This window comes from Mycobacterium sp. pW045 (genome assembly GCF_041287085.1).
In the GTDB taxonomy this organism is placed as follows: Bacteria; Actinomycetota; Actinomycetes; order Mycobacteriales; family Mycobacteriaceae; genus Mycobacterium; species Mycobacterium algericum_A.
The window spans coordinates 114,556-227,177 of sequence record NZ_JBGGKU010000001.1 but is presented as its reverse complement, the minus strand read 5'-3'; the positions used below and the strand labels follow the sequence as shown (position 1 = coordinate 227,177).

Annotated in this window: 109 protein-coding genes, 1 tRNA gene, 1 other RNA gene and 2 pseudogenes (2 of these 113 only partly in view); 63 read left to right on the top strand and 50 right to left on the bottom strand. The window is 69.1% G+C overall.

From position 1 onward, the window contains the following. The 8 genes from ACAG20_RS01095 to ACAG20_RS01060 all read left to right on the top strand — a co-directional run. Positions 1-226, top strand: partial view of a CAP domain-containing protein gene (locus ACAG20_RS01095; protein ID WP_370491212.1) — the end only. Its footprint begins 431 nt before the window's first position; only the last 226 of its 657 coding nucleotides appear in the window; its start codon lies off the left edge, out of view; the stop codon is at positions 224-226. A 218-nt stretch (positions 227-444) separates the two neighbouring features. Then, complete coding sequence (locus ACAG20_RS01090) at positions 445-1,317, top strand: alpha/beta hydrolase-fold protein (protein ID WP_370491211.1); 873 nt, start codon at positions 445-447, stop codon at positions 1,315-1,317. A gap of 50 nt (positions 1,318-1,367) precedes the next feature. Continuing rightward, on the top strand, positions 1,368-2,552 hold the full coding sequence (locus tag ACAG20_RS01085) for a lipid-transfer protein (protein ID WP_370491210.1): 1,185 nt from the start codon (positions 1,368-1,370) through the stop codon (positions 2,550-2,552). A 2-nt stretch (positions 2,553-2,554) separates the two neighbouring features. Further along, complete coding sequence (locus tag ACAG20_RS01080; protein WP_370491209.1) at positions 2,555-3,010, top strand: MaoC family dehydratase N-terminal domain-containing protein; 456 nt, start codon at positions 2,555-2,557, stop codon at positions 3,008-3,010. Then, positions 3,007-3,417: a MaoC/PaaZ C-terminal domain-containing protein gene (locus ACAG20_RS01075; RefSeq protein ID WP_370491208.1), complete on the top strand. Its 411-nt coding sequence runs from the start codon at positions 3,007-3,009 to the stop codon at positions 3,415-3,417. Before ACAG20_RS01080 ends, ACAG20_RS01075 begins: the two co-directional genes overlap by 4 nt. 24 nt (positions 3,418-3,441) lie before the next feature. Continuing rightward, entirely contained in the window at positions 3,442-4,272 is an 831-nt protein-coding gene (locus ACAG20_RS01070; RefSeq protein ID WP_370491207.1) for an SDR family NAD(P)-dependent oxidoreductase, read from the top strand. Next, the gene (locus ACAG20_RS01065) at positions 4,256-5,071 is read left to right on the top strand and encodes an enoyl-CoA hydratase/isomerase family protein (RefSeq protein WP_370491206.1); all 816 of its coding nucleotides are present in this window, start codon (positions 4,256-4,258) and stop codon (positions 5,069-5,071) included. Before ACAG20_RS01070 ends, ACAG20_RS01065 begins: the two co-directional genes overlap by 17 nt. A 162-nt stretch (positions 5,072-5,233) precedes the next feature. Beyond that, positions 5,234-6,787 (top strand): long-chain-fatty-acid--CoA ligase, encoded by a 1,554-nt coding sequence (locus tag ACAG20_RS01060; protein ID WP_370491205.1) that lies wholly within the window; start codon positions 5,234-5,236, stop codon positions 6,785-6,787. A gap of 3 nt (positions 6,788-6,790) precedes the next feature. Here ACAG20_RS01060 and ACAG20_RS01055 read toward each other — a convergent pair whose 3' ends face one another. From ACAG20_RS01055 to ACAG20_RS01040, 4 genes are read right to left on the bottom strand one after another with little or no spacing between them, the layout of a single operon-like run. Then, positions 6,791-8,089: a PucR family transcriptional regulator gene (locus tag ACAG20_RS01055; protein WP_370491204.1), complete on the bottom strand. Its 1,299-nt coding sequence runs from the start codon at positions 8,087-8,089 to the stop codon at positions 6,791-6,793. Positions 8,090-8,124: 35 nt separating this feature from the next. Next, positions 8,125-9,504 carry a flavin-containing monooxygenase gene (locus ACAG20_RS01050; RefSeq protein WP_370491203.1) on the bottom strand — a complete coding sequence of 460 codons (1,380 nt, stop codon included), beginning with the start codon at positions 9,502-9,504 and terminating at the stop codon, positions 8,125-8,127. Next, positions 9,501-10,400, bottom strand: coding sequence for an alpha/beta hydrolase (locus ACAG20_RS01045; protein WP_370491202.1), 900 nt, complete (start codon positions 10,398-10,400; stop codon positions 9,501-9,503). Before ACAG20_RS01045 ends, ACAG20_RS01050 begins: the two co-directional genes overlap by 4 nt. Beyond that, on the bottom strand, positions 10,397-11,179 hold the full coding sequence (locus tag ACAG20_RS01040; protein ID WP_370491201.1) for an enoyl-CoA hydratase/isomerase family protein: 783 nt from the start codon (positions 11,177-11,179) through the stop codon (positions 10,397-10,399). Before ACAG20_RS01040 ends, ACAG20_RS01045 begins: the two co-directional genes overlap by 4 nt. Positions 11,180-11,369: 190 nt before the next feature. Between ACAG20_RS01040 and ACAG20_RS01035 the strand changes: the two genes are divergently transcribed. From ACAG20_RS01035 to adhP, 3 genes and pseudogenes are all read left to right on the top strand, one after another. Then, positions 11,370-12,203 (top strand): mycofactocin-coupled SDR family oxidoreductase, encoded by an 834-nt coding sequence (locus tag ACAG20_RS01035; RefSeq protein ID WP_370491200.1) that lies wholly within the window; start codon positions 11,370-11,372, stop codon positions 12,201-12,203. A 14-nt stretch (positions 12,204-12,217) separates the two neighbouring features. After that, positions 12,218-13,741: pseudogene (locus ACAG20_RS01030) on the top strand (aldehyde dehydrogenase family protein). Between the two features lie 52 nt (positions 13,742-13,793). Beyond that, positions 13,794-14,870, top strand: a complete 1,077-nt coding sequence (adhP, locus tag ACAG20_RS01025) for an alcohol dehydrogenase AdhP (protein WP_370491199.1) — start codon at positions 13,794-13,796, stop codon at positions 14,868-14,870. Here adhP and ACAG20_RS01020 read toward each other — a convergent pair. Next, positions 14,845-15,543: a TetR/AcrR family transcriptional regulator gene (locus ACAG20_RS01020; RefSeq protein WP_370491198.1), complete on the bottom strand. Its 699-nt coding sequence runs from the start codon at positions 15,541-15,543 to the stop codon at positions 14,845-14,847. The genes adhP and ACAG20_RS01020 overlap by 26 nt on opposite strands. A 255-nt stretch (positions 15,544-15,798) precedes the next feature. Between ACAG20_RS01020 and ACAG20_RS01015 the strand changes: the two genes are divergently transcribed. Further along, complete coding sequence (locus ACAG20_RS01015) at positions 15,799-16,377, top strand: TetR/AcrR family transcriptional regulator (protein WP_085082871.1); 579 nt, start codon at positions 15,799-15,801, stop codon at positions 16,375-16,377. Between the two features lie 18 nt (positions 16,378-16,395). On the opposite strand, the gene ACAG20_RS01010 is transcribed toward ACAG20_RS01015, so the two are convergent. Then, positions 16,396-17,265, bottom strand: coding sequence for a LysR family transcriptional regulator (locus ACAG20_RS01010; protein WP_370491197.1), 870 nt, complete (start codon positions 17,263-17,265; stop codon positions 16,396-16,398). A 107-nt stretch (positions 17,266-17,372) separates the two neighbouring features. Between ACAG20_RS01010 and ACAG20_RS01005 the strand changes: the two genes are divergently transcribed. After that, on the top strand, positions 17,373-18,122 hold the full coding sequence (locus ACAG20_RS01005) for an SDR family oxidoreductase (protein WP_370491196.1): 750 nt from the start codon (positions 17,373-17,375) through the stop codon (positions 18,120-18,122). 21 nt (positions 18,123-18,143) lie between these two features. On the opposite strand, the gene ACAG20_RS01000 is transcribed toward ACAG20_RS01005, so the two are convergent. The 7 genes from ACAG20_RS01000 to aceE form a co-directional block, all read right to left on the bottom strand. Continuing rightward, positions 18,144-19,577, bottom strand: coding sequence for an acyl-CoA carboxylase subunit beta (locus ACAG20_RS01000; protein ID WP_370491195.1), 1,434 nt, complete (start codon positions 19,575-19,577; stop codon positions 18,144-18,146). Between the two features lie 40 nt (positions 19,578-19,617). Then, positions 19,618-20,886, bottom strand: coding sequence for a 3-oxoacyl-ACP synthase KasB (gene kasB, locus ACAG20_RS00995; protein WP_112685521.1), 1,269 nt, complete (start codon positions 20,884-20,886; stop codon positions 19,618-19,620). A 33-nt stretch (positions 20,887-20,919) separates the two neighbouring features. Next, positions 20,920-22,173 carry a 3-oxoacyl-ACP synthase KasA gene (gene kasA / locus ACAG20_RS00990; protein WP_112685519.1) on the bottom strand — a complete coding sequence of 418 codons (1,254 nt, stop codon included), beginning with the start codon at positions 22,171-22,173 and terminating at the stop codon, positions 20,920-20,922. Between the two features lie 2 nt (positions 22,174-22,175). Next, positions 22,176-22,478: a meromycolate extension acyl carrier protein AcpM gene (gene acpM / locus ACAG20_RS00985; protein ID WP_013828587.1), complete on the bottom strand. Its 303-nt coding sequence runs from the start codon at positions 22,476-22,478 to the stop codon at positions 22,176-22,178. A gap of 83 nt (positions 22,479-22,561) precedes the next feature. Then, positions 22,562-23,485, bottom strand: coding sequence for an ACP S-malonyltransferase (locus ACAG20_RS00980; RefSeq protein WP_370491194.1), 924 nt, complete (start codon positions 23,483-23,485; stop codon positions 22,562-22,564). Positions 23,486-23,647: 162 nt separating this feature from the next. Beyond that, on the bottom strand, positions 23,648-24,988 hold the full coding sequence (locus tag ACAG20_RS00975) for a PucR family transcriptional regulator (protein ID WP_370491193.1): 1,341 nt from the start codon (positions 24,986-24,988) through the stop codon (positions 23,648-23,650). 39 nt (positions 24,989-25,027) lie between these two features. Next, the gene (aceE, locus tag ACAG20_RS00970; RefSeq protein WP_370491192.1) at positions 25,028-27,826 is read right to left on the bottom strand and encodes a pyruvate dehydrogenase (acetyl-transferring), homodimeric type; all 2,799 of its coding nucleotides are present in this window, start codon (positions 27,824-27,826) and stop codon (positions 25,028-25,030) included. Between the two features lie 191 nt (positions 27,827-28,017). Here aceE and ACAG20_RS00965 point away from each other — a divergent pair, with 191 nt between their 5' ends. From ACAG20_RS00965 to ACAG20_RS00945, 5 genes are all read left to right on the top strand, one after another. Beyond that, positions 28,018-28,605 (top strand): hypothetical protein, encoded by a 588-nt coding sequence (locus ACAG20_RS00965; protein ID WP_370491191.1) that lies wholly within the window; start codon positions 28,018-28,020, stop codon positions 28,603-28,605. Positions 28,606-28,689: 84 nt separating this feature from the next. Next, entirely contained in the window at positions 28,690-29,112 is a 423-nt protein-coding gene (locus ACAG20_RS00960; protein WP_370491405.1) for a DUF3052 domain-containing protein, read from the top strand. Further along, entirely contained in the window at positions 29,112-29,573 is a 462-nt protein-coding gene (locus ACAG20_RS00955) for a peroxiredoxin (protein ID WP_112685507.1), read from the top strand. The genes ACAG20_RS00960 and ACAG20_RS00955 overlap by 1 nt, the downstream gene beginning before the upstream one ends. A 126-nt stretch (positions 29,574-29,699) precedes the next feature. Further along, positions 29,700-29,774 (top strand) — tRNA-Val (locus ACAG20_RS00950). 75 nt (positions 29,775-29,849) lie between these two features. Further along, positions 29,850-30,065 (top strand): hypothetical protein, encoded by a 216-nt coding sequence (locus tag ACAG20_RS00945; RefSeq protein ID WP_370491190.1) that lies wholly within the window; start codon positions 29,850-29,852, stop codon positions 30,063-30,065. Between the two features lie 33 nt (positions 30,066-30,098). Here the strand turns inward: ACAG20_RS00945 and ACAG20_RS00940 are convergent, their stop codons facing one another. The 5 genes from ACAG20_RS00940 to ACAG20_RS00920 form a co-directional block, all read right to left on the bottom strand. Then, complete coding sequence (locus ACAG20_RS00940; RefSeq protein WP_370491189.1) at positions 30,099-30,962, bottom strand: LLM class F420-dependent oxidoreductase; 864 nt, start codon at positions 30,960-30,962, stop codon at positions 30,099-30,101. Between the two features lie 29 nt (positions 30,963-30,991). Further along, positions 30,992-31,801 carry an oxygenase MpaB family protein gene (locus ACAG20_RS00935; RefSeq protein WP_370491188.1) on the bottom strand — a complete coding sequence of 270 codons (810 nt, stop codon included), beginning with the start codon at positions 31,799-31,801 and terminating at the stop codon, positions 30,992-30,994. An 80-nt stretch (positions 31,802-31,881) separates the two neighbouring features. Further along, entirely contained in the window at positions 31,882-32,715 is an 834-nt protein-coding gene (locus ACAG20_RS00930) for an SURF1 family protein (protein ID WP_370491187.1), read from the bottom strand. Then, positions 32,715-33,209 (bottom strand): low molecular weight protein-tyrosine-phosphatase, encoded by a 495-nt coding sequence (locus ACAG20_RS00925; protein WP_112685497.1) that lies wholly within the window; start codon positions 33,207-33,209, stop codon positions 32,715-32,717. Before ACAG20_RS00925 ends, ACAG20_RS00930 begins: the two co-directional genes overlap by 1 nt. Further along, on the bottom strand, positions 33,202-33,885 hold the full coding sequence (locus ACAG20_RS00920) for an HAD hydrolase-like protein (protein ID WP_370491186.1): 684 nt from the start codon (positions 33,883-33,885) through the stop codon (positions 33,202-33,204). Before ACAG20_RS00920 ends, ACAG20_RS00925 begins: the two co-directional genes overlap by 8 nt. Positions 33,886-33,946: 61 nt before the next feature. Between ACAG20_RS00920 and ACAG20_RS00915 the strand changes: the two genes are divergently transcribed. The 3 genes from ACAG20_RS00915 to ACAG20_RS00905 are packed head-to-tail and all read left to right on the top strand — an operon-like array spanning position 33,947 to position 36,945. Further along, on the top strand, positions 33,947-35,080 hold the full coding sequence (locus ACAG20_RS00915; RefSeq protein WP_370491185.1) for a Nif3-like dinuclear metal center hexameric protein: 1,134 nt from the start codon (positions 33,947-33,949) through the stop codon (positions 35,078-35,080). Then, positions 35,077-35,811 (top strand): zinc ribbon domain-containing protein, encoded by a 735-nt coding sequence (locus ACAG20_RS00910; RefSeq protein ID WP_370491184.1) that lies wholly within the window; start codon positions 35,077-35,079, stop codon positions 35,809-35,811. Before ACAG20_RS00915 ends, ACAG20_RS00910 begins: the two co-directional genes overlap by 4 nt. Before the next feature lie 24 nt (positions 35,812-35,835). Further along, positions 35,836-36,945: a bifunctional RNase H/acid phosphatase gene (locus ACAG20_RS00905; RefSeq protein WP_370491183.1), complete on the top strand. Its 1,110-nt coding sequence runs from the start codon at positions 35,836-35,838 to the stop codon at positions 36,943-36,945. A 14-nt stretch (positions 36,946-36,959) separates the two neighbouring features. Here ACAG20_RS00905 and ACAG20_RS00900 read toward each other — a convergent pair whose 3' ends face one another. From ACAG20_RS00900 to cysK, 3 genes are read right to left on the bottom strand one after another with little or no spacing between them, the layout of a single operon-like run. After that, on the bottom strand, positions 36,960-37,532 hold the full coding sequence (locus ACAG20_RS00900; protein ID WP_370491182.1) for a helix-turn-helix domain-containing protein: 573 nt from the start codon (positions 37,530-37,532) through the stop codon (positions 36,960-36,962). Positions 37,533-37,580: 48 nt separating this feature from the next. Continuing rightward, positions 37,581-38,165, bottom strand: coding sequence for a serine O-acetyltransferase EpsC (epsC, locus tag ACAG20_RS00895; RefSeq protein WP_370491181.1), 585 nt, complete (start codon positions 38,163-38,165; stop codon positions 37,581-37,583). A 7-nt stretch (positions 38,166-38,172) separates the two neighbouring features. After that, on the bottom strand, positions 38,173-39,108 hold the full coding sequence (gene cysK / locus ACAG20_RS00890) for a cysteine synthase A (RefSeq protein ID WP_370491180.1): 936 nt from the start codon (positions 39,106-39,108) through the stop codon (positions 38,173-38,175). A gap of 216 nt (positions 39,109-39,324) precedes the next feature. On the opposite strand from cysK, the gene ACAG20_RS00885 reads away from it, so the two are divergent. Both ACAG20_RS00885 and ACAG20_RS00880 read left to right on the top strand, forming a co-directional pair. Continuing rightward, positions 39,325-40,239 (top strand): NAD(P)/FAD-dependent oxidoreductase, encoded by a 915-nt coding sequence (locus ACAG20_RS00885; protein ID WP_370491179.1) that lies wholly within the window; start codon positions 39,325-39,327, stop codon positions 40,237-40,239. Further along, complete coding sequence (locus ACAG20_RS00880) at positions 40,232-40,861, top strand: class I SAM-dependent methyltransferase (protein WP_370491178.1); 630 nt, start codon at positions 40,232-40,234, stop codon at positions 40,859-40,861. Before ACAG20_RS00885 ends, ACAG20_RS00880 begins: the two co-directional genes overlap by 8 nt. Positions 40,862-40,886: 25 nt before the next feature. Here ACAG20_RS00880 and ACAG20_RS00875 read toward each other — a convergent pair whose 3' ends face one another. Next, positions 40,887-41,603 (bottom strand): 2OG-Fe(II) oxygenase, encoded by a 717-nt coding sequence (locus ACAG20_RS00875; RefSeq protein WP_370491177.1) that lies wholly within the window; start codon positions 41,601-41,603, stop codon positions 40,887-40,889. Between the two features lie 88 nt (positions 41,604-41,691). On the opposite strand from ACAG20_RS00875, the gene rnpB reads away from it, so the two are divergent. After that, positions 41,692-42,074: RNase P RNA component class A (rnpB, locus tag ACAG20_RS00870), an RNA gene on the top strand. A 174-nt stretch (positions 42,075-42,248) separates the two neighbouring features. Beyond that, entirely contained in the window at positions 42,249-42,710 is a 462-nt protein-coding gene (locus ACAG20_RS00865) for a hypothetical protein (protein WP_370491176.1), read from the top strand. 196 nt (positions 42,711-42,906) lie between these two features. Here the strand turns inward: ACAG20_RS00865 and ACAG20_RS00860 are convergent, their stop codons facing one another. Together ACAG20_RS00860 and panB are read right to left on the bottom strand one after the other, a co-directional pair. After that, a complete protein-coding gene (locus tag ACAG20_RS00860) occupies positions 42,907-43,767 on the bottom strand; it encodes a CHAD domain-containing protein (RefSeq protein ID WP_370491175.1) in 861 nt (286 codons plus the stop codon). 34 nt (positions 43,768-43,801) lie between these two features. Further along, positions 43,802-44,653, bottom strand: a complete 852-nt coding sequence (gene panB, locus ACAG20_RS00855) for a 3-methyl-2-oxobutanoate hydroxymethyltransferase (RefSeq protein WP_370491174.1) — start codon at positions 44,651-44,653, stop codon at positions 43,802-43,804. Positions 44,654-44,883: 230 nt separating this feature from the next. Here panB and ACAG20_RS00850 point away from each other — a divergent pair, with 230 nt between their 5' ends. From ACAG20_RS00850 to ACAG20_RS00825, 6 genes are all read left to right on the top strand, one after another. Beyond that, complete coding sequence (locus ACAG20_RS00850; protein ID WP_370491173.1) at positions 44,884-46,425, top strand: alpha/beta hydrolase; 1,542 nt, start codon at positions 44,884-44,886, stop codon at positions 46,423-46,425. 20 nt (positions 46,426-46,445) lie between these two features. Next, entirely contained in the window at positions 46,446-47,786 is a 1,341-nt protein-coding gene (gene glnA, locus ACAG20_RS00845) for a type I glutamate--ammonia ligase (RefSeq protein WP_370491172.1), read from the top strand. Positions 47,787-47,798: 12 nt separating this feature from the next. Continuing rightward, complete coding sequence (locus ACAG20_RS00840) at positions 47,799-50,813, top strand: bifunctional [glutamine synthetase] adenylyltransferase/[glutamine synthetase]-adenylyl-L-tyrosine phosphorylase (RefSeq protein WP_370491171.1); 3,015 nt, start codon at positions 47,799-47,801, stop codon at positions 50,811-50,813. Between the two features lie 13 nt (positions 50,814-50,826). Further along, positions 50,827-51,474 (top strand): PaaI family thioesterase, encoded by a 648-nt coding sequence (locus ACAG20_RS00835; RefSeq protein WP_370491170.1) that lies wholly within the window; start codon positions 50,827-50,829, stop codon positions 51,472-51,474. A gap of 144 nt (positions 51,475-51,618) precedes the next feature. Further along, the gene (locus ACAG20_RS00830) at positions 51,619-52,242 is read left to right on the top strand and encodes a hypothetical protein (RefSeq protein WP_370491169.1); all 624 of its coding nucleotides are present in this window, start codon (positions 51,619-51,621) and stop codon (positions 52,240-52,242) included. A gap of 17 nt (positions 52,243-52,259) precedes the next feature. Further along, on the top strand, positions 52,260-52,889 hold the full coding sequence (locus ACAG20_RS00825; protein WP_370491168.1) for a maleylpyruvate isomerase family mycothiol-dependent enzyme: 630 nt from the start codon (positions 52,260-52,262) through the stop codon (positions 52,887-52,889). Positions 52,890-53,051: 162 nt separating this feature from the next. Here the strand turns inward: ACAG20_RS00825 and glnA (ACAG20_RS00820) are convergent, their stop codons facing one another. Next, positions 53,052-54,488 (bottom strand): type I glutamate--ammonia ligase, encoded by a 1,437-nt coding sequence (gene glnA, locus ACAG20_RS00820; RefSeq protein WP_370491167.1) that lies wholly within the window; start codon positions 54,486-54,488, stop codon positions 53,052-53,054. A gap of 123 nt (positions 54,489-54,611) precedes the next feature. Between glnA (ACAG20_RS00820) and ACAG20_RS00815 the strand changes: the two genes are divergently transcribed. Then, positions 54,612-55,076, top strand: a complete 465-nt coding sequence (locus ACAG20_RS00815; protein WP_370491166.1) for an RDD family protein — start codon at positions 54,612-54,614, stop codon at positions 55,074-55,076. 13 nt (positions 55,077-55,089) lie between these two features. Here the strand turns inward: ACAG20_RS00815 and ACAG20_RS00810 are convergent, their stop codons facing one another. From ACAG20_RS00810 to sucB, 5 genes are all read right to left on the bottom strand, one after another. Further along, positions 55,090-55,842: a DUF4191 domain-containing protein gene (locus ACAG20_RS00810; RefSeq protein ID WP_370491165.1), complete on the bottom strand. Its 753-nt coding sequence runs from the start codon at positions 55,840-55,842 to the stop codon at positions 55,090-55,092. Positions 55,843-55,873: 31 nt separating this feature from the next. Next, positions 55,874-56,824 (bottom strand): lipoyl synthase, encoded by a 951-nt coding sequence (locus ACAG20_RS00805; protein WP_370491164.1) that lies wholly within the window; start codon positions 56,822-56,824, stop codon positions 55,874-55,876. Beyond that, positions 56,821-57,525 (bottom strand): lipoyl(octanoyl) transferase LipB, encoded by a 705-nt coding sequence (gene lipB / locus ACAG20_RS00800; RefSeq protein WP_370491163.1) that lies wholly within the window; start codon positions 57,523-57,525, stop codon positions 56,821-56,823. The genes ACAG20_RS00805 and lipB overlap by 4 nt, the downstream gene beginning before the upstream one ends. 67 nt (positions 57,526-57,592) lie before the next feature. After that, complete coding sequence (locus ACAG20_RS00795) at positions 57,593-58,504, bottom strand: TIGR01777 family oxidoreductase (protein ID WP_370491162.1); 912 nt, start codon at positions 58,502-58,504, stop codon at positions 57,593-57,595. Positions 58,505-58,547: 43 nt separating this feature from the next. Continuing rightward, positions 58,548-60,314, bottom strand: coding sequence for a 2-oxoglutarate dehydrogenase, E2 component, dihydrolipoamide succinyltransferase (gene sucB, locus ACAG20_RS00790; protein WP_370491161.1), 1,767 nt, complete (start codon positions 60,312-60,314; stop codon positions 58,548-58,550). Between the two features lie 204 nt (positions 60,315-60,518). Between sucB and ACAG20_RS00785 the strand changes: the two genes are divergently transcribed. Next, positions 60,519-61,403 carry a hypothetical protein gene (locus ACAG20_RS00785; protein WP_370491160.1) on the top strand — a complete coding sequence of 295 codons (885 nt, stop codon included), beginning with the start codon at positions 60,519-60,521 and terminating at the stop codon, positions 61,401-61,403. A gap of 15 nt (positions 61,404-61,418) precedes the next feature. Here the strand turns inward: ACAG20_RS00785 and ACAG20_RS00780 are convergent, their stop codons facing one another. Continuing rightward, positions 61,419-62,960 carry a leucyl aminopeptidase gene (locus tag ACAG20_RS00780; protein ID WP_370491159.1) on the bottom strand — a complete coding sequence of 514 codons (1,542 nt, stop codon included), beginning with the start codon at positions 62,958-62,960 and terminating at the stop codon, positions 61,419-61,421. Between the two features lie 11 nt (positions 62,961-62,971). Further along, entirely contained in the window at positions 62,972-64,060 is a 1,089-nt protein-coding gene (locus tag ACAG20_RS00775) for an adenylate/guanylate cyclase domain-containing protein (protein ID WP_370491158.1), read from the bottom strand. A 32-nt stretch (positions 64,061-64,092) separates the two neighbouring features. On the opposite strand from ACAG20_RS00775, the gene gcvT reads away from it, so the two are divergent. Beyond that, positions 64,093-65,187 (top strand): glycine cleavage system aminomethyltransferase GcvT, encoded by a 1,095-nt coding sequence (gcvT, locus tag ACAG20_RS00770; RefSeq protein WP_112688722.1) that lies wholly within the window; start codon positions 64,093-64,095, stop codon positions 65,185-65,187. A gap of 23 nt (positions 65,188-65,210) precedes the next feature. Next, the gene (locus tag ACAG20_RS00765) at positions 65,211-66,317 is read left to right on the top strand and encodes a branched-chain amino acid aminotransferase (protein WP_112688724.1); all 1,107 of its coding nucleotides are present in this window, start codon (positions 65,211-65,213) and stop codon (positions 66,315-66,317) included. Positions 66,318-66,328: 11 nt separating this feature from the next. On the opposite strand, the gene ACAG20_RS00760 is transcribed toward ACAG20_RS00765, so the two are convergent. The 4 genes from ACAG20_RS00760 to ACAG20_RS00745 all read right to left on the bottom strand — a co-directional run bounded on the left by ACAG20_RS00760 (position 66,329) and on the right by ACAG20_RS00745 (position 69,131). Beyond that, positions 66,329-66,493 (bottom strand): hypothetical protein, encoded by a 165-nt coding sequence (locus ACAG20_RS00760; RefSeq protein ID WP_370491157.1) that lies wholly within the window; start codon positions 66,491-66,493, stop codon positions 66,329-66,331. Between the two features lie 133 nt (positions 66,494-66,626). Beyond that, positions 66,627-67,358, bottom strand: coding sequence for an adenosylcobinamide-GDP ribazoletransferase (locus ACAG20_RS00755; RefSeq protein ID WP_370491156.1), 732 nt, complete (start codon positions 67,356-67,358; stop codon positions 66,627-66,629). Continuing rightward, positions 67,355-68,416, bottom strand: coding sequence for a nicotinate-nucleotide--dimethylbenzimidazole phosphoribosyltransferase (gene cobT / locus ACAG20_RS00750; protein ID WP_370491404.1), 1,062 nt, complete (start codon positions 68,414-68,416; stop codon positions 67,355-67,357). The genes ACAG20_RS00755 and cobT overlap by 4 nt, the downstream gene beginning before the upstream one ends. A 28-nt stretch (positions 68,417-68,444) precedes the next feature. Beyond that, the gene (locus tag ACAG20_RS00745) at positions 68,445-69,131 is read right to left on the bottom strand and encodes a DUF3043 domain-containing protein (protein ID WP_370491155.1); all 687 of its coding nucleotides are present in this window, start codon (positions 69,129-69,131) and stop codon (positions 68,445-68,447) included. Between the two features lie 60 nt (positions 69,132-69,191). On the opposite strand from ACAG20_RS00745, the gene ACAG20_RS00740 reads away from it, so the two are divergent. The 3 genes from ACAG20_RS00740 (at position 69,192) to ACAG20_RS00730 (ending at position 71,893) form a co-directional block, all read left to right on the top strand. Then, positions 69,192-70,343: a glycerate kinase gene (locus ACAG20_RS00740; RefSeq protein WP_370491154.1), complete on the top strand. Its 1,152-nt coding sequence runs from the start codon at positions 69,192-69,194 to the stop codon at positions 70,341-70,343. Between the two features lie 96 nt (positions 70,344-70,439). After that, positions 70,440-70,796, top strand: a complete 357-nt coding sequence (locus ACAG20_RS00735; protein ID WP_065025289.1) for an iron-sulfur cluster assembly accessory protein — start codon at positions 70,440-70,442, stop codon at positions 70,794-70,796. 122 nt (positions 70,797-70,918) lie between these two features. Then, complete coding sequence (locus tag ACAG20_RS00730; RefSeq protein ID WP_370491153.1) at positions 70,919-71,893, top strand: carbohydrate kinase family protein; 975 nt, start codon at positions 70,919-70,921, stop codon at positions 71,891-71,893. A gap of 44 nt (positions 71,894-71,937) precedes the next feature. Here ACAG20_RS00730 and asnB read toward each other — a convergent pair whose 3' ends face one another. Further along, positions 71,938-73,917, bottom strand: coding sequence for an asparagine synthase (glutamine-hydrolyzing) (gene asnB / locus ACAG20_RS00725; RefSeq protein ID WP_370491152.1), 1,980 nt, complete (start codon positions 73,915-73,917; stop codon positions 71,938-71,940). Between the two features lie 228 nt (positions 73,918-74,145). On the opposite strand from asnB, the gene ACAG20_RS00720 reads away from it, so the two are divergent. From ACAG20_RS00720 to ACAG20_RS00705, 4 genes are all read left to right on the top strand, one after another. Further along, entirely contained in the window at positions 74,146-75,168 is a 1,023-nt protein-coding gene (locus ACAG20_RS00720; protein WP_370491403.1) for a cytochrome c oxidase subunit II, read from the top strand. A 9-nt stretch (positions 75,169-75,177) separates the two neighbouring features. Beyond that, positions 75,178-75,597, top strand: a complete 420-nt coding sequence (locus ACAG20_RS00715; protein WP_013828639.1) for a cytochrome c oxidase subunit 4 — start codon at positions 75,178-75,180, stop codon at positions 75,595-75,597. A gap of 132 nt (positions 75,598-75,729) precedes the next feature. Beyond that, positions 75,730-76,638, top strand: a complete 909-nt coding sequence (locus tag ACAG20_RS00710; RefSeq protein WP_370491151.1) for an MmpS family transport accessory protein — start codon at positions 75,730-75,732, stop codon at positions 76,636-76,638. After that, on the top strand, positions 76,638-77,285 hold the full coding sequence (locus tag ACAG20_RS00705) for a DUF2561 family protein (RefSeq protein ID WP_370491150.1): 648 nt from the start codon (positions 76,638-76,640) through the stop codon (positions 77,283-77,285). Before ACAG20_RS00710 ends, ACAG20_RS00705 begins: the two co-directional genes overlap by 1 nt. A 6-nt stretch (positions 77,286-77,291) precedes the next feature. On the opposite strand, the gene ACAG20_RS00700 is transcribed toward ACAG20_RS00705, so the two are convergent. From ACAG20_RS00700 to ACAG20_RS00680, 5 genes are read right to left on the bottom strand one after another with little or no spacing between them, the layout of a single operon-like run. Further along, positions 77,292-77,912: a pyridoxal 5'-phosphate synthase gene (locus ACAG20_RS00700; RefSeq protein WP_370491402.1), complete on the bottom strand. Its 621-nt coding sequence runs from the start codon at positions 77,910-77,912 to the stop codon at positions 77,292-77,294. Between the two features lie 49 nt (positions 77,913-77,961). Beyond that, positions 77,962-79,590: a cytochrome bc complex cytochrome b subunit gene (locus tag ACAG20_RS00695; protein ID WP_370491149.1), complete on the bottom strand. Its 1,629-nt coding sequence runs from the start codon at positions 79,588-79,590 to the stop codon at positions 77,962-77,964. Continuing rightward, complete coding sequence (locus tag ACAG20_RS00690; RefSeq protein ID WP_370491148.1) at positions 79,587-80,759, bottom strand: ubiquinol-cytochrome c reductase iron-sulfur subunit; 1,173 nt, start codon at positions 80,757-80,759, stop codon at positions 79,587-79,589. Before ACAG20_RS00690 ends, ACAG20_RS00695 begins: the two co-directional genes overlap by 4 nt. Continuing rightward, positions 80,756-81,631, bottom strand: a complete 876-nt coding sequence (locus tag ACAG20_RS00685) for a c-type cytochrome (protein WP_234825777.1) — start codon at positions 81,629-81,631, stop codon at positions 80,756-80,758. The genes ACAG20_RS00690 and ACAG20_RS00685 overlap by 4 nt, the downstream gene beginning before the upstream one ends. After that, entirely contained in the window at positions 81,628-82,239 is a 612-nt protein-coding gene (locus ACAG20_RS00680; protein ID WP_112688966.1) for a heme-copper oxidase subunit III, read from the bottom strand. Before ACAG20_RS00680 ends, ACAG20_RS00685 begins: the two co-directional genes overlap by 4 nt. A gap of 139 nt (positions 82,240-82,378) precedes the next feature. Between ACAG20_RS00680 and trpD the strand changes: the two genes are divergently transcribed. After that, entirely contained in the window at positions 82,379-83,461 is a 1,083-nt protein-coding gene (gene trpD / locus ACAG20_RS00675; RefSeq protein ID WP_370491147.1) for an anthranilate phosphoribosyltransferase, read from the top strand. Here trpD and ACAG20_RS00670 read toward each other — a convergent pair. After that, positions 83,399-85,237, bottom strand: a pseudogene (locus ACAG20_RS00670) (DEDD exonuclease domain-containing protein); the annotation flags it as partial. The gene trpD and the pseudogene ACAG20_RS00670 overlap by 63 nt on opposite strands. Before the next feature lie 80 nt (positions 85,238-85,317). Here ACAG20_RS00670 and ACAG20_RS00665 point away from each other — a divergent pair. The 4 genes from ACAG20_RS00665 (at position 85,318) to ACAG20_RS00650 (ending at position 88,886) form a co-directional block, all read left to right on the top strand. After that, positions 85,318-85,593, top strand: a complete 276-nt coding sequence (locus tag ACAG20_RS00665) for a hypothetical protein (protein ID WP_370491146.1) — start codon at positions 85,318-85,320, stop codon at positions 85,591-85,593. Positions 85,594-85,752: 159 nt separating this feature from the next. Next, positions 85,753-86,910: a peptidoglycan hydrolase RipC gene (ripC, locus tag ACAG20_RS00660; protein ID WP_370491145.1), complete on the top strand. Its 1,158-nt coding sequence runs from the start codon at positions 85,753-85,755 to the stop codon at positions 86,908-86,910. Between the two features lie 64 nt (positions 86,911-86,974). After that, the gene (locus tag ACAG20_RS00655) at positions 86,975-87,736 is read left to right on the top strand and encodes a hypothetical protein (RefSeq protein WP_370491144.1); all 762 of its coding nucleotides are present in this window, start codon (positions 86,975-86,977) and stop codon (positions 87,734-87,736) included. 10 nt (positions 87,737-87,746) lie between these two features. Continuing rightward, on the top strand, positions 87,747-88,886 hold the full coding sequence (locus ACAG20_RS00650) for a glycosyltransferase family 4 protein (RefSeq protein WP_370491143.1): 1,140 nt from the start codon (positions 87,747-87,749) through the stop codon (positions 88,884-88,886). A 78-nt stretch (positions 88,887-88,964) separates the two neighbouring features. Here the strand turns inward: ACAG20_RS00650 and ACAG20_RS00645 are convergent, their stop codons facing one another. After that, complete coding sequence (locus tag ACAG20_RS00645; protein ID WP_370491142.1) at positions 88,965-90,767, bottom strand: long-chain fatty acid--CoA ligase; 1,803 nt, start codon at positions 90,765-90,767, stop codon at positions 88,965-88,967. A 156-nt stretch (positions 90,768-90,923) separates the two neighbouring features. Between ACAG20_RS00645 and ACAG20_RS00640 the strand changes: the two genes are divergently transcribed. The 5 genes from ACAG20_RS00640 (at position 90,924) to ACAG20_RS00620 (ending at position 94,344) form a co-directional block, all read left to right on the top strand. Then, positions 90,924-91,319: a polyketide cyclase / dehydrase and lipid transport gene (locus ACAG20_RS00640; RefSeq protein ID WP_370491141.1), complete on the top strand. Its 396-nt coding sequence runs from the start codon at positions 90,924-90,926 to the stop codon at positions 91,317-91,319. Positions 91,320-91,401: 82 nt separating this feature from the next. Beyond that, positions 91,402-91,839, top strand: coding sequence for an SRPBCC family protein (locus tag ACAG20_RS00635; RefSeq protein WP_112688675.1), 438 nt, complete (start codon positions 91,402-91,404; stop codon positions 91,837-91,839). Then, positions 91,836-93,116, top strand: a complete 1,281-nt coding sequence (locus ACAG20_RS00630) for an ArsA family ATPase (protein ID WP_370491140.1) — start codon at positions 91,836-91,838, stop codon at positions 93,114-93,116. Before ACAG20_RS00635 ends, ACAG20_RS00630 begins: the two co-directional genes overlap by 4 nt. Continuing rightward, positions 93,113-93,481 (top strand): hypothetical protein, encoded by a 369-nt coding sequence (locus ACAG20_RS00625; protein WP_370491139.1) that lies wholly within the window; start codon positions 93,113-93,115, stop codon positions 93,479-93,481. The genes ACAG20_RS00630 and ACAG20_RS00625 overlap by 4 nt, the downstream gene beginning before the upstream one ends. 128 nt (positions 93,482-93,609) lie before the next feature. Next, positions 93,610-94,344 carry a lysophospholipid acyltransferase family protein gene (locus ACAG20_RS00620; protein ID WP_370491138.1) on the top strand — a complete coding sequence of 245 codons (735 nt, stop codon included), beginning with the start codon at positions 93,610-93,612 and terminating at the stop codon, positions 94,342-94,344. Here ACAG20_RS00620 and ACAG20_RS00615 read toward each other — a convergent pair. Further along, the gene (locus ACAG20_RS00615) at positions 94,305-95,591 is read right to left on the bottom strand and encodes a glycosyltransferase 87 family protein (protein WP_370491137.1); all 1,287 of its coding nucleotides are present in this window, start codon (positions 95,589-95,591) and stop codon (positions 94,305-94,307) included. The two genes, ACAG20_RS00620 and ACAG20_RS00615, sit on opposite strands and share 40 nt — an antisense overlap. A 93-nt stretch (positions 95,592-95,684) precedes the next feature. On the opposite strand from ACAG20_RS00615, the gene ACAG20_RS00610 reads away from it, so the two are divergent. The 3 genes from ACAG20_RS00610 to ACAG20_RS00600 all read left to right on the top strand — a co-directional run bounded on the left by ACAG20_RS00610 (position 95,685) and on the right by ACAG20_RS00600 (position 98,818). Continuing rightward, positions 95,685-96,734, top strand: coding sequence for a hypothetical protein (locus ACAG20_RS00610; protein WP_370491136.1), 1,050 nt, complete (start codon positions 95,685-95,687; stop codon positions 96,732-96,734). Between the two features lie 7 nt (positions 96,735-96,741). Next, entirely contained in the window at positions 96,742-97,248 is a 507-nt protein-coding gene (locus ACAG20_RS00605) for a polyadenylate-specific 3'-exoribonuclease AS (protein ID WP_370491135.1), read from the top strand. Between the two features lie 184 nt (positions 97,249-97,432). Continuing rightward, positions 97,433-98,818 carry a class II 3-deoxy-7-phosphoheptulonate synthase gene (locus ACAG20_RS00600; protein ID WP_370491134.1) on the top strand — a complete coding sequence of 462 codons (1,386 nt, stop codon included), beginning with the start codon at positions 97,433-97,435 and terminating at the stop codon, positions 98,816-98,818. Between the two features lie 84 nt (positions 98,819-98,902). On the opposite strand, the gene ACAG20_RS00595 is transcribed toward ACAG20_RS00600, so the two are convergent. After that, positions 98,903-100,057, bottom strand: a complete 1,155-nt coding sequence (locus ACAG20_RS00595; protein ID WP_370491133.1) for a protein kinase — start codon at positions 100,055-100,057, stop codon at positions 98,903-98,905. 52 nt (positions 100,058-100,109) lie between these two features. Here ACAG20_RS00595 and ACAG20_RS00590 point away from each other — a divergent pair, with 52 nt between their 5' ends. Further along, positions 100,110-100,514, top strand: coding sequence for an Rv2175c family DNA-binding protein (locus tag ACAG20_RS00590; RefSeq protein ID WP_165825073.1), 405 nt, complete (start codon positions 100,110-100,112; stop codon positions 100,512-100,514). Positions 100,515-100,516: 2 nt separating this feature from the next. Here the strand turns inward: ACAG20_RS00590 and ACAG20_RS00585 are convergent, their stop codons facing one another. Next, positions 100,517-102,031, bottom strand: coding sequence for an alpha-(1->6)-mannopyranosyltransferase A (locus tag ACAG20_RS00585; RefSeq protein ID WP_370491132.1), 1,515 nt, complete (start codon positions 102,029-102,031; stop codon positions 100,517-100,519). A gap of 15 nt (positions 102,032-102,046) precedes the next feature. Beyond that, positions 102,047-103,096: a bifunctional (2E,6E)-farnesyl/geranyl diphosphate synthase gene (idsA2, locus tag ACAG20_RS00580; protein WP_370491401.1), complete on the bottom strand. Its 1,050-nt coding sequence runs from the start codon at positions 103,094-103,096 to the stop codon at positions 102,047-102,049. A 311-nt stretch (positions 103,097-103,407) separates the two neighbouring features. On the opposite strand from idsA2, the gene ACAG20_RS00575 reads away from it, so the two are divergent. Continuing rightward, entirely contained in the window at positions 103,408-104,313 is a 906-nt protein-coding gene (locus tag ACAG20_RS00575; protein ID WP_370491131.1) for a mycobacterial-type methylenetetrahydrofolate reductase, read from the top strand. Between the two features lie 13 nt (positions 104,314-104,326). On the opposite strand, the gene ACAG20_RS00570 is transcribed toward ACAG20_RS00575, so the two are convergent. Continuing rightward, positions 104,327-105,049, bottom strand: coding sequence for a DUF3153 domain-containing protein (locus tag ACAG20_RS00570; RefSeq protein ID WP_370491130.1), 723 nt, complete (start codon positions 105,047-105,049; stop codon positions 104,327-104,329). Continuing rightward, positions 105,046-105,669 carry a GNAT family N-acetyltransferase gene (locus ACAG20_RS00565; protein ID WP_370491129.1) on the bottom strand — a complete coding sequence of 208 codons (624 nt, stop codon included), beginning with the start codon at positions 105,667-105,669 and terminating at the stop codon, positions 105,046-105,048. Before ACAG20_RS00565 ends, ACAG20_RS00570 begins: the two co-directional genes overlap by 4 nt. 225 nt (positions 105,670-105,894) lie before the next feature. Here ACAG20_RS00565 and ACAG20_RS00560 point away from each other — a divergent pair, with 225 nt between their 5' ends. The 6 genes from ACAG20_RS00560 to ACAG20_RS00535 all read left to right on the top strand — a co-directional run. Beyond that, complete coding sequence (locus tag ACAG20_RS00560) at positions 105,895-106,296, top strand: DUF3040 domain-containing protein (RefSeq protein ID WP_112687905.1); 402 nt, start codon at positions 105,895-105,897, stop codon at positions 106,294-106,296. A 289-nt stretch (positions 106,297-106,585) separates the two neighbouring features. Further along, positions 106,586-107,017, top strand: a complete 432-nt coding sequence (gene mraZ, locus ACAG20_RS00555) for a division/cell wall cluster transcriptional repressor MraZ (RefSeq protein WP_013828670.1) — start codon at positions 106,586-106,588, stop codon at positions 107,015-107,017. After that, positions 106,992-108,179 (top strand): 16S rRNA (cytosine(1402)-N(4))-methyltransferase RsmH, encoded by a 1,188-nt coding sequence (rsmH, locus tag ACAG20_RS00550; RefSeq protein WP_370491128.1) that lies wholly within the window; start codon positions 106,992-106,994, stop codon positions 108,177-108,179. Before mraZ ends, rsmH begins: the two co-directional genes overlap by 26 nt. Next, positions 108,179-109,279, top strand: coding sequence for a hypothetical protein (locus ACAG20_RS00545; RefSeq protein ID WP_370491127.1), 1,101 nt, complete (start codon positions 108,179-108,181; stop codon positions 109,277-109,279). Before rsmH ends, ACAG20_RS00545 begins: the two co-directional genes overlap by 1 nt. Continuing rightward, complete coding sequence (locus ACAG20_RS00540) at positions 109,276-111,270, top strand: peptidoglycan D,D-transpeptidase FtsI family protein (RefSeq protein ID WP_370491126.1); 1,995 nt, start codon at positions 109,276-109,278, stop codon at positions 111,268-111,270. The genes ACAG20_RS00545 and ACAG20_RS00540 overlap by 4 nt, the downstream gene beginning before the upstream one ends. A gap of 102 nt (positions 111,271-111,372) precedes the next feature. After that, a protein-coding gene (locus ACAG20_RS00535; RefSeq protein WP_370491400.1) for a UDP-N-acetylmuramoyl-L-alanyl-D-glutamate--2,6-diaminopimelate ligase crosses the window boundary here: on the top strand, positions 111,373-112,622 show its 5' portion. Its footprint extends 316 nt past the window's final position; 1,250 of the gene's 1,566 nt are visible here — the first part of the coding sequence; the start codon lies at positions 111,373-111,375; its stop codon lies off the right edge, out of view.

Below are 112,622 nucleotides of genomic sequence, written 5' to 3'. Positions count from 1 at the left end.
CACCCAGATCGGTGTCTGGTCGGCGAACAGCGCGGATCGCACCGTGGTGGTGGCCGTCTACGGGCAGCCGCAGGACCCGATCGATATGAGTCAGCGGGGAACTCACCCGGTGCCGATCGGGCCGAGCCCGGACTACGACGCCAGTGACGAGATCGAGTTCGGCAACAACTGGTGGGCCAGGATCCTGCGGGGAATCTTCCCACCGCCGGCGTACCCGGCGAACTAGGGGAGCGCCAGATCTGGTCGACCGCATCGAATCGGACTGTCCAACAACGAAATTGATGCCGGTAAGGAACCGTCTCGAGCCAGCTATTGAATTCAGATTAAAAAATGAGTACCGTCGAACCGGGCGGCACGCAGCTGCCCCGAACAGGGAAAAACATGATGCACCAAACCTTCTCCGACCCCAGCTTGAGGTCGAGGCGATTCTCGACAGGAAGCCCCATGAACCTGCTGCGCGGCATTCTCGTGGTGATACTCGGGCTCTGCCTGTGGAACGCGGCCCCGGCACGTGCGGATTCGGTCGAGTATCTGATGGTTCCCTCCGCGGCGATGGGCCGTGACATCCCGGTCGCCTTCGCGCCCGGCGGGCCGCATGCGGCAGTGCTCCTCGACGCCTTCAATGCAGCGCCCGAGACCAGCAACTGGGTGACGCTCGGTGATGCCATGAACGCCTTTGCGGGCAAGGGCATAGCGGTGGTGGCGCCGGCCGGCGGGGCCTGGAGCCTGTATACGGACTGGGAGCAGGACGGCAGCCGTCAGTGGGAGCGTTTTCTTTCCCAAGAGCTCCCGGACTGGCTGGCCGCGAACAAGGGGCTGGCGCCGGGCGGGCACGGGATCGTCGGTGCCGCGCAGGGCGGAACCGGCGCCCTGACCATGGCCACCTTTCATCCCGACCGCTACCGCTACGCGGGTTCGCTGTCGGGGTTCTTGACGCCGTCGAAGACCAGCCTCGTCGGCGCTCTCGGTGCGGGGCTGGCGCGCTACGGCGATGTGGACACCCAGAACATGTGGGGGCCGGCGCAATTCGGACGGTGGAAGTGGCATGACCCCGACGTCCATGTGGCGACCCTGGTGGCCAACAAGACCCGCGTGTGGGTGTACAGCCCGTCGAGCCCGGGGTGCGCCGATCCCGCCGCGATGATCGGCTACTGCGATCAGGCGCATGGCAGCAACCTCGCCTTCTATCGCCACTTCCGGGCCGTCGGCGGCGACAACGGGCATTTCGACTTCCAGGAGGGCGGCAATCACGATTGGCCGACCTGGGGCCGGCAGTTGAAGGCCATGTCAGGTGATCTGGCCGCCGCCATCAGATAGTCCCGTGCGATGCCCGAGCACAAGCCACCCGAACAGATGAGGAGCCGCAGATGAGACCTTCCGCATTGGTCGCAGGGGTCGGGATGATCCCGTTCACCACCCCGCGCAACACCGACACCTACGACGTGATGGGGGAGCAGGCGACCCGGGCGGCGCTGGCCGACGCCGGGCTGTCCTACGAGTCGGTGCAGCAGGCCTATGTCGGCTACGTGTACGGGGACTCGACCTCCGGCCAAGCCGCGCTCTACCGAATCGGGGCCAGCGGGATTCCGGTGGTCAACGTCAACAACAATTGCGCCACGGGCTCCTCGGCGCTGTTCTTGGCGCGCCAGGCGATCGAACACGGTATCGCCGACGTGGTGCTGGCCCTGGGCTTCGAACAGATGCAACGGGGCGCGCTGGGGATGTCCTATACCGACCGGCCGACGCCGTTCGACAGCTTCGGTGCGGTGGTCCACGCGATCCAGGGCGACAGCGACGCTCCGTTCGCCGCCCAGTATTTCGGCGGCGCCGGCCGCGAATACTGCGAGCGATACGGGATGGATCCAGCGGTATTCGCCCAGATCGCCGTCAAGGCCCGGGTGCATGCGGCGAACAATCCCTACGCGGTATTCCGGGATCCGGTCACGGCAGAAGAAGTCCTCGCCTCACCGGTGATCTACGGGCCCCTGACGCGGCTGCAGTGCTGCCCACCCACCTGCGGCGCGGCCGCAGCCGTTCTGGTCAGCGAAAGCTACGCGCGCAAACACGGGCTGAATCCCGGCGTCGCCGTGCGGGCGCAGGCCATGACCACCGATTCGGCGTCCACATTCGAGGATCGCTCGATGATGAAGATCGTCGGCTCCGACATGTCCAGGGCTGCCGCACAGCAGGTGTACGAGGCAGCCGGCGTCGGCCCCGAGGACATCGCGGTCGTGGAACTGCATGACTGCTTCACCACCAACGAGTTGCTCACCTACGAGGCACTGGGACTGACCCCCGAGGGCACCGCCGAGAAGTTCATCGCCGACGGTGACAACACCTACGGAGGCCGTGTCGTCACCAACCCGTCCGGAGGACTGCTGTCCAAAGGACACCCGCTGGGCGCCACCGGACTCGCGCAATGCGCCGAACTGGTCTGGCAACTTCGCGAAACCGCCGGCGCACGGCAGGTCGACGGCGTGCGGCTGGCACTGCAGCACAACATCGGACTCGGCGGCGCAGCCGTCGTCACGCTCTACGAGAAGGTGGGCTGACCATGGCCATCGATCCCTCCGTGATCGGCACCGAACTGCCGCTCACCAGGCTTGTCGTCGACGCCGGCCGGCTGAAATTCTTCGCCAAGGCCATCGGTGAGACCGATCCCGTCTACACCGATGAGCAGAGGGCGAAAGACGCCGGCTACCCCGCGCTTCCGGCACCGCCCACGTTCCTGTTCTCCATCGAGCTGGAGCGCCCCGATCCCTTCGACTGGGTCAGCGGACTCGGCATCGACCTGCGCCACGTACTGCACGGCGAGCAGCGCTTCACCTACCACGGCCAGTTGTACGCCGGCGACGAAGTGGTCGCTGCGCCGAAGATCGTCGACGCCTACAGCAAGAAGGGTGGTGCGCTGGGCTTCGTCGTCAAGGAGACCACCGTGACACGCGGCGACGAACTCGTCGCCGAGCTCAGATCAGTTCTGGTCGTCCGGAATCCGGAGGCAGCGAAATGACGAACACCCTTGCCGCACAGGTGGGAACCGAACTCCCGCCGCTTCGTCCCGGAGTTGTCACCCGCACCACACTGGCGCTGTTCGCCGGCGCCTCCGGGGACCACAATCCGATACATATCGACATCGACGTGGCCAAATCCGCCGGACTGCACGACGTCTTCGCCCACGGCATGCTGTCGATGGCCTACCTGGGTCGGCTGCTGACCGATTGGGTCCGCCCCGAGGCGATCCGTTCCTACGGCGTGCGATTCGCCGCCATAACACCGGTCAACGCCGAGCCGACGGCCCGGGGCCGGATCGTGTCGATCGACACCGTGGACGGCGAGCAGCAGGCCACTCTCGAGCTCTCGGTCACCCTGGCCGACGGCACCGTCACGCTGGCCGGCGACGCCGTCGTGGCGCTCTGACTCACACCCACGCGAAAGGACATCATGGGAAATCTGGAAGGCAAAGTGGCCATCGTGACCGGAGCCGGTCGAGGAATCGGGAGCCACATCGCGCTGAAACTGGCGGCCGAGGGTGCCGCGGTCGTCGTCAACGACCTCGATGAGGGGCCGGCCGGAGAAACAGCGCAGGCCATCGTCAGTGCCGGAGGCAGGGCCGTGCCGGTGGCCGGCAACGTCACCGAGGACGACTTCGCCCAACGATTCGTCGATGCCGCGGTGGACAATTACGGCGGGCTGGACATCATCGTCAACAACGCCGGCTACACCTGGGATTCGGTCATCCAGAAGATGAGCGACGAACAGTGGGACGCCATCGTGGATGTGCACCTGAAGGCACCCTTCCGCATCCTGCGGGCGGCGCAACCGGTCATCTCGGGGCTGGCCAAAGCCGCGAAAGCCGCCGGCGAGGCGGTCCCGTGCCGCAAGGTCGTCAACATCTCCTCGGTCGCGGGACTGGGCGGAAACCCCGGGCAGGCCAACTACGCGGCCGCCAAGGCCGGTGTGACGGGTCTGACCAAGACGCTGGCCAAGGAGTGGGGCCGCTACAACGTCACGGTCAACACGGTTGCCTTCGGCCTCATCCAGACCCGGCTCACCAGCACCGCCGGCGATGCGGACGGCAGCATCGACATCGAGGGCCGCGAGATCAAGGTCGGCGTCAACCCGGACCTGCTCGCGCAGATGGAGATGTCGATCCCCTTGGGGCGCAGTGGCAGTCCCGACGATGCAGCCGGCGCGGTGTACCTGATGTGTACGCCGGAGTCCGACTACATCAGCGGGCAGACCGTGGTCTGTGCCGGTGGCTTCAACATCTGAGCAGGTCGCCACCTCGATTCAGCAGGGGATCGGCACCGTCACACTGCACCGCCCGGAGCGGCTGAACGCGCTCACCTGGACCTTCATGGACCAGATCCGCGCCGCGATCGAGGAACTGTGCACCCGCGGCGACGTCCGGGCACTGGTGATCACCGGAGCCGGCCGCGGGTTCTGCGCCGGCTACGACCTGGTCGAGCTCGACGCCGGCGGCGGCAACCTAGCGGTCTCGGTACCGGCCGGCATCGCCGAAAGCCTCAACCCGTTGTGCGAAGCGATCGCCGACGCGCCCCTCCCGGTGGTGGCCGCGGTCAACGGCCCCTGTGCCGGTGGCGGGCTGGGGCTGGCGCTGCTCGCCGATATCACGATCGCGGCCGAGTCGGCGTACTTCATGGTGCCGCAGGTGAGTTCGCTCGGAGTGGTGCCCGACGCCGGCGCCACGTGGACGCTGCCGCGCGCCCTGGGCCGGGCCAGAGCTCTCGGCATGTCGCTGACGGGCGCCCGGATCAGCGCGGCTCGAGCCGAAGACTGGGGTCTGATCTGGCAATCGGTCCCCGATGAGGAGTTGATGCCCCGCGCCTGCGCGCTCGCCGAGGAACTGGCCCGGCGGACACCCCTGGTGGTGGCGACCCGAAAGCTGATCGATGGGTCCGCCCGGTGCGGTCTCGGTGAACAACTGGCCGCTGAGAACCGCGAACAGGAGATCGCGTTGCGCACCGAGACCGTCGCCGACAACATCCGGGGGTTCGCTACCAGGCGTAACCGCGATCCCCATTCGGCGGCACCGACCGTGCGGGGCTGATCGGCAACTTTGTGCCATGGGCCAAAGTATCGTCCGGCTGTCCACAGCTTGCACAGATACCGAAAAATACTCGGCCAGAACGCTATTCCATGATCTAGCGTTCCAGGTAAAGGCCTTCGTCACAATCGTGACCAGGGGCAGCGCCGGCCGGGAGGACGGAAAGTGTATGTGACGCAGGGACTGCACCGTGGGCTGCAGCAGACGCCCGATGCGACCATGATCATCGGCGACGGCAGAGAACTGACATTTCATGATGTGGCCCGGCGGGTGGGGCGGCTGGCCGGCGGCCTGCGTGAGCTGGGGGTGCGTGCGGGTGACCGGGTCGCGATGCTGTCGCTGAACTCGCACCGCTATCACGAGTATCTACTGGCCGTACCGTGGGCAGACGGGGTGCTCAACCCGCTGAACATCCGCTGGAGTCCGGGCGAGATCAGCTACGCCCTCACGGATTCCGCCACCAACGTGCTGTTCATCGATCGGGCCCACCGGGAGATGCTCGCTGAGATCCGGGCGGCCTGCCCGCACCTGGCGACGGTGATCTACTGCGGCGATGATGCCGCCCCCGAGGGAACGATGCCCTATGAGCAGCTGATCAACGACGCTGCGGGCGTCCCGGATGTCCGGCGCGGTGGTGATCAGCTGGCCGGCGTCTTCTACACCGGTGGTACCACCGGTGAACCCAAGGGCGTGATGCTCTCACACGCGGCGATCATGACATCGTGGCTCGGCGCCGCGGCGTCCGGTTACATGTTCCGATCACGACAGCTCAGCCGCAGCCTGCATGCGGCCCCGATGTTCCACCTAGCGGGATTGACCGCATGGGGAGTCACCACCCTGCTGGGCGCCACCCACGTGATCGTGCCCCGGTTCGAGGTGACGGCCGTACTGTCGGCCGTAGCATCCCACCGCGTGACCGACGCCGGGCTGGTGCCGACCATGGTCCAGGCGATCGTCGACCACCCGGACCTGCGCTCCTACGATCTGTCCAGCCTGCGAGGGATCTTCTACGGGGGATCATCGATTCCCAAGGCATTGCTGGAGCGCGCGGCATCCGCCCTGCCGCAGGTGGCGTTCACCCAGGCCTACGGAATGACCGAACTCGCACCCATCGCGACGTTGCTCGGGCCGGAGGACCACGCCTCGGAGAAGCTCCTTCCGTCCGCCGGCCGGGCAGCGCTCAACTGTGAGATTCGGATCGTCGACGAAGCGGGCGAGCAAGTGCCGCAGGGCAGTGTCGGCGAGATCGTCGTTCGCGGCGGCAATGTCATGCTCGGCTATTGGAACAAGCCCGAGGCGACCGCGGCCACCATCCGGGACGGCTGGCTGCACACCGGTGACGGCGGCCGGATGGATGAAGACGGCTACCTATTCGTCGTCGACCGGATAAAGGACATGATCGTCACCGGCGGCGAGAACGTGTACTCGGTAGAGGTGGAGAACGCGGTCGCCCGCAATCCTGCGGTCGCCCAGTGCGCCGTGATCGGTGTCCCGGATACGCAATGGGGCGAACGCGTACACGCCGTCGTCGTCCTGCAACCCGGTGCCTCTGCCACCGGTGCGGATATCCGGGCAGACTCCAAGCGCTACATCGCCGGCTACAAGGCCCCGCGAAGTGTGGATTTCGTTGAAGCGCTGCCGACCTCCGCGGCAGGCAAGGTGCTCAAACGAGAACTGCGCAGGCAATACCGTGCGGAACCCGCCTGCCGGGTCCGGTGAGGACTAGGGCGATCCAGCCGGCGATTCACCTTGGGCCGAAGAAGGTTTCGTCGGCAGCTGATGCTCCAGGGGTAGCATCTCGTCGCCGAACGTGTCGATGAACAGCAGTGCCACCTCCACGTCCAGCCGCCGCTTGTCCAACGGGTGACCGATCAGCTCCTCGATGCGCCGCAGCCGGTAGAGCACGGTGTTTCGGTGCATGAACAGCCGTTCGCTGGCCCGACGGGTGTTGCCGCCCTCCTGTAGGAAGACCCGCAGGGTCTCCCGCAGCTGTGCCGCGGCGGTGGTCCGGGCGGCGAGCTCGCCCAGAGTTCGGATGACGAACCGCCGCGCCTCCTGGTAATCACCGGCGAGCAACGCGACGGTGGCGACATCCGCATGCAGGGTGACCCGCGGCGGGGACGGCATGTGGGAGGCGACGTCGCGGGCCCGCAGCGCCTGGTCGTGACTGATCCGGAAGGCGTCCTCGCCCTGCACGGTCTGGCCCGCCGCGACCAGGACGTCGTTGTCGCGTGGCCCGCCGGAGCAGTCTGCGAGGCGGTCGACATCCAGGTCACCGGCGATCCACGCCCAGACCGTGCAGGTACCGGCCGGAAGCATCAGCATGCGTGTCACGCCCGCCGCCGAGGCGATAGCGGTCAGGAATGTCTCAAGGGTCGCGAGCTGTTGGTCCACTTCGCCCTGCGTCGGCATCCATGCCACCAGCGCGGTCTGGGGTGCACGCAGATCATGACCCAATTGACGGCTGGCATGGTCGATCGGAATGCGATCGCCTCGCAGCAACCGGCCGACGAGTGCGCTCCGGCGCGCCGCCTCACCACGCAGCCACCGCTCCCGCTCCCGCTCATAGTCGGCGACCAGCTGAGCTACCACGCGATCGAGATAGACGTTGAGTTCGTCGAAGCTGCGGTGCAGCGCACCGACGAAAACCTCTTGGTCGCTGATTTGTTCTGCCAGCGCATCCATCCAGAGGCGAGAGAACAGGGTCTGCCCCACCCGGTAGGCCTGAATCAGGGATTCCAGCGGCAGTTGCCGGCGGACGACGGCGGCGGCGAACGCGGTGACCTCGGGCCGGATCGGCACGTCCTCGGCGGCGGTCTCGGCACGGAACACCGACAGCATCGCGGCGACGTTGCCCTGGGCGCTGGCCTCGACCTCCCGCACCAGGTCGTCGTCCTCGAAGAACTCGGGGACCGATCCGGCGAGCTGTTTGGACAGGTTCACCGTCACGTCGTCGATGCGGGCGAGCAGGCCGGACGCGCACGCGATGATCGCCTCGTTCGCGGTGAGCCGGTTGACCATCGGAGTCACCTTACCGGCCAATGGTGGCCTGACGGTCAGGTTGAACGGGCGATCGCCGGTGCAGCCTGCGGGGTCGGTCGGTTGCTGCGAGCCGACCCCAGTTGGCGGGCCCGCCGGCGCCCCGCCCGGATCTCGCGCCGCAACGCCTTGAGGTAGTGATTGTGGTCGACCTGGACGGTGTGGCGGGTCGAGGCGATGAAGCGTTTACGCAGGGCGCGTTGGTCGGCCTCGATCACCCGGCGCATCTGATCGGCGTCGGGCAGCGCGCAGGTCCCGGACAACAGTTCGCCTATCCACTTGCCCTGCAACTCGGCCAAGGGCTGGATGGCGCCGAGCGGTTGGCACAGGCCGACGAAGAACAGTCCGGGCCGATCGGGGTGCACCACCCGGTGGTAGAGCGCGATCTGGTTGTCCGGCGCCGAAACGTACGATTCGTCGAAGAACGGGAAGGTGATGTTGTAGCCGGTGGCGCAGACGATCAGATCGACAGGCTCGACCGATCCGTCGACGAAGCGAATCCGGTCACCGAGCAGTTCGGCGATCTGTGGTTTGGGTGAAATCCTGCCCAGCCGTAGCTCATCCATGATGCCCGCCGACATGGTGGGATGCGCGTCGCCGAATGCATGGTCCGGCACCGGCAGGCCGTAGTCCTGGGCGCGGCCGTTCACCAGCCGCATGAGCGCTCCCAGAGCCACTCGTCCGAGCTTGTGCGACGCGGAATTGAGCAACCAGTTCGGCGGTGCTATCCCGAAGGCGTACTTGGGCATGATGTGCGCACCCCGGCGGACCGAGAGGTAGGTCGTCTCGGCCACGTGGGCTGCCTCGCAGGCGATGTCGACCGCGCTGTTGCCGATACCGACCACCACGACCTTCTTGCCCGCCATGAACGCCGGTTCGCGGTAGTCGCGGGAATGCATGATGGTTCCGTCGAAGGTCCCGGGGAACATCGGGTCCGGCATTCGCCGGTCCCAGTGGTGACCGTTGGCGACCACCACGAAGTCATACGTTTCGGTGGTGCCGCCGGCCAGGCTCACCTCGAAGCCCCCGCCGGCCACCGGCGACACCCGGGCGACCTCGGTCTTGAACCGGATGTGCTCGTGCAGCCCGAAATGCCGGGCGTAGTCGTCGAAGTAACGGGCGAAGTCCCAGTGACTGGGATAAGCCGGCAGGTCATCGGGCATGGGGAAGTCGTGGTAACCCATGTAGGCCTTCGGCGCGTTGGAACTCAGGGTGCGGTACGCGGCGGCGGTACCGCTGGGGTTGTCGAAGACCCAGAGGCCGCCGACGCGGTCGCTCTTCTCATAGCAGTCGAAGGCGACACCGGCCCCTTTCAGGCCCGCGCACGCGGCCAGGCCTGCCGAGCCGGCGCCGATCACGCAGGCGCGGGGGCGATCATTGGCGGAGATGAGCATCATCTGGTCCTTTCCGAGAGAGACGCTAGGAACGAGATCTGGTCGGCGACCACCGCATCGAAGGCAGGGCCCTGGTCGTAGACGTCGAAGTGTCCGGCGCCCGGGTATTCGCGCACGACGGCGTCGGCGAGCTGAGCCGCCTTCCAGGACAAGTCCGGCGGCGCGTTGCGATCGGCCCCGGCGATTTGGACCAGCATCGGGCAACCGACACGGTCGGCGAACAGGCCTGGCCGATAGGTCGGCACGGCGAGCAACATCCGGGCCGCGAAGGCGTTGCGCCACAGTGGTGCCCGGCTCGCGATTGCCAGGTAACCCGGCAGGGCATCGGGCGTGGTGAGCATCGCCGCACTGCCGGGTGATCCGACAGCGGGCAACAGCACCGGACGTTGACCGATACGAGCGCCGATGGCGTCACGAATCGCGGCCGCGCCCAGCCGGATCGCGGCCCGCGGCGGAATCGATCGCCGCATCCTCAACACGGTTTTCTGCCCGTCGACGATCGGGGTCAGGGCGATCGCGCCGATGAGATCCTGTCGTTCGGTGGCCACTGCGAAGACATGCCCGCCGGACAGCGATGTTCCCCAGATCGCAACGCCGTCGACATGGGGCAGGCCACGCGCGGCATCGATTGCCGCGTGATAGTCCAGTTGTTGCTCCACGAAGTCGACGATCTGGCGCCCACGGCCTCCGGAGGCCCCGAACCCGCGATAGTCGAAACACAGCGCGTCGATCCCGGCGTCGGTGAAGCGCTCGCCGAAACCCGCCAATCCGGCGTCGCGGGTTCCGCAGAATCCGTGGGCCATCACCACACAGGGCCGCGGCTGCGTGCCATCGGCGGCGTAGTGCCAGGCCGCAATCGTGGTGTCGCCGGCCGGGATCGCGACCTCGCAACGTCTCATCGGCGCGCCGTAGGGGTGTTGGATCCCGGTGCAGCGAGAAACCGCCGGTAGGCCTCGATGAATTCCGGTGTCTGGATGCACTGAAACTGCGCGTCGAGCTCCGCGTCCAGGGTGTCATTCCAGGTGGGTCGGGCGGCACGGTCGATGATGCGCTTGGCCAAACCGTTGGCGGTGACCGAACAAGCCAGCAGTTCGTCGGCCAACGATGCGGTGGCGGCTGACAGTTTGGCGCCGGGCACGACGCGATTGGCGATGCCGAGCCGGCCGGCGTGGGTTCCGTCGATCATCGCCGAGGTGAGGATCAGCTCCTTGGCTCGGCCCGACCCGACCAGCGACGTCAGCCGGCCCGTCCCCCCGACGTCGGGCACCACGCCCATCCGGGTCTCCGGCAGACCCAGCGTCGCGTCGGCGGCGACCACCCGCAGGTCACATGCCAAGGCCAGCTCGAAACCCGCCCCGATGGCCCATCCGTGCACACTGGCGATCGTCGGAATCGGCAGGCTTTCAAGACGGTCATAGGCGGCCACGAAGGCGCCGCGAATGCGCCGCAGTTCATCGGGCACGGCGAGCTTGGCCAGTGTGGACGCATCGATCCCGGCGCTGAACCCCGGGCCCTCGCCCCGCACCACCACGCAACCGATCCCCGAGGCGCCCTCGAGTTCGGCGATCGCCGCGACGAGGTCTTCGACGAGTTCCTCGTCGAGGGCGTTGCGCCGGTCCGGGCGGTCCAGCACCAGATGCACGACACGATCGATCCGATCGATCCGGACATGAGCCATGAGGGAAGCTAACCGTGGAATTCCGCCGTGAACCATGTCATGCGGCACAGAGAACCCGGGTCGCCTTGTGCAGTCACACCGAAGGCGCCGGTACCCCTTCCCATACCGGTGCTCGACGCCACAATAGGGCAGGTGCGCAACACGTTTGACACGACCGCAGTGTGCGCTTCGTCCGACGAGGGGTAACACCATGACATTGCGATTCGACGGCAAGGTGGCACTGGTGACCGGTGCCGCCCGGGGCCAGGGCCGAGCCCACGCGGTGCGATTCGCCGAGGAAGGCGCCGACATCATCGCCCTCGACTTGTGCCGGCAGTTGGACAGCGTCGCCTACGCGATGAGCACACCGGAAGACCTGGACGAGACCGTCAACCTGGTGGAGAAGACCGGACGGCGAATCATCGCGGACCAGGCCGACGTGCGTGACCTCGAACAGCTGACAGCGGTGGTGGACAACGCAGTCGGGGAACTGGGCCGGATCGACTACGTGCTGGCCAACGCCGGCATCGGGCCGGTTTTCGGGGATCAGTCGGGGCAGCTGGCCGCCTACGTGGACGCGATCGACGTGATGCTCAACGGGGTGTACTTCACCATTGAGGCGGCCCTGCCGCCGCTGCTGAAGCACGGCGACGGAGGCGCGGTAGTCATCACTAGTTCGGCGGCCGGGCTCAAATCGGTCGGGCGGGGATTCGCGACCAAGAGCCACGGCGGAGCCGGATACACCGCCGCCAAGCACGGCGTCGTCGGTCTCATGCGCTACTACGCCACGACGCTCGCCGAGCACGGCATCCGGGTCAACTCGGTGCACCCGACCGGTGTCGCGACGCCGATGATCCAAAATCCCCAGGTGGAGAAGTACATCGGTGAGCACCCCGAATTCGGTGCGGCACTGGAGAATCTGCTGCCCGTTCCAATGGTCGAGTGTCGTGACGTGACCGAGGCGATGGTGTACCTGTGTTCGGATTCGGGTCGCTACCTGACCGGCGTCACGTTGCCGGTGGATGCGGGTCTGACCCTCAAATAGCAGATGGAGAAGAGATGACGGTTTTCGCACGTCCGGGTTCGGCGGACGCAGTGATGAGTTTTGAGTCCCGTTATGGGAACTTCATCGGTGGGCAGTGGGTGGCGCCGGTGGGTGGGGAGTATTTCGAGAACATCACGCCGGTGACGGGTCAGCCGTTTTGTGAGGTGCCGCGTTCGACTGCCGCCGATATCGACAAGGCGCTGGATGCTGCGCATGCGGCGGCGCTGGGGTGGGGTAAGACGTCGCCGGCCGAGCGGGCGGAGGTGTAGAGCAAGATCGCCGATCGTATCGAGATCCACCGTGAGGAGTTGGCGGTGGCCGAGGTGTGGGACAACGGCAAGCCGATCCGGGAGGCCTTGGCTGCCGATATTCCGTTGGCCGCGGATCATTTCCGGTATTTCGCCGCCGCGATCCGCACCCAGGAGGGGGCGCTCTCGCAGCTGGATGAGGATACGGTCGCCTATCACTTCCACGAGCCGCTGGGGGTGGTGGGCCAGATCATCCCGTGGAACTTCCCGCTGCTGATGGCCGCCTGGAAGCTAGCGCCGGCGCTGGCCGCCGGCAATGCGGTGGTGCTCAAGCCGGCCGAGCAGACCCCGGCCTCGATCCTGTTCCTGATGAGTCTGATCGGGGATCTGCTGCCACCGGGTGTGATCAACGTGGTCAACGGGTTCGGAGTGGAGGCCGGCAAGCCGCTGGCCTCCAGTGACCGGATCGCCAAGATCGGGTTCACCGGCGAGACCACCACCGGCCGGCTGATCATGCAGTACGCCAGCCAGAACATCATCCCGGTCACCCTCGAGCTGGGCGGCAAGAGTCCCAACATCTTCTTCGCCGATGTGCTGGCCGCAGGCGACGATTTTCAGGACAAGGCGTTGGAGGGTTTTGCCGGGTTCGCCCTCAACCAGGGTGAGGTGTGCACCTGCCCGTCGCGGTCGCTGGTCCAGGCCGACATTTACGACGAGTTCCTGGAGTTGGCGGCGATCCGCACCAAGGCGATCCGCCAGGGCGACCCGCTGGATATCTCCACGATGATCGGGGCGCAGGCCTCCAACGATCAGCTGGAGAAAATCCTGTCCTACATCGAGATCGGCAAGGGTGAGGGCGCCACGGTGATCACCGGCGGGGAGCGTGCCGAACTCGGCGGTGAACTCTCCGGCGGCTACTACGTGCAGCCGACCGTCTTCGGCGGCCACAACAAGATGCGGATCTTCCAGGAGGAGATCTTCGGCCCGGTGGTGTCGGTGGCCTCGTTCACCGATTACGACGATGCGATCGCCCAGGCCAACGACACCCTCTACGGGCTGGCCGCCGGGGTGTGGAGCCGTAACGGCAACACCGCCTACCGGGCCGGCCGCGACATTGCCGCCGGCCGGGTCTGGGTCAACTGCTACCACGCCTACCCCGCACACGCGGCGTTCGGCGGCTACAAGCAATCCGGTATCGGCCGGGAGAACCACAAAATGGTCCTCGACCACTACCAGCAGACCAAAAACCTACTGGTCTCCTACTCCCAAACCCCCACCGGCCTGTTCTGAACACAACCGGAATCCCGTAGACCACAACCCTTTCCACGAACGGAGTGAGATGATGACAGACACCCTGGACACCACCGGTATTGCCGCGGACAACGTCGGTGACACCATGCGCGCCGCGGTAGTCACCGAATTCGGCGCCGCACTGCAGATCGCCGAACTCGGAATACCGCTTCCAGGGCATGGGCAGGCCCTGGTGAAACTGGAGACCACCGGCGTGTGCCATACCGACCTGCATGCCGCGCAAGGCGATTGGCCCGTCAAACCGCAACCACCCTTCATCCCGGGGCACGAGGGGTACGGCACCGTCGTCGCGCTCGGCGAGGGCGTCGAGGGTCTGCGGGTCGGCGACAAGGTCGGCAATGCCTGGCTCTGGTCGGCCTGCGGGGACTGCGAGTACTGCCGCACCGGCTGGGAGACGTTGTGCGAGAGCCAGCGAAACGGCGGATACAGCGTCAACGGGAGTTTCGGCAGCTACATGCTGGTCGACGCCGCCTATGCCGCGCGCATTCCCGACGGGGCCGATCCACTCGAGGTGGCGCCGATCCTGTGCGCCGGCGTCACGGTGTACAAGGGTCTGAAAGAGACCGAGGCCCGTCCCGGCCAATGGGTGGCGATCTCGGGTATCGGCGGGCTGGGCCACATCGCGGTGCAGTACGCCCGCGCGATGGGCCTGCGGGTGGTGGCCGTCGACATCGACGACTCCAAGCTGGCGTTGGCCACCGAGCTGGGCGCTGAGGTCGCGCTCAACGCACGCACCGCCGACTCGGCGGCCGAGGCTCACCGGGCCACCGGAGGGGTGCACGGCGTGCTGGTCACCGCGGTGCATCCGCAGGCATTCGGCCAGGCCATCGGGCTGGTGCGCCGCGGCGGGACGATTGTGTTCAACGGCCTGCCGCCCGGCGACTTCCCGGCGCCGATCTTCGACATCGTGCTGAAGCGACTGACCATCCGGGGGTCGATTGTGGGCACCCGCCAGGACCTGGACGAAGCCTTGGACTTCTACGCTCGCGGACTGATAAAGCCCAGGGTGACCGCCGCCCGGCTGGAGGACGTCAACGACATCTTCGACCGGATGGGACGCGGTCAGATCGACGGACGCATGGTCATCGACTATCGAGACGAGTCGTAGCTCGACCGCGGGGGGAGGCGCCGCTTTTCCGGGGGGCCCGCTTCTTCGGCTTGGCGGCTGCGCCCAGGCTGTGGCCCACGAAGGCCTGTGCGTTGGCAACCAGAATGTCTACCGAGTGCCGGCGCGGGTCCCACCACTCCGCACTCCAGTTGAGGGCGCCGATGATGAGCCGCTGCGCGATTCGGGGATCGAGATCCTCGCGCATTTGGCCCTCGGCGACCGCGGCGGCCAGCAGTCGCTGCCAGACCCGGTGGTAGGCGGTCAATTCCTTCTTCTGCCGAGCGCGGAGCCGCTCGGGGATCTGACCGGAATTGCGGATGGAGGCCCGCGCGTAGTCGGAGAGTTCGAGTCCGTGGCGCAGATGGACTTCCACTGCCGTCAGGATGCGGTCCATCGGCGTCGTGTCCGGCGGCAAGGCATCCAACGCCTGTTGCAGGTGGACCCCCAGGTCGCTCATCCCACGGAAGATCACCGCTTCGATGAGATCTTCGCGTGAGGGGTAGTAGTAGTAGATCGCCGGCGCCTGAAGTTCGGCGACTTCTGCGACATCGGTCAGCCGGGTTCCGGCGAAGCCCTTGGTCGAGAGCACATGGGCTGCCGCATCCAGGATGCGCGAACGGGTGCGTTCCGATTTCGACTGATCGTCGGCAGGCACCGTCCGCTTTCTGGCCACTGTCCGATCATATTCGAGATCGACCTCGCGTCGAGGGCCATGTTTTTTATGTTAGATTAAATAACATGCGATACGCCGCTGATAGAGGCCTTCACGCCGGTGATCCCGGCTGCCTCACCGAAAGCGGCACCGGTGGCCCGGGCGGGGGTATTGGGATGACCGGACCGCATTTATCATCGCTTCGTGGTCAAGAAGCAGCGGCGCCCGGTGGCCGGCAGCACCCCCGCGGCCGAGGGCGACCCGTCTTCTGAATCGATGTCGACACGTACCCGAATACTCGATGCGGCGGCCCAGGTGCTGTCTGAGAACGGCTATGCGGGACTTCGCCTGAGCGATGTCGCCGCCGCGGCCGACTTGCAGGCCCCGGCCATCTACCACTACTACGCCTCACGTGACGAGCTGGTCGAGGAAGTGATGTTCGCGGGCATCTCGGGGATGCGCGAATACGTTGCGACGGTTCTCGACGAGCTGCCCGACGACACGCCGCCACTGATGCGGCTGCTGGCCAGCGTCGAGGCGCATCTGTGTCATGTACTGCAGACCTCCGACTACGCCACCGCGTGGATCCGCAACGCCGGCCAGGTGCCGATGGCGATTCGCAAGCGGCAGATCGTCGAGGAGGAACGCTACGGCGAGATCTGGCGCCGGCTGATCAACGATGTCGCCCGCGAGGGTCAACTGCGCCCGGAATTGGACCTCTATATCGCGCAGATGCTGGTGTTGGGCTCGCTGAACTGGGCGGTGGAGTGGTGGACCCCCAGTCTGGGGTCCATCGACGCGGTGGTGGACAACGCCAAGTCGCTGATCCGCCAGGGCCTTACCGACGGCGCCTGATCGCCGTTGTCACCCGGGTCAGCGCAGGATCAGGTCCCGCACCGCCGAATTGGTGTGCGGTTGCCACACCCCCTGCAGCGGCACCAGCAGGGGTTCGTCGAGATCGATCACCGTGACGGCGCCGCCCACGGCGGGGCCCGGCGGCGCGGTGACGAACGCCGCGGCGTTCTCGGTCAGGGGAGCCACCTCCGGCGGGCAGCCTTGCACCCGGCTCACCCGATACTGCGGTTCGAATCCGGCGCGCCGGCAGGCGTTTACCAGAAAATCGCTGTAATACGACGCCCCGGGCGGTGCCCACAGCGCGATCAGCTCGTGCTCCAGGTCCGACATGGTGATGCTGGAACGGCCGGCCAGCGCGTGGCCGCTGCGGACCGCGACCCGCAGCGCGTCGTAGCCGATCACCGCACCGGCAAGTCTTTCCTGCGGCACCACCGCCCGGCGCAGGCCCAACTGCACTGCGCCGTCGCGCACTCCGGCGGTCAGCCGGTCGGGAAACAGCTGCACCACCGTGAACGAGGTGTCCGGCGTTGCCGCGATCGCCGGCGCGATCAACGTGTAGACATCGTGGTTGCTGATCGCGGGGGAGTGCCCGATGACGAACTCCTGCGGCTGCGAGGTGGCCGCCGCCCGGGTGTGTGCGGTGATGGTCCGGGCCGCCGCCAGCAGCGGGCGGCCCTCATCGACCAACGTCTGGCCCGCTGGGGTCGGCGTGATGCGCCGCCCGGAGCGAACCAGCAGGGTGGCGCCGAGCTCCTTCTCGAGCTGTTGCACCGAGTGCGACAGCGCTTGCTGCGACAGGTGCAGCTGCCCCGCGGCACTGGTGAAGCTGCCGGCTTCGACGACCGCGATGAACTGCGTCAGGCGGCGCAGGTCCGGAACCGGGAGCATCGGCACATGCTATCCACAAACAACCCTTGTCGATACCTCGCAAAACACTGTTTCTGATTTGTGCCGATCCCGGTTAGGTTCGGGATCCCAGGACAGGAGGGACAACCATGAGCACCATGTCGGGCAAGTCTGCGGTGGTGGCGGCGGGGGCCAAGAACCTCGGCGGGCTGATCAGCACCACGCTGGCCACCCACGGCGTCAACATCGCGGTGCACTACAACAGCGACGGCTCCGAAGCCGACGCCGACAAGACCGTCGCCGCGGTGCGAGACGCCGGCGCCAAGGCGATCAAGGTGCAAGGCGATCTGACCATTCCGGCCAATGTCACCGCACTGTTCGACGCCGCGGTGGATGCGTTCGGTGAGGTGGACTTCGCGGTCAACACCGTCGGCAAGGTGTTGCGCAAGCCCATACTGGAAACCACTGAGACCGAATATGATTCGATGTTCGACATTAACGCCAAGGCCGCCTACTTCTTCCTGCAGCAGGCCGGTGAGCGTCTCAACGACAACGGCTCGGTGGTGACGATCGTGACCGCGCTACTGGGTGCGTTCACCGACGGCTACTCCACCTACGCGGGATCCAAGAGTCCGGTGGAGCACTTCACCCGTGCGGCCGCCAAGGAGTTTGGGAACCGGGGCATCAACGTCAACAGCGTGGCGCCCGGTCCGATGGACACCCCGTTCTTCTACCCGCAGGAAACCCCGGAGCGGGTGGAGTTCCACAAGTCGCAGGGGATGGGCAACCGGCTGACACAGATCGAGGACATCGCGCCGCTGGTGGTGTTCCTGCTGGACGGCGGGCACTGGATCACCGGGCAGACGATCTTCGCCAACGGCGGCTACACCACGCGCTGAGCCCGCTGCGCAGGCCGCCGGCTACAGCGGGATGTTCTTGTGGCGACCGCGTCGGGCGGGGGCCTCGGCCAGCGCCTGAGTGATCTTGCTGCGGGTGTGCGACGGGTCGATCTTCTCGTCGACGACGCCGATGTCGATGGCGCTGTCCACCCCGCCGGCGATCCGCTCATGCTCCAAGGCGAGTTCCTCGTGCAGGGCCTCGCGCTCGTCATCGGGAGCGGCCGCCAGTTTCTTCTTGTGCAGGATGCCGACCGCGGCCTTGGCGCCCATCACCGCGACCTCGGCGTCCGGCCAGGCGAACACCTTGGTGGCGCCCAACGAGCGGGAGTTCATCGCGATGTAGGCCCCGCCGTAGGTCTTGCGGGTGACCAGCGTGACCCGCGGAACGGTGGCCTCACCGAACGCGTGCAGCAGCTTGGCGCCGCGACGCACCACGCCGCCCCACTCCTGGCCGACACCCGGCAGGTAGCCGGGCACATCGACGATCACGATCAGCGGAATCCCGAATGCGTCGCACAGCCGCACGAAACGTGCCGACTTCTCGGCGCTTTCGGAGTTCAGGCAGCCACCCAGCCGCAGCGGGTTGTTGGCCAGCACCCCGACGGTGCGACCGGACAGCCGGCCCAGCCCGACCACCATCGACGGCGCCCACTTGGCCTGGAACTCTTCGAAGGACGGCGTGCCATCGGCTTCCGAGTCGAGCAGCCCGTTCACCAGCGGGTGTACGTCGTAGGCGCGACGCGCCGACTCCGGCAGTAGCGCGTGCAGGTCAGTGTCCTCGGCCTCGGCCTTGCTGCGGTCGAAATGGCCCTGCTGGCAGAACAATCCGACCAGCCGACGGCCGCGCGCGTAGGCGTCGAGCTCGTCGTCGGCGACGATGTGGCACACGCCCGACTTCTTGTGGTGGGTGTCGGGACCGCCGAGCGCGGCCATGTCGACGTCTTCACCGGTGACGCTGCGCACCACGTCGGGGCCGGTGACAAACACCCGTCCCTCCGGCGCCATCACGATGACGTCGGTAAGCGCCGGGCCGTAGGCGGCACCGCCGGCGGCGAAGCCGACTACCACCGAGATCTGCGGGACGTAGCCCGAAGCTCGGATCATCGCCTCGAAGACTCGCCCGACCGCGTGCAGCGCGCGCACGCCCTCGGCCAGCCGGGCGCCGCCGGAGTGCCACAGGCCCACGATCGGGCTCTGCTCGGCGATCGCGGTGTCGTAGGCGTTGACGATGTGGTCGCACCCCTCGATGCCCATCGCACCGCCCATCACGGTGCCATCGGTGCAGAACGCGATGGTGCGCACCCCGTTGACCTCACCGCCGGCGGCCAGCACCCCGGAGCGGTCCCGCTCATGCAGCAGTTCCACGGTGCCGTCGTCGAAGAACGTCGACAGCCGCAACAGCGGGTCGCGCGGATCGAGTGATTCGCCCACCGTCTCGGGAGCCATGGTCGTCATCGCGCGTCTCCTTGTCGTTGTACTGCTTGTGCCGCTGCGATCAGTACCGGCCGAAGACGAGCGCCACGTTGTGCCCGCCGAATCCGAACGAGTTGTTGATCGCGTACTGGTAGTTACCGGGCCGGGGTTCGCCGAAGACCACGTCCAGGTCGATCTCCGGGTCGAGATTCTTCAGGTTGAGCGTCGGCGGAATGATCTGGTCGCGCAGGGCCAGCACGGTCAGGATGGACTCGGCTGCGCCGGCCGCCCCGACGGAGTGCCCGAGCGCGGACTTGGGCGCGTACACCGCCGCGTTGCCGCCACCCTTGCCCAGGGCATTGTCGATCGCGTGGCTCTCGGCGACGTCACCGACGGTGGTCGCGGTGGCGTGCGCGTTGACGTGGTCGATGTCGCCCGCGGTGAGCCCGGCCAACTGGATCGCCCGGGTCATCGCGTAGCCGGCCTGTTCCCCGTTGGGATCCGGGGCCACGATGTGGTAGCCGTCGGAAGTGACCGCTCCGCCCATGATGCGGGCGATGATGTTCGCTCCGCGCGCCTTGGCGTGCTCCTCGGTCTCAATCACCATCAAGGCGGCGGCCTCACCGAAGACGAACCCGTCGCGGTCCCGGTCGAACGGACGGCACGCACCGGCCGGGTCGTCGTTGTTGGTCGACATCACGATGCGCATCTGGGCGAAGCCGGCGATCGGCACCGCCTCGATGCGCTGCTCCACGCCGCCGCAGATCGCGATGTCGGCCTCACCGAGCACGATCTGCTGCCAGGCGCGGGCGATGCCCTCGGCACCGGATGCACACGCCGAGATCGAGGTCAGCACGCCGGCCTTGGCTTTGAGGTCCAAGCCGATGGCCGCGCCCGCGGCGTTGGGCATGTACTTCTGCACGGTCAGTGGGGAGACCGCCTTGAGCCCGCGCTCGCGCATGTCGTCGTAGGCGAAGACCAACTCCTCGGTGGAGCCAAGCCCGGTGCCCACCGACACCATCAGACGCCGGGTGTCGACCTCAGGGGAGCCGGCGTCCTCCCACGCCCGCCGGCCCAGCACCAGTGCCACCTTCTGCAGGTAGGACAACCGACGAGACTCGACCTTGGTCAAGGTGGTCTCGAATGACTCCGGTGTCTCGACCATGTGCCCGCCGATGCGGACCGGCAGGTCGTACTTGGTGACGAAGTCGTCTTCGAGGGTGCGGATACCGCTCTGGCCGTCGAGCAGCTTCTTCCATGTGGTGTCGGCGTCGGCGGCCAGAGCGGTCGTCAGCGCAAACCCGGTGACGACAACGTTGGGAAAACCGTTCCCTGTGGTCAGCGTTGACATGCTGTTGCGAACTTCCCTCTCGTGATACTGGTGTCAGTACCGCCCGAAGGCGAGCGCGACGTTGTGCCCACCGAAACCGAATGAGTTGTTGATGGCGTACTTGTAGTCGCCGTAGCGGGGCTCGCCGGCGACGATGTCGAGGTCGATCTCGGGGTCCGGGGTCTCGTAGTTCAACGTCGGCGGGATGACCCCGTCGCGCAACGAGAGCACCGTCAGCACCGATTCCAGCGCGCCGACCGCTCCGATGGAATGGCCGAGCGCCGACTTGGGTGCGTACACCGCGGCGTGCTCGCAGCCGGCTTCCCGAATCGCGTTCGCCTCGGCGGTGTCCCCGATCGGGGTGGCCGTTCCGTGCGCGTTGATGTGGTCGACGTCCTTGGCGGACAGGCCCGCCAACTCCAGCGACCGCGTCATCGCCCGGCCGGCCCGCTTGCCGTCGGGGCCGGGCGCCACCATGTGGTAGGCGTCGGAGGTGATGCCGGCGCCCATCAGCCGGGCCAGCGGCTTGGCGCCGCGAGCCTTGGCGTGCTCCTCGGTCTCGATGATCATCATCGCGCCGGCCTCACCGAACACGAAGCCGTCCCGGTCCTTGTCGAACGGCCGTGAGGCGCCCTCGGGGTCATCGTTGCGGGTCGACATCGCGCGCATCATCGAGAACGTCGCGATCGGCAACGCCTCGATGCCGCCTTCGACCCCGCCGCACACGGCGAAGTCCGCGTCGCCCATGACGATCTGACGCCACGCGTGCGCGATCGCCTCCGAACCCGACGAACAGGCCGACACCGGGGTGATGACCCCGGCGCGGGCGCCGAGCTGCAGCCCGACCACCGCGGCGGCGCCGTTGGGCATGATCATCTGAACGGCCAGCGGCGACACCTTGCGGGGGCCGCCCTCATTCATCAGGTCATAGGTCTCGACGATCTTCTCGCCGCCGCCCAGGCCGGTGCCGATCACCACGGTGAACCGGTCCGGGTCCACCTCCGGGGTGCCGGCGTTCTCCCAGAGTCGGCCGCTGAGCAGCTTGGCCATCCGCTGGACGTACGACATGCGCCGCAGGTCCAACCGGCCCATGTGGTCGTCGACCGGGTCTTTGAGATGCCCGCCGATCCTGACCGGCAGGTCCCACTTGGTGACGAACTCGTCTTCGAGGACGTGGATTCCGCTTTCGCCGGCCAACAGGCCTTTCCACGTGCTCTCGATGTCCGCACCGATCGATGTGGTGGCCTCAACGGCGGTTACCACCACACTGGGGTAACCGCCGTTGGCCGTAGAAGGCTTGGAAGACACGGTCAGTTGCTCTCTGAACCGAACTTCTCGCGCAGTGCGGCGGCGGCCTCGGGGTTCTCGGCCTCCAGCTTCTGGATGTAGCCGACCACGTCGCCGACGGTGCGCAGACCGGCGAGGTCTTCGTCGGGGATCTTCACGCCGTACTTGTCCTCGGTCTGGACGGCGATCTCCACCATCGACAGCGAGTCGATGTCCAGGTCGTCGACGAACGACTTCTCGACGGTCACCTCAGACGGCTCGATACCGGTCACCTCTTCGATGATCTCGGCGAGACCGGCGATGATTTCTTCCTGACTGGCAGGCACAGTGTGTTCCCTTCGGTTGGTTCCGCACGGGGTGTGCGGCTTGATAACTGGGTGTATCTGGTTGTGCAGTTTGGAATCGGGCGTTAGAACTCGGGGAGCCCGTCCAGATCCGCGGGGGACTTGACGGCGTGCGTCGGGGTCCCCCGAAGTTCACGTTTGGCGATCCCGGCGAGCGTTCCCGCGGGCGGGAACTCCACGATCGCCGTGACCGCCCGGGCGCGGAGCGTCTCGGTGCACAGGTCCCAGCGCACCGGCCGGGTCAGCTGCGCGACCAGCTGGTCCATCGCCGCGGCCGCCGTGGTCACCGGTTGCCCGTCGCGGTTGGACAACAGGGTGGCGGTGGGCTCGTTCGTGCTGACCCCAGCCGCCGCCGCGGCGTAGGCTTCCAGCGCCGGGGCCATGTACTGCGTGTGGAAGGCCCCCGCGGTGGCCAGCTTACGCACCCGGGCCTTGGCGGGCGGGTCCTCGGCGAGCTTGTCCAGTGCGGTCAACGGGCCGGCGGCCACGATCTGCCCGGCGGCGTTGCGGTTGGCCGGGGTCAGGTCCAGCTGCTCGAGACGGGTCAGCACCTCGGCTTCGTCGCCGCCGAGCACGGCCGCCATGCCGGTCGGCTCGAGCGCGCAGGCCTTGGCCATCTCGCGGCCGCGGGTGGCGGCCAGCATGACGGCGTCATCGGGGGAGATGACGCCGGCGATGGCGTACGCGGCGATCTCGCCGACGGAGTGACCGGCGACCACGACGTCACCGCTGGTCAGCGTGCCGTTGTTGCGCTTGGCCAGTTCGCCGTGGGCCAGCAGGGTCGCCGCCACCACCAGCGGTTGGGTGACCGCCGTGTCGGTGATCTCCTCGGCGGTCGCGGTGGTGCCCAGCGCGACCAGGTCCAGACCGCTGATCTCCGACCAGCTGGCCAACTGTGCCCGGACGTCACCGGAATCGGCCAGCTCCAGCCACGGCGACAGCATGCCGGGGGTCTGCGATCCCTGTCCGGGAGCGAGCAACGCAATCACGTCTTTAAGAGAACATTGTGAAGCGGGTTTTGCAGGATGTCCTAGATTATGAACATTGTCTTATGTTTTTGTGGAGGTCCTACAAAACGGTCATCTGATGCGACTTGTTCGATACCGTCCTGCGACAACTGCCGCGTCGACAGCGCCGGACCCCGCCGGCTCTCACCCGACGTAATTCTCGTCGAGTCCGGAGCCGGGCGTCGGGGGCATGTTCGTGGTGGCATAGGTCACCTGTGCGCTGCTGAAGCTGGCGTGCTGCGCCTGATTGGCCAGCCGACCCACCGTGGCGGCGACCCGCAGCACGTAGGCGTCGCGCGGCTGGGTGGGATCGCGCCCGGTGAAGTCGGCGATCCGCTTGAGTCGGTAGCGGACGGTATTTGGATGAACGAACAACTTCCGGGAGCAGGCCTCGATCGCCCCACCGCAGTCCAGATAGGCGTCCAGCGTCTCGGTCAGTGACGGCCCCGCCTCGGCCAGCGGGCGCATCACGTCGGTGTGCAGGGCTGCGATCGCCGACGCGTCCCCGATCAGGGCGCGCTCGGGCAGCAGTTCGCGGGCCAGCACCGGCCGCGGTGCCCCGGTCCAGCCGATCACGGCGTTCATGCCCGAGATCGCCTCGCTGGCGCTGTGGTAGGCCGCGGTCAGGCTGGGGGCGGTCGGGCCGATCACCACCGGCCCGTCGGAGAACGCGGCGAGCAGATCTGGGAGGAATTTCTGGGTCGGCGACAGTGGGCCGGACACGATCGCCACCAGCCACGTGCCGTGCACGTCGGTCAGGGCGGCGCGGCCGTGCCGCTTAGCGACATCTCGGACGTCCTGGCTGGCCTTTTGACCGGACATGGGGGCACCTCCCGCTTGCGGGGGAGCGTCGGGGCCGGGTGGCGCGGTGCCCACCACGACCGTGGCCGGGGCGTTGGTGTCCCAGTTCAGCGCCGCTGCGCGGCTCAGTAACTCCGGCCCGGTGTCACCGCGCACCACGGCGTCGACCACGCTGGCCTCCATCCGGGAATCCCAGGTGCCCCGGGCCTCGGCGGCGTCGGCGTAGGCGGACGCGGCGGTGAAGGCCAGGTCCCGGCTGTACTTGAGGATGCCCACTGTCAGCGCGGTCACCTGCTCCTCGGAGCGGGCCAGCATCGGCACGACCTCTTCGAAGAACTCCATGGTCACCCGCACCATGTCCACGGTGTGGCGCAGCGCGATGTGCCGGGCCAGGTCTTGGGGCACCAACTCGAACGCCTGCGCCGTGTGGCCGACATTGCCGTGCGGGTCATGCATCCACTCGGCGAAGTTGACCACCGCGGCCTGCACCACCAGGGCGACGCTGGCGCGCTGGGACGCCTCCAGATCGGCGAAGAACGGCAACCGGTCGCCCATCGCCGAGACCGCTTCGGTGGCCAGTCGGCCCGAGTAGTGCTTCAGCCTGCGCAGCAGGGTGTCCGGGACAGCGCTCAGCAGATCAAGCGTGGACCTCGGCAGAACCGGCCCCGCATTGTTGTCGGCCATCCCTAAAAGCTACGCCAATTTTCTGGCGGGACCCGACAACTAGGCCACTCCCGAGTCCGACGTCTGCTCCGGGGCGGCCATCACATCGTCGATCTGATAGCGGTCGGCGGCGGTCACCGGGATCGACGCGTCGATGGCCCCGTCGCGGGCCAGGGCGGCCAGAACCGCCACGGCCACCGACTCCGCGTCGGTGTTGAAGTAGCGCCGCGCGGCGGTCCGGGTGTCGGAGAAGCCGAAGCCGTCGGTGCCCAGCGTGACGAAGGTGCCCGGCACCCAGGGCCGGATCTGCTCGGGTACCGCGCGCATCCAGTCCGACACCGCGACGACCGGGCCGGCGGCGTCGGCGAGCGCTCGCGTCACGTACGGCTCGCCGGCCGGGCGCTCGGGGTGACGCAGTCGCTCGCGCTCGAGCGCCACGCCGTCGCGGTTGAGCTCACCCCAGCTGGTCACCGACCACACCTCGGCGGCCACATCCCAATCGGCGGCCAGCAGCTCGGCGGCGCGCAGCGCCTCGGGCACCGACACCCCCGAGGCGAGGATCTGGGCGGCATGGGACTTCGGCTCCGCGGCCTTCTGGTAGCGGTAGATCCCGCGCAGCAGGCCGGCGACGTCTTCAGCGTCGAAGCCGTCGGGCTCGGCCGGCTGAACATAGGGCTCGTTATAGAGCGTGACGTAGAAGTACACGTTCTCCGGGTTCTCCCCGAACATGCGCTGCAGACCGCTTTCGATGATGTGGGCGACCTCGAAGGCGAACGCGGGATCGTAGGAGACCACCGCCGGGTTGGTGGCCGCCAGCAGCAGCGAGTGCCCGTCGGCGTGCTGCAGGCCCTCACCGGTCAGCGTGGTGCGTCCGGCGGTGGCGCCGAGGATGAAACCGCGCGCCATCTGATCGGCGGCGGCCCACAGGCTGTCGCCGGTGCGCTGGAAGCCGAACATCGAGTAGAAGATGTAGATCGGGATCATCGGCTCATCATGGGTGGCATACGACGTCCCGACCGCGGTGAACGACGCCGTCGAGCCGGCCTCGTTGATGCCCTCATGCAGGATCTGGCCGATTTCGCTTTCCTTGTAGGCCAGCATCAACTCGGCGTCGACCGAGGTGTAGAGCTGCCCGTAGCGGTTGTAGATCTTCAACGACGGGAACCAGGAGTCCATCCCGAAGGTGCGGGCCTCGTCGGGGATGATCGGGACTAGCCGATCCCCAATTTCTTTGTCGCGCAACAACTCTTTGAACACCCGCACGGTCGCCATGGTGGTGGCGACCTCTTGGGTGCCCGACCCTTTCTTGACCTCCGCGTACGCCTCGGGGCCGGGCAGGGTCAGCGCGCGGGCCCGGGTGCGGCGCTGCGGGATGAAACCGCCCAGGGCGCGGCGGCGGTCGAGCAGGTAGCGGATCTCCGGTGCGTCCTCGCCGGGGTGGTAGTACGGCGGCAGGTACGGGTTTTCCTCGATCTCGGCGTCGGAAATGGGAATTCGCATCTCGTCGCGGAAGTCTTTGAGGTCTTGCGGGCGGAACTTCTTCATCTGGTGGGTGGCGTTGCGGCCGGCGAAGTAGCTGCCGAGGCTGTAACCCTTGATGGTCTTGGCCAGGATCACCGTCGGCTGACCCTTGTGCTCGACGGCCGCGCGGTAGGCGGCGTAGATCTTGCGGTAGTCATGCCCGCCGCGCTTGAGGTGCCAGATGTCCTGATCGGACAGGTTCTCGACCAGCGCCTTGGTGCGTGGGTCACGGCCGAAGAAGTGCTGCCGCACGTAGCCGCCGTCGTTGGCCTTGTAGGTCTGGTAGTCGCCGTCGGGGGTGACGTTCATCAGGTTGACCAGGGCGCCATCCCGGTCGGCGTGCAGCAGCGCGTCCCACTCGCGGCCCCACACCACCTTGATCACGTTCCAGCCCGCGCCGCGGAAGAATGACTCCAACTCCTGAATGATCTTGCCGTTGCCGCGCACCGGGCCGTCGAGGCGCTGCAGGTTGCAGTTGATCACGAAGGTCAGGTTGTCCAGGCCCTCCAGCGCGCCGACGTGCAGCAGCCCGCGGCTTTCCGGCTCGTCCATCTCGCCGTCGCCCAGAAAGCACCACACGTGCTGGTCGGAGGTGTCCTTGATGCCCCGGTCGCGCAGGTAGTGGTTGAACCGCGCCTGGTAGATGGCGTTCATCGGGCCCAGCCCCATCGACACCGTGGGGAACTCCCAGAAGTCCGGCATCAGCCGCGGGTGCGGGTAGGACGGCAGGCCGCCGCCGGGATGACTGTGCTCCTGCCGGAAGCCGTCGAGCTGATGGGTGCTCAGCCGACCCTCCAGGAATGCTCGGGCGTAGATGCCGGGGGAGGCGTGGCCCTGGATGAAGATCTGGTCCCCGCCGCCGGGGTGGTCCTTGCCGCGGAAGAAGTGGTTGAACCCGACCTCGTAGAGCGAGGCCGACGATGCGTAGGTCGAGATGTGACCACCGACGCCGACCCCGGGCCGCTGCGCACGATGCACCATCACCGCGGCGTTCCAGCGGATCCACCGGCGAAAGCGGCGCTCGGTGTCCTCGTCGCCGGGAAACCACGGCTCCAGTTCGGTCGGAATGGTGTTGACGTAGTCGGTCGAGGTGAGTGCCGGGATCGCCACCCGCTGCTCGCCGGCGCGTTCGAGCAGGCGCAGCATCAGGTAGCGCGCGCGTGCCGGACCGGAGTGGGCCACCAGGGCGTCGAAGGATTCCAGCCACTCGGAGGTCTCTTCGGGGTCGATGTCGGGCAGGTAGGACGCCACCCCCTCGCGGATCACTCGGACCCGATCGGCTTCGGTTGTGCCGCTTGCTGTTTTGCTCAGATCCTGATGCACGGCCTCGGTAGTCAACGCATTACTCCCTGGTTTGGAGGTGAAGACGTGTCTGTCGGCTTGTGGCCGGCACGACACGGGGACCGATCGCTTCGTCAGTCCTTACCTTTTCTATCCTGCCCCACCGCAGTCGGCTCCGGCGGTGGGTGAGTTGGCTGCGGGTGGGCTGATCTCGGCCTGCTCGCGACTACGCGGTAACGTCTGAGATTGTGCTGACCGGATGGCGGACGGTCCCGCGTGGGCGGGCGCGGCGACACGCCCGGGTGGGTTCCCTGGTGGCCGGTGGAACCGCGGCTGTGGCGATGGGCGTCGTCGGCTGCACCAGCATCATCGGCGGGAACCCGCAGGCGGACACCTCGGCGGCACCGGCGTACCGCTCCTCGGTGTCGGCGTCGGTGTCGGCTTCGGAGGCAACGTCGAGCATCCGCGAGACGCAGCGTCAGCAATCCATGACGACCCAGGCGGTGCGCGGCGCGTGCGGCAGATTCGCCTCGAGCAGCAGTGACGCGGTCGACACCGTGAACAAGTACGTCGAGGCGTTCAACAACGGTGGGGACATCCCCGGCACCGCCGGGCCGGCGGTCGAGGCGCTCAACCACAGCGCCGAGGAAGTGGCCGGCGCCATCAACGAGAAGCTCTCGGCCGAACTCACCGACGCGTTCAACACCTACGTCGAAGCTGCGCGTGGCGTGGCGAATGCGATTTCCAGTAAGGCGCCGGTTTCGGTGTACAACGCCCGCAAGGATGAGCTCAACCGGGCCCGGGACAAGGGGATGCAGTTGTGTCGCGCCTTCTGATCCCATCGACCCCGTGCCATGCGGCCTGCTGTGCAACGATGATGCTCTATAAACGGCGCGGTGACGGTCAAGGGAGGTTACACGGTGGTCGCGGCGGATAACGCCCCGAACTTCGCCCGCAAATTGGGCATCCAGAGCAACCAGGTGGTCCAGGAGTTCGGCTGGGACGACGACGCCGACGACGATATCCGTGCCGACGTCGAAGAGGCCTGCGGTAGTGAGTTGCTCGACGAGGACACCGATGAGGTGATCGACGTCGTGCTGCTGTGGTGGCGCGACGGCGACGGTGATCTGGTGGACACCTTGATGGACGCCATCACCGCGCTGGCCGATGACGGCGTGATCTGGGTGCTGACGCCCAAGACCGGGAAGTCCGGCCATGTGCGGCCCGCTGAGATCGCCGAGTCGGCGCCGACCGCCGGCCTCATGCCGACCTCGTCGGTCAACCTCGGCGACTGGAGTGCCAGCCGGTTGGTTCAGCCCAAATCGAGGATGGGAAAGCGCTGATGTTGGAAGTCGGAACCGAAGCCCCCGATTTCACCCTCAAAGACCAGGATCAGCAGCAGGTCACCCTCAGTGACTTCCGCGGTGACAAGAATGTGCTGCTGGTGTTCTTCCCGCTGGCCTTCACCGGTATCTGCCAGGGCGAGCTGGACCAGCTGCGTGATCACCTGCCCACCTACGTCAACGACGACAGTGTGGCGCTGGCAATCTCGGTGGGCCCACCGCCCACGCACAAGATCTGGGCGGCCCAGAGCGGGTTCCTGTTCCCGGTGTTGTCGGACTTCTGGCCGCACGGCGCGGTCAGCCAGTCGTTCGGGGTGTTCAACTCCGACACCGGGTTCTCCAACCGCGGCACGTTCGTCGTCGACAAATCCGGCGTCATCCGGTTCGCCGAGATGAAGGCCCCCGGCGAGGCGCGCGACCAGCAGTTGTGGATCGACGCGCTAGCGGCGCTGAAGGGGTAGTACTTCTGCCGCGAGCGTGCGCGTCCCCGGTCGACACGCCGAGTGAAATCCCGGGAATGCGCACGCTCGTCGCAGGTGCCACGGTTTTGGGTGCCAGCAACATGGCGGGTAACCTGCCCGAGGCAGGGGCGCGTAGCTCAGTGGTAGAGCTCTGGTTTTACACACCAGCGGTCGGCGGTTCGATACCGTCCGCGCCCACCAGTATCAATAGCGGTCAGCGGTGCTGACCTGGCATCGGGGGTTTGATGCCGCCCTTGTCGGTCAATGCAACCGGCCATGACGAGCTATCCGACACCGGACGAAGACCCCACCCCGCCACCGGCCCCGGAGACACCCGGCGCGGCGCCGACCGGCAAATGGGGCGTACCGCCGTCGACCAGTCCGCAGCTGACGCCGGCGGGACGCTCCCCGGCCGGCGGTCGAGCCATCCTGTGGGCCGGATTGGCGGTGCTGGCCGCGTTCATCGCGCTGTTGATCGTGCTGGCGGCCTAGCCCGAAACGGCGCAACCCCGGTCGCCGTGCGGATCAGGCCACGGCTTCGGCCAGCCGACGCCACTGGGCCCGCGGGAAGGCGCGCGGGTCGGCGTCGAGCAGCTGCACGCAGACATGATCGGCGCCGGCGGCCCGATGTTCGGCGATCCGGCCGGTCACGGCTTCGACGGGTCCCCAGGCGATGATCGCGTCGAACAGCCGGTCGCTGACCGAGGCGATGTCGTCCTCGGTAAAGCCCGAACGCAGCAGGTTGTTGGCGTAGTTGGGCAGGGCCAGGTAGGAGCCGAGCCACTTGGTGCCGATCTCGCGTGCCTGTTCGCGGCTCGAGCACAAGATCGCGGTCTGCTCGGGCAGCAGCAGTGGGCCGTCACCCAGCTGCTCGCGGGCGAACCGGGTGTGCTCGGGGGTGACCAGATAGGGATGGGCACCGCGACTGCGGGTGGCGGCCAGCCCGAGCATCTTCGGGCCCAGCGCGGCGAGCACCCGAGAACCCACCGGAACGGGGGGGTCGGCGGCGTCCAGGCCGTCCAGGAAGGCGGCCATCGCCTGCAGCGGCTGGCGGTAGCGGCCGGGATCCCCGGCGTCGATCAGCGGTGCATGGCTGACACCGATCCCGAGGAGGAAGCGGTCACCGTGGGTGGCCGTCAGCGACGCATAGGACGCCGCGACGTCGGCCGGGGTGTGCATCCACAGGTTCAGGATGCCGGTGGCGATGACGGCCCGCCGGGTGGCCGACAGCAGGTTGCCCACCGAGTCGAACACCGGACCGCCGACGTCGGGTATCCACAGTGCGCTGAAGCCCAGTTCCTCGAGTTCGGCGGCCGCCTCGGCGGCCTCGCCCTGATCGCCGTAACGCAGCGGCGCACTCCAGATCCCCACACCCGAGATGTCGACCATCAACCCAGGATGGCACAGCGCCGGCGACGCTAGACCACACGCATGCCGGTACGGGCTCGAAAACGCATGTCCCACAGGTACGCGTGGTAACCCAGCACCCAGGCCCGCTGCGGGATCAGCCGGTCGGCGAGCCGCAGCGCGGACAGCAGCCACTCGAACCGGCGCTGCTGCGAGGCCGACCAGTCCAGCTTCATCAGCTGGCGGAACTCGGCGGTCAGGAATCCGGTCGTGGCGAACAGGTTGAGCGGGCCGGCCAGCCGCAGCGGCCAGGGCAAAAACACCATCGACGCCACTCCGTAGAGATGCTCGCGCACCGGCGGGTCGATGCGCAGCTCATCCAGCGAGCGTTTCCAATACTCGTCGAACGCCGCCCGGTCGGCCGGCCACATCTCGTTGCTCACCTGCAGGGTGGTGCCGAGTTTTTTGGCGTCGGCGTAGATCGCATCGGCTGCCGCGTCGTCGAGCGGGCCGTGCAGGAACTCATGCTGATCGACGAAGTACCGGTAGAGGCAGGCCGCTACCCACAGTTGCAGCTTGGGGTCGAACGCGTTGTAGCGCACCGGGCTTTCGGGAGTGGAACGTACCTGCCGGTGCGCGCTGTCCACCCACTCGCGATACAGCTCACGGTCGTCGTCGGTGCCGATGGTGGCCACCGCCAGGTAGGTGCCGGTGGTCCGGGCCCGCTTGAACGGGTGCTTGTACACGTTGCCGCTGTCCACCCGGCTTTCCTGCACCCCGTAGCCGACCCCGGGCAGCGACAACTGCATGATCACGTTGGCGGCCGGAAGCAACATCGCCGCGGGATTCAGCAGGTCGACCACTCGGGTGGGCCGCCTCATCGGGGCTGCTCCATGGCTGGAGTATGCCCGAATGCGGGCTCCGGTATGCCGCACTCGGGCCGATGGCGCGCCGGCAGTGGTCAGCGGCGCCGGCCGTACCGGTCGGCGAGCTTCTGTTCGACGGTCATCGGTGCTGCGGGCTCGTCCGGGTCGGCGTCGGCGGTGGCCGAGCTCTCCGCTCGCCGCGCGCGGATCTCGGCAAACGCGAAATAGCCCAGGCCGATCGGGGCGAGGATCCCGAACGCGATCCACTGGATGCCGTAGGACAAGAACGGGCCGGCGTCGCGGCGGGGCAGCGCGATCAACCCGAGCCCGCCCGGTTGGTCGTCGACCAGCTGCAAATAGGACCCGGTCAGCGGAACCTCGGTCAGCGCCGCGACCTGTTCGGTGTTGATCGAGTACACCTGGCGGAAGCCGTTCTCGCGGAACGGATTCTTGCCGGGAATCACCGCCTGTGAATCCCGCAGCCGTGCCGTGATGGTGACTTGCCCGTCCGGCGGCGGCGGAATCTCGGGCATCCGCGAGCCGCCGTCATCGGTACGCACATAGCCGCGGTTGACCAGCACCGTCGGCCCGCCGGTGACCGCGAACGGTGTCAGCACCTCGAAGGCCGGCACGCCGTCGATCAGCCGCAGCCGCACCAGCACCTGCGCGTCGGGGAGATAGCGGCCGGTGGCGGTCACCGGGCGCCACTGCTCATCGGGCGCCGACGAATCCTGGTGCGGCAGCACCGTCGTCAGCGGCACCGGTTCCGCCGTCAGCGCCCGTTCCAGTTGGCTGTTGAGGCGTGTGGTGGTGGTGTTCTTGCCCAGCTGCCACGGCGCCAGCACGGTGAAGCACAGGTAGGCGAAGGCCAGCACCACCACCGCCAGGGCCAGCCAGCTCGGGCGCAGCAGGAAGGCCAGCCGCCGCATCAGCTGCCCTCGCGGGACGCCAGCCGTCCGTCGACCCAGTCGTGCAGGCCCGGCAACGCGGCCGCGATCACGGTGTAGGCCGTCACGAAATCGTCATGTCCGCCGTAATACGGGTCGTCGACGTCGGGCACGGCCGCACCCGAACGCGGATCGAACGACCGCAACATCCGGATCCGGTCGGCCGGGATGCCCAGCCCCTGTAGCAGCCCCACGTGGTTGCGTCCCAGCGCCACCACCAGATCGGCGCCCATATGCAGCGGACCGACCTGGGCCGCGGAATGCTCCACCGGATAACCGTTGTCGCGCAGCACCCGGTTGGTGCGTTCGTCGGCGCCCTTGCCGACATGCCAGTCGGCGGTTCCGGCGCTGCTCACCTGCACCAGCTCGCCCAGGCCGCGTTGCGCGAGCTGGTGGGCGAACATCTTCTCGGCCATCGGAGACCGGCAGATGTTGCCGGTGCAGACGAACGTGACATGCAGCGCCGGGTCAGACACCGAGCACCTCCCGCAGTTCGGCGACGGTCTGCACGCGAGCAGCGGGACCGCCGGGGAAATCTGGGCCGGAGTCGGCGGCGTCCTGGTAATCGGCTTGGCCATAGCCCCAGCCGACCAGTACGGTGTCGATGCCGTGGGCGGCCGCGCCGTCGACGTCGTGGCGCCGGTCGCCCACCATCAGCAGCCGGGCCGGCAGCGGCGCCAGCTGCCGCAGCGCATGGGCCAGCACGTCGGACTTCGCCGCCCGGCTGCCGTCGACGCTGGCGCCGGCAACGACCTCGAAGTGGCCGTCGAGCCCGAAGTGGGCCAAAATCCTGCGCGCGGTCGGCTCGACCTTGGAGGTGGCCACGGCCAACCGCACCCCGGCGGCTCGCAGGTCGCCCAGCAGTGCGGGCACACCGTCGAACATGGTGTTCATCAGCCAGCCACGGCTGGTGTAGTCCGCGCGGTAGGCGGCGATCGCCGCGTCGGTCTGCTCGCCGAGGCCCATCGCGGCCAGCGTGTGGTGCATCGGCGGCCCGACGAGCCGCTGGGCGAGATCCCCGCCGGGAACCGGCGCGCCGATGTGGTCCAGCGCGTGGCGGAAGCTGGCCACGATCCCGGCTGCGGAGTCGGTCAAAGTGCCGTCCAGGTCGAAGATCACCAGTTCGGCGCTGACAGTGGTAGTGCGCGTCACGGCCCCATTGTCCCCGATGTGGGCGGCGGCCTCACCGAGTGGCGCACTACTGTCTTGGAGTGTGACTGCGCGGCTGGCTGATGTCATCGACGTGCTCGACGCCGCCTACCCCCCGGAACTGGCCCAGTCCTGGGATTCCGTCGGGCTGGTCTGCGGTGACCCGGACGACGTGGTGGGCTCGGTGACGATCGCGGTCGACGCGACGGCCGCGGTGGTCGACGAGGTGCCCGACGGCGGCCTGCTGCTGGCCCATCACCCGCTGCTGCTGCGCGGGGTGGACACCGTGGCGGCGAGTACGCCCAAGGGCTCGCTGGTGCACCGGCTGATCCGTTCCGGTCGCGCGCTGTTCACCGCGCACACCAATGCCGACTCGGCTTCACCGGGGGTGTCGGATGCGCTGGCCGACGCACTGGGCCTGACCGTGGAGGGCGTGCTGGAACCCGCCACGCGGGCCCCCGACACCGACAAGTGGGTGATCTACACCCCGATCGAGCACGCCGAGGCGGTGCGGGCCGCGGTATTCGCGGCCGGGGCCGGGCACATCGGCGACTACACCCGGTGCAGTTGGGGGGTGACCGGTACCGGACAGTTCCTGCCCGGCGACGGCGCGGACCCGACGATCGGGCGGGTGGGCGCGGTGGAGCGCGTCGCCGAGGACCGCATCGAGGTGGTGGCTCCGGCCCGCGCCCGCGGCCGGGTCCGGGCGGCGCTGCTGGCCGCGCATCCCTACGAGGAACCGGCGTTCGACGTGTTCGCGCTGCAGCCGCTGCCCGCCGGGGTCGGGATCGGCCGGATCGGCAGCTTGCCGGCGCCGGAGCCGCTGAGCACGTTCGTCGGCCGGGTCGCCGCCGGGCTGCCGGCCACCTCGTGGGGGGTGCGCGCGGCCGGGGACCCGGATCTGCCGGTATCGCGGGTGGCGGTGTGCGGCGGCGCCGGCGACTCGCTGCTGGACGCGGCGGCCGCGGCCGACGCCCAGGCCTATGTCACCGCGGATCTACGCCACCACCCGGCCGACGAGCATCGCCGCCGGTCGGCGGTGGCGCTGGTCGACGTGGCGCACTGGGCCAGTGAATACCCGTGGTGCGCGCAGGCGGCCGACGTGCTCCGGTCGCACTTCGGTGCTGCCCTGCCGGTGCGCGTCAGCGCGTTGCGCACCGACCCCTGGAATCTCGCGCTCGAAGGAGACCGGCGATGAAGGCTGAAGTGGCACACCAACGTTCGCTTCTGGAGCTCTCCGAGCTCGACGCCGAGCTGGCCCGGATCGCACACCGGGCCGGTCATCTTCCCGAGCAGCAGGAGCATGAGCGCATCCAGGCCGATCACACCGCCGCCGCCGACCGGCTGGCCGCACTGGAACTGGCGCTGGAGGACCTGGACGCCCAAGCCGCCCGATTCGAGTCCGAGATCGACGCGGTGCGCCAGCGCGCAGACCGCGACCGCGCGTTGCTGGACTCCGGGCAGACCAGCGCCAAGCAGGTCGCCGACCTGCAGCACGAGCTGGAGACACTGCAGCGGCGTCAGGCCAGCCTGGAGGATTCGCTGCTGGAACTGCTGGAACAGCGGGAGCAACTGCAGGCGCAGGCGACCGCCGAAACCGGTGTGGTCGACGAGCTGGCCACCGAGCTGGCCCGGGCGGAGCAGAGCCTGCAGACCGCGTCGGCTGAGCTCGAGACCACTCGTGCCCAGCGCGCGGCGACCCGTGCGGAGCTGGCTGACACGATCGACGGTGAGCTGCTCGCGCTCTACGAGCGGCAGCGGGCCTCCGGCGGCGTCGGGGCGGGACCGCTGCGGGGCGGCCAGTGCGGGGCCTGCCGGATCGAGATCGACCGCGGCGAGCTGGCCCGGATCTCGGCGGCCCAGCCCGAGGAGGTGCTGCGGTGCCCGGAGTGCAGCGCAATCCTGCTGCGGGTCAAGGACTTTGGATAGCGCGCCGCGGATGAGGGTCGTGGGATGAAGGTGGTAGTCGAAGCCGACGGCGGATCGCGCGGCAACCCGGGGCCCGCCGGCTATGGCTCGGTGGTGTGGTCGGCGGACCGCGCCGAGGTGCTCGCCGAGATCAAGGAGTCGATCGGCGTGGCCACCAACAACGTGGCCGAATACCGCGGCCTGGTCGCGGGACTGACCGAGGCGGCACGGTTGGGCGCCGCCGAGGTCGCGGTATTCATGGACTCCAAGTTGGTGGTCGAACAGATGGCCGGCCGATGGAAGGTCAAGCACCCGGATCTGATCCCGCTACACACCCGCGCCCGCGAGCTGGCGGCCAAGTTCGACCATGTTCGCTACACCTGGATTCCGCGGGAGAAGAACTCTCACGCCGACCGGCTGGCGAATGAGGCGATGGACGCCGCCGCCAAGGCCACCGCCCCGGCCGTTGCGGAGCCGACGGCCGGGAATCCCGGGAAACCGGTGTCGGATAAGCCCACGGCGCCCGGCTGGACGGGCGCGACGGGGACCCCCACCAGGCTGTTGCTGCTGCGGCACGGGCAGACCGAATTGTCGGTGCAACGGCGCTACTCCGGGTGCGGCAATCCGGAACTGACCGACACGGGCCGGCGCCAGGCCGACGCGGCGGCGCGCTTCCTGGCGCAGCGCGGCGGCATTTCGGCGGTGATCAGTTCGCCACTGCAGCGCTGCCATGACACCGCCACCGCCGCGGCGAAGCTGCTGCGACTGGACGTGGCCGTCGATGAGGACCTGATCGAGACCGACTTCGGCGCCTGGGAGGGCCTGACGTTCGCCGAGGCGGCCGCGCGCGATCCGGAACTGCACCGGCGGTGGCTGACCGACACCGCTACCGAGCCGCCGGGCGGGGAGAGTTTCGACGCGGTGCAGCGGCGGGTACGGCGCGCACGCGACCGGATCATCGCCGAGCACCCCGGCACGACCGTGTTGGTGGTGTCGCATGTGACGCCGATCAAAACGGTGCTGCGGCTGGCGCTGGACGCCGGTCCGGCCATCCTCTATCGGCTGCACCTGGACCTGGCGTCGTTGAGCATCGCCGAGTTCTTCGCTGACGGGCCCGCGTCGGTGCGGCTGGTGAATCAGACCGCCTACCTCTAGTCGCCGGCGCGCGCTCAGTCGTGCAGGTGCACCCGCTCGCCGTGGGCGCCGAAGATCATGATCGCCTCGGCCGGCCGGTCGACCGCGACGAACCAGTGCGGGGTCCAGGTGGAGAATTCCACGGCCTCGCCCGGCCCGATCAGGAAGTCGTCGTCGCCGAGCACCAATCGCAGCCGGCCCGACAGCACGTACATCCACTCGTGTCCCTCGTGAACCGGCAACTCGGCCGGACGCCGACGCCGGACGTTGACCCGGATCTTGAAGGCGTGCAGGCCGCCGGCCGGACCGTGTCGGGTCAGCGGCCAGTAGGTGATGCCGTGGCGGGCCTGCGCGGCGCCCCGCACCCGCGGGTCGCGGTGTTCGGGGGCGCGCAGCAACTCGTCGGTGCTGACCGACAGCGCCTCGGCCAGCCGGGGCAGGTGATCCAGTGCCAGGCGCCGTTTGCCGGATTCGAGCCGGCTCAGCGTCGAGACGTCGATGCGGGCGCGCGTTGCCACGTCCTCGAGCGTCAGGCCCTGCTGCGTGCGGAGTTCCCGCAGCCGGCGACGCACTCGCAGGTCGACGCTGCCCTCGTCAGTTGCCGCCACGGCAAACCAGTTTGCCGTCGGATACCGGCCGACGCAATCGGGCGCGGATCAGATGTACATCGCGGGATCGATGTAGGCCGTCGGGTCGACACCGGGCTCACGCTGGGTCTCGGCACGGGGCCGCACCACCGCCGGGATTCCGGTCGCGATCGAGTTCGCCGGTACATCCCGGGTGATGACGGCATTGGCGCCCACCGCTGAGTCGTCCCCGATGCGTATCGGCCCGAGCACTTTCGCCCCGGCGCCGATGGTGACCCGGTCGCCAAGGGTGGGGTGGCGCTTGCCCCGCTTCATCGAGCGGCCGCCCAGTGTCACGCCGTGGTAGAGCATCACGTCGTCGCCGATCTCGGTGGTCTCGCCGATCACCACGCCCATCCCGTGGTCGATGAAGAACCGCCGGCCGATGGTCGCACCCGGATGGATCTCGACCCCGGTCAGGAACCGGGTGAACTGGGCCAGCAGTCGTGCGACGCCACGCAATGCGGGCCGGGACCAAAGCCGGTGTGCCACACGGTGTGACCAGATGGCGTGCAGACCTGAATAGACCAAGGCGTTCTCCACGTTCCCACGCGCAGCCGGATCGTGGGCCCGGGCGTTCTGCAGGTCTTCGCGTACCGCCGATAGCAGGCTCATGAGGCGATTATTCCCTGATGTGCTCGAACAGCGGCGTCGAGATGTAGCGTTCGCCGAAGTCGGGGATGACCGTGACGATGAGCTTGCCGTCGTTCTCCGGGCGCTTGGCCAGTTCGATTGCGGCCCAGACGTTCGCACCCGCGGAGATCCCGCCGAGGATGCCTTCGTCGGTGCCGAGCAGGCGGGCGACCTCGACGGCGTCTTCGAAGGTGGCATCGATGATCTCGTCGTAGACTCCCGGATCGAGCACCTCGGGCACGAAATTCGCTCCCAGACCCTGGATCTTGTGCGGTCCGGGATCTCCACCGGTGAGGATCGGAGACTCCTTCGGTTCGACGCCGACTATCCTCAGCCCGGGTTTGCGTTGCTTGAGCCCGTGACCCACCCCGGTCAGCGTTCCGCCGGTGCCGATCCCGGCGACGAAGATGTCGACTGCGCCGTTGGTGTCCGACCAGATCTCCTCGGCGGTCGTCCTCGCGTGGATCTCCGGGTTGGCGGGGTTGGCGAACTGATCGGCTGCCACCGCGTTGTCGGTGTCGGCGATGATCTGCTTCGCCTTGGCCACCGCACCCGACATCCCCTCGGCGCCGGGGGTCAACACGATCTCGGCGCCGAACGCGCGAAGCATCGCCCGGCGCTCGGTGGACATGGTGTCCGGCATGGTGAGGATCACCTTGTACCCGCGCGCCGCACCGACCATCGCCAGCGCGATGCCGGTGTTGCCGCTGGTGGCCTCGACGATGGTTCCGCCGGGCCGCAGCTCACCGGACCGCTCGGCAGCGTCGACGATCGCCACCCCGATGCGATCTTTGACACTGTGCGCCGGGTTGTAGAACTCCAGCTTGGCCAGCACCTCCCCGCCGAGGCCAGCGGTGAGCCGGTTGAGCCGGACGAGCGGTGTATGCCCGACCAGTTCGGTGACGTTGTCGTAGATCCTGCCCATAGGAGACCTTATCTCTCGCTGCTCGTCCGGTGCTGCGTCGTGGTCACACAAAACAGACCCCGTCAACGATGCTAGGAGCACGCTGCTTCGATGCGACGAATGGCCCGCCAGAACACCTCGATCTTCACCTCGACGGCGATGTGAACCGGCTCGCATACTTGCCTGGATAGCAAAACAACTTGCCGCCCCCGGGGGCGCCCCGGCACGCTCGGGTGCATGGCAGAGATCTGGGATTGCATTGTGGTGGGCGGCGGGGCGGCCGGTCTCAGCGCCGGTCTGGTGCTGGGCCGGGCCCGGCGCACGACCTTGCTGATCGACGCGGGGGAGCAGAGCAACCTACCCGCCACCGGCATCGGCGGCCTGTTGGGTCACGACGGCCGCCCGCCGGCCGAATTGTATGGGATCGGACGCCGCGAACTCGGGCGCTACGGGGTGCAGACCCGCTCCGGTTCGGTGGCCCGCGTCGAGGCCGGGGACGGCGAGTTCGTGCTGCACTTGGCCGATGCGGCCAGCGAACGGTGCCGCCGGGTGCTGCTGGCCACCGGGATGGCCTACCAGCCACCGGAGCTGCCCGGCCTGGCGCCGCTGTGGGGCCGGTCGGTCTTCCACTGTCCGTTCTGCCACGGCTGGGAGGTGGCCGATCAACCGCTGGCGGTGTTGGCCCGCGGTGAGAAAGCCGGGCACCTGGCGTTGCTGTTGCGGTGCTGGAGCGACGACATCGTGCTGCTGGCCGACGGTTCGGCCGACCTCGACGACGCGGGTCGCGGCCGGCTGGCGCGCGCCGGCATCCGGGTCGACGAGCGGCCGGTGGCGGCGCTGGATGCAGCTGACGGCGACTTGTCGGCGGTGGTGTTTGCTGATGGCAGCCGACTGCCGCGGCGCGGGCTGCTGGTGGCCACGGGCATGCAGCAGCGCGATCGGCTGGCGGCCCAACTGGGCGTGGACATCACCGCGCCGGGCCCGGCCGCCCAAGACCCGATCGGCGTGGATCCGCTGTACCGCACCTCGGTTCCCGGGGTGTTCGCCGCCGGGGACCTGACCGGCGAGATGCCGCAGGTCGCCGTGGCGATCGCGGCGGGAGCGCGGGCCGCAGCCGCAGTGGTGCAGAGTCTGGCGCTCGGCGATGTCTGAACCGCAGCGCGACGCGCAGGAGTTCTGGGACGAGTTCTACGACGGCGAGGAGCGGATATGGAGCGGCCGGGTCAACGTCCAGCTCGCACAGATCGCCGCCGGCCTGGCGCCGGGGCGGGCGCTGGACCTGGGCTGCGGCGAGGGCGCTGATGCGATCTGGTTGGCCGAAAAGGGTTGGCAGGTGCTCGCCGTCGACGTCTCCGCCAACGCGTTGGAACGGGCCTGGGCCGCAGCGCGGCGACGAGAAATGCTGCCGCACATTCGTTTCGAGTGTCACGACCTGTCCGACAGCTTTCCGGCCGGCCGGTTCGACCTGGTGTCGGCCCAGTTCCTGCACTCCCCGGCGCGGCTGGAACGTGAGACGGTGCTGCGCCGGGCCGCCGCGGCGGTGGCGGTGGGTGGCCGGTTGCTGATCGTCGACCACGGTGCCGCGCCGCCGTGGGCCGACGAACAGGCCCACGCACACCATTTCGACACGGTGGCGAAGGTGCTGGCGGGGCTTGGCCTCGACGATGCGCGGTGGGAGCGGCTGCGGGTGGGCACCGCCGAGCGTGACGCCGTCGGGCCCGACGGTCAGACCGCCACGCTGACCGACAACGTGATCGTGCTGCGGCGCCGCTGAAGCGCTGCCGCTCACGCGGTGTTCTTCAAGCGGCGTCGTGAAAGATCAGCCCGAGGGTGTAGCGCTCGCCGGAGCGGACCGTCGAAACGCCGTGGCGCACCGGTGACGCCGACCAGCCCCTGGTGGAGCGCACCGGCCGGTCGCGGGTGGTGAACAGATAACCGTGTCCGTGCGGCAACTGGGTGGCGGTGCCCCGGGACTGGGCGCGCGGCCGCTGTTCGACCAGCAGGAACTCCCCGCCGGTGTAGTCGGTGTCCGGGTCGCTGAGATTGATCACCACCTGCAGCGGAAACACCAACTCGCCGTACAGGTCCCGGTGCAGGGCATTCCAGTCGCCGGGACCGTAGCGCAACATCAGCGCGGTGGATTTGGTCTGCCCACTGCGGTGACAGTGATCCAGCCATTCGTCGAAGTCGTCGGGCCAGGGGGCGTCTCGCCGCAGCCGCGCCGCCCAGTTCCGCGCGATCGGCAGCAGGTGTGGATACAGCGCCCGTTTGAGGGGATCGATGGGGTCCGGTGCCGGCGCGGCGAAGTACCGGTATTGCCCGGATCCGTAACGCTGCCGCTGCATGTCGACGGTGGCGCGGAAGCGTTCGTCATCGCGGTAAACCCGGCGTAGCCGGGCGGCCTCCGACGCCGTCAGCAGCCGGGGCAGCAGCGCGCCGCCGACCTCGTCGAGTTCGGCGGCGATGGCCTCCCAGTCGCCGGCGTCCACCCGCCGCTGCCACGGTGTCGTCGTCATCACCGCAAAGCCTAAGCCCGCCCGGCTCGGCGGCGCGGCGCTGCGGGTGGCCCACCGGCCGGGTTGCCGGTACGGTGAGCAGCGCGGACGAGTTGGCCGGGCGGCCGCGGCTCGCGTGAGCGGGTCGAGGAAAGTCCGGACTTCACAGAGCAGGGTGATTGCTAACAGCAATCCGAGGTGACTCGCGGGATAGTGCCACAGAAAACAGACCGCCACCTTTGGTGGTAAGGGTGAAACGGTGCGGTAAGAGCGCACCAGCGTGCCGGGTGACCGGTACGGCTTGGTAAACCCCACCCGAAGCAAGGCCAAGAAGACCGCACTTCGTGCGGTCGCGCAGGTGTTCGAGGGCTGCTCGCCCGAATCTGCGGGTAGGCCGCTCGAGGTACCCGGCGACGGTGTGCCCAGATGGATGGTCGCCGCCGCACCGCCCGCGGTGCGGAACAGAATCCGGCTTACAGGCCGACTCGTCCGCCCCTAGGTTTGACCAGTGCGTTCACCCATTGCCGCTCTCGCCGTGCCGGATCAACAGCTGCCGAAGTAGTGGCGGAGCAAGTGCCCAGGCACGGTCAGGAGTTGCCGGTCCACGGTCATCCCGGGCTGATCGGTGGACTGCGCGCGGGCGCCTTGCGGGTTAACTTGTCGTCCATGACGAACGAAGAGCGACTCCGGCAGATAGCCAGGGACGTATTCCCGGACTGGTCGCGGCCGCCCCGGATCGTGGTGGAGGAGATCGGCGAGCTGGTTAGGCGATGGCCGGTTGATGGCTTCGCACGCGAAATGCTGCCGGATCAGCAGCGCCGTCTGGTGTGGATCGACGGCCGCGCGATCGGACAGCTGGACTTCATCGCGGACGCTGCCGAGGAGCAGGATCTGGTTGCGCTGATCCGGCCGCTGAGCCAGGTCACCGGGGTCGAAGTCAAAGCTTATGGTCCGGCGGACAGTTTCGGGGAGCGAACGTACCGGCGCGCAGTGATGGTGCACTTTGCATCCGGGAATCCGATTGAGGTCGACACCACCCAACACACGAACGACAGCCTTCGCGGCAGCGCCGACCGGTTCATCGATCGGGTACTGGACGCACTGGCGGGCACATCCGCCGGGGACTAGGCGCCCGCTCAGTAGCGAACCGCCCCTAAATCCGTCGGCCGAGGATGGCCTTCACACGCCTGCGGCCGGCTTGGCTTTGAACACCCCGGCGTCGGTGGAGGCGATCTCGAGGGTTCTCGTCAAATGCCGCTTGGCTCAGTGCATTTCGTTGGCCAATTGGCGTCAGTGTCCGGGTGTGGTGTTCACCGCGGCGGGCTTACCGGTCGGCTTGTCCGCCCCGTAGCACCGCCATCGACTCGGCGAGCTCGTCGAGCGCCCGATCGAGCTGGGCACGGCAGTTGCGGGCGATGTCGCGTTCCCGCTGATAGAGCAACCCGTAGGTGAAGGTGTCCTCACCGGCTGCCTCGGCGGCCCGGGACTCGGCAAGTAGATGTTCCCGGCTGACGACACTGTCCTGATGCTCGCCGAGCAGGTTCTGGATGTTCTTGGCCTGCTCCTCGATCGAGGGCGCACCCACCGCCGCCGCGGTGTAGCGCAGCCGCTTGGCCGCCTTGCGGATCCGGTGCAGCGCTTCGTCGTCGTGGCCGGTGCCGCCGACCCGGGTGGCCTTGGCGGCCTTGCGCACCCGCCGATAGGCGGCGGCGACGGTCGCGGTGTCGCCGCCGGCCGACTCGGCGGCTGGGCCGGCGGTTTCCCCGGCGGCCACCGTCTCGAGGCCGGCGAGCAGCCGGCGATACCGGGGCGAGTCCAGCGCGGCCACCGATTGCGCCCAGCCCGTGCGGTAGCGCTGGGCGGCGGCGTCCACCAGCCGTTCGACGACCCGCCCCCGCACCAGTGACGGCCCGATCCGGTCGAGTGCCCGGCGGTAGCGCTGCGCCAGCACTTCGGCGTCCCGCGCGGTGCCGAGCACCCCGGCCAACCAGCGCAGCTCGTCGTCGATGCCGGAGAAGGACCCCGGAACGGCCCGCAGCAGGCTGCGGATCCGGCGGATGCTCACCCGCAGCTGATGCACCGCGTCGTCGGCGTCGGCCCGCACGGCGCGCTCGATCACCGGCAGGGAAGCGACCTGTTCGGCAATGGCGCAGCGGATCGGATCGCCCGCGTTGTCACCGGTCATCGGCCCAGCGTGTCACACCGCGAGCGGTGCCGTCTCAGAAGCAGTGCTCCTCGGCGGGGAAGCTGCCGGCTGACACCTCGTCGGCGTACCGGGTTGCCGCACGGTGCAATTCAGCACCGACGTCGCCGAAGCGCTTGACGAACCGGGCGGTCTTGCCGGTAGTCATCCCGGCCATGTCCTGCCACACCAGCACCTGGGCGTCGCAGTTGGGTCCGGCGCCGATCCCGACGGTGGGAATGGTCAGCTTGCCGGTGATCTGGGTGGCCAACTCCGCGGGCACCATCTCCATCACCACCGCGAACGCACCCGCCTCGGCGACGGCGATCGCATCGTGGATGGTCTGCTCGGCGGCGTCACCGCGACCCTGGACCCGGAAACCGCCGAGGGTGTTGACGCTCTGCGGCGTGAAGCCGATGTGCGCCATCACCGGGATGCCGGCTGCTGACAGCGTCGCGATCTGCTCAGCAACCCGCTCGCCGCCTTCCAGCTTGACGGCGTGGGCGCCGCCCTCCTTCATGAAGCGGGTGGCGGTGGCCAGCGCCGCTGCCGGGCCGCCCTCATACGAGCCGAACGGCAGGTCGGCGACCACCAGCGCATGCGGGGCACCGCGCACCACCGCGCGGACCAGCGGGATCAGCTCGTCGACGGAGATCGGCACGGTGCTGTCGTAGCCGTAGACCACGTTGGCCGCCGAGTCGCCCACCAGCAGCACCGGGATGCCGGCATCGTCGAAGATCCGGGCCGTGGAGTAGTCGTAGGCCGTGAGCATCGCCCACTTGCGGCCCTCGCCTTTCAGCTGTTGCAGGTGATGAACGCGGGTCTGCGGAGCAATGCGGGCCGGTTCGGATCTGTCATCGCGCGAAGCGCCGTAAAGGTGCCCAGACATCGTTGTCCCTCGAATTGGTCGGGTCGATCCTCGAAGCCCGCAGCGGGGTCCCCGGGTCGTCTGACATCAGCCAGTGTGCCACCTGCGGCGGTGCGGCTGAACCACCAGGTGGAGTGGATTTCCTCACACCCGAACCGGTCGGCCCGATCAGCGGCCGGCCTGCTCGACGCCACGCGCTGAGCGACCGGGTGCCCGGAGCCGGCCGACCGTGCATGGCAGCATGTGGTGTCATGACCCCGCCGACCCGCCGCGACAGGATCGCGCGTACGACTTTGACCTGCCTCGCGATCGCGATGGCGGCGCTCATGGTCGGCAGCTGCACCAGGATGACGCCGGGGCACGCGGTATTGGCCGGACCGCGGGTGGGCCAGCCGGTGCAGTGGGACAAGTGCCGTTTCACCGCCGACACCAACATCAAGGTGCCCGACGACGCCCAGTGCGGATTCATCGCGGTGCCGGTCGACTACTCCAACACGCAGGGCGCCGTGGCCCGGCTGGCCATGATCCGGTTCCCGGCCACCAAGGACAAGATCGGCTCGCTGGTGATCAACCCGGGCGGGCCGGGCGAGTCCGGCATCGAAACCGCGGTGGGGCTGGTCACCACGCTGCCGCGCAAGGTCCGCGAGCACTTCGACCTGGTCGGTTTCGACCCGCGCGGCGTGGCGTCGAGCCGGCCGGCGGTCTGGTGCAACTCAGACAAGGAGAACGACCGGCTGCGGGCCCTCAACCAGGTCGACTACAGCCCCGAAGGCGTGGAACGCATCGAGAACGAGACCAAGGAATACGTCGAGCGCTGCCTGGAGAAGACCGGCAAGGAGTTCTTGGCTAACGTCGGCACCGTCAACGTCGCCCGCGACCTCGATGCGATCCGGGCCGGGCTGGGCGACGAGAAGCTGACCTACCTGGGCTATTCCTACGGCACCCGGATCGGCTCGGCGTATGCCGAGGCCTTCCCGCAGAACGTGCGCGCGATGATCCTCGACGGTGCGGTCGACCCCAACGCCGACCCGATCGAGGAGGACCTGCGCCAGGCGCAGGCTTTCCAGGGCGCCTTCGACGACTTCGCGGCGGACTGCGCCAAGGAGCCGGAGTGCCCGCTGGGCACCGATCCGGACAAGGCCGTCGACGTCTACCACAGCCTGGTCGACCCGCTGGTGGACAAGCCGGCCAAGACCAAGGACCCGCGCGGGCTGTCCTACAGCGACGCCATCGTCGGGACCATCATGGCGCTGTACTCGCCGACGTTCTGGACCCACCTCAACGACGGGCTGTCGGATCTGGCCGGCGGGCGCGGCGACATCATGCTCAGCCTGGCCGACCTGTACATGCGCCGCGACGCCAAGGGCCAGTACACCAACGCCACCGACGCCCGGGTGGCCGTCAACTGCGTCGACCAGCCGCCGATCACCGACCGCGCCAAGGTGGTCGACGAGGACCGGCGGTCGCGTGAATTGGCGCCGTTCATGAGTTACGGGCAGTTCACCGGTCACGCGCCGCTGAGCACCTGCGCGTTCTGGCCGGTGCCCCCGACCAGCGAGCCGCACACCATCTCGGTGCCGGATCTGCCGCCGACGATGGTGGTGTCGACCACCCGTGACCCGGCCACCCCGTATCAGGCGGGTGTGGACCTGGCCAAGCAGTTGCGCGGCGGCCTGCTGACGTTCAACGGAACCCAGCACACGGTGGTGTTTCAGGGCAACGAATGCGTCGACGGGTTCGCCACGCGTTACCTGATCGACGGCACGTTGCCGCCGACCGATGCGAAGTGCTGAGCGCTGCTACGCTTCGCGGTATGGACCGTCAGAAGGAGTTTGTGCTCCGCACGCTGGAGGAACGCGACATCCGCTTCGTCCGGCTCTGGTTCACCGACGTGCTGGGGTATCTGAAGTCGGTCGCGATCGCACCGGCTGAACTTGAGGGTGCCTTCGAGGAGGGCGTGGGCTTCGACGGTTCGGCGATCGAGGGCTTCGCCCGGGTCTTCGAATCGGACATGGTCGCCCACCCTGACCCGTCCACGTTCCAGTTGTTGCCGTGGACATCGGACTCCGGCCGGCAGTACTCGGCCCGGATGTTCTGCGACATCACCATGCCCGACGGATCGCCGGCGTGGGCGTCGTCGCGGCACGTGCTGCGCCGGCAACTGGCCAAGGCCGGGGAGCTGGGCTTCGCCTGCTACGTGCACCCCGAGATCGAGTTCTTCCTGCTTGAACCCGGCCCCTACGACGGGTCGACACCGGTGCCGGCCGACGACGCCGGCTACTTCGATCAGGCGATCCACGGCTCGGCCGCGAACTTCCGCCGGCACGCGATCGAGGCGCTGGAAACCATGGGCATCTCGGTGGAGTACAGCCACCACGAGAACGCCCCGGGTCAGCAGGAGATCGACCTGCGCTACGCCGACGCGCTGTCGATGGCCGACAACGTGATGACGTTCCGCTACCTGATCAAAGAGATCGCGCTCAAAGAAGGAGTGCGGGCCTCGTTCATGCCCAAGCCGTTCCGCGAATACGCCGGTTCGGCCATGCACACCCACATGAGCCTGTTCGAGGGTGAGGTCAACGCCTTCCACAGCCCCGATGACCCGCTGCAGCTTTCCGATACCGCCAAGTCGTTCATCGCCGGGATCCTCGAGCACGCCAACGAGATCAGTGCCGTCACCAACCAGTGGGTGAACTCCTATAAGCGGCTGATCCACGGCGGGGAGGCGCCCACCGCGGCGTCCTGGGGTGCCTCCAACCGGTCGGCGCTGGTGCGGGTACCGATGTACAGCCCGCACAAGACGTCGTCGCGGCGCGTCGAGGTGCGCAGCCCGGACTCGGCGTGCAACCCGTACCTGACCTTCGCCGTGCTGCTGGCCGCCGGGCTACGCGGGGTGGAGAAGGGCTACGAGCTCGGCCCGGAAGCCGAGGACAACGTGTGGGCGTTGACGCCCGAGGAACGCCGGGCGATGGGCTATCGGGAACTGCCCGGCACCCTGGAGCGCGCCCTTTCCGAGATGGAGAATTCCGAGTTGGTCGCAGAAGCGCTGGGGGAGCAGGTTTTCGACTTCTTCCTGCGCAACAAGCGCCAGGAGTGGGCCAACTACCGCAGCCACGTGACCCCCTACGAGCTGCAGAACTATCTGGCGCTCTAGTCCGGACGCCTGGTGGCCTACCCCGGAGCGCAGCGCCGCAAGCTGCCCAGCGTGGGGCGGCTCGGTTTGGTCGGCCGGTACGCCGCGGCGGACCTGACGGCACTGGGGTGGTACAGCGCCTACACCCAACCGCACGTCGACGTGCTCTGGGCACTGTCGCGGGCACCCGACGCCGACGTCGCGCTGCGCACCCTGGTCCGGCTGTCGGAGACGCCGGGAATCGACTGGGCCGAACTGAGTGCCGCGTTGCTGGCCGACCGCGGTCTGCGCGGGCGGCTGTTCGGGGTGATCGGATCCTCACTGGCCCTGGGTGATCATCTCATCGCCCACCCGCAGTCGTGGAAGCTGTTGGCGACCCCCGAGGGCGCCGACGGCGCTGACGGGGTGATCACCTTGCCGTCGGCGGATGCGTTGCGCGCCATGTTCGCCGACTGCATCGCCGAGACGACGGACGGCGGCTGCATCGAGCAGTTGCGGGTGCTCTACCGCGACCGGCTGCTGGTGTTGGCGGCGCTGGATCTGGCGCCCACTGTGGAGCCACTGCCGACGCTGCCGTTCGTGGCCGTCGGGGCGCACCTGGCCGACCTGGCCGATGCCGCGCTGGCTGCCGCCCTGCAGGTGGCCGAGCGGAACGTGTGCGGCGCGGACGACACCGCCGTCGTGCCGCGGCTGGCCGTGATAGCGATGGGCAAATCCGGTGCGCGGGAACTGAATTACGTCAGCGACGTCGACGTCATCTTCGTCGCCGAGGAAGCCGACGCGGTGAGCAGCCGGGTTGCCGGCGAGCTGATGGCGGTGGCGGGTGAGGCTTTCTTCGAGGTGGATGCCGGGCTGCGGCCGGAGGGCCGGCAGGGTGCGCTGGTGCGGACGCTGGAGTCGCACATCGCCTACTACCAGCGGTGGGCCAAGACCTGGGAGTTTCAGGCGTTGCTCAAGGCCCGCCCCGCCGCCGGTGATGCCGAGCTGGGGCGAGCCTACGTCGACGCGCTGCTGCCGATGGTGTGGACCGCTTGCGAGCGTGAGGATTTCGTCGCCGACGTGCAGGCAATGCGCCGGCGGGTGGAACAGCTGGTGCCCGCCGAGATCCGGGACCGGGAGATCAAGCTCGGCACCGGGGGACTGCGTGATGTGGAGTTCGCGGTGCAGCTGTTGCAGCTGGTCCACGGCCGCGGCGACGAGTCGCTCCACGTGGCCTCCACCGTCGACGCCCTGGCGGCGCTGGGCGCCGGCGGCTACATCGGCCGCGAGGACGCGGCCACCTTGACCGCGTCGTATGAGTTCCTCCGGCTTCTCGAACACCGGCTGCAGTTGCAGCGGCTCAAGCGCACCCACATGCTGCCGCCGCCCGACGACGACGAGGCGTTGCGCTGGCTGGCCCGCTCCGCCCATGTCCGCCCGGACGCCCGCCACGATGCGCTGGGAGTGTTGCGCGAGGAGCTCAAAGCGCACAACCTGCGGGTATCGCGGCTGCACGCCAAGCTGTTCTACCAACCGCTGCTGGAAGCGGTCGGACCCGCGGGTCTCGAGCTGGCCGGCGGTCTGACGCCCGACGCCGCCGAACGGCAACTGGCCGCGCTCGGCTATGACGCGCCGCAGAACGCCTTGACGCATCTGGCGGCGCTGACCAACCAGAGCGGCCGCCGCGGGCGGGTCCAGACGGTGTTGCTGCCCAAGCTGCTCTACTGGCTGTCGGGCACCCCCAATCCCGATGCCGGGCTGCTGGCCTACCGGCGGCTCAGCGAGGCGTTGGCCGCCCAGCGCTGGTACCTGAGCACGCTGCGCGACAGCAGCGCCGTCGCCAAGCGGCTGATGCGGGTGCTGGGCACGTCGGCCTACGTTCCGGAACTGTTGTTGCGCGCGCCGGATGTCCTGCTGGCTTACGGCGACGGGCCGGCCGGGCCGAAACTGCTGGACTCCGAGCCCGACGCGGTGGCCCGGGCACTGATCGCCTCGGCGGCGCGCCACGCCGATCCGGTGCGCGCCATCGCCGCCGCTCGCAGCCTGCGCCGTCACGAGCTGGCCCGGGTCGCCTCGGCGGACCTGCTGGGCATGCTCGATGTCCGCGACGTCTGTGCGGCGTTGACGTCGGTGTGGGTGGCGGTGTTGCAGGCCAGCCTGGACGCGATCATCCGGGTCAACCTGCCTGACGGCCAGGCGGAGTCGGCACCGGCACGGATCGCCGTCATCGCCATGGGGCGGCTCGGCGGGCGCGAGCTCGGCTACGGCTCGGACGCCGACGTGATGTTCGTCTGCGAGGCCAATGAGGGGGTCAGCGACACCGATGCGGTGCGCTGGGCGACGTCGATCGCCGAGCAGGTCCGGGCACTGCTGGGCACCGCCAGCGCCGACCCGCCGCTGCAGGTGGACATCAACCTGCGACCGGAGGGCCGCAGCGGCCCGCCGGTGCGCACCCTGGCCTCCTATGCGGCCTACTACGACCAGTGGGCGCAGCCGTGGGAGATCCAGGCGTTGCTGCGGGCGCACCGGGTCGCCGGCGATGCGGACCTGGGCCGCCGGTTCCTGCTGATGGTCGACCGCACCCGGTACCCCGCCGGCGGGGTGTCGGCCGATGCGGTGCGGGAGATCCGCCGGGTGAAGGCCCGAGTCGATGCCGAGCGGCTGCCGCGAGGCGCCGATCCCAACACCCACACCAAACTGGGCCGCGGCGGGCTGGCCGACGTCGAATGGACCGTGCAGTTGGTGCAGCTGCGCCACGCACACGAGGTCCCGGCGCTGCACAACACGTCGACGCTGGAGACGCTGGACGCCATCGCTGATGCCGGGCTGGTCGACGAAGACGACGTGGACCGGCTCCGGCAGGCCTGGCTGACCGCGACCCGGGCCCGCAACGCGCTGGTGCTGGTGCGGGGCAAACCGACCGACCAGCTGCCCGGGGCGGGACGGGCGCTCAACGCGGTGGCGGTGGCCGCCGGCTGGCCCGGCGGTGACGGCGGTGAGTTCCTGGACAACTATCTGCGGGTGACGCGGCGCGCAAAGGTTGTGGTGCGCAAGGTATTCGGAGACTAGAAGGAGTACGTTGGTGGTGCAATTCAGGCCGGGCTCGAACGTGCCGACGATCAGTACCGATGAGAGTGCGCGGTTGTTGGAGCGTTACGGACCGCTGGCGCAGGCGGTGCGTGAGCTGATCGACGCCACCATCCGCACCCAAACCGACGACACCACGGCTCGCGAGGTGACCGCTCAATTGCGCGAGCTGACCGAGCGGCTGCAGGCCGGTACGCTGAGTGACTCGCCCGGAATGCGTTACGTAGTCGACGGGCGGCCGCTGGCATGGGGCAACGCCGTGATCGGGCTGCGCAACCCGATCGCCCCTCCGCTGGTGATCGAGCACGGCGAGAACGGTCACTGCTGGACCGATTTCCATCTCGGGGCGGCCTACGAGGGGCCGCCGAGCCTGGTCCACGGCGGGGTCAGCGCCCTGGTCCTCGACCACCTGCTGGGGGAGGCCGCCAGCGACGGCCTGACCAAGGCGCTCTACACCGGCACCATCACCGTGAAGTACTTGCGCGGCACCCCATTGGGGCCGTTGCACGCCGAAGCCTCGATCTACCGCAAGGAGGGCTTCAAGACCTATGCCCGCGGGCATATCTCCGACGCGTCCGGGGTGACCGTGGAGGCCGACGGGGTCTTCATCATGCCGTCCTGGGCCCGCGACGCGGTCGAGTGAGGGCCGGCGCAGCAGTCGGGGAGACTGCGGTTGCACAAGTAATTCTTCGGCGACCTGATCATTTGCTAGGGTTTTCGTCGGAAACACTCATGTCCGCGGGTTGTCTGGGTCGGCGGTGGGAATTCGAGGACGAGGATCGTGCTGATGTTGGCTGATGGGCGTCGTTTCGGTGTTGGAGTCGGCCTGGTCAGCGGGGCCGTAGCGGTTGCGGTGACGATCGGACTGGGCGGCGCCCACGCCGGCACCACCGATCAGCTGGCCGGTGTCGCAGTCGCCGATGACAACGCCGACTCGACCGAGCTGTTGATCATCGCCGGCACGAATTTTAGGGACGCCGGGGACATCGTCACCGGGATCGACACCTCGGAGCTGTCCGGATCGTTGCTGTCGGCGGTCGAGGCGATTCATCGTTTTCCGAGCATCATGGACCGGACGGTGGACATCGTGGCCGACAAACTTGCACCCGCCGAAGCGACAATCCTCGAGCATTCCGGGTCGATGTCCTCACTGATCGACCAACTGTTCTTCGCACCGCTCAACCAGCAGTGGGCGGACGCCGGCGCATCGATGCTGGATGCCACGCAGGCGTTCGAGACCGCGGTCGCCGAGGGCTCGCTGGCAGACGCCATGTCAACGCAGTTCCAGATGCTGGGGCTCACCTTCACCGAGGTGATCCCGCTCGCGTTGGTGTCGGCCCCCGTGGTGTGGATCGGCAGCATCTTCGATGATGCCGTGGCCATGACGGACTTCTTCGACTTCGGGTTCTGACGCTACGATCGTCCGCCATGAAGGTGGACGTGAGCGCCCTTGCCGAGGCCGACCGAGCGGACTTCGCGGTACTACTGAAATCACTTGCACCCCATCAGTGGCAGGCACCGTCGCTGTGCGCGGGCTGGACGGTCCGTGACGTTGTCGCCCACATGCTCAGCTACGAAGAACTGGGCCCGGCCAAAGTGGTGCGCCGGTTCGCTCGCGGCCGGCTGCGGCTCAGCGGCGCCAATGCGATCGGCCTGGCCGAATGCGCGAACCAGGATCCGCAGCAACTGCTTGATCTGCTTGATCGCAGTATCCGGCCCCGCGGGCTCACCACGGCATTCGGTAGCCGGATTGCGTTGCTGGACGGGATGGTCCACCAGCAGGACGTCCGCCGGCCGCTGGGCCTTTTCCGCGACATTCCTGCTGAGCGGTTGATTCCCGCCCTGGACTTTGCGCGATTCGCGCCGCCGATCCATGCCCGCTCGCGGATTCGCGGGCTCCGGTTGATCGCCACCGACTTCGACTGGACCGCCGGGCGGGGGCTCGAGATCTACGGCCGGGGCGAAGCCCTGCTGATGGCGATGGCCGGTCGCCGCGGTGTCACGCCGGAACTCGACGGTCCCGGTGTGCCGTTGCTGCACAGCCGAATCGGTGGTTGACCCCGGATCTCACCAGCCGAACACCGCGACAATCCCGCCGGCGGTGGGATGCGGTCCGACCCGGTGGACGACATGCCGAACCACAGTGCCGGGCTGCGTACTGGCCGAGATCGGGCGGTGAGTCAGCTGCCGACGAGGGCGCGGGCGTGCCGGTTAACTGGCCTAGACGTCGTAGTACAGCGCGAACTCGTAGGGGTGCGGGCGCAGGTTGATCGGGGTGATCTCGTGGTCCCGTTTGTAGCGGATCCAGTTCTCGATCAGATCCGGCGTGAAAACCCCGCCCTCGGTGAGGTATTCGTGGTCGGCTTCCAGGTTGTCCATCACCTGGGCCAGGGTGGTGGGGGCCTGCGGGATGCCGGCTGCCTCGTCGGGCGGCAGCTCGTAGAGGTCCTTGTCGACCGGCGCGGCCGGCTCGATCTTGTTCTTGACGCCGTCGATGCAGGCCATCAGCATCGCGGCGAACGCCAGGTACGGGTTGCCCGAGGAGTCCGGGCAGCGGAACTCCAGCCGCTTGGCCTTGGGGTTGGTGCCGGTGATCGGGATGCGCACACAGGCCGAGCGGTTGCGCTGGCTGTAGACCAGGTTGATCGGCGCCTCGTAGTGCGGCACCAGGCGCTTGTAGGAGTTGATGGTCGGGTTGGTGAACGCCAGCAGTGACGGGGCGTGATGCAGGATGCCGCCGATGCAGTGCCGCGCGATATCGGACAACCCGGCATAGCCCGCCTCGTCGTAGAACAGCGGGTCACCGTTCTTCCACAGCGACATGTGCACGTGCATGCCCGAGCCGTTGTCACCGAACAGTGGCTTGGGCATGAAGGTGACGGTCTTGCCGTGCGCCCAGGCGGTGTTCTTGATGATGTATTTGAACAGCATCAGGTCGTCGGCGGCGTGCAGCAGTGTGTTGAACCGGTAGTTGATCTCGGCTTGCCCGCCGGAGCCGCACTCGTGGTGCCCGCGCTCGAGGGTCAGGCCCGCGTTGGCGAGGTTGGTGGTCATCGCGTCGCGCAGGTCGACGTAATGGTCGTTGGGCGCCACCGGGAAGTAGCCGCCCTTGGGGCGGGTCTTGTAGCCGCGGTTGACGCCTCCGCCGATCTCGGTCGGCGAGCCGGTGTTCCACCAGCCCGAGTCCGAGTCGACCTCGTAGAAGGTGCGGTTCATCTGGGAGTCGAAGCTCACCGAGTCGAAGATGTAGAACTCGGCTTCGGCGCCGAAGTAGGCGGTGTCGGCGATGCCGGTGCTGGTCAGGTAGTTCTCCGCTTTGCGCGCGACGTTGCGCGGGTCGCGCGAGTAGGGCTCGCGGGTGAAGGGATCGTGGACGAAGAAGTTCAGGTTCAGCGTCTTGGCCGCCCGGAACGGATCGATCTGGGCGGTGGAGAAGTCGGGCAGCAGCATCATGTCCGACTCGTGGATGGACTGGAAGCCGCGGATCGACGAACCGTCGAAGGCCAACCCGTCCTCGAACACGCTGGCGTCGAGCGTGGCCGCGGGGATCGTCAGATGCTGCATCATGCCCGGCAAATCGCAGAACTGGATGTCGATGTACTCCACGTTCTCGTCGGCCACGAGCTTGAGAATGTCGTCGGCCGTCTTGTCGGTCACAGAAGTGTTCTCCTCCGCTGGTAGCCCCGGTCGGACGGCGGGGTTGCCGCTGCTGACGTTACGCAACCGCGGCGGGACCCGCCCAAGCCGGGTCCGGCTTCCAGCCCGCTTATCGTAGGAGGCATGAGCCGCACTTTCTCCTCGTGGCTGTCCGGGCCGGAGTCGGCCCGATCGCAGCCCCCCGAAGGCGCCCCGGGGCAGGCCCTGGGCCTGCCCCTCGCCGGTCCCGGGTCGCTGGCCTCGACGGGTCGCCGGGCGCTGGGGCTGGCCGTCGACTGGCTGGTGGCCTACGGACTGGCCGGGCTGGGGGTCACGCTGGGGCTGGTGACCCCGCCGTTGCTCGCCACCGCAGTGCTGGTCATCTGGCTGGTGCTGGGCGTGGCCGCAGTGCGGCTGTTCGGCTTCACGCCGGGTCAGTACGTGTGCGGGCTGCGGGTGGTCGCGGTGGACGGCACCGGGGTGGGGCTGGTCCGCGCGCTGATACGCGGCCTGTCGATCGCGCTGGTGGTCCCGGCGCTGTTCATCGACGCCGACGGGCGCGGTCTGCAGGATCGCGCCACCGCAACCGCCGTGGTGCGCAGCCGCTGAAGCTATCGGCGGCCTACCGGCGGCGCACCGCGCGCTGCACGCCGCGCATCTTCGCGCCGCCGGGCAGCGGGCCCTTGGGCATGGCCGCGGTGCCGGTCCGCGAGCCCAGCGCCGCCAGCCGCGACTCCAGCGATTCCATCTCCTTGGCCGAGATATTGGCCGGCAGCTTGGTCAGGAACCGTTCCAGCTTGGCCAGCGGCACCTCGCCGTCGCCGTTGCCCACCATGACGTCGTAGATCGGTACCTCGCCGACCAGTCGCGCGGTGCGCTTTTTCTCCTGGGCGAGTAGCGGTTTGAGTCGGGTGGCGGAGCCTTCCGCGACGAAGATGACGCCGGGGCGCCCGATCACGCGGTGGACAGCGTCCAATTGACCGGTGGCGGCGACCGCCTGGGTGACCCGCCACTTGCCGCGCATGTTGTCCAGCGCCCATGCCGCCGCCCCGGCCTGCCCCTCGGCCTTGCGGTAGACCGTCCGCTGTGCGCGTCGGCCGAAGATCACGAACGCCACCAGCGCGCCCAACAGCAGGCCGAGCGGAATCGTGGTCACCTTGGCGAACGTCCCGCCGTTGAGCGCCAACGCAGTGGTCACCCCGGCGACCAGCACGAATGCGCCGATCATGTAGGGCAGCAGCCGCTTGTCCTCTTTGCGCTGCAGCTGGAAGGCCTGCCACAGCTGGGTGCGGCGCTCTTTGCTGGCGGCCTTGCGGGTGGCTTTCGCGGCCTCCCGGGCAGCCTTGTTCTCGGCGGTGTTGCGCGGTCTGGGCATAGTTACCAAGGATACGCAGCCGGGCTCGTCGTCAGCCGGGGGCCGGAGTGCGGTCCCGCTCGGCGCGACGAGCCATGGCCTGCTGGTAGAGCCGGCCGGCCCGATACGACGAGCGCACCAACGGTCCGGACATCACCCCGGCGAACCCGAGCTCCTCGGCGTAGCGGGAGTGCTCGACGAACTCCTCCGGCTTGACCCACCGGTCGATCGGGTGGTGCCGCTCGGTGGGGCGCAGATACTGGGTGATGGTGACCAGTTCGGCGCCGGCGTCGTACAGATCGACCAGCGCCGCCCGGATCTCCTCGGGTGTCTCTCCCATGCCCAGGATGAGGTTGCTCTTGGCCACCAGCCCGGCGTCGCGCGCCTGGGTCAACACGTTCAGGCTGCGCTCGTAGCTGAATCCGGGCCGGATCAGCCGGAAGATGCGGGGCACCGTCTCGACGTTGTGCGCCAGTACCTCCGGGCGGGACTCGAACACCTCGCCCAGCAGGTCGGGCCGACCGCCGAAGTCGGGGATCAGCAGTTCGACGCCCGTGGACGGGTTGAGCGCCTTGATGGCACGCACCGTCTCGGCGTAGAGCCAGGAGCCCTGGTCGGCCAGGTCGTCGCGGGCGACCCCGGTCACCGTCGAATACCGCAGCCCCATCGCCTGCACGCTCTCGGCGACGCGACGTGGCTCGTCGCGGTCGAGCTCGCTGGGCTTACCCGATTTGATCAGGCAGAACGAGCAGTTGCGGGTGCAGACCTCGCCGCCGATCAGGAACGTGGCCTCCCGGTCCTCCCAACACTCGTAGATGTTGGGGCAGCCCGCCTCCTCGCACACCGTGTGCAGCTTCTCCCGCTTTACCAGCAGCTTGAGGTCGGTGTAGTTGGGACCCATTCGGGCGCGGGTTTTGATCCACGACGGTTTGCGCTCGATCGGTGTCTCGGCGTTGCGTGCTTCGGCGCGGCGTAATCTCCGGCCTTCTCCGGCGGCGCTCACCGTGTCGATGTTACGCGCGACTCGAAGTGGTCGCGCACCGGCAGCACGCCGTCGAGTGCATCGACGACCGCGTCGGCGACCGCACGCCGAACGTCTTCGACCCCGGTCGCGAACCCCAATTCCGCCGACAGTGACGTCACGCCCGCATCGGTGAGCCCGCACGGCACGATCGACCCGAACGCGCTGAGATCGCAATCACAATTGAGTGCGAAGCCGTGCAGGGTGATCGCGCGTGCCACCCGCACACCGACCGCGGCGACCTTGCGGGCGGGACGGCTGCCGTCGGACGGCAGCCATACACCGGATCTGCCGTCGATGCGAAGTGCGTTGAGCCCCAACGTGTTACATACCTCGATGAGTGATTCCTCAAGGCGGCGAACATAGTTGACGACGTCCATCGGTTCGGTCAGGCCGATGATCGGATAGCCAACCAGCTGCCCCGGACCGTGCCACGTGATCTTGCCGCCGCGGTCGACGTCGACCACCGGGGTGCCTGCAACGGATGGCAACGGGCGTTCGTGCGGCTCGGTACGCCGGCCGGCGGTGTAGACCGACGGATGCTCCAACAGCAGCAGCGTGTCGGGACCGCCGGCGGCCCTGGCGTCGGCCAGGTCACGCTGCAGCTGCCAGGCGGTGCTGTAGTCGACGGTACCGAGCTGGCGCACGTCAAGTGGCGCGGTGCTGGACCGGATGGACCTCATGCTCGCAGGCTACCCGGCTCGGCAACGGCCGCCGGAGCGGGACCACGGGGAGGTCCTGCGGAACACGTCAGAGCGGGGTCGGGCGCTCGGTGGCATAGCTGAGGGCCTCACCGATGGTGTTGTGCCGGAACTGGAAGCCGGCCTGCTCCAGGGCGGCGGGGATGGCGCGCTGACCGGCCAGCAGGCCCTCCTCGGCGAACTCGCCGAAGACGGCCCGCGCTGCGAATCCGGGCACCAGCAGCGGGGCCGGCCGGTTCAGCGTCCGGCCCAGCGCCGCGGTGAACTCGGCATTGGTCACCGGCGCCGGCCCGGTCAGGTTGACCGGACCGCTGAGCGCCGGCTCGGTCATCGCGAACCGCAACGCCCGGACCTCGTCGTCCAGGCTGATCCAGGACATGTATTGGCGGCCGCTGCCCAGTCGGCTGCCCAGCCCCAGCGAGAACAACGGGCGCAACCTCGCCAGCAGCCCACCTGCGCGGGCCAGCACCAGGCCGGTGCGGGCCAGCACCACCCGGGTGCCGGCGGCGCGGGCGGGCGCGGTCGCGGCCTCCCAGTCCTGTGCCAGCCGGGCCAGAAACCCTCGGCCGGCCGGCGCGGATTCGTCGACCGTGCGCGCACCGGTGTCGCCGTAGAAGCCGACCCCGCTGGCGTTGATCAACAACGGCACCCGGGCTTCGGCCACCGCGGTCGACAGCACCTCGGTGGTGGTGATCCGGCTGTCGCGGAGCGTCTGTTTGAACGCCCCGGACCAGCGGCGCTCGCTGACCCCGATGCCGCACAGATTCACCACGGCGTCGACGCCGGCCAGCGCGTCGGCGTCGATGTCGCCGGCCTCGGGGTCCCAGCGCAACTCGCCGCCGTTGGCCGGGGCACGGCGCACGATCCGCAGCACTTGGTGGCCGTCGGTCCGCAGGGCCGAGACCAGCGCCGAGCCGATCAGGCCGGAGGACCCGGCGATAGCGACGATGAGGTTGCCCACAGCTGAATCCTCTTGCAGCCCTTTCCGATACTCCTCAGGTCCGCTAAAGCCCGAGTTCGGCCTCGAAATCGCCCTCTTCGAGCCGGGTGCGGATCGTGGTCACGAACCGTCCGGCGTCGGCGCCGTCGATCAGCCGGTGGTCATACGTCAGCGGCAGGTAGCAGACCGACCGCACACCGACCGATTCGTTGCCGGCGTCGTCGACGATGACCCGTGGCCGCTTGACGATGGCCCCGGTGCCGAGCATGGCGGCCTGCGGCGGCACCAGGATCGGAGTGTCGAACAGCGCGCCCTGGCTGCCGATGTTGGTGATCGTGAAGGTGCCGCCGGCCAGCTCGTCGGGCTTCAGGCCGCCGGAGCGTGCCCGGGCGGCGACGTCGGCGATGGCCCGGGCCAGCCCCGCCAGCGACAGATCCCCGGCGTTGTGGATCACCGGCGACAGCAGCCCCTGCTCGGTGTCCACCGCGATGCCGAGGTGCTCGGCGTCGTAGTAGGTGATCTCGCCGGCTTCCTCGTTGTAGCTGGCGTTGACGTTCGGGTGGGCCTTCAGCGCGTCGATCACCGCGCGGGCGATGAACGGCAGATAGGTCAGGTTGACGCCCTCGCGCTCGGCGAAACCCGCTTTGGCCCTGGCCCGCAGCGACACGATCTTGGTCATGTCGACCTCGTGGGTCTGGGTCAGCTGAGCGGTGGCCTGCAGGGATTCGCGGGTCTTCTTGGCGGTGATCTGGCGGATCCGGTTGGCCTTGGCGGTGGTGCCCCGCAGGTGCGCCAGCGCCGGGGCGGCGGCGGGCGCCGGGGTCGCCGACCGGGCGGCCGGTGCCGCCGGTGCGGCCGGCTGGGCGGCCGGTGCCTGCCGTTGTCCGGCCTGTCGCTCAGCGAAGGCCAGCACATCCTGCTTGCGGATCCGTCCGCCGACCCCGGTGCCGGTGACCTGGCTGAGGTCGACGTCATTCTCGGCGGCGAGCTTGCGCACCAGCGGGGTGACGTACGGCGTGGCGTCGGAGCCGCCGGTGGCCGGCGCCTGGGAGGCGGGTTTCGGGGCCGCCGGTGCGGGAGCCGGCGTGGGCTCGGGGCGGGCCTGTCGGGCGGGCTCCGGTTCCGGCGCGGGCTCCGGCTCGGGCTGCGGTTTCGGGGCGGGGGCGGCTGCCGGCTCCGCCGGCGCGGCGGAAGCCGAACCGATCTTGGCCAGCTCGCCGCCGACCTCGACGGTGGTGTCCTCACCGGCGGTGATCGACAGCAGCGTGCCGGCCACCGGGGACGGGATCTCGGTGTCGACCTTGTCGGTGGAGACCTCCACCAGCGGTTCGTCGACCTCCACCGAGTCACCGACCTGCTTCAGCCAGCGCGTCACGGTGCCCTCGGTGACGGATTCGCCCAATTCGGGCATCAGCACCGGGGTGCCGTCGCCGGCCGGCGCGGCCGCAGCGGGCTTAGCCTCGGCCCCGGACTCGGCCTCGGGCTCCGGTGCCGGCTCGGGCTCGGGTTCGGCGGCCGGCTCGGATGCCTGCTCGGCGGGCTCAGCGGCGGGAGCCTGCTGGGCGGGCTCGCCGTCGCCCCCAGCGCTTTCGCCGGCCTCGCCGATCAGCGCCAGCTCGCCGCCGACCTCGACCGTGGTGTCCTCCTCGGCGATGATCTTGGTCAGCACGCCGGACACCGGCGCCGGGATCTCGGTGTCGACCTTGTCGGTGGAGACCTCCAGCAGCGGTTCATCGGCCTCGACGGTGTCGCCCTCTTTTTTGAGCCAGCGGGTCACGGTTCCCTCGGTGACGCTCTCACCGAGGGCAGGCATCTGAACTGAGAACGCCATCGCAGTTGACTCCTCGATCGGTCGGTGGGCCGCCTTGGCTCGCCCTCCGGCTTACCACAGCGGGTGCATCGAGCGGCGTATCCGGGCGGACTTTCGCTGCTAGGCGGCGGACTGTCGCGGACTGCCGAAACCATCCTGTCATTGCCCCGGCCCGCTTTCACATCCAGGGGCCGATGGCCGTATCGGTGAACTAGCATCCCGGTGATGGGCTCGGAAAATGGCGGCGATAACTGCGAGCTGTGGTCGGGTTTTGACATCTCGGGTGTGGCCAGTAACTACCAGGCAATAGCCGGTATTCTCGCGGGCTTCACATTTGCTGCCCTCACCGTCGTGCTCGACCGCTCGCATCGGAAACACACCGGCGGGCATCCGGTCGACCTGCGCGGTGCCGAATATGAGAAATTGACCGGGATCGCATTGATCGCAGCGTTTCTCGGCCTGCTATTCGCCAGTTTCCAGTACGGCATCCTGGCCGGTGAGCGCGGCTGCGCGCTGACCAGTGGCCGGGCGGCGTCCGAAGAGCTGCTGGGCGACGTCATGTTCGCGGCGTCGATCTCCATCCTGGTTTACGGCCTGGTGCAGTTCGCGGCGAGCTCATCGGCGGCGCTCGCCAAGCATGCGCGATTCATCGTGGTGGTGCTCGTCCCGCCGGTTGTCTTCGCGTTCGCCGAGATCAAGCTCATGGATCTGGCCATCTCGCTCGGTTCGCCCGAGGACCGGCAGCCGCTGCAGCCGCTGTGGGATCACGCGAACAGGCTCGCGGCCCCGCTCGGACTGACGGTGATGGCCGTCAGCGGTGCCCTCTGGTTGGCCGGAGCCAAACGGCGCCGTTCGCCCTCACCACGTGGCCGCATCGTGCGCACCAGCCAAATGGCGCTGCCGTATATCACCATTGCCTTCGTGGTGTACGCGCGGATTCGGTCCGTCGTCGCGTTACCGACCATTGATCCGCATTCGCACATCACCCCCGGCGAGGGCTGGATGTGGGTGACTCTGCTGACCGTTGTGGTGCTGCTGCAGAGCACCGCGCTGTCCTTTCAGAGCGGCGTCGAAATTTCCGAGCCGGTCGCCGAAAAGCAACCGGCATGATCGGGCGGTAACCGGCTACCCGTTCTCGGCGATGTCCTCCAAGACCGCGAACATGGTGCGGGTCGGCACCCCGGTGCCGCCCTTGCCGGTGTAGCCCCACGGGCCGGCGCTGTTGTAGGCCGGCCCCGCCACGTCGATGTGCGCCCAGGCCACGCCCTCGGCCACGAACTCGCGCAGGAACACCCCGGCGACCAGCATGCCGGCGAAGCGCTGCCCGCTGACGTTGGCCAGATCGGCCACCGTCGACTTCAGGTCCTCTTTGAGCTCGTCGGGCAGCGGCATCGGCCAGCCGTTCTCACCGACGGCCTGCGAGATCGCCGCCACCCGGTCCCGGAACTCGTCCGAACCCATCACCCCGGGGGTACGCGCGCCCAGCGCCACCGTCTGCGCACCGGTCAGTGTCGAGGTCTCGATGAGATAGTCCGGGTTGTCCTCGCAGGCCCGCACGATCGCGTCGGCCAGCACCAGTCGGCCCTCGGCGTCGGTGTTGAGCACCTCGACGGTGGTGCCGCCGTACTGGGTGAGCACGTCCCCGGGCCGCTGCGCGGTGGACGACGGCATGTTCTCGGCCATCGGGACGGTGGCGGTCACCTCTACCGAGAGTTCGCGGCGCGCAGCCAGCACCACGGTCGCGATCACGGCCGCAGCCCCGCCCATGTCGGAGGTCATGTGGTGCATCGAGGCGGCCGGTTTGATCGAGATGCCGCCGGTGTCGAAGGTGATGCCCTTGCCCACCAGCGCCACCTTCTTGACCTCATGCTCGACGGCCGGCCGGTACGTCAGCCGCACCAGCCGCGGCGGCCGCGACGAGCCCTTGCCGACACCGATCACCCCGCCGAAGCCGGCGTCGGCGAGCGCCTGCTCGTCGAGCACCTCGACATGCAGACCGGCGGCTTCGCCCAGCGCCTTGGCCCGGTCCGCGAACTCGGCCGGGAACAGGTGGCTCGGCGGGGTGTTGACGAAGTCCCGCGCGGTGGCCACCGCGGCGGCGACATCGGCCCCGCGGGCCGCGCGTGCCGCCGCGTCGGGCGCGGCGCTGACCACGGTGACCGATTGCAGGCCCGGATCCTTCGGGGCGGTCTTGTCGGTGCGGAACGCGGTGAAGCGGTAGCCGCCCAACAGCAGGCCCTCGACACCGGCTGCCACCACGTCCTCATCGGGGGCGCCGGGCAGCCCTGCCAGGGTGTCGACGATGGCGGCGGTGCCGTTGAGCGAGCGTGCCGCGGTGCCCGCCGCATGCCGGATCACATCAGCGGGCCAGCTGTCGCGGGCCTTGCCCAGTCCGACGGTCAGCACGCTGGCCACCGGCAGTGATGCCACCACCAGCCGGTGTACCTGTTCGCTTCCGCCCTTGGCGTTCAGCGCCCGCAGGCCGGCCTCGATCTCGGCGACCGCTTCGGCCGGCAGTGCCGGCTCGGTCGCGGCGACCACGGCGCCGGACTCATCCGGCTCATCGCCGGCCGATACGACCGGCACGATCAGCACCGCCTCCTCGGCGGTGGGCAGCGAGTCGGTGACGGTGACGGTAGGGGCGCGGTATCCGGGTTGGGTGCTCACAAGCACTCACCCTAACGATCGGCGGGCAGCACCAGCTCGAATGCCGGGACGGGCTCGTCGAATCCCTTGAGTTTCAAGGGCCCTCTTTCCACCACGGGCCAGTCCGCCAATTCTTTGACCACGCCGGCGCAGGCCAGTACCTGCCTGGGTTCGGCGGCGTCCACCAGCCGCGCGGCCAGGTTCACCGGGGTGCCGAAGTAGTCACCGTTGATGGCCAGCACCTCCCCGTAGCTCAGTCCGGCCCGCACCTGCAGACCCACCTTGCGGGCCTTGGGATGGTCGACCAGGTCGGTCGCCGCCTTCGCCAACAGCTCCCCGCTCGCGCTCACCCACATCACCGCGTCGCCGATGAACTTGACCACCCGCCCGCCGTCGGCGTGCACCACGTCGGCGACGCTGCCGCCGAAGTCGGTGAGCAGCGTCGCCAGCTCCTCGGAGGTGAGCACCTGGGTCAGGGCGGTGAAGCCGGTCAGGTCGGCGAAGCCCACCCCGCACACCATGCTCGACGTGGGCCCGCCGGCCAGGCCCTCGAGGAATGTCCGGGCGCTGACCTGGTGCTGGCGGTGGACGGCGTCGATCATCGCGCCGATCCGGGGAATGTATTCGGCGACCGTCCGCCAGGCGCGGGCGGTGCGCAGCTCGCTGTGGGTGTGGCCCAGCCACATGTCGGGCTCGCTGATCCGGATCATCGACGACTCGGCCTCGGCCAGCCGGGCCATCGTCGCCCCCAGCACCCGCAGGAAACCGTCGACCGGCTCGCCGAGATAGGACCGCATCTCGACCCAGGTGGCCAGCCCGTCGACGTCGGCCTGGCTCAGCGCCGGCGTGTCGGGGCCATCGACGCTGAGCCCGAGCATCGTCCAGGCGCGTTCGACATCGCCGACCGGTACCCGCAAGGCCTCGGCGGCGGTCCGCAGTGTGTAGTCGGGCGGACCCGAGCGCCCCACCACGTCACCGGCCAGGCCGAACAGCCGGCCCTGGCGTTCGGCCTCGGCCATCTCCTCGGTGCTGAAACCGAGCCCGTCGAGGTACTCAAGCAGGTCGGCGCGCCCACGCGCGTCGGAGATGCCCGCGGCTGCCAGCGCGTCCCAATCGACCACCTAGACAAGTTTGCCGATTAAGGTGGCTCGTCGTGAGCGAACTGCAACACGGACCCCTGGAAGATCGCCACCGCGAGCTGGGCGCCAGCTTCGCGGAGTTCGGGGGCTGGCTCATGCCGGTGTCCTACGCCGGCACCGTCGCCGAGCACAACGCCACCCGCAGCACCGTGGGTCTGTTCGATGTGAGCCATCTGGGCAAGGCGACGGTTCGCGGCCCGGGCGCGGCGGCGTTCGTCAATGCCACACTCACCAACGACCTGACCAGGATCGGGCCCGGCAAGGCGCAATACACGTTGTGCTGCAACGAATCCGGGGGCGTCGTCGATGACTTGATCGCCTACTACATCGCCGACGACGAGATCTTCCTGGTGCCCAACGCCGCCAACACCGCGGCGGTGGTGGCCGCCTTGACCGAGGCTGCGCCGGCCGGGGTGACCATCACCGACGAGCACCGCTCGCGCGCGGTGCTGGCGGTGCAGGGGCCGCGGTCGACCGAGGTGCTGGCCGGCTTTGGCCTGCCGACCGAGATGGACTACATGGGCTTCGCCGATGCGTCGTATGCGGGCGTGCCGGTACGGGTATGCCGCAGCGGCTACACCGGGGAGCACGGCTACGAACTGCTGCCGGAGTGGGAGACGGCGGCGGTGGTGTTCGACGCGCTGGTGGCGGCAGTTTCGCAGGCCGGGGGTGAGCTGGCCGGTCTGGGCGCCCGCGACACGCTGCGCACCGAGATGGGCTACCCGCTGCACGGCCACGAACTGTCGCCGGAGATCTCGCCGCTGCAGGCGCGCTGCGGCTGGGCGATCGGCTGGCAGAAGCCGGCGTTCTTCGGCCGCGAGGCGCTGCTGGCCGAGAAGGCGGCAGGCCCGGCGCGGCTGCTGCGCGGGCTGCGGGCCACCGGACGCGGCGTGTTGCGAGCCGAGTTGGCGGTGCTCGACGGCGACCGGCAGGTCGGGGTCACCACGTCGGGCACCTTCTCGCCGACGCTGAAGGCCGGCATCGCGCTGGCACTGATCGACGCGGATGCCGGCATCGATGACGGCGCGCTGGTCACCGTCGACGTGCGCGGCCGGGCCGTCGAATGCGAGCTGGTGCGGCCGCCGTTCGTGACGGCAAAAACCCGCTAGCGCACCGGTTATACAATCGCTGCATGAAAAGCGGCCTCCTCGAGTTCCAGGTGTCGGTCACGGCGAACCCGACTCCCGACGAGGTACGTGAATCCATTTTGGCTGAGCCGGGTTTCGGCAAGTTCCACACCGATCACATGGTGTCGATCGACTACACCCGCGATGCCGGTTGGCACAACGCGCGGGTCATGCCCTACGGGCCGATCGAACTGGACCCGTCGGCGGTGGTCCTGCACTACGCGCAGGAGGTCTTCGAGGGGCTGAAGGCCTACCGCTGGACGGACGGATCGATCGTGTCGTTCCGGCCGGAGGCCAACGCCGCGCGGATGCGCGCGTCGGCTCGGCGGCTGGCGATCCCGGAACTTCCCGACGAACTGTTCATCGAGTCGCTACGGCAGTTGATCGCCGTGGACTCCGCCTGGGTGCCGGCAGCCGGGGGAGAGGAGTCGCTGTACCTGCGGCCGTTCATCTTTGCCACCGAGCCGGGACTGGGAGTGCGGCCGGCCAACGAGTATCGCTGCCTGGTGATGGCCTCACCGGCCGGCGCGTACTTCAAGGGCGGCATCAAGCCGGTGAGCGTCTGGCTGTCGACCGAGTATGTGCGAGCCTGCCCGGGCGGCACCGGCGCGGCCAAGTTCGGCGGTAATTACGCCGCTTCGCTGGTCGCCCAGGCGCAGGCCGCCGACAACGGCTGCGATCAAGTGGTGTGGCTGGACGCGGCCGAGCGGCGCTACGTCGAGGAGATGGGCGGGATGAACCTGTTCTTCGTGTTCGGCACCGGCGGCTCGGCGCGGCTGGTCACGCCGGAGCTGTCCGGGTCACTGTTGCCCGGAATCACTCGGGATTCGTTGCTGCAGTTGGCGACTGACGCCGGGTTCGCAGTCCAGGAACGCAAGATCGACGTTGACGAATGGGAGAAGAAGGCCGCTGCCGGCGAGATCACCGAGGTCTTCGCCTGTGGCACCGCCGCCGTCATCACCCCGGTGTCGAGGGTCAAGTCCGCGGCCGGGGAGTTCACCATTGCCGACGGTGAGCCGGGCGAGGTCACCATGGCGCTGCGGGACACGCTGACCGGCATCCAGCGCGGTACCTTCGCCGACACTCACGGCTGGATGGCTCGGCTGGACTGATCCCGCCGGGCTCAACCCGCCGAATCGGGTGGGGCGTCCGATTCCTCCGGCCCGGGCGGCCAGTGCTCGGCCAGGGCGTCCTCGGCGTCGGGGTAGTCCGGCGCGTCGTCGGACCCGTTGGCCATCGCCTTGCGCGATTCTCGGCTTCTTTTGCTGTAGCGATGATGGCGAGCCATCGGCGTTCCTCCGGAGTCGCGAGAAGGCAAAAATGTTAATAACAGTTCCTGCTTTTTCAAACATACCCCGGAGTTGTGACTTTGGGGGAGAAAGGTCTCTAAGTCCGGAGAGTTTTCGATGCTTCCGGTCTGGTCAGAACGCGGCCAGCAGCACGGCGGCCAGCGCCGTCGTCCATTCGACGGCCGCGCCCAGCACGTCGCCGGTGACACCGCCCAGCCGGCGGACACAGTGCCTGACCAGCACCGCGGCGCCGCCCAGCGCCACCACCACGGCGACCGGCCCGTGCCACGGCGCCGCACCGGCGAGCGTCGACCCGGCAGCGAGCACCGCTACCCAGGCGATCGCCACCGGCACCGGCTGGCTGCCCGCCACGGCGGCGCCCAGCGTGCTGCCCGGCGCGGCGGGCACCGAACGCAGGCAGGCCAGTACGGCCGACACCCGGCCGGCGCAGACCGCGACGACGATGCCCGCCGTGTCCAGCATCGGAAACGCCGATGCCTGCAGGCCGACCACCAGCACCACCGCGACCACTCCGAACGGCCCGGTCGCGCCGTCGCGCATCACCTGGAGTGCCTGTTCGGCGGGCCGATAGCTGCCCAGCCCGTCGGCGGTGTCGGCCACCCCGTCGATGTGCAGCCCGCGGGTGGCGGCCAGTAGCACGGCCACCGCGAGCAGCCCGGTCAACGCGCTATCGGGACCGAACGCGAAGCCGCCGGCCCAGACCGCGCCCGCCGCCAGCGCCCCCAGGCCGGCCCCGACCACCGGTAGCGCCGTCAAGGTGCCGCGTCCCGGCGCGCCACCGGCGGCGGCGGGCAGCCGTGCCGCCGTCCCGAACGTGATCGCCGAGGCCAGTGACCGGATCACCGGTCGGCCTCGGCCGTCGCTGCGGCGGGGCCGGAGACGCCGGCTTCGGCGAAGGTGGACATCGACGCCAGCGCGGCCACCGCCGCCCGCAGTACCGGCAGCGCCACCGCGGCGCCGGTGCCTTCACCCAACCGCATCCGCAAGTCGAGGATCGGCTCCAGCTGCAGCGCCGCGCACGCCAACGCGTGGGCCGGCTCGGGGGAGCGATGGCCGGCCTGCCACCACGCCCGGGCGCCGGGGGCCAGCCGCTCGGCTACCAGGGCGGCGGCGGTCGACGCCAGACCGTCGAGCAGGACCGGTGTGCGCCGGACGGCCGCCTGGGCGCAGAAACCCGCCAGCGCGGCCAAGTCGGCCCCGCCGCAGCAGCGCAACAGCTGCCACGGGTCCGACACCCCGCGCGCCCGGAACAGGGCGTCGCGCACCACAGCGGTCTTGCGCGCCCAGCCGGCGTCATCGATACCGGTCCCGGGGCCGACCGCCGCCACCGGCTCGGCACCGGTCACTGCGGCGACCAAAGTTGCTGCGACAGTGGTGTTCCCGATCCCCATGTCGCCGGGAATGAGCAGGTCGGCACCGGCGTCGATTTCGGCGTCGGCGATCCGGCGGCCCGCATCCACCGCGGCCACGGTCTGCTCGGCGGTCAGGGCGTCCTCGGTGGAGATGTCACCGCTGCCGCGGCGCACCTTGTGGGCACTGAGCGACTCGGAGACCTCACTGTTGACGGCCATGTCCACCACCCGCACGCCGGCGCCGGACACGTCGGCCAGCGCGTTGATCGCGGCGCCACCGCGGTCAATGTTGGCTGCCATCTGCGCCGTCACCTCCGCCGGGTAAGCGGACACCCGTTCTCGGGTCACACCATGATCACCGGCGAACACCACCACCCGAACTCGGTCGAATTGCCTAGGCGGGCAACGGCCTTGACAGGCGGCCGCCCACACTGAAAGCTCCTCGAGGCGGCCCAGTGAGCCGGGTGGTTTGGTCAGCGAGTCCTGCCGCGCCCGGGCGGCGGCAGCCGCCGACGCATCGGGCGGGCATACCGGCGGGAATTCCTGCAGATCCAAAGCTGACGGCCCCGAGCCGAACTCAGTCCAGGCGTTCGCCGCGCCGCACCTGCGGGCGCGGTGCCCGCATCCGGCGCAGCGTGGATGCCCTGCTGGCGGCATAGATGCCCAGCTTCCAGCGGGCTTCGGTGTTGTCGGGGTACTTGGTGTCGACCAGTCTGCCGACCTTGCGCGCCAACAGGACGCCGTCGACGGCCATCAGGATCATCAGCAGCATCATCGCCGGCGAGATGTAGTACTGGACCTGCGGGACCGCGATCATCACGAACATCAATCCCAACGCCACCGGCATGAACAGCCCGAGCAGGTTGTAGCGGGCGTCGACGATGTCCCGGACGTAGCGGCGCACCGGGCCGCGATCACGCTCGAGCAGGGCCGACTCGTCACCGGCGAGCATCCGCTCCCGGCGCTGCGCCATCCGCTCGCGCCGTTGGGCCTTCGCGACGCGGCGCTCTTCCTTGCTGAGCTTCGGTCCGGCCAGGCTCTTGCGCCGGGCCCGGGCCTCCGCGGCGGTCATCGGAGCCGGGGCCACCGGTCCGCGACGCCGAGCGCGCGCATCGCGCTTGGGCGTGGGCCGGCCCTTGGGCGCGGTGAGGCCGGACCGAGCAGCAGCCTTGGATTCGGTGCTGTCGAGGTCGACGGCACCGCCGGCGGAGTCAGCGGAGCCGGCGGACCCCGCGTCGTCTTTCCTGCGTCCCGGCAGCTTCACGCCCGCCAGATTACTTGGCCGCTGTTCCCGGTCGCCGATGTGGCTCTATACCCTGCCGGTATGGCTGACCACCCCGGTGCCGGTGCCTCCTCGGCGGGGGCGGCGGGGCTGCGGGTGCTGATCGCACCGGACTGTTACGGCGAGAGCCTGACCGCGGTGCAGGCCGCCGCCGCGATCTCGACCGGGTGGCACCGCAGCCGCCCCCACGACCGGTTGGCGATCGCCCCGCAGTCCGACGGCGGGCCGGGTTTCGTCGCGGTGCTGGCAGCCCGGCTGGGCGAGGCCGGTTCGGGCACGGTGCAGCGGTGTCGGGTCAGTGGGCCGTTGGACACACCGGTCGAGGCGGAATGGTTCTGGGACGCGGCAGCCGAGACGGCCTACCTGGAATGTGCCCAGGCCTGCGGGTTGGCGCTGCTGGACGGGTCACCGTCGCCGCGGACCGCACTGGCGGCACACAGCGCCGGGGTGGGGCACCTCATCGACGCGGCACTGAACGCCGGGGCCCGGCGCATCGTCGTGGGGCTCGGGGGAAGCGCCAGTACCGACGGCGGAAAGGGCATGGTCGAGGAACTGGGCGGCTTGACCGCCGCCAGGCGGCGGCTCGCCGATGTCGAGCTGATTGCGGCCTGCGACGTCGAATACCCGCTGCTGGGCCCGTGGGGCGCGGCACGGGTGTTCGGTCCGCAGAAGGGCGCTGACGCTGCTACGGTCGCTGTACTCGAAACCCGGCTGACCGCCTGGGCGGCCGAACTCGACGGCGCCGCGGGCCGGCAGGTCAGTGCCGCTTCCGGGGCCGGGGCCGCCGGCGGGATCGGCGCCGCCCTGCTGGCACTGGGCGGCGTCGCCGAATCGGGCGCCGCTATCGTGGCGCGCCACACCGATTTGGCGGCCGCCCTCGCCGACGCCGACGTCTTGGTCACCGGCGAGGGCCGGTTCGACCAGCAGTCCCTGCACGGCAAGGTCATCGGATCGCTGTGCGCCGCGGCCCGGACCCGGCAGCTGCCGGTGCTGGTACTGGCCGGGCAGATCGACCTGGACGAGCCGGCGCTGCGGTCGGCCGGCGTGGTGGCCGCCCGCGCGATCGCCGACCACGCCGGCTCGGTGGGCCTGGCGCTGGTCGACGCCGCCAACCAGCTGATCGGGCTGACCACGGTGCTTGCGGCGCAGATCGGTAGCCGACCGGCGGGTTCCCCCGATCCGGCAGCTCAGTAGGGAACACCTCGGCGCACGGTATCGTTGTGACGGTGGGCTTGGATGCTTCGAGTCGAGGCGAGCCCGCCCCGAATCAACCGCAGTTAGGGAGACGCAATGACTGTTCAGGACCAGTCGACCACCGAGTCTCAGGGCGTGGTCTTGACCGATGAAGCCGCGGCCAAGGTGAAGTCGCTGCTGGCCCAGGAAGGCCGTGACGACCTGACCCTGCGCATCTCGGTTCAGCCGGGCGGCTGCGCCGGCCTGCGCTACAACCTGTTCTTCGACGACCGCACCCTCGACGGTGACGTGATCACCGACTTCAACGGGGTCAAGCTGGCCGTCGACCGGATGAGCGCCCCGTACCTGCAGGGTGCGGAGATCGGCTACGCCGACCAGATCGACAAGCAGGGTTTCACCATCGAGAACCCCAACGCGGGCGGCTCGTGCTCGTGCGGCGACTCATTCAACTGACCATCGGCAACCGCCCCTCGGCCTGACGGCTAGGCGCTGCCCGGCGACGAACCGGGTTGCACCGGCCGCTACCGTGGGAACCCACATTCAGGTCCACGTTGGCAACACGAGGGGGATAGTCAGTGACGATTGCGGTGACCGGTTCGATCGCAACCGATCATTTGATGCGCTTTCCGGGTCGGTTCTCCGAACAGTTGCTGGCCGATCACCTGCAGAAAGTCTCGCTGAGCTTCCTGGTCGACGGCCTGGTGGTGCACCGCGGCGGTGTGGCGGGCAACATCGCGTACGCGATCGGCGTGCTCGGCGGTGATGCCGCGCTGGTCGGCGCGGCCGGCGACGACTTCGCCGACTACCGCGACTGGCTGGCCTCCCACGGCGTCAACTGCGACAACGTGCTGGTCTCCGCGACGGCGCACACCGCGCGCTTCACCTGCACCACCGATATCGACATGGCCCAGATCGCCTCGTTCTATCCGGGCGCCATGTCGGAGGCACGCAACATCTCGCTGGCCCAGGTAGTGGAGCGCCTCGGCACCCCCGAACTCGTCATCATCGGAGCCAACGACCCTGAGGCGATGTTCAGCCACACCGAGGAGTGCCGCAAGCTCGGCCTGGCGTTCGCCGCGGACCCGTCCCAGCAGCTGGCCCGCCTGACCGGTGAGGAGATCCGCCGGCTCATCGACGGTGCCACCTACCTGTTCACCAACGACTATGAGTGGGATCTGCTGCTGTCGAAGACCGGTTGGACCGAGGCCGACGTCATGAAGCAGGTGGGCCTGCGGGTCACCACGCTGGGCGGCAACGGCGTGGACATCGTCAACCCCGACGGTTCGCGGATCCATGTCGGCGTGGTACCCGAGAAGGCCCAGACCGACCCGACCGGAGTCGGTGACGCCTTCCGGGCCGGTTTCCTGACCGGCCGCAGCGCCGGGCTGAGCCTGGAGCGCTCCGCGCAACTCGGTTCCCTCGTCGCGGTGCTGGTGCTCGAATCCACCGGAACCCAGGAGTGGTCGTGGGACCGCGACGTCGCGCTCGCCAGGCTGGCCGACGCCTACGGCGACGCCCCCGCCGCGGAGATCGGCGCCGCACTCAAATAACCCGCCGAGCAGTCACGAAAGCGCCCGAATCCGCTGTTCGCGCCTTACAGCTGTACCGGGTACGTCGGCTCGCTGATCTGCGGGACCACCGAATGCTCGACGAAGATGGCGTGCCAGAGCAGGAAGATCAGCATGGTCCACAGCCGCCGGCTGTGATCGGCGGTGCCGGCCCGGTGCTCGTCGAGCATGGTGCGCACCGCGGCGACGTCGATCAGCTGGGCAGCGGGAGTGGCGGCGGCGCCATCGACGGTGGCGTAGGCCCACTCCAGCAGTTCACCGGCGCGCAGCCAGTGCCGCAGCGGCACCGGGAAACCGAGCTTGGGCCGATGCAGCACGTGCGCGGGGATGATCGGCTCCAGCGCACGGCGCAGCGCGTACTTGGTGGTGGTGCGGGTGATCTTGGCCGACGCCGGCAGCCGGGAGGCGACCGCGAACACCTCCGGGTCCAGGAACGGCACCCGCAACTCCAGTGAGTTGGCCATGGTCATCTTGTCCGCCTTGACCAGGATGTCGCCGCGCAGCCAGGTGAACAGGTCGATGTGCTGCATCCGGGCCACCGGATCCCAGCCCGCTGATTCGGCATACAGCGGCGCGGTCACATCGGTGTGCGTCCACTCGGGGGAGAAGCCGGGCAATACCGCGCGCAGCTGCTCGTCGGAGAAGCTACGGGCGTTGCCGTAGTAGCGCTCCTCGAGCGTCAGCGACCCGCGGTGCAGCAGGCTCTTGCCGCGCATCCCGTCCGGAAGCGGCTTGGACACCTTGCCCATCGACCGGCGTACCGGTGCCGGCAGGTAGTTGAACGGCCGCAGCGACAGCGGCTCGCGGTAGATGGTGTAGCCGCCGAACAATTCGTCGGCACCCTCGCCGGAGAGCACCACCTTGACGTGCTTGCGGGCCTCGGCGGCGATGAAGTACAGCGGGACCAGGGCCGGGTCGGCGACCGGGTCGTCGAGGTACCAGACGATCTCGGGCAGGGCGGCGACGAATTCGGCCGGGCTGACCACTTTGACCACATGCCGGGCGCCGATCGCCTCGGCGGACGCCGCGGCGACGTCGATCTCGGAGAAGCCCTCCCGCTCGAACCCGGTGGTGAACGTGATCAGCTTCGGGTTGTGGCGCATCGCCAACGCGGCGATCGCAGTGGAATCGATCCCGCCGGAGAGGAACGCGCCCACCGTGACGTCGGCCCGCATGTGCTTGGCGACCGAGTCCTCCAGCACCGCGGTGATCTCGTCGTAGCGGGCCTGTTCGGTGTCGCGGCTGATCGGGGTGGCGTCGAATCGGGGCTTGAAGTAGCGGGTGATCTCCGGGACCGGCCGGTCCGGGCTGATCCGCGTCCAGCAGCCCGACTCCAGCCGCCGCACCCCGCGGTGCAGTGTTTCGGGTTCGGGCACGTACTGCAGCACGGTGTAGTGCTGCAGTGCCCGCCTGTCGATGCCGGCATCGCCGACGTCGAAGCCCACCAGGGCGGCCATGTCGAGCAGGGACTTCTTCTCGCTGCCCACCGCGGTGCCGCCCGGCCCGCTGGCCATGAACAGCGGCTTGATCCCGAACGGGTCGCGAGCGCAGAACAGTTCGCCGCGCACGGTGTCCCACAGTGCGAAGGCGAACATGCCGCGCAGCCGCGGCAGCACGTCGGTGCCCCAGTAGTGGTAGCCGGCGACGATCGCCTCCCCGTCACCGTCGGTGTGGAAGACGGCGCCGTGGGTTGCGGCCAACTCCTCACGCAGCTCGAGGTAGTTGTAGATCTCCCCGTTGAACACCAGTACGTAGCGGTCGGCCTGTTCAGCGGGCCCCCAGCGCAACGGCTGATGCGAATGCTCGATGTCGATGATCGACAACCGGTTGAAGCCCAGGGCGACGCCGTCGCCGGTCCAGGTGCCCAGTTCGTCGGGCCCCCGATGGCGCATCAGGTGCGCCGCCCGCTCGACCGTGGTGACAATGTCGGTGCGGTCGCCCGAATCCGCCGCGGCGGGGTCGGCGGTGCCGGCCGGGGCACGCACGAAGGCCAGCAGTCCACACATCGGGTCTCAGTATGCCGCACCGGGATCGGTCTCAGACCGCGTAGGCCTGCCCAGGCCCGGTGGTGGGCCCGACCGGACCGGCCAACCGGCAGGTCAGCCGAACCGGGGTGACTCGGGTGGTCTACGCTGCGTAGTATTCGACTGCTCCGCCGGTTTTGGCCGGCCCGGTCTGTGACTCGAGGAGGCACCAACGTGACACGTCGCGGGCAGGGCGTTGTGCTCAGCCGTCTGCTTCGGCCGCTGGCGGGAGCCGGCGTACTCGGGCTACTGGCGGTGACACTCAGCGGCTGCAGCTTCGACTGGACCGACGTGGTCGGTTTCGGCTGGCCCAAGGGCATCACGCCCGAGGCCGAGGCCAACTACAAGCTGTGGCTGGGCATGGTCATCGCCTCGGTGGTGATCGGCGGGATGGTCTGGGTAATGATCTTCTGGTCGGCGTTCTTCCACCGCAAGAAGGCGACCGACACCGAACTGCCGCGCCAGTTCGGCTACAACATGCCGCTGGAACTCGGGCTGACCGTGCTGCCGTTCCTGGCGATCGCGGTGATCTTCTACTTCACCGTCGTCGTGCAGGAGAAGATGCTGCACCACGAACCCGACCCCGAGGTGGTCGTCAACGTCACCGCGTTCCAGTGGAACTGGAAATTCGGCTACCAGAAGGTCGACTTCCGCGACGGCACGCTGAGCTACGACGGCGCGGACCAGCAGCGTAAGGATGCGCTGATCTCCAAGCCGGAAGGCGTCGACGAGCACGGCGAGGAGCTGGTCGGGCCGATCCGTGGCCGCAACACCGAGGACCGCAGTTACCTCAACTTCGACAAGGTCGAGACACTCGGCACCACGAACGAGGTGCCGGTGCTGGTGGTGCCCAGCGGCAAGCGCATCGAGTTCGTGCTGAACTCCGCCGATGTCATCCACTCGTTCTGGGTGCCGGAGTTCCTGTTCAAGCGTGACGTGATCGCCTGGCCCGAGCGCAACAACCAGGTGAACACCTTCCAGGTCTCCGAGATCCAGAAGGAAGGGGCGTTCGTCGGTCACTGCGCCGAGATGTGCGGCACGTACCACGCGATGATGAACTTCGAGGTCCGGGTGGTCTCGCCCAACGACTTCAAGGCCTACCTCGGCCAGCGCATCGCCGGGAAGAGCAACGCCGAGGCGCTCGAGGCGATCAACCAGGAGCCGTTGGCCGTCACCACGCAACCGTTCGATAGCCGGCGCGGCCTGCTGGCCCCGCAAGCCAGCGACAAGTAGGGACGATCCATGCGCATCGAATCCAGGCTGTTCGAGTTCGTGGCCACCTTCTTCGTGGTCGTCGGTGTGGTCTACGCCGTACTGACGTCGTTGTTCGCCACCGGTGGCGTGGAGTGGGCCGGTAGCACGGCGCTGATCCTGACCGGGGTGATGGCGCTGATCGTGGCTACCTTCTTTCGGTTCGTTGCTCGCCGGCTCGACACCCGTCCCGAGGACTACGAGGCGGCCGAGATCAGTGACGGCGCCGGGGAGTTGGGTTTCTTCAGCCCCCACAGCTGGTGGCCGATTTTGATCGCGCTGTCCGGATCGGTGGCCGCCGTCGGGATCGCGTTGTGGCTGCCGTGGCTGATCACCGCCGGCGTGGTGCTGGTGATATCGAGCGTGGCCGGGCTGGTCTTCGAGTACTACATCGGCCCCGAGAAACACTGAGCCGGTCCGCACGCACCGCCGTGTCGACCCGTTTGGGTAGGGTTGCCGGTGCACAATGACCAACGGTGGTCGAATTCGACCGCGGTGGGTGGCGCGTGCGCGGGCGCACAGGTTGGAACAGGATAGGCGGGAATGAGCGGGCCGAATCCCCCGGAGTCGGGTTCTGGAGACGACGTCCCCGGCAACGGTCAGCCGGCCGCCGAACCGGCTCCGGAAGCGGTACCGGGCGCGGTCGGCGACAGGGACATCCCGGCGATCGACGATGTAGCGGCCACCCCCGGCGGGACCCCCGACAACACGGCGTACTCGCGGGCCTATTCGGCGCCGGAGTCCGAGCAGTTCTTGACCGGCCCCTACGTGCCGCCCGACCCGCGGTTGTACGACTACGACAACTACAACGTGCCCGAGGAGCCGGACCCGCACGCCAAGACGCCGCGCTGGCCCTGGGTGGTCGGGGTCACCGTGATCATCGCCGCGATCTCCCTGGTGGTGTCGGTGGCACTGTTGTTCGCCCGCACCGAGACGCACGACCTGGCCACTCCGGCCCCGACCAGCACCACCGTGTCGCACCCGCCGGTGCAGGACGAGATCACCAAGACCAGCATCCCGACCACCACCGTGCCGCCGCCCCCGCCCCCGTCGAGTGAGGAGCCGCCGCCCCCGCCGCCGCCGAGCGAGGAGCCGCCGCCACCGCCGCCCCCGCCGGTTGAGACCCCCGCCCCCGAACCGTCCACCACGACACCGGAGCCCACCACGACCACGCAGGCCAAGCCGATGCAGGTGACCTATTCGGTCACCGGCACCAAGGCGCCGTTCGACCAGATCACGATCACCTACGTCGACGCCTCCGGGCAACGGCGGACGCAACGCAACGCCTACATCCCGTGGTCGTTGACGTTGACCCCGATCTCCCAGTCGGAGATCGGTTCGGTGGAGGCGTCCAGCATGCTGCGGCTGAGCAAGCTCAACTGTTCGATCACCAGCAGTGACGGTAGGGTGCTGTCCTCCAACAGCAACGACGCACCGGCGACGAGCTGCTGATGGTCGGCAGAAACATCGCGGACCGATTCGTCCACCCCGGGCAGTCCCCGGAGGTCACCGACCGAGTGCTGCTCGGTGTCTGCGCGGCGATCTGGCTGACACTACTGGGCATGAGTGTGGCGGCCACGGTCGCGCTGGTCGACCTCGGGCGGGGTTTCGACCAGCCGACGGAGAGTTCCGGCACCGGCCTGCTGTACATCGTCATCGGCGTCTCCGCTCTGGTCATCCTGGCTGCGGTCCCGGTGCTGCTGCGAGCCCGGCAGGCCGGGCCGGCGCGGCGATCCGCCGACTTCGCGCCGCCACCGCCGGCGGCGGCCGGGCCGCGGCCACGGCCCGGGGCACCGCTGCCACAGCGCGGGTTCGACGCTCCGGGCCGCCGGTCGGCCGCCACGCGACCGGCGTTGCTGCCCAACCAGGCGCAGGTCGACCGGGTGCTGTTGCGCGGCGTCACGGTACTCGGCAGCGCCTTCGGCGGTGCGTTGACCATGGTCGCCGCCGCGACCTATCTGATGGCGGTCGGCAAGGACACCGGCTCATGGGTCTGCTACGGGCTGGCCGGCGCGATCACGCTCGCCATGCCGGTGATCCCGTGGCTGTACCTGCGCCGGCTGGGCGAGGTGCTCGAACTGCCGTCCCGGTTCGGCTGACGCCCCTTACGGCCACAGCAGCGTCGTGGCCCAACCCTCGCCGTCGCGCTCGTAACGCAGCCTGCGGTGCCGCCGATCCGGGTCGGATTGCCAGAATTCGACGGTGTCGGCGCGTACCGCATAGGAGACCCAGTCTGCGGGGACCAGGGTGGGGGACCGGTCCAACTCCAGGCGAGCCTTCGCTAGCGCCTCACTGATCTCGATGGGATCGCAGTAGGGCTGACTCTGGCGCCCGGTCAACGCCATCGCGCGGGCGCCGTCGGAGCGGGCCCGGAAGTCCTCGGCCGTCAGCTGCGGTGGGTCGGCATGCGCAACTCCCTCGACCCTGACCTGCCGGCCCAGCGCGGGCCAGTAAAACGTCAGCGCCACAGCGGGATTGCGTGCCAGCTCGGCGCCCTTGCGGCTCACCGAGCTGACCGCGAAATGCCATCCCGCGCCGTCGACGTCCTTGAGGATCAGGACCCGCGCCGACGGGCGCGGTTCGGCGAATCCGGACACCGTCGACACCGTCATGGCGTGCGGCTCGGCGACACCGCTGTCGACGGCGTGCAGCAGCCACCGGGTAAACAGCTCCACCGGATCCCCGGGTGCTAGCGCCGGATCGAACTCCGGCGCGGAACCGGCCAGAACCGGAAGCCTGCGCAGCAGGCTGCGCAGCTCCCCCGATCGCCCGGGGTCAGTGCTGCTGGCCGTTACCGTCGCCGTCCTGGCGCTCGGCCAGCGCGGTCAGCGCGCGCCGTTCGCTGGCGTGGGCGGCCTCGTTGAGCGCGGCGTCCTCGGAGGCCGGGTCCGCGGTCAGGAAGCTGCCCCTGCCGGGGGCGCCGCCCGAGCCGAGCTTGTTCATCCGCTTGGGCAGCGGCGCACCGGCGTACTCCAGCGGAATCGGGTGACCGTGCTCGTCGACCGGGCCCAGCGGCTGGTGCAACTCGATGTAGGCGCCGTGCGGCAACCGCTTGATGATGCCGGTCTCGACACCGTGCTCGAGCACGTCGCGGTCACTGCGCTGCAACCCGAGGCACCACCGATAGGTGGCGAAGAACATGATCGGCGGCAGTATCACCATCCCGATGCGTCCGATCCAGGTCGTCGCATTCAGCGAGATGTGGAACTTCCACGCGATGATGTCGTTCATCGCCGCCAGGGTCAGCACCATGTAGAAGCTGATCGCCATCGCGCCGATCCCGGTCCGGACCGGAGCGTCCCGCGGACGCTGCAGCAGGTTGTGGTGGGCGTAGTCCCCGGTGAACCGCTTCTCCAGGAACGGGTAGATGATCAGCAGGATGAAGACCGCGCCCATGATCAGCGCGACGCCGACCGAGCCGGGCACGGTGTGCCCGAAGGGGTAGAACTCCCATGCCGGCCAGAGCCGCGCCATCCCTTCGGTCCACATCATGTAGAAGTCCGGCTGGCTGCCTGCCGACACCTGAGATGGCCGGTAGGGCCCCAGGTTCCAGATCGCGTTGATCTGCAGCAGCCCGCCCATCAGGCCGAGGATGCCGGTGATGATCGCGAAAAACGCACCGGACTTGATCGCGAAGACCGGCAGCACCCGCACGCCGACGACGTTGCTCTCGGTGCGGCCGGGCCCGGGGAACTGGGTGTGCTTCTGGAACCACACCAGCGCCATGTGCACACCGATCAAGGCCAGGATGATGCCCGGCAGCAGCAGGATGTGCAGGGCGTAGAGCCGGGGGATCAGGATGGTGCCCGGGAAGTCGCCGCCGAACAGCGCCCAGTGCAACCAGGTTCCGATGACCGGCATACCCAGCGTGATCGACGACAGTGCGGCCCGGATGCCGATCCCGGACAGCAGGTCGTCGGGCAGTGAGTAGCCGAAATAGCCCTCGAACATCGCCAGGATCAACAACAGTGACCCGACCACCCAGTTCGCCTCGCGCGGCCGGCGGAACGCGCCGGTGAAGAAGATGCGCGCCAGGTGCACCATGATCGACGCGGCGAACATCAGCGCCGCCCAGTGGTGCACCTGCCGGACGAACAGCCCGCCGCGGACCTCGAAGGAGATGTTCAGTGCGGTCTCGTAGGCCCGCGACATCTGCACCCCGTTGAGCGGCTGATAGACGCCGTGGTAGATGACCTCGGCCATCGACGGGTCGAAGAACAGTGTCAGGTAGACACCGGACAGCAACAGGATGATGAAGCTGTACAACGCGATCTCGCCGAGCAGGAACGACCAGTGCGTCGGGAAGACCTTGTTGAACTGGCGTCGCAGTGCCGCCGCCGGGTGGTAGCGGGTGTCGATGTCGTCTGCTTGACGGGCGAGCAGATCGCCGATTGCAGGGCTCATGAGGTGCGCTCCCAGAAGGCCGGTCCGACAGGTTCGACGAAGTCGCCGTTGGCGACCAGATACCCATTGGTGTCAATGGTGATCGGCAGCTGAGCCAGTGCGCGTGCCGCCGGGCCGAAGACCGGCTTGGCGAAGTGCAGCGCATCGAACTGCGACTGGTGGCACGGGCACAGGATCCGGTAGGTCTGCTGCTCGAACAGCGATGACGGGCAGCCGAGGTGCGAGCAGATCTTCGTGTAGGCGAAGAAGTCGCCGAAGTTGAAGCTCTCCTGGCCCTTGCGCTTGACCACGTTGGGCATGTCGTCGGGCCGGATGCGGATCAGCATCACCGGGTTACGGACGCCCATCATGATCTCGGTGAGCTTCTCGCGCGATTCCTCGGTGGTGCCGTCGCCGTCGGACTCCCGCCACGGGAAGACGGTCTCCATGCCGCCGGCGTCGAGGTCTTCGGGGCGCATCTTGATGAACGGCGAATTGGTGCTGTGCCCCGTGGCGCGGGCCAGGTAGATGGTCTCGCCGTGGTAGCGCGGGGTCCATCCCGAGGTCCACAGCATGGCCTTCTTGCCTTCGGCGGTGTCGACGACCGGCTTCCACGGGTTCTTGATCAGGCCGCCGGCCCCGGCCACCAGGGTGCCCAGCCCGAACGCGCCGAATCCGATGCCCAGCGACGCCCCGAGCAGCTTGCGCCGCCCGATCGTCGAGCCCTCGAATGCGTCGGTCAGCTGTGCCGCGACCGTCTTACGGTCCAGCTCGGCGGAGCTGCCGTCGTGGCGCTCCTGGATGGTGATCTCTTCGGGGATGAACTTCTTGACGAACATCACCGCGCCGATGCCGAGCAGCATCACCGAGAGCCCGAAGGTCAGCCCGTACAGCGGAGTGGCCAACGAGTAGGCGAATCCGCCCGCGGAGTCCACCGAGGCGTACTCCCAGGGCCAGAACACGAAGATCAGCAGCAGGGCGAGGCCGAAGCCGCCGGCGGCCAGAAACCAGCCGGCGACACTGCGCTCGGCCCGTTTCTCGGCCCGGGTGCCCTCGACCGGCCAGCGCGGCTCCTTGAAGATCGTCTCCACGCCGTCGATGCGGCCACCGAGCGCCAGCAGCTCCTCGGTGTTCATCGCGGCCAGCTCGGCCGCGTCGGGAATAGCGGTGTCCTTGCCGACCTCGGTCATGAGCGTGCCCCGATCCACAAAGCCGCGCCGATGGCAGCGACCATCCCGACAATCCACATCACCATGCCCTCCGGCGCCGGGCCGAAGCCGCCGAGCCCGTAACCGCCCGGATCATGTTCCTCGGTGACGGCTCTGACGTAGGCGATGATGTCCTTCTTCTCCTCCATAGAGATCTGCCGGTCGGAGAAGCGCGGCATGTTCTGCGGGCCGGTCACCATCGCGGTCAGGATCTGCTGCTCGTTGGCCGGTGCCAGGTCCGGTGCGTACTTGCCCGAGGACAGTGCGCCGCCCCGCCCGGTGAAGTTGTGGCAGGACGCGCAGTTGAGCCGGAACAGGTCGCCGCCGCGGCCCAGGTCGTCGCCGCGTAGCGAGGCCTGTGCGATGCTGCCGTCGGCGTCGCGGACCACGGTGGGGCCGCCGCCATTGGCCTGCACGTAGGCGCCCAGGGCGTCGATCTGGTTGTCGTCGAAGAGCGGGTACTTGCGGGGTGCCTGGGCCTCACCGCGGGCTGCGGGCATCCGCCCGGTCGAGACCTGGAAGTAGACGGCGGCTTCACCGACACCGATCAGGCTCGGTCCCCGTCCGGGCTCACCCTGCAGGTTGGCGCCGTGACAGCTCACACACGAGGTGTCGAACAGTTGCTTGCCGGTGCGCAGCAGCGCCGAGGCGGACTCGTCGGCGACGGCCAGCTGCGGGGTCGGGGTCACCACCGCGGCCAGTCCACCGGCCATGGCCAGTGCGACCAGCAGCAGCAGGCCGCCGGACAGCCGACGCCGGAGCCGGCGCCGGGCGACGGTTTGGTTGTGGTGAGGTCGGGCCCACTTCCTCAGTGTCTTCAACCGGACACTCCTGTTCATCGGGCGGTTGGTCATCGGATGAAGTAGATCGTGGCGAACAGTGCGATCCACACGATGTCGACGAAGTGCCAGTAGTACGACACGACGATCGACGCGGTGGCCTGTGCCGGGGTGAACTTGCTCATGGTGGTGCGCAGCATCAGGAAGACGAAGGCGATCAACCCGCCGATGACGTGCAGGCCGTGGAACCCGGTGGTCAGGTAGAACACGGTGCCGTAGGCGCTCGACGGGATCGTGGTGCCGTGCGAGATCAGGTGGTAATACTCGTAGGCCTGACCGCAGACGAAGAACGTGCCCATCAGGAACGTCACCAGATACCACCGGCGCAGCCCGAACACGTCGCCGCGCTCGGCGGCGAACACGCCCATCTGGCAGGTGAACGACGAGGCGATCAGCACCAGTGTCACCGGCACCGACTGCCACAGGTTCAACTCGGTCGGTGGTGGCGGCCAGGCGCCACCGGACTGTGCCCGGGCCGTGAAATACATGGCGAAAAGCCCGGCAAAGAACATCAACTCACTGGACAGCCACACGATGGTGCCCACGCTGACCATGTTGGGACGGTTCAGCGAATGCACACGCGACGTGATGGCAGTACCCGAGGACCCCACAGCGCTCGTCACATCCGCAAGTATGACGCTATGTAGTTGAAGATCTCCACCCGGGGCTGGCAATTCATCAGAAATGGTGTGGTGTAGGCCGTCACCTGCGGTGTTTGCGGGCGGCTTTGGTGGCCGGTGGGCCGCGTGCGACGATCTGCGCGTGGTCGAGCCCGGCGGTGAGGCGCAGCCGATAGCGCAGATAGCACAGTGGCGGCAGGTGCTGGGGTGCCTGACGTCCGGGGGGGACCTCGCCCGGGGCCAGGCGGCCTGGGCGATGGAGCAGATCATGGCCGGTGCCGCCACGTCGGCCCAGATCGCGGCCTTCGGTGTGGCGATGCAGATGAAGGGCCCCAACGCTGCCGAGGTCGGGGAGTTGGCCGACGTCATGTTGGCGCACGGTCGCAAGGTTCCCACCGAGGAGATCGGCACCGAGACCGTCGACGTGGTGGGCACCGGCGGGGACGGCGCCAACACCGTGAACCTGTCCACGATGGCCGCGATCGTGGTGGCCGCCGCCGGTGTGCCGGTGGTCAAACACGGCAACCGGTCGGCCAGCTCGCTGTCCGGCGGCGCCGACACGCTCGAAGCGCTGGGGGTGCGCATCGATCTGGGCCCCGACGCCGTCGCGCGCAGCGTCGCCGAGGTCGGCATCGGGTTCTGCTTCGCCCCGCAGTTCCAGCCGTCCTACCGCAACGCGTCACTGGCGCGGCGCGAGATCGGCGTGCCGACGGTGTTCAATCTGCTGGGCCCGCTGACCAACCCGGCCAGGCCGCGGGCCGGCCTGATCGGCTGCGCGTTCGGTGATTTGGCCGAGGTGATGGCCGGGGTGTTCGCCGCCCGGCGGGCCAGCGTGCTGGTGGTGCACGGCGACGACGGCCTCGACGAACTGACCACGACCACCACCAGCACCATCTGGCGGGTGCAGGCCGGCACGATCGACCGGCTGACCTTCGACCCGGCCGGGTTCGGGTTCGCCCGCGCCGAGGTGCACGAGCTGCTCGGCGGCGACGCGCAGGCCAACGCCGAGGAGGCCCGGTCGGTGCTGGCCGGAGCGCCGGGCCCGGTACGCGACGCCGTGGTGCTCAATGCCGCCGGTGCGATCGTGGCGTATGCCGGGCTATCCAGCAGCGCTGAATGGCTGCCGGCCTGGGAGGACGGGCTGCAGCGCGCTGTCGCGGCGATAGACAGCGGTGCGGCCGAACAACTGCTCGCTCGTTGGGTCCGCTTCGGCACTCAGCTCTGAGGCCAGTCGGGCCGAGCGGGCCTGGGCCGCCCACGCCATCCACGGCCCGGCCGAGGCCAGCGGCTCTGCCCAGCCGCCGCCTTCGGCGGCGCCCTCGACCCGCACGATGCGCACGCCGGGAGCCGCCAGCCAGCGGGCGATGAGCGCGGTCTCCTCGACCAGGGCCCCGCCAGCCGGGGCCGGCTCGGGCGTCACCGCCTGGGCACCCAGCGTGATCGCGTCGACGACGGGCATCGGCGGCACGCCGCGCGGCGCGTTGCCGGCGGCGGCCAGCCGGCCATGACGGATCACCGCGAGCCGCCACCCGCCGGTGCCGTCCGGGGCGGCGGCCACCAACTCCGGCAGTGCGGCCAGCGCGCGGGCGCGCTGGCTTCGCCACAGGATCTCGATGGTGGTCGCCGCACGGTCGCGCAGCCGTGCGGCGCTCTCGTAGTGGCCCCGAGCGGCCAGCGCGGTCACCTGGTGCACCGCGGCGCCTAACGCGCTGTTGTCGGTGCCTGCTATCAACGCGGCGGCCCGCTGGACGGTTGCGGCGTACTGCGCGGCGGTGATGTCGGGTGCGGCGGGGCACGGGCTGACTTCGGCCGGCGGGCAGGTGTGCCGGCCGGTACGGCTCAACCGCGTTGTGCAGGTTCGGATTCCGGTGAAACGCGCTAGCAGCGCCGCCGTCGCGGCGGCGTCGGCGCGGGAACGGAAGGGGCCGATCACCCGGTCGTGCCGGGGCGCGCGCACCACCGACAGTCGTGGGAAGGCCTCCTGCGAAAGCGTGATCCACCACCACCGCCGCGGAAACTTCGAGCGCCGGTTGTAGGGCGGGGCGTGCGCGGCCAGCAGGCGCAGCTCGTGTACCCCGGCCTCGAGCGGGTGCGCGCATTCGACGTGGTCGATCCGCGTCGCCAGGGCCACCATCTCGGTGATGCGACTGCGCCGATCGGATCCGTTGAAGTACCCACCGGCCCGGCGGCGCAGGTCGGTGGCGGTGCCGATGTAGAGCACTTCGTCGGACGGCCCGCGGAACAGGTAGACACCCGGCCGGTGCGGAAGCGCCTCGGCCAGGGTGCGTTTGCGGCGCTGGGCCGGGGTGGCGTGCGACAGGTAGGCGCGGAGGTCGGCGAAGGTGTGCACCCGCTGGTTGCCGACCCGCTCGATGAGGGCGTGCAGGACGTCGACGGTGGCGCGGGCGTCATCGAGAGCCCGATGGGTGGGTGTGGTGCTGACCGCGAACAGCCGGGCCAACTCGGCCAGTCGCACGCTGGGCGCCTCCTCCCGACTGAGCACCCGGCGTGCCAGCCGGACCGTGCACAGCACCGGCGGCCGCGGCCAGCCCAGCCCGCAGTGTTGCGCGGCGGCGGTCAGGAACCCGACGTCGAAACCGGCGTTGTGGGCGACCAGCACGGTGTCATTGCCGCCGTTGCGGGCTGAGCCGAACCCGGCGAACTCCAGAAACATCGGCAGGACGGCATCGATCGTGGGCGCGTCGTGCACCATCGCGGTGGTGATCCCGGTCAGCCGGACGATCTGCGGCGGGATGCCGCGCTGCGGGTTGATCAAGGTGGCGAACTCCCCCTGGACCACGCCGCCGCGCACCTTGACCGCGCCGATCTCGGTGATGGCGTCGACGGCGCCGTCGACGGCGGGGGAGGCGCGGGCGCCGGTGGTCTCCAGGTCCACCACCACGAAGGTGGTCTCCCGCAGTGCCTGGGCGGCCGGTGTGGCTTCGAGCTGGGCCTGGAGTTGCACAAAACTCAGCTGCCCGGCGTCAGCGCGCGAAGTCATGGCCCGAACCTAGGCCGACGCACCGACAGCTGTCGGTGGGCACGGTTAGCGTGCCGGCAACCGATCGAGAGGAATCACCAATGGGACAGATCTCGGGCCACTCGGGACACTCGGAGCGCACTGACGCACCGCGCGTCGACCCGGAGCCGGTGGTGATCGACTGTGACCACTGCGCGGTACGGGGACCCGCCTGCCGGGATTGCGTGGTCAGCGTGCTGCTGGGAGTGCCCACCGAGCTGCTGGAGGACGAGCGGGCGGCCCTGGACGTGCTCGCCGAGGCCGGGATGGCGCCGCGGTTGCGGCTGGTCCCGATCCGCCGGGACGGCGGCCCGGCGCGCCGCTCCGGCGTGGCCTGATCGGCGGCGCGCCGCTTCGGGCCCCGCCCGAAGCCGGGTGTTAAAGTGGCGGCTCGCGATGGACAACGCCGTTGCCATTTCGTAACCTGTTCGAGACCTTACGTACTTTCGGCGGCGGCACAGCCACGTACCTCCCTGGGCAGTGTTAAGGATGCAATCTTGAAGCTCGAACGTATGCGGTGGAATCTGCGTGCTTTTAGGCGTCCTGCTCTCGGTGTCGCGACTGCTCTGGTGGTCGGCGTCACGACCCTGACCGGCACCTGGGCCGGCAGCGTGTCTGCCGATCCGGCCGACGACGCGCTGGCGAAACTCAGCGAGTTGTCCCGCCAGGCCGAGCAGACCACCGAGGCGATGCACACCGCGCAGCTCAACCTCGACCGGAAGCTGGCCGAACAGCAGGCCGCGGACCGGGCGCACGCCGACGACCAGGCCGCGCTCGCTGCCGCCAAGGAACAACTGTCCAGCTACCGTTCGGCGGTCAACCGGTTCGCCGCCACCACCTACATGGGTGGCCGGGTCGGGGGCATGGACGCCATCCTGACCGCCGAGTCACCGCAGCAGCTGATCGACAAGCTCGCCGTGCAGCGGGTGGTTGCCAGCGACCTGTCGGTGCAGCTGGAGCGGTTCCGGGTGGCCAGCGAGCAGGCCGACCAGGCCGAGCAGGCGTCCGCCAAGTCGGCCGAGGAGGCCCGGACCGCGGCCGAGCAGGCCGCCGCCGTGCGCGCCGAACTACAGGCCAAGCAGAGCCGGCTGCAGCTGCAGATCTCGGTGGTCAAATCGCAGTACTACGCGCTCACGCCGCAGCAGCGCACCGCGATGGCCGAGCCCGGGCCGGTCCCGGAAGCCGCACCGGGCGAGCCCGGCCCCGACGGAGCGCCCCCGGCTCCCGGATTCGGAATCCCCGGGTTCCCGATCCCCGGTTCCGATGCGCCACCCCCGATGGAGATGGGCGCGCCCGGTGGTGGAAGCGGCGGTGCCGCGACCGCCGTTCAAGCCGCGTTGACCCAGGTCGGCACCCCTTACGTCTGGGGTGGGGCCGCACCGGGCGGGTTCGACTGCTCCGGGCTGGTGATGTGGGCGTTCAACCAGGCCGGGATCAACCTGCCGCACTCCAGTCAGGCGCAGGCCAGCGGCGGACAGCCGGTGGCGCTGTCGGACCTGCAGCCGGGCGACGTGCTGACCTTCTACTCGGATGCCTCCCACTCCGGCATCTACGTCGGCGACGGCATGATGGTCCACTCGTCGACCTACGGTCAGCCGGTCCGGGTGGTGCCGATGACCTCGTCCGGCCCGATCCACAACGCGCGCCGTTACTGAGCGCCGCGGACTCCGCCGCCTGCTGGCCGCGCTGCTGGCAGCCGAGCTGATCGGCGGCGTCACGATGCTGGCCGTCCCGGCACCGCCGCCGGTGGATGCGCCGCTGATCGTCGGGGATCAGCGCAGCGTCGTCCTGGAGAATCTCGGCGGCCCGCCCGGTGAGGCGTTGCTGTCCCGGGTGGCCGCCGACATCGGATCCGCCGTCGAGGCGGTCGAAGCGTTCTGGGGGACCGACTGGTCGCACCACATCCAGTTGACGGCCACCGGCTCGGATCGGCAATTCGCCACGCTGGCCGGCGGCGCCGCCGGTGATGTCACACAGTGGTCCGACGTCGCCGCGGTCGCGGTGGCCGACCGGGTGGACCCCGAACGCCGGGTGGCCGCCGGACAGCGGATCGTCTTCGCCCCCGGCGCGGCCGCGATGAGCACTCCGGCGCTGCGAATCGTGTTGAGGCACGAGCTTTTCCACTATGCGGCCCGCGCCGACACCGCTCTCGACGCGCCGCGCTGGCTGGTCGAGGGCGTCGCCGATTTCGTGGCCCGTCCCGCCCCGGATCCGGCCGGCGCGCCCGCGGTGCCGGTGGCCACGGCCGACCTGCCGTCGGACGCCGACCTGGACGTACCGGGACCGCGGCGGACACAGGCCTACGACCGGGCGTGGCACTTCGCCAGGTTCGTCGCCGCCCGGTTCGGACCGGCCAAGCTGCGCGAGCTCTACCTGTCGGCCTGTGGTCCCGGGCACGTCGAGCCCGCCGTCGCCGTGCCGCTGGTGCTGGGCGTGGATCTACCGGACCTGCTCGCGGGTTGGCAGCAGTGGCGCGGCTAGCATCCCTGCAGTGAGCCGGGTGCTGCTGGTTACCAACGATTTTCCGCCGCGCCCCGGCGGCATTCAGAGCTATCTGGAAGAGCTGGTGCGCCGTATCGCCGGTTCAGGCCGCCACGACGTGACGGTGTACGCGCCGCAGTGGAAGGGCGCCGACGCCTTCGACGAGGCGGCGGAATCCACCGGCTACCAGGTGGTCCGCCACCCGGGCACGCTGATGTTGCCGGGTCGCGCCGTCGATACCCGGATGCGCCGCCTGATCGCTGAACAGGCCGTCGACACGGTGTGGTTCGGCGCGGCCGCGCCGCTGGCGCTGCTGGCGCAGCGGGCGCGCGCCGCCGGTGCCGGCCGGGTGGTGGCCAGCACCCACGGCCACGAGGTCGGCTGGTCGATGCTGCCGGTGGCGCGCTCGGTGCTGCGCCGCATCGGCGAGTCGTGCGACACCGTCACCTTCGTCAGCCACTACACCCGCGGCCGGTTCGCATCGGCGTTCGGTCCCCACGCCGCGCTGGAGCACCTGCCGCCCGGGGTGGACACCGACCGCTTCCGCCCCGACCCCGGCGCCCGTGCCGAACTGCGGGCCCGCCACGGGCTGGGCGGTCGGCCCACCGTGGTGTGCGTGTCGCGGCTGGTGCCGCGCAAGGGCCAGGACATGCTGATCCGCGCGCTACCGGCGATCCGGCGCCGGGTCGACGGTGCCGCGCTGGTGATCGTCGGCGGCGGCCCGTATGCCGACACACTGCGGCGGCTGGCCGTCGAGTGCGGGGTCGCCGATGCGGTGACGTTCACCGGTGGCGTGCCGGCCGCCGACCTGCCCGCCTACTACCTGCTCGGCGATGTCTTCGCGATGCCATGCCGCACGCGTGGTGCCGGGCTCGACGTCGAGGGGCTGGGCATCGTGTTCCTGGAGGCGTCGGCGGCGGCTGTGCCGGTGGTCGCCGGTGACTCGGGCGGCGCACCGGAGACCGTGCTGGACAACCGGACCGGGCGGGTGGTCGACGGCCGGTCCGTGGAGCAGATCGGTGATGCCGTCAGCGGATTGCTGGCCGACCCCGACCGCGCCGCCGCGATGGGCGCCGCGGGGCGGGAGTGGGTGATGAGTGACTGGCGCTGGGAAACCCTGGCCGCACGCATGGCCGACCTGCTGGCGTGAGGACGCCGACGGTGCGGTTTGATCGCGCTTTCCACCAAAAGCCGACCAAACCGCTCACCGGGGCGCCGGAACCGCCGGTCAGTCCTTGGTGTAGATCGCCTCGATCGCGTCGGCGAACTTCTCGGCGACCACCTTGCGCTTGACCTTCATCGTCGGGGTCAGCTCACCGGTGGCCTCGGTGAAGTCGACCGGCAGGATCCGGAACTTGCGGATCGACTCGGCGTGCGAGACCGTCAGGTTGGCCTGTTTGACCGCCGCGTCCACCTCGGCCAGCAGGTCCGGGTCGGTGGCCAGGTCAGCGGCGGTGGCGGTGTCGGCTTTGCTGTTGCGCTGTTTCCAGCCTTCCAGAGCTTCCGGGTCGATGGTGATCAGCGCCCCGATGAACGGCTGGGCGTCGCCGACGACCATCGCCTGGCTGATCAGCGGGTGCGCGCGCAGCTGGTCCTCGAGCACCGCGGGTGCGACGTTTTTGCCGCCGGCGGTGACGATGATCTCCTTCTTGCGGCCGGTAATCTTCAGGTAGCCGTCGGCGTCGATCTCGGCCAGGTCGCCGGTCTTGAACCAGCCGTCGGTGAACGCCTCGGCGGTGGCCTGCTCATTGCGCCAGTAGCCGCTGAACACCACCCCGCCGCGGACCAGCAACTCACCGTCCTCGGCGACGCGCATGCTGTTGCCCGGCACCAGTTTTCCGACGGTCCCGACCTTCATGGCGCCGACCGGGTTGACGGTCACCGCGGCGGTCGTCTCGGTCAGCCCGTAGCCCTCGTAGATGGACAGGCCGACGCCGCGGTAGAAGTGGCCGAGCCGTTCGCCCAGCGGCGCGCCACCGGACACCGACGCCCGGCAGTCGCCACCCAGCGCCGCGCGCAGCTTGTGGTAGACCAGCTTGTCGAACACCGCATGCTTGAGGCGCAGCAGCAGACCGGGGCCGCCACGGTCGAGGGCTTCGCTCCAGTCCACCGCGGTCTGGGCAGCCATCTCGAAAATTCGGCCCTTGCCGTCGTTGGCGGCGTTCTGCGCGGCGGTGTTGTACACCTTCTCGAACACCCGCGGCACCGACACCACCACGGTCGGCTTGAAGACCGCGAACATCGGCACCAGATTCTTGATGTCGCTGGTGAATCCGACCGTGACCCGGTTGGTGAATGCCGCCAGGGTCAGGGCGCGGGCCAGCACGTGAGCCAACGGCAGGAAGATCAGCAGGCGCTGGTCGGGACCCAGCAGGGTCGGCAGGGCCGCTTTGGTGCCGCGCACCTCGTGGAGCAGGTTGGAGTGGGTGAGCTGGCAGCCCTTGGGGCGGCCCGTGGTGCCCGAGGTGTAGATCAGCGTCGCCGGGTCGGTGGCCTTGAGGGCGGCCCCGCGCGCGGTGAGCTGCGCCGGGTCCTGGCCCGCGCCGGCCTCGGCGAGTTCATCGAAGGCCTTGGCGCCCGACCCGTCGATGGTCAGCACCCGCCGCAGCGCGGGCAGTCCACCGGCGAGTTCGTTGATCAGTCGGGCGTGGGCGTCGGTCTCGGCGAACGCCAGCACCGCGCTGGAGTCCTCCATCACCCAACGCACCTGCTCCGCCGAGGACGTCTCATAGATCGGCACGGTCACCGCGCCGATGGACAGGATCGCGAAGTCCAGGATCGCCCACTCGTAGCGGGTCGCCGAGAAGATCGCCACCCGGTCGCCGGCGGCCACTCCCTGCGCGATCAGACCCAGTGCGGCCGTGCGGATCTGCGCGGCGGCAGCGGCGCAGCTGACGTCGGTCCACGCGCCGTCCACGAGGCGCTGGTAGATGACGTGGTCGGGATTGTCGCGCTCGTGTTCGAAGACGATCGCGGCGACGTTGTCGTGCTCCTCGACGGTGAACGGCGCCGGAACACTGAACTCACGCATTCGAATGACCTCTCTTGGCAGCCCGGGTGTCTGTCCGACCAGCCTAATAGGCGCGCCCCGGCAGATGTGACGGTGTTCACTGTCGGGCGAGGAGAAGCCCGCTGGTGTGCACCGGCGGCGTTCCGCCCCGGGGACGTCATATGTGAAGCTGGGGCGATGAACAGTATCCAGGTTGCCGATGAGACCTTCATCGCCGCATCCGGCGCACAGGTGGGGGCCCTCGTCGCCGACCGGTCGAGCTGGCGGCGGTGGTGGCCGGACCTGCAGCTGCAGCTGGTCGAAGACCGCGCGGAAAAGGGCGTCCGATGGACGGTGGGCGGCCCGCTGACCGGAACCATGGAGATCTGGCTGGATCCGATGCTCGACGGGGTGCTGCTCCACTATTTCCTGCACGCCGAACCCAGCGGGGTGACCGGCCGCCAGCTGGCCAAGTTGAACCTGGCGAAGCTCAACCATCGCCGCCGGGTGGCGGGCAAACGGATGGCCTTCGAGGTGAAGGCCCGCCTGGAGCAGGCCCGACCCGTGGGTGTCGCCCCGGCCGCTGTGAGCTGAGCCGGGCTGAACGGGCGGGCGCGGCGAGGTAGCGTCTCTGCCGAGGGCTGGTGGCAGGCGAATGAGTTAGGGAAGTAACCACGTGGCGGACAAGACAGCTCAGACCATCTTCATCGAGGCGGATCCGGGCACGGTGATGAAGGTGATCGCCGACATCGGCGCCTACCCCGAATGGGTGTCGGAGTACACCGAGGCCGAGGTGCTCGAAACCGACTCCGACGGATACCCGAAGCAGGCCCGGCTGGTGCTCGACGCCGCGGTGCTCAAGGACACCATGGTGCTGGCCTACGACTGGCCGCAAGACCGTCGCAGCGTGCGCTGGTCATTGGTGTCCAGTTCGCTGTTGAAAGCGCTTGACGGCGAATACCGCTTGGCGCCCAAGGGATCCGGCACGGAAGTCGTCTACGAGCTGTCGGTCGACCTGATGATCCCGATGATCGGTCTGCTCAAGCGCAAGGCGGAGCGGCGACTGACCGACACCGCGCTGAAGGACCTGAAGAAGCGAGCCGAGGCTGAGTGACGCCGTCTGAGGCAGCAACGCCCCCGGTCGCGCCGATCAGTCTGTTCGTAGGCAAGGGCGGCGTGGGTAAGTCCACGCTGGCGGCGGCAACCGCGGTCGCCGAAGCGCGCGCCGGGAACCGGGTGCTGCTGATCTCCACCGACCAGGCGCACTCGGTCGGTGACGTGCTGGGCGTCGCGGTGGTGCCCGGCGCCGGCCGTGACCCGGTGTCGGTGGTGCTCGACGACGCCGGCCCCGGCGGGCTTGACGTGCTGGCGCTGGACACGCTGGCGCTGCTCGAGGCGCACTGGGTCGCGGTGGTCGAGGTGCTGGCCGGGCGATTCCCGGAGTCTGATCTGGGTAGCGTTGCCCCCGAAGAGCTTTCGGCGCTCCCCGGCGTCCAGGAGGTGCTCGGCCTGCATGAGGTCGGCGAGCTGGCCGGCAGCGGTCGGTGGGACCGGGTCGTCGTCGACTGCGCGTCCACCGCCGATGCAATGCGGATGCTGACGCTGCCCGCCACGGTCGCGCTGTATGCCGAGCGGTCCTGGCCGCGGCACCGCAGGCTCAGCGGGCCCGACGGCGCGTCGGACGCACTGGTCGAGTTGATCGAGCGGATCAGCGGCGCCGCCGAACGGCTGGCCACGCTGCTGACCGACGAGGCGCTGGTCGGGGCCCACCTGGTGCTGACCGCCGAGCGCGTGGTGGCCGCCGAAGCGGTCCGAACCCTGGGGACGCTGGCGCTGACCGGGGTGCGCGTCGACGAGCTGATCGTGAATCAGATCCTGTTGCAGGATGATTCGTACGTCTACACGAATCTGCCCGCTCATCCGGCGTTCGACTGGTACGCCGAGCGGATCCGTGAGCAGCACGGCGTTCTGGAGGACTTGGACCGCGCCATCGGTGACGTGGCGATGGTGCTGGTCCCGCACCTGGCCGGCGAACCGATCGGCCCCAAGGCGCTTGGCGAGCTGCTCGAGGGCAGCCGGCGACGCGGCGGCTCGGCACCGCCGGGGCCGGTGCGGCCGGTGGTCGACCGGGAGTCGGGTTCCGGACTGGGGGCGGTGTACCGGTTGCGGTTAGAGTTGCCCCAGGTCGATTCCGGTGCGCTCAGCCTGGGCCGCTCCGGTGACGACCTGGTCATCGGTGCCGGTGGCACCAGACGCCGGGTCCGATTGGCGTCGGTGCTGCGACGATGCACGGTTGTGGACGCGACGCTGCGCGGCAGCGAACTGACGGTGCGCTTCCGGCCGAACCCGGAGGTGTGGCCGGTGAGCAGTGACGAGGAGGTGCGACGTTGAGCGCTGGCGCGCACCGTGATCTGGGTGAGCTGGGGCCGGAGTTGCGCAAACTCGCCCAGGCGATCCTGGATCGCCTCGACCCGGCGGTGCGGGCGGCGGCGATGCTGGCGGCGGCCGATGCGCCGGGTAAGTGCCAACAGGTGTGGTGCCCGGTGTGTGCGCTGGCGGCGTTGGTGACGGGGGAGGAGCACCCGTTGCTCAGCGTCGTCGCCGAGCACAGCGTGGCGTTGTTCGAGGTGATCCGAGCGGTGGTCGGTGAGACCGGTGACAGGCCGGGCCCGCCCGACGGCCCGCCGCCGGACGGGGCCGGCGGCGCGCCGGCCAAGACCGGTTATGAACACATCCCCGTCACGATCGAGCACTGAACGCGGAAAGCTAAGGAATTCCCCGGAATCTCCGTTGTGACGAATCACCGTGTGGCCCTGGCCACCGCTGGTCGGTAAAGTTGGCGCGAACACGGCCGGTGTTCGCGGACAGCAGGGAGGGAGGGGCCATGTGGTATTGGCTGTTCAAGTACGTACTGCTGGGTCCGCTGCTGGCCCTGATCGGACGGCCGAAAGTCGAGGGGCTGGAGAACATCCCCGAGCGCGGTGCGGCGATCCTGGCCAGTAATCACCTCGCCGTCATGGACAGCTTCTACCTGCCGCTGGTGGTGCGCCGCCGGATCACCTTCCTGGCCAAGTCGGAATACTTCACCGGCACCGGCATTAAGGGCTGGTTCACCCGCTGGTTCTACACCGCGGTCGGCCAGGTGCCCATCGACCGCACCGACTCCGACGCCGCACAAGCCGCGCTGAACACCGCCCAGCGGATCCTCAAGGACGGCAAGCTGCTCGGCATCTACCCCGAAGGCACCCGGTCACCCGACGGCCGGTTGTACAAGGGCAAGACCGGGCTGGCCCGGCTCGCGCTGCACACCGGCGTCCCGGTGATTCCGGTCGCCATGGTCGGAACCAACGTCGTCAACCCGCCCGGGACGAAGATGTTGCGCCCGGGCCGGGTAACGGTCAGGTTCGGCAAGCCGATGGACTTCTCCCGCTTCGACGGGATGGCCGACAACCGCTTCATCGAGCGGGCGGTCACCGACGAGGTGATCTACGAGCTGATGGGGCTCTCCGGGCAGGAGTACGTCGACATCTACGCGGCGAGCCTCAAAAACGGTGCCGCACAACAGGACGGGGCAACGGCTCAGCCGGTCGCCCGGTTTCCGGAGACCGCCGCAGGCTGATCCGGAGTGCTCCGGCGGTCCGGACGCAGCATCGCGCCGGCCGTGATGATCACCGCCAGCGCCCACCACACATAGGATGTGCCGGCCAACTGGCGCCACCACGCCGCGCCCGCCTCGTGATGCTCGGGCAGCAGGTCGATCGGACTGCGCATCATCAACGCCACACCCAGTGCGCTGAGCACGCCCAGCGCGATCGCGCGGTGCCGGTAGGCCACCACGGCGGTCACCACCACCGTCGGCAGCATCCACACCCAGTGGTGCGACCACGACACCGGTGAGACCACCAGCCCGAACAGCGCCACGCAGATCAGCGCCAGAATCGGCTCCCCGACATCCCGGTTGAGCAGTCGGCGGGCCGCCCACACCGTCACCGCCAGGACCAACAGGCTGCCCAGCAGCCACAGTGCGGAGCGCTGAGGTTCGCTCAGCGGCAGCCGGGCCAGCGCGCCGGCCAGATTCTGGTTGGTGTTCAGCGTCGCCCCGCCGATGCGGTCGGTGTTGCGGACCGTGTGCGTCCAGTACTGCCAGGAGTCGCTCCAGGCCAGCACGAAGCCCGCCAGGGTCGCCACCAGAAACGATGCGACGGTGGTCACCGCGGCGCGCCCGTCGCGGCGCAGCAGGAAGTACAGCAGAAACACCGCCGGGGTCAGCTTCAGCGCCACCGCCAAGCCCAGCAGCGCGCCCCGCGGCCAGTAGGTGCGGCGCGGTACGCAGTCGGCGATCACCAGCGTCATCAGCACGGCGTTGACCTGGCCGAAATCGAAGTTGGACCAGATCGGCTCGGCGTCGAGCCAGATGGCCGCCGCGACGATCGCTGCTGCCAGCACACCCCGCCGCCACCACTGCGGACCGCTGCCGCGGCCCACTGCGACGCCCAACCCGGCGAGCACGACGGTGATCGACACCACCAGCAGCAGCGTCGAGACGATCGTCAGCGCGGCGGTGCCCGAACCGAGCGACACCCAGGTCAGCGGGGCGAATAGGACGGCCGCGATCGGGGGATAGGTGAACGGCAACACCGTGCCATCGATCTGGGTGGGAAACCAGTCGTCGCCGTAGAGCGGTTGCCCGTCCCGCCACGCCTGCGCGGCCATCCGGTAGACGTCGACGTCGATGTGGTACGGCGTGCTGCCGAGCGCCCGCCACGTCGTGTAGCCCAGGGCTCCGATCGCCAGCACGGCGAAGATCCACCAGACGGAACCGCCCCCGTGCCGACGGCCCGGCTCGGGCGGCCGCGATGTAGTCATGTCGCAGGACAGCCTATCGGGTGGTGAGGATTTCCCGGGCCATGCCGGTGGTGATCCCAGCGTGGAGTGTGGTGAGGGCGTACGTTGCATTAGGTGCTCGAATGGTTCCGCGACGACATCATCGGACGCGGCAGATTGCCGCTGCTGTGCTGCCTGCTCGCGTTCCTGGCGACGTTTCTGGTGACCCGCGCCGTCGTCCGCTATATCCGCAGCACCGCCGGTCGTGTCGGCGCCCCCCGGTGGTGGCAGCCGCGCAACATCCACATCGGGTCGAAGCACATCCACCACGTGGTCTTCGGGGTGCTGCTGGTGATGGTCGCCGGGGTGACGCTGGTGGCCGCCGGCCCCCATGGGCACGAACCGGCATTCAGCTTCGCCGCGATCGCGTTCGGGATCGGCGCGGCGTTGGTGCTCGACGAGTACGCGCTGATCCTGCACTTGTCGGATGTGTACTGGGAAGAGGACGGGCGCGCCTCGGTGGATGCCGTCTTCGCCGCGACGGCGGTGGCCGGTCTGCTGGTGCTGGGCTTTCACCCGCTGGCCTTTCTGTTGTCGCTGTGGCACGACACCTCCTCGCCGCTGATCCGCGCCGGGGTGTTCGCCGGGCTGGTGACGTCGCTGCCGCTGGGTGTGGTGGTGTTGTTGAAGGGCAAGGTGTGGACCGGGCTGATCGGGATGTTCTTCTTTCCGCTGTTGGTGGTCGGCGCGATCCGGCTGTCCCGGCCGCACGCGCCGTGGGCCCGCTGGCGCTACCTGCCCCGGCGCGAGCGGATGCGCCGCGCGTTGCTGCGCGAACGCCGGCTGCGACGCCCGGTGATCCAGGCCAAGCTCTGGCTGCAGGACGCCGTCGCGGGCCGGCCGCAGCTGCCCGATGAGCGGGTCGTTGACGCCGAGCTCGACCGCGAGGTGCGGGCGGCGTCGGCGCCGACACAACCGATCATGATCGGGCGGCCGCGGGTTCCCACCGGGCGGGCCGCCGCCTCCGACCGGCCGGTCTACCCCGGACCGATGCCCGGCCGGTCGGCGCCGGCCGGGCGGTCTGCGCCCAATCGCGCGGTCGCCGACGCGTCTGCGCCCACAATGCCCTTTTCCACGCCGCTTCCGGCCCATCGGCTACAGCGCCCCGGCGGTCCCGGGAGATGAGCGGGAGGTGAGATATTTCTACGACACAGAGTTCATCGAGGACGGCCGCACCATCGAGCTGATCTCGATCGGCGTGGTCGCCGAGGACGGGCGGGAATATTACGCGGTCTCCACCGAATTCGATCCGGGCCGGGCCGGTCCGTGGGTCCGCACCCACGTGCTGCCCAAGCTGCCCTCCCCGGCATCCCCGGCGTGGCGATCACGGCGCCGGATCCGCGACGATCTCGAGGAGTTCTTCGCAGTCGACGACGGCGAGCCGATCGAGCTATGGGCCTGGGTGGCGGCTTACGACCACGTGGTGTTGTGCCAGCTGTGGGGCACGATGCCCGACCTGCCGCCGTCGATCCCGCGCTTCACCCACGAGTTGCGTCAACTCTGGGAGGACCGGGGCCGGCCGCGGCTGCCACCGCGGTCGGCAGGCAGCCATGACGCGCTGGTGGACGCCCGCGACCAGTTGCGACGCTTCCAGGTGATCACGGCCAACGACGATGCGGGACGCGGAGCGGACCGTTGAGGAGTCGGCCCATCAGCACGGCCAACGACGATGCGGGGCGCGGAGCGGGCCGTTGAGGAGTTGGCCCATCGGCACGGCCAACGACGATGCGGGGCGCGGAGCGGGCCGTTGAGGAGTTGGCCCATCGGCAGCGCCACCGAACAGGCCTGATCAGCGCGGGTCGTTCCCCGGCTACCATGGTCGGGTGAACTGGACCGTTGATGTACCGATCGACCAGCTGCCGGCGCTGCCGCCGCTGCCCGCGGACCTGCGTGAGCGCCTTGATGCCGCGCTGGCCCGCCCGGCTGTTCAGCAGCCGAGTTGGCCCGCCGACCAGGCCAAGGCAATGCGCACGGTGCTCGAGAGTGTCCCGCCGATCACGGTGGCGTCCGAGATCGTCCGGCTCAAGGGCCTGCTGGCCGAGGTCGCCCGCGGGGAGGCCTTCCTGCTGCAGGGCGGCGACTGCGCCGAGACCTTCGCCGACAACACCGAGCCGCACATCAAGGGCAACATCCGCACCCTGCTGCAGATGGCGGTGGTGCTCACCTATGGGGCATCCACGCCGGTGGTCAAGTTGGCCCGCATCGCGGGCCAGTACGCCAAGCCCCGCTCGGCCGACATCGACGCACTTGGGCTGAAGTCCTACCGCGGTGACATGGTCAACGGATTCGCCCCGGACGCCGCCGTGCGTGAACACGACCCCTCCCGATTGGTGCGGGCCTACGCCAACGCCAGCGCGGCGATGAACCTGGTGCGGGCGCTGACCTCCTCGGGGCTGGCGTCGCTGGAACTGGTGCACGACTGGAACCGGGAGTTCGTCCGTACCTCGCCGGCCGGTGCGCGCTATGAGGCGCTGGCCAGGGAGATCGACCGCGGCCTGCGGTTCATGAACGCCTGCGGGGTCGCCGACCGGGAACTGCAGACCGCCGAGATCTACGCCAGCCACGAGGCACTGGTGCTCGACTACGAGCGCGCCATGCTGCGAATGGCCGACATCGAGGGCGAACCGAAGCTCTATGACCTGTCGGCGCACTACGTGTGGATCGGTGAGCGGACCCGCCAGCTCGACGGCGCACATGTCGGCCTGGCCGAGGTGATCGCCAACCCGATCGGTATCAAGCTGGGGCCCACCACCTCGCCGGAGCTGGCCGTCGAGTACGTCGAACGGCTCGACCCCAACAATGAGCCGGGCCGGCTCACCCTGGTCAGCCGGATGGGCAACTCCAAGGTGCGCGATCTGCTGCCGGGGATCATCGAGAAGGTGCAGGCCACCGGTCACCAGGTGATCTGGCAGTGCGACCCGATGCACGGCAACACCCATGAGGCTTCCACCGGTCACAAGACCCGGCACTTCGACCGGATCGTCGACGAGGTACAGGGGTTCTTCGAGGTGCATAACGCGCTGGGCACCCACCCCGGCGGCATCCACCTGGAGTTCACCGGCCAGGACGTCACCGAGTGTCTCGGTGGCGCGCAAGCCATTTCGGATGCGGACTTGGGCGGGCGCTACGAGACCGCGTGCGACCCGCGGCTCAACACCCAGCAGAGCCTGGAGTTGGCCTTCCTGGTCGCCGAGATGCTGCGCGGCTGATTTCATTCACCGCGAGCAGACGTGAAAGCCCCTTGACGCCCCGGTTTTAGGGCGCTTTGGTGTCTGCTCGGCGAAGGGATCGGCCTACAGCAGTGCGCCGACGTTGTTGCCCAGCGTCCACCCCACCGCAGCCACCAGCCCGGTGAGGGCGAACACCACGGTCAGCCAGATCACCACCATCCGGCGCGCGTGCTGACGTTGCAGCACGAACTGACTCAGTTCGATTCCGGCGAATTGCCCCGTCACCACCTGGCATTGGGTGTCGGTGTCGGCTGTCCAATCCTGCGGGCCACGCGTCATGTGCAGCGTCGGCCGCTGCCTCGGCGCCGAGCTGTGCTGGGCGGACTGGCGCGGGGCCGGAACCCGAAACGCCGGCAGCCCCAACCGTTCGGCGATCGCCGCGACGTCCTGGGCCATCTCAAGGCCGTCGGCGTAGCGGTCAGCCGGCTCGCGTGCGGTGGCGCGCGCCACCAACTCGTCGAATTCCCTCGGCACCCCCTCGATGGCGGCGCTGGGCGGCGGAACGTCGTGATCGAGCCGCTGGTAGGCCACGGTCAGCGGGGAGTCACCGGCGAACGGTGTGCGACCGGTCAGCAGCTCATAGGTCAGGATGCCGGCTCCGTAGACGTCGCTGGCCGGCCCGGCATTGCCGTCGCGGACCTGCTCGGGTGACAGGTAGGCCGCGGTGCCCAGAATCACGTTGGTCGAGGTGATCCCGGCCGCTGCGAGGGCGCGAACCAGCCCGAAGTCGACCACCTTCACCTCGCCGTCGTCGGAGATCAGGATGTTCTCCGGCTTGACGTCGCGGTGCACCAGGCCGGCGCGGTGCGCGATACCCAGCGCCCCCAGCACCGGGCGCAACACCGCGACGACGGCATGCGGCGGCATCGGGCCGCGTTCGTTGAGCAGTTCGCGCAGCGTCCCGCCCTCGACGAGTTCCATGATCAGAAACGGCTGGCCGGGGTCGTGCGGCGTGCCGAACCCCTGGTCGTAGACGGCGACCAGAGCCGGGTCCTTGAGGCGGGCGACCGCCCGCGCCTCGAGCTGAAATCGGGTGAGGAATTGCTGGTCGCCGGCGTAGCGCAGATCCATCACCTTGCACGCGACCGGGCGGTCCAGTCGTTCGTCGAGACCGCGATACACCGTGGAGGTGCCGCCGGTGGCGATCCGGGTGCCGACGCGATACCGGCCGTCCAGCAGGGCGCCCTCGAGTGCGTCTGGGCCCCACGCTGCGGTCACCTGGTCATGGTATGCGGGTGGGCCGCCGATCCGGCGGTTCTAGACTCGTGTGGTGAGCAGCATCCCGGCCGCCGAAGACATCCTGGAACCCGACGAACCGATGTTCGACCTGCCGACGGTTGCCGAAATGCTCGGCGTGCCGGTCACCAAAGTGCATCAGTACCTGCGCGACAACCATCTGCTCGCGGTGCGGCGCGGCGGTGCGCTGGTGGTGCCGCAGGTGTTCTTCACCGCGGCCGGGGACGTCGTGAAGAGCCTGCCGGGTTTGCTGGCGGTGCTTCACGACGGCGGCTACCAGCAGACTGACATCGTGCGCTGGCTGTTCACCCACGACCCGTCGCTGTCGCTGACCCGCGACGGTGCGCGCGAGTCGGTCGCCAACGTCCGCCCGATCGACGCGCTGCACGCCCATCAGGCCCGTGAGGTGATGCGCCGGGCGCAGGCCATGGCGTACTGAGCTCAGCCGGCCGGTGACGGGACTTCCGGCGCGGTTTTCGACAGTCGGTACCAGGCGAACACAGCGCAACCGGTCGCGCCGATCACGTGCAGCCAGGAGTACATGCCATGCGAGCCGTCGGGTTTGAAGATCACCATGATCCAGGTCGAGGCCGCGGCGATCGCCGCGATCGCCGTCGGTGAGCGGACCACGGTGGCCGCCGCCGCCAGCGGCCAGGTGTAGTACCAGGGCAGCGCCGCCGGCACGAACAGCACCACGACCAGCATGCCCCAGGCGATCCCCGTCACCGCCGCCCGGTCGTCGCGGCGCGACCGCCACCACAGCACCGGGAGCACCAGCGCGATCACCACGATCCCGCTGATCCGCGTGATGTGCAGTGCGGCATAGAAATTGATCGGCGCGACCAGTCCGCCGACGGCGTGGACGAGGTTGGCCGCGGCGGTCGGCACGGTGAGCCAGTTGATGATCTTGACGTTGCCGGCCAGCAGCGCGGTCAGCCAACCCAGGCCCACACCGGCAAGCGCCGACAGCGCCGCGAAGGCGGCGACGACGATCGCCGCGGAGATGGTCGCCGCCGCCGCGAACGCCTTCGCCGCCGGGTAGCCTCGTCGTTCCCGTAGCCGGCGCATCCACACCCACACCAGAAACGGCAACGCGATCACCGCGGTGGCCTTGACCGCGGCGGCCAGGGCCACCAGGCCGATGCCCGCCAGCGGCCGGCCCTGCAGCGTCAGCGCGATCCCGGCGACCATCAGGCCGACCATCAGCATCTCGTTGTGGACGCCGCCCATCAGGTGGATGATCACCAGCGGGTTGAGCACCGCCAGGTACAGAGCCGCCGGGGCGCTGCCGCCGACCCGGCGGGCGACTTGCGGTGCGGCCCAGATCAACAGCGCCAAACCGGGCAGCATGCACAACCGCAACAGCATGGTGCCGACCACCACGTTGTTGCCCACCAGGATGGTGACGAGTTTGGCGACCAGGATGAACGCCGGGCCGTAAGGTGCCGTCGTCGCCGCCCAGATCGGGCTGACGTCGTCGAGCAGCGGGTTGGGGTTTTCGACCGGACCCACCTGGTAGGGATCCAAACCGTCTCGTAGCAGTGCGCCCTGGGCCAGATAGGAGTAGGTGTCGCGGCTGAACACCGGAACCGACAGCAGCAGCGGCGCCAGCCAGAACCCGGTGGTGGCAATCAGCGTGTATTCGGTTGCGGCGCCGTCGATCACCCGCCGGCCCAGGCCGAACCAGGCCAACAGCATCACCGCGACACCGGTCCACAGCAGCACCGACGACAACACCAGCCCGTGACCGAACCGCAGCCAGGACAGATGCACCGACTCCAGCACCGGGTCCTGGATCCGGGTGCTGCCGGCGCCCAGGCCGCCCACCGTGATCAGCATCGCGCCCGCGCACCCCAGCCATGCCGCTGCGGCCTGCTCGCTGGTGGCGAACTCGCGCAGCCGGGTCAGCGGCCGGGTCGGGCCCGCCGGAACCGTCGATGTGCTGGGGATGGGCATGGCGCTGGAGGCTCCTCAGGCGGACCGGTCGGCGACCAGTCGGGCCAGGTCGGTCAGTCCGGTCTTGGCGGCCTCGTCGATCGGGGCGGCCGCCAGCGCCGTCATGGCCCGGCGGGTCAGGCTGTCGATACGGTCCTCGACGGCGGCGAGTGCGCCCACCGCCTCGATCAGGCCGCACAATTCGCGGACCTGCACGTCGGTCAACGCGGTGCCGAGCGATGCGCGCAACCGTTCAGCGGCCGCCGTATCCGACCTGTCGGCCAACTCGACTGCCTCGGCCACCAGCACGGTCCGTTTGCCCGAGCGCAGGTCGTCCCCGGACGGCTTGCCGGTCACGGCGGGGTCGCCGAACACGCCCAGCACATCGTCGCGCAGCTGGAACGCCACCCCGAGATCGGTACCGACCTCGTGAAACAGCGTCTGGATGTCGGGCCGGTCGGCGGCGGCGGCAACCCCCAGTTGCAGCGGCCGCACCACCGTGTAGGAGGCGGTCTTATAGGTGTTGACCGTCATCGCCGCCGCGATCGACTCGTCACCGCTGGCCTCGGCGACGATGTCGAGGTACTGCCCGCCCAGCACCTCGGTGCGGATGTCCGACCAGACCCGCCGCACCCGGCGTTGCGCATCCGCCGGCAGGCCGGCTCCGGCGACGATGTCATCGGCCCACACCAGTGCCAGGTCGCCGAGCAGAATGGCGGCCGAGATCCCGAATTGATCGGCCGGTCCCCGCCACCCGCGGGCGCGGTGCAGATCGGCGAACTTGTGGTGGGTGGTGGGGCTGCCGCGCCGGGTCGCCGAGGCATCGATCACGTCGTCGTGCACCAGCGCGCAGGCGTGCAGCAGTTCCAGCGCCGAGAACAGTAGCAGCTCGTCGTCGACGGCGTCCCGGCCGGTGATGGCCCGCCAGCCCCAGTAGGCGAACGCCGGACGGAGCCGCTTGCCGCCGCTGAGGACGAACTCTTCCAGGCCGGCGATCAGCCCCTGGTAGTCCTCGCCCATGTAACGGGTGTCGGTGCGGCGGGTGCGCAGGTAGGAGCGCAGCTGCTCGGTTACCGCACCGGCCAGTTCGACGGCCGACGGTGCGGTTGCTGCTGTTGCTTTGAAGCTCAGCTCGGCGCCCCTTCCTCACTCGGCCGGCCCGGGACCCCCGGCGTGCGTTCAGCGTAGAGTGTGCCACCACGCCCGGGGGGAGCCTCAGACCGGCGGCGACGTCGCGGTGGGTCACACCGATTGCCCGCCGGCACCGGTCGCTTCGATAGGCTCGGGGCATTGCGTCCGTGTCGGCCGCAATGCCGCTGCTGCTTCTGGCGAAGCGAGCCGGCGAAGCCGGCCCGCGGACCCGCCCCATGGCAACCGCCTTCGATCAGGAGCAACCCGTGACCTTGAACACCGTCGCACTCGAGCTTGTCCCGCCGAACTTGGATCGTGGGCCGGAGCAGGCCCACGAGAAGGCCTGCGAGGATGCCGACAAGGTCCGGCGGTTTGCGGCCGAGTCCGGTATCGAGGGCCGCATCCGGCACATCCTGATGCCCGCGATGATCGCCGAGGACGACGACCGGCCCGTGGAGATGAAGCCCAAGCTCGACGTGCTGGACTTCTGGAAGACCATCGGCCCGCAGTTGCCGGGCATGGCCGGGCTGTGCACCCAGGTGACCGCGTTCTCCGACGAAGCCGCGCTGCGTGGGCGGCTCGACGATCTGACCGGGGCCGGTATCGAGGGCGTCGTGTTCGTCGGAGTGCCGCGCACCATGGCCGACGGTGAGGGCTCCGGGGTGCCGCCCACCGACGCGCTGGCGACTTTTCGCGCCGATGTTGCCAACCGCGGCGTCATCCTGATCCCGACCCGCGCCGACGAGATCGGCCGGTTCGATTTCAAGTGCGATCGGGGTGCCACGTTCGGGCTGACCCAGCTGCTGTACTCCGATGCGATCGTGTCGTTCTTGACCGAGTTCGCCCAGCACAGCGACGCGCGCCCGGAGATCTTGCTGTCCTTCGGCTTCGTGCCGACGTTTGAGAACCGGGTCGGCCTGATCAACTGGCTGATCCAGGATCCCGGCAACGCGGCGGTCGCGGCCGAGCAGGCCTTCGTCAGGACCCTCGCCGACAGCGAGCCCGAGCAGCGCCGCAAGCTGATGCTCGACCTGTACAAGCGGGTCATCGACGGTGTCGCCGACCTGGGCTTTCCCTTGAGCATCCACCTCGAGGCGACTTACGGGGTGTCCGCCGCCGCGTTCACCACCTTCGCCCAGATGCTCGACTACTGGTCGCCGGCGGCTCGCTGAGCCGGCTCGGCGCTCAGGCCGCGTCGTCGTGCGGGGCGCTGAAGCGCGGTGAGCGGTCGCGGCCGGCCCAGGCGATCAGCGCCACCGCTGCGGCCACGGCGAACGTCGACAACACCAGCCACATGGCGGCACGGGCGAACGATCGGGTGCTGGGGTCGGTGTAATGAGCCTGTGCGCTCATGGTGCTGACCACGCCCGGCTTGAGTCGCCACTGCACCGTGTCGTCGCCGAGTCGCTCGCCGTTGGTCGAGGTCACCTCACCGGGGAACGCCACGCTCAACTCGACGTCGGCCGTCGGGTCGCTCAGCGAGGTGAGGTCCACCCGGCCCTCCAGGATCACCAGGTTCCCGGCGCGGCGCAGCGCCAGGTTCACCCCGGCCGCATCGCGGTTCATCTCGGCCAGCTGCGGCAGTTCGGCGAAGGTCAGGTCGGAGAACACCGCCTGCGAGCCGACGTAGCCGTCGCGGTTGTAGCTGGTGATCGCGATCTTCTGCGCGAACGGCACGTCGGCGCTGAGCTTGGGTCCGGTGTCGTTGTCGCTGCGGGGTTTGGCCGCCGCGATGATCTGTCCGGAGACCTGGTCGTTGGGGGAGACGGTGATGGTGGCTTTGACGCGCACACACCCCACCATCATGGGCGCCGTCATCAGCACCAGCCCTACCAGTGCCAGCAGTCGACGGTATGCGGTGAACCGCCCGAAAGTCGGTAGCGAGCGCCGAACATGCACGGACGTCATCGTGCCAGACCGGCGGGCCGGTGGGCCGACGACGCGGCGGGTGGCTGCTCCAGCGGCAGCGCTCGGCCCAGGATGGCGAACGGCCGCGGATCGCCGGCGAAGTGGTGCCCGCGGATGACGTCGGTGAAGCCCAGCCTGCGGTAGAGCCGCCAGGCGCGGTTGCCTTCGCCGCTGATCTCCGGGGTGGAGAGCAGCACGTTGGCCTCGGCCCGTCCGGTCAGCAGCCGCCGCGCCAGCGCCTCGCCCAAGCCGCTGCCCTGTGAACGCGGCAGCACGTGCAACTCGGTCAGCTCGAAGTAGCTGGTCGTCAGCCGCTGGATGTCGGTGCGGGGGATGCCGCGGCGGTGCAGACCCGCCACCACCTGCTGCTGCCACCACTGGTCGGGGGCTCCGCAGTAGCCATAAGCGATTCCCAGCAGTTCGGCGCCGCCCCCGGTAGCCCCGTCGTGCAGGGCGGCCACCGCCCGCCAGCCACGGCGGCGGGTGTGATCCAGCCACATCGAGGCTCGTTGGTTCTCGGTGCCGGGCGGGTAGCCCATCGCGGTGACGTATACCCGCAGTGCCTCGCTGAGCCGTTCCGCCATGTCGCGCGGCGACAGGTCGATGAGCAAGGTCGCCAACGGTTCCTCTCCCGGTCGATGGTTTGGGCACGCGCACCCATTATCGGAGCTCCGGTTCCCGGACGTCGGGCGGTTACGGATCGGCATCGCCGGACCGCGGCTACAATCGGCTGACGAAGCCTGTGGTACACCACAGGCCGACCTCGTATTATCAGTGTTAGTTGCCCGCACAGTCCGTAGCCAGTCGCGGGTAGTGATGTGACCGGCCGTCGGCAAGGAGGGACGATGCCACTCTCCGATCATGAACAGCGCATGCTCGACGAGATCGAGAGCGCCCTCTACGCGGAGGACCCCAAGTTCGCGTCCAGCGTCCGGGGTGGTGCCCTGCGCACTCCGACCACGCGGCGGCGGGTGCAGGGCATGGCAATGTTCCTGACCGGGTTGGTGATGCTGGTCTCCGGTATTCCGTTCTATTCGACCGTCAACCCCGGCTTCCTGATCTTGAGCGTGGTCGGTTTCGTGGTGATGTTCGGCGGCGTGGTGTTCGCCATCACCGGAAACCACACGACCGTGGTCGGCGACGGCGTCACCAAGACGGGCGGGAGCCAGCAGCGCCGGGTCAAGGGCGGCAGCGGTACGTTCGCCAGTCGCATGGAGGACCGGTTCCGCCGTCGTTTCGAGCCGTAGCGCGGCACGTTTGATGTGACAGGGGCAGCCGATCGGCTGCCCCTTTTTCGGGTGCGTACGCCGGCGCTCGGGCGCGGCCGGCACCGCCCGGTTCCCCACTTTGCCCCACCTGGATTCTGCCGGCGTGACCTGGTGGTTTCCTGCCCCGGCTTGCTGATTTTGTCGCGGTAGAGCCGATCAACTCTCGGTTCAGTGGGGAAAGGGGGCGAAGTCGGCCCAATAAATGGTGCGGAGTGGGGGATTGTGGGGTATTGTGGGCTAACGTTGTCGACGTGGCGGGAGGTGGCCGGTGTTCCTCGGCACCTATACGCCCAAGCTCGACGACAAGGGGCGGCTGACACTGCCCGCGAAGTTTCGCGACGCGCTGGCAGGAGGTTTGATGGTCACCAAGAGCCAGGACTACAGCCTGGCCGTGTACCCGCGGGCCGAGTTCGAGCAACTCGCCCGCCGCGCGGCCAAGGCGTCGCGCAGCAATCCCGAAGCGCGGGCATTCCTGCGCAACCTGGCCGCCGCCACCGACGAACAGCATCCCGACGGGCAGGGCCGGATCACCTTGTCCCCCGACCACCGCCGCTACGCCAACCTCTCCAAGGACTGCGTGGTCATCGGATCGGTCGACTACCTCGAGATCTGGGACGCGCAGGCGTGGAGCGACTACCAGCAGACCCATGAAGAGAACTTCTCCGCGGCCAGCGATGAAGCCCTCAGCGACATCATCTGAGGCGCGCGCCCGTGCCTCGTGGCCTCTGTCCGAACCGACCCTGACGTACTTCCCCAACGTCAGGTTCGCGCCGTCGGGCAGGGACCTCGAGGCAGGGGCGATCCCCGGACGAGCGCCGGCATGGCGAGGCCAACATCGGAGGGGAGGTGTGGCGGTGGCCGAGCAGGGCGAATTCGGGCATGTGCCGGTACTGCTGGAGCGTTGCGTGGAACTGCTGGCCCCGGCGCTGACCCGGGAATCACCCGACGGCCGTGGCGCCATTCTCGTCGACGCCACCCTCGGGGCCGGCGGCCATACCGAACGGTTCCTGAGCCAGTTCCCCGGCCTGCGGGTCATCGGCCTCGACCGGGACACCACCGCGCTTGAGATCGCCGGCACCCGATTGGACCGGTTCGCCGATCGGCTGCGCACGGTCCGGACCCGCTACGACGCGATCGGCGCAGCGCTGACCGAAGTGGGTTTGGCCCCAACAAGTTCGGTCGACGGGGTGCTGTTCGATCTCGGCGTCTCGTCGATGCAGCTCGACCGGGCGGAGCGGGGCTTCTCCTACGCCCAGGACGCCCCGCTGGACATGCGGATGGACCCCGAGGCCGAGCTGACGGCCGCGGAGATCGTCAACACCTACGACGCGGCCGCGCTGACCGACATCCTGCGCCGTTTCGGCGAGGAGCGCTTCGCGTCGCGCATCGCCGCCCATATCGTCCGCCGACGGTCGCAGACACCGTTCACCTCGACAGGGGAGCTGACAGCGCTGCTCTACGAGGCGATTCCGGCGCCCGCCCGACGCACCGGGGGGCATCCGGCCAAGCGGACGTTCCAGGCACTGCGCATCGCGGTCAACGGCGAACTGGAGTCGCTGCGCAGCGCCCTCCCGGCCGCCCTGGACGCGTTGGCGGTGGGCGGGCGCATCGCGGTGATGTCCTATCAGTCACTGGAGGATCGGATCGTCAAGCAGCTGTTCGCCGCGGTGACCACGTCGCGCACGCCGGTCGATCTGCCGGTCGAATTGCCCGGTGACAGACCGAGATTCACGGCGTTGACGCGGGGCGCCGAGCGTGCCCAACCGGATGAGGTCGCGCGCAACCCGAGAGCGGGATCGGTCCGGTTGCGGGCCGTGCAGCGCGTTGCGGCCGGGCCGGCTTCGACAGCGAGGGGGGATTGATGGCGACCAACCGCAAACCTGCGGCCAGGCAGGGCGATCGCCGCCGCGGCCCCGAGGGTGCCACCCGCACCGGGCCGCGGCGTTCGAGTGAGGCGCCGCAGTCACGGCGCGCTCGTCGGCAACACGGGACCTCGCCCGCCCCGGGGCGTGAATCGCGGCCGCGGTCAGGGCCGCAGAACGCGGTGCTCTCACGCACCGATGCCCGGCCGGTGCCGCCGAAGAACACCAAGCAGGCCAAGGCGCGTGCAAAGGCGCGAAAGGCCAAGGCTCCCAAAGTAGTGCGCGTACCGCTGCGGGAACGCCTGATCACGCGGCTGGCATCGATCGACCTGCGGCCGCGCACCTTGGCGGCCAAAGTCCCGTTCGTGGTGTTGATCATCGGTTCGCTCGGTGTCGGGCTGGGCATCACGCTGTGGCTGTCGACCGATGCCGCCGAGCGCTCCTATCAGCTGGGCAACATCCGGGAGCGCAACCGGGTGCTGCTGCAGCAGAAGGAGGCGCTCGAGCGTGACGTGCTCACCGCCGAGTCGGCGCCGGCGCTGGCCGAGGCGGCTCGCGAACTGGGCATGATCCCGACCCGCGACACCGCCCATCTGGTCCAGGACCCGGCCGGCAACTGGGTGGTCGTCGGCCAACCGAAACCGGCCGAGGGTGTGCCGCCGCCACCCCTGAACACCAAGCTGCCCGACGAGAAACCGGCGACCCCGCCGGCCGAGGTTCCGGTGCGGGTGCCGCCCGCCGGGCCGAAGCTGGACAGCCGGCATCTGCCCACCCCGGTCGCGCCGGCGCCCGCCGTTCCCGGTGCGCCGCTGATCATCCCGGGGCTGCCGGGAATGCCCGGCCTGCCCGGTGCGCCGCTGTCCGGGCCGCCGCCGGGTCCCGCGCTCGAGATCCCGCCCGTCGCACTGCCGCCGGATGTCGCGCTGCCCCCCGCGGCCGTGCTTCCGCCGCAGGCCGCCTTGCCGCCGCAGGCCGCCTTGCCGCCGCAGGCCGCCTTGCCGCCGCAGGCCGCGGTTGCGCCGCCGGTCGCCTTGCCGCCGCAACCGGAGTTGCCGCAGCAGCCCGTCCTGCCACCGGTGCTTCCGGGAGCCCCGCGATGAGAAGGCCGGCTCGAGGCACCGGACCGACGCGGCGCGCCGACGGCTCGATCAAGGCGGGCAGGCGCAGGGCCGGCCGACCCGCCAAGCCCACCAAGCAGCCCAAGTCGGCCAAAACGGCCAAAGTTACCCAGCAGACCGGGCATTCGGCGCGTGACCGTCGTACTCGGCCGGCCACCGACCTGGGGCTGCGCAGCGCATCGTTCGTCTTCCGGCACCGCACCGGCAACGCCGTCATCTTCCTGGTGCTGGCGCTGTCCGCGGCCCAGTTGTTTTATCTGCAGGTGCCGCGGGCGTCGGGATTGCGGGCCGAGGCCGCCGGGCAACTCAAGGTCACCGACGTCCAGCAGGCCATGCGCGGCGACATCATCGACCGCACCGGCGACAAGTTGGCGTTCACCATCGAAGCCCGGGCACTGACCTTCCAGCCGATCAAGGTCGGCAAGCAACTCGCGGAGGCCCGGAAAAAGGATCCGGCCGCCCCCGAACCGCACCGGCGCTTGCAGGAGATCGCCACGGACATCGCCGGCCGGCTCGGGAACAAGCCGGATGCGGCGACGCTGCTGAAGAAACTGCGCAGCAACGAGACCTTTGTCTATCTGGCCCGTGCCGTCGATCCGGCGCTGGCCGAGGTGATCACCGACAAATACCCGGAGGTCGGCAGCGAGCGCCAGGATCTGCGGCAATACCCGGGCGGATCGTTGGCCGCCAACATCATCGGCGGCATCGACTGGGACGGCCACGGCCTGCTCGGGCTGGAAGACTCGATGGACGCCGTGCTGGCCGGCACCGACGGCTCGATCACCTACGACCGCGGCTCCGACGGGGTGGTCATCCCGGGCAGCTACCGCAACCGACACAAGGCCGTCAACGGGTCGACGATCCAGCTGACCCTCGACGACGACATCCAGTTCTATGTCCAGCAGCAGGTTCAGCAGGCCAAGAACGTCTCCGGCGCCCGCAACGTCACCGCGGTGGTGCTCGACGCCACGAGCGGCGAGGTACTGGCGATGGCCGGCGACAACACCTTCGACCCGTCCCAGGACATCGGGCGACAGGAGGACCGGCAGCTGGGCAACCCGGCGGTGTCGTCACCGTTCGAGCCCGGCTCGGTGAACAAGATCATCACCGCCGCCTCGGTCATCGAGCACGGGCTGAGCAACCCCGATGAGGTGCTACAGGTTCCGGGCTCGATCAACATCGCCGATGTCACCGTCGGCGACGCCTGGGAGCACGGGGTGGCGCCCTACACCACGACCGGGATCTTCGGGAAGTCCTCCAACGTCGGCACCCTGATGCTGGCGCAGCGGGTGGGACCGGAGCGTTGGTTCGAGATGCTGGAGAAATTCGGTCTGGGGCAGCGCACCGGTGTCGCGCTTCCCGGCGAGAGCGCCGGGCTGGTTCCGCCGGTCGACCAGTGGTCGGGCAGTTCGTTCGCCAACCTTCCGATCGGCCAGGGCCTTTCGATGACACTGCTGCAGATGGCCGGGATGTATCAGGCCATCGCCAACGACGGATTGCGGATCCCGCCGCGAATCATCAAGGCCACCATCGCCCCCGACGGCGCCCGCACCGAGGAACCCCGCCCGGACGGGGTGCGGGTCGTCTCGGAGCAGACCGCGCAGACCGTCCGCAACATGTTGCGCTCGGTGACCCAGCGCGACCCGACCGGTGTTCAGCAGGGGACCGGATGGCAGGCCGCCGTCGACGGCTACCAGATCGCCGGAAAGACCGGCACCGCCCAGCAGATCAATCCCGGCTGCGGCTGCTATTACGACGACGTCTACTGGATCACCTTCGCCGGGATCGCGCCGGCGGACAATCCGCGCTACGTCATCGCGATGATGATGGACAACCCCCATCGGGCCGCCGACGGATCGCCGGGCACGTCGGCCGCGCCGCTGTTCCACGACATCGCCGGCTGGCTGTTGCAGCGGCACAATGTCCCGCTGTCGCCGGACCCGGGACCGCCGCTCGTGCTGCAGGCGATGTAGCGGTCATCCCCGCTCCGGGCTGCGAAATGGCGATCGGCCACTCCGCTGTGGGTGCCCGCCTGGGTAGTCTCAGGTCCGGTTCTGGTGACCTGGCCGCAGCGGATGGAGGTGATCGCGGTGTCTGCCGCAATGCGCCCTGAGGTCGGGACGGGTACGCCGCTGCGCGTCCTGGCCGACCGCGTCGGGGCGGTCTCCGCGACCGGCGGTGTGGTGCCGGAGCTGCCGATCACCGGGCTGACGCTGCGCGCCCAGGATGCGCAGCCGGGGGACCTGTTCGCGGCGCTGCCCGGCGCGACGACGCGCGGGTCGCGGTTCGTCGCCGACGCGGTGGCGCGCGGTGCGGTCGCGGTGCTCTCCGACGGGGACGGGGCTGCCGAGATCACCAGCGGCGCAGCGGCGCCCGGGATACCGGTGCTGGTGCATCCGGCTCCTCGCGCGGTGCTGGGCGAACTGGCGGCCACCGTCTACCGGCATCCCTGTGAGCGGCTCACGGTCATCGGTGTCACCGGGACGTCGGGTAAGACCACCACCGCCTACCTGGTAGAGGCCGGGTTGCGGGCCGCCGGCCGGACCACCGGGCTGGTCGGCACCGTCGGGGTCCGAATCGACGGGGTCGATCTGCCCAGCGCGCTGACCACGCCCGAGGCGCCGGCGCTGCAGGCGCTGCTGGCAGTGATGGCGCAGCGCGGGGTCGACACCGTGGTGATGGAGGTGTCCAGCCACGCCCTGGCGTTGGGCCGCGCCGACGGTACCCGCTTTGCGGTGGGCGCGTTCACCAACCTGTCCCGTGATCACCTGGACTTCCACCCGAGCATGGCGGACTACTTCGAGGCCAAGGCGCGGCTTTTCGATCCGGCCTCACCGCTGCACGCCGCCCGGACGGTGGTCTGTGTCGACGACGAGGCCGGCGAGGCGATGGCGGCGCGCGCGAGCGCACCGGTCACCGTCAGCGTTACCGGCCGGCCCGCGGGCTGGGGTGTGGAAGGCGTCAGCACGGCTGCGGGCCCAGGTGGCCGGGAGTTCGTGGCGGTGGACCCCGCCGGTGTGCACCATCGGGTCGGAATCGGGCTGCCCGGGGACTACAACGTCGCCAATTGTCTGGTGGCGCTGGCGATTCTCGACGTAGTCGGGGTGTCGCCGGAGCAGGCGGCGCCGGGCCTGCGCGACGCCCGGGTGCCCGGCCGGATGGAGCCGATCGATCGCGGCCAGGACTTCCTGGCGCTGGTCGACTACGCACACAAGCCGGGGGCGCTGGCCGCGGTCGTGCAGACGCTGCGCCAGGATCTGCGCGAAACGGCCGGGCGGCTGGCTGTGGTGTTCGGCGCCGGCGGCGACCGCGACCACGGCAAGCG

Excerpts from the sequence above, each read along its gene's own strand:
- ACAG20_RS01090 (WP_370491211.1), top strand. The coding sequence starts at position 445 with ATGAACCTGCTGCGCGGCATTCTCGTGGTGATACTCGGGCTCTGCCTG.
- ACAG20_RS01085 (WP_370491210.1), top strand. The coding sequence starts at position 1,368 with ATGAGACCTTCCGCATTGGTCGCAGGGGTCGGGATGATCCCGTTCACC.
- ACAG20_RS01080 (WP_370491209.1), top strand. The coding sequence starts at position 2,555 with ATGGCCATCGATCCCTCCGTGATCGGCACCGAACTGCCGCTCACCAGG.
- ACAG20_RS01075 (WP_370491208.1), top strand. The coding sequence starts at position 3,007 with ATGACGAACACCCTTGCCGCACAGGTGGGAACCGAACTCCCGCCGCTT.
- ACAG20_RS01070 (WP_370491207.1), top strand. The coding sequence starts at position 3,442 with ATGGGAAATCTGGAAGGCAAAGTGGCCATCGTGACCGGAGCCGGTCGA.
- ACAG20_RS01055 (WP_370491204.1), bottom strand. The coding sequence starts at position 8,089 with ATGGTCAACCGGCTCACCGCGAACGAGGCGATCATCGCGTGCGCGTCC.
- ACAG20_RS01050 (WP_370491203.1), bottom strand. The coding sequence starts at position 9,504 with ATGATGCTCATCTCCGCCAATGATCGCCCCCGCGCCTGCGTGATCGGC.
- ACAG20_RS01045 (WP_370491202.1), bottom strand. The coding sequence starts at position 10,400 with ATGAGACGTTGCGAGGTCGCGATCCCGGCCGGCGACACCACGATTGCG.
- ACAG20_RS01040 (WP_370491201.1), bottom strand. The coding sequence starts at position 11,179 with ATGGCTCATGTCCGGATCGATCGGATCGATCGTGTCGTGCATCTGGTG.
- ACAG20_RS01035 (WP_370491200.1), top strand. The coding sequence starts at position 11,370 with ATGACATTGCGATTCGACGGCAAGGTGGCACTGGTGACCGGTGCCGCC.
- adhP (WP_370491199.1), top strand. The coding sequence starts at position 13,794 with ATGACAGACACCCTGGACACCACCGGTATTGCCGCGGACAACGTCGGT.
- ACAG20_RS01015 (WP_085082871.1), top strand. The coding sequence starts at position 15,799 with ATGTCGACACGTACCCGAATACTCGATGCGGCGGCCCAGGTGCTGTCT.
- ACAG20_RS01010 (WP_370491197.1), bottom strand. The coding sequence starts at position 17,265 with ATGCTCCCGGTTCCGGACCTGCGCCGCCTGACGCAGTTCATCGCGGTC.
- ACAG20_RS01005 (WP_370491196.1), top strand. The coding sequence starts at position 17,373 with ATGAGCACCATGTCGGGCAAGTCTGCGGTGGTGGCGGCGGGGGCCAAG.
- ACAG20_RS01000 (WP_370491195.1), bottom strand. The coding sequence starts at position 19,577 with ATGACGACCATGGCTCCCGAGACGGTGGGCGAATCACTCGATCCGCGC.
- kasB (WP_112685521.1), bottom strand. The coding sequence starts at position 20,886 with ATGTCAACGCTGACCACAGGGAACGGTTTTCCCAACGTTGTCGTCACC.
- ACAG20_RS00975 (WP_370491193.1), bottom strand. The coding sequence starts at position 24,988 with ATGGCCGACAACAATGCGGGGCCGGTTCTGCCGAGGTCCACGCTTGAT.
- ACAG20_RS00955 (WP_112685507.1), top strand. The coding sequence starts at position 29,112 with ATGTTGGAAGTCGGAACCGAAGCCCCCGATTTCACCCTCAAAGACCAG.
- ACAG20_RS00945 (WP_370491190.1), top strand. The coding sequence starts at position 29,850 with ATGACGAGCTATCCGACACCGGACGAAGACCCCACCCCGCCACCGGCC.
- ACAG20_RS00940 (WP_370491189.1), bottom strand. The coding sequence starts at position 30,962 with ATGGTCGACATCTCGGGTGTGGGGATCTGGAGTGCGCCGCTGCGTTAC.
- ACAG20_RS00935 (WP_370491188.1), bottom strand. The coding sequence starts at position 31,801 with ATGAGGCGGCCCACCCGAGTGGTCGACCTGCTGAATCCCGCGGCGATG.
- ACAG20_RS00930 (WP_370491187.1), bottom strand. The coding sequence starts at position 32,715 with ATGCGGCGGCTGGCCTTCCTGCTGCGCCCGAGCTGGCTGGCCCTGGCG.
- ACAG20_RS00910 (WP_370491184.1), top strand. The coding sequence starts at position 35,077 with ATGAAGGCTGAAGTGGCACACCAACGTTCGCTTCTGGAGCTCTCCGAG.
- ACAG20_RS00905 (WP_370491183.1), top strand. The coding sequence starts at position 35,836 with ATGAAGGTGGTAGTCGAAGCCGACGGCGGATCGCGCGGCAACCCGGGG.
- epsC (WP_370491181.1), bottom strand. The coding sequence starts at position 38,165 with ATGAGCCTGCTATCGGCGGTACGCGAAGACCTGCAGAACGCCCGGGCC.
- cysK (WP_370491180.1), bottom strand. The coding sequence starts at position 39,108 with ATGGGCAGGATCTACGACAACGTCACCGAACTGGTCGGGCATACACCG.
- ACAG20_RS00885 (WP_370491179.1), top strand. The coding sequence starts at position 39,325 with ATGGCAGAGATCTGGGATTGCATTGTGGTGGGCGGCGGGGCGGCCGGT.
- ACAG20_RS00880 (WP_370491178.1), top strand. The coding sequence starts at position 40,232 with ATGTCTGAACCGCAGCGCGACGCGCAGGAGTTCTGGGACGAGTTCTAC.
- ACAG20_RS00875 (WP_370491177.1), bottom strand. The coding sequence starts at position 41,603 with ATGACGACGACACCGTGGCAGCGGCGGGTGGACGCCGGCGACTGGGAG.
- ACAG20_RS00865 (WP_370491176.1), top strand. The coding sequence starts at position 42,249 with ATGACGAACGAAGAGCGACTCCGGCAGATAGCCAGGGACGTATTCCCG.
- ACAG20_RS00860 (WP_370491175.1), bottom strand. The coding sequence starts at position 43,767 with ATGACCGGTGACAACGCGGGCGATCCGATCCGCTGCGCCATTGCCGAA.
- panB (WP_370491174.1), bottom strand. The coding sequence starts at position 44,653 with ATGTCTGGGCACCTTTACGGCGCTTCGCGCGATGACAGATCCGAACCG.
- ACAG20_RS00850 (WP_370491173.1), top strand. The coding sequence starts at position 44,884 with ATGACCCCGCCGACCCGCCGCGACAGGATCGCGCGTACGACTTTGACC.
- glnA (WP_370491172.1), top strand. The coding sequence starts at position 46,446 with ATGGACCGTCAGAAGGAGTTTGTGCTCCGCACGCTGGAGGAACGCGAC.
- ACAG20_RS00830 (WP_370491169.1), top strand. The coding sequence starts at position 51,619 with ATGTTGGCTGATGGGCGTCGTTTCGGTGTTGGAGTCGGCCTGGTCAGC.
- ACAG20_RS00825 (WP_370491168.1), top strand. The coding sequence starts at position 52,260 with ATGAAGGTGGACGTGAGCGCCCTTGCCGAGGCCGACCGAGCGGACTTC.
- ACAG20_RS00815 (WP_370491166.1), top strand. The coding sequence starts at position 54,612 with ATGAGCCGCACTTTCTCCTCGTGGCTGTCCGGGCCGGAGTCGGCCCGA.
- ACAG20_RS00810 (WP_370491165.1), bottom strand. The coding sequence starts at position 55,842 with ATGCCCAGACCGCGCAACACCGCCGAGAACAAGGCTGCCCGGGAGGCC.
- lipB (WP_370491163.1), bottom strand. The coding sequence starts at position 57,525 with ATGAGGTCCATCCGGTCCAGCACCGCGCCACTTGACGTGCGCCAGCTC.
- sucB (WP_370491161.1), bottom strand. The coding sequence starts at position 60,314 with ATGGCGTTCTCAGTTCAGATGCCTGCCCTCGGTGAGAGCGTCACCGAG.
- ACAG20_RS00785 (WP_370491160.1), top strand. The coding sequence starts at position 60,519 with ATGGGCTCGGAAAATGGCGGCGATAACTGCGAGCTGTGGTCGGGTTTT.
- ACAG20_RS00765 (WP_112688724.1), top strand. The coding sequence starts at position 65,211 with ATGAAAAGCGGCCTCCTCGAGTTCCAGGTGTCGGTCACGGCGAACCCG.
- ACAG20_RS00760 (WP_370491157.1), bottom strand. The coding sequence starts at position 66,493 with ATGGCTCGCCATCATCGCTACAGCAAAAGAAGCCGAGAATCGCGCAAG.
- ACAG20_RS00740 (WP_370491154.1), top strand. The coding sequence starts at position 69,192 with ATGGCTGACCACCCCGGTGCCGGTGCCTCCTCGGCGGGGGCGGCGGGG.
- ACAG20_RS00735 (WP_065025289.1), top strand. The coding sequence starts at position 70,440 with ATGACTGTTCAGGACCAGTCGACCACCGAGTCTCAGGGCGTGGTCTTG.
- asnB (WP_370491152.1), bottom strand. The coding sequence starts at position 73,917 with ATGTGTGGACTGCTGGCCTTCGTGCGTGCCCCGGCCGGCACCGCCGAC.
- ACAG20_RS00715 (WP_013828639.1), top strand. The coding sequence starts at position 75,178 with ATGCGCATCGAATCCAGGCTGTTCGAGTTCGTGGCCACCTTCTTCGTG.
- ACAG20_RS00710 (WP_370491151.1), top strand. The coding sequence starts at position 75,730 with ATGAGCGGGCCGAATCCCCCGGAGTCGGGTTCTGGAGACGACGTCCCC.
- ACAG20_RS00705 (WP_370491150.1), top strand. The coding sequence starts at position 76,638 with ATGGTCGGCAGAAACATCGCGGACCGATTCGTCCACCCCGGGCAGTCC.
- ACAG20_RS00695 (WP_370491149.1), bottom strand. The coding sequence starts at position 79,590 with ATGAGCCCTGCAATCGGCGATCTGCTCGCCCGTCAAGCAGACGACATC.
- ACAG20_RS00690 (WP_370491148.1), bottom strand. The coding sequence starts at position 80,759 with ATGACCGAGGTCGGCAAGGACACCGCTATTCCCGACGCGGCCGAGCTG.
- ACAG20_RS00685 (WP_234825777.1), bottom strand. The coding sequence starts at position 81,631 with ATGACCAACCGCCCGATGAACAGGAGTGTCCGGTTGAAGACACTGAGG.
- ACAG20_RS00665 (WP_370491146.1), top strand. The coding sequence starts at position 85,318 with ATGGGACAGATCTCGGGCCACTCGGGACACTCGGAGCGCACTGACGCA.
- ACAG20_RS00655 (WP_370491144.1), top strand. The coding sequence starts at position 86,975 with ATGCTGGCCGTCCCGGCACCGCCGCCGGTGGATGCGCCGCTGATCGTC.
- ACAG20_RS00645 (WP_370491142.1), bottom strand. The coding sequence starts at position 90,767 with ATGCGTGAGTTCAGTGTTCCGGCGCCGTTCACCGTCGAGGAGCACGAC.
- ACAG20_RS00640 (WP_370491141.1), top strand. The coding sequence starts at position 90,924 with ATGAACAGTATCCAGGTTGCCGATGAGACCTTCATCGCCGCATCCGGC.
- ACAG20_RS00620 (WP_370491138.1), top strand. The coding sequence starts at position 93,610 with ATGTGGTATTGGCTGTTCAAGTACGTACTGCTGGGTCCGCTGCTGGCC.
- ACAG20_RS00615 (WP_370491137.1), bottom strand. The coding sequence starts at position 95,591 with ATGACTACATCGCGGCCGCCCGAGCCGGGCCGTCGGCACGGGGGCGGT.
- ACAG20_RS00585 (WP_370491132.1), bottom strand. The coding sequence starts at position 102,031 with ATGCCCATCCCCAGCACATCGACGGTTCCGGCGGGCCCGACCCGGCCG.
- ACAG20_RS00570 (WP_370491130.1), bottom strand. The coding sequence starts at position 105,049 with ATGACGTCCGTGCATGTTCGGCGCTCGCTACCGACTTTCGGGCGGTTC.
- ACAG20_RS00560 (WP_112687905.1), top strand. The coding sequence starts at position 105,895 with ATGCCACTCTCCGATCATGAACAGCGCATGCTCGACGAGATCGAGAGC.
- rsmH (WP_370491128.1), top strand. The coding sequence starts at position 106,992 with ATGAAGCCCTCAGCGACATCATCTGAGGCGCGCGCCCGTGCCTCGTGG.
- ACAG20_RS00545 (WP_370491127.1), top strand. The coding sequence starts at position 108,179 with ATGGCGACCAACCGCAAACCTGCGGCCAGGCAGGGCGATCGCCGCCGC.
- ACAG20_RS00540 (WP_370491126.1), top strand. The coding sequence starts at position 109,276 with ATGAGAAGGCCGGCTCGAGGCACCGGACCGACGCGGCGCGCCGACGGC.